Annotated in this window: 106 protein-coding genes, 3 rRNA genes, 1 pseudogene and 1 riboswitch (1 of these 111 only partly in view); of the genes and pseudogenes, 65 read left to right on the plus strand and 45 right to left on the minus strand. The window is 69.6% G+C overall.

What is annotated here, in order from left to right; translation table 11 throughout:
• Positions 1–210 precede the first annotated feature (210 nt).
• On the minus strand, positions 211–870 hold the full coding sequence (locus OHS71_RS33850) for a hypothetical protein (RefSeq protein WP_443047180.1): 660 nt from the start codon (positions 868–870) through the stop codon (positions 211–213).
• Between the two features lie 418 nt (positions 871–1288).
• Here OHS71_RS33850 and OHS71_RS33855 point away from each other — a divergent pair, with 418 nt between their 5' ends.
• The 4 genes from OHS71_RS33855 (at position 1289) to OHS71_RS33870 (ending at position 5882) form a co-directional block, all read left to right on the plus strand.
• On the plus strand, positions 1289–4177 hold the full coding sequence (locus tag OHS71_RS33855; RefSeq protein ID WP_328484731.1) for a sensor histidine kinase: 2889 nt from the start codon (positions 1289–1291) through the stop codon (positions 4175–4177).
• On the plus strand, positions 4174–4608 hold the full coding sequence (locus OHS71_RS33860; protein ID WP_328483121.1) for a roadblock/LC7 domain-containing protein: 435 nt from the start codon (positions 4174–4176) through the stop codon (positions 4606–4608). Before OHS71_RS33855 ends, OHS71_RS33860 begins: the two co-directional genes overlap by 4 nt.
• A gap of 9 nt (positions 4609–4617) precedes the next feature.
• Complete coding sequence (locus OHS71_RS33865; protein ID WP_328483122.1) at positions 4618–5013, plus strand: DUF742 domain-containing protein; 396 nt, start codon at positions 4618–4620, stop codon at positions 5011–5013.
• 263 nt (positions 5014–5276) lie between these two features.
• Positions 5277–5882, plus strand: a complete 606-nt coding sequence (locus OHS71_RS33870; protein ID WP_328483123.1) for a GTP-binding protein — start codon at positions 5277–5279, stop codon at positions 5880–5882.
• A gap of 315 nt (positions 5883–6197) precedes the next feature.
• Here the strand turns inward: OHS71_RS33870 and OHS71_RS33875 are convergent, their stop codons facing one another.
• The 3 genes from OHS71_RS33875 to OHS71_RS33885 all read right to left on the minus strand — a co-directional run bounded on the left by OHS71_RS33875 (position 6198) and on the right by OHS71_RS33885 (position 9606).
• The gene (locus OHS71_RS33875; RefSeq protein ID WP_328483124.1) at positions 6198–7853 is read right to left on the minus strand and encodes a GGDEF domain-containing protein; all 1656 of its coding nucleotides are present in this window, start codon (positions 7851–7853) and stop codon (positions 6198–6200) included.
• A 140-nt stretch (positions 7854–7993) separates the two neighbouring features.
• Complete coding sequence (locus OHS71_RS33880; RefSeq protein ID WP_328483125.1) at positions 7994–9184, minus strand: lipid-transfer protein; 1191 nt, start codon at positions 9182–9184, stop codon at positions 7994–7996.
• Positions 9181–9606: a Zn-ribbon domain-containing OB-fold protein gene (locus OHS71_RS33885; RefSeq protein WP_328484732.1), complete on the minus strand. Its 426-nt coding sequence runs from the start codon at positions 9604–9606 to the stop codon at positions 9181–9183. The genes OHS71_RS33880 and OHS71_RS33885 overlap by 4 nt, the downstream gene beginning before the upstream one ends.
• Positions 9607–9702: 96 nt before the next feature.
• Between OHS71_RS33885 and OHS71_RS33890 the strand changes: the two genes are divergently transcribed.
• Together OHS71_RS33890 and OHS71_RS33895 are read left to right on the plus strand one after the other, a co-directional pair.
• The gene (locus OHS71_RS33890; RefSeq protein ID WP_328483126.1) at positions 9703–10512 is read left to right on the plus strand and encodes a M15 family metallopeptidase; all 810 of its coding nucleotides are present in this window, start codon (positions 9703–9705) and stop codon (positions 10510–10512) included.
• Positions 10513–10559: 47 nt separating this feature from the next.
• A complete protein-coding gene (locus OHS71_RS33895) occupies positions 10560–11096 on the plus strand; it encodes an NUDIX domain-containing protein (protein WP_328483127.1) in 537 nt (178 codons plus the stop codon).
• A gap of 2 nt (positions 11097–11098) precedes the next feature.
• Here OHS71_RS33895 and OHS71_RS33900 read toward each other — a convergent pair whose 3' ends face one another.
• On the minus strand, positions 11099–13465 hold the full coding sequence (locus OHS71_RS33900; protein WP_328483128.1) for a TIM-barrel domain-containing protein: 2367 nt from the start codon (positions 13463–13465) through the stop codon (positions 11099–11101).
• Positions 13466–13679: 214 nt separating this feature from the next.
• Between OHS71_RS33900 and OHS71_RS33905 the strand changes: the two genes are divergently transcribed.
• Together OHS71_RS33905 and OHS71_RS33910 are read left to right on the plus strand one after the other, a co-directional pair.
• A complete protein-coding gene (locus OHS71_RS33905) occupies positions 13680–15656 on the plus strand; it encodes an acetoacetate--CoA ligase (RefSeq protein WP_328483129.1) in 1977 nt (658 codons plus the stop codon).
• 292 nt (positions 15657–15948) lie between these two features.
• The gene (locus OHS71_RS33910; protein WP_328483130.1) at positions 15949–16842 is read left to right on the plus strand and encodes a hypothetical protein; all 894 of its coding nucleotides are present in this window, start codon (positions 15949–15951) and stop codon (positions 16840–16842) included.
• 81 nt (positions 16843–16923) lie between these two features.
• Here the strand turns inward: OHS71_RS33910 and ptsP are convergent, their stop codons facing one another.
• The gene (gene ptsP / locus OHS71_RS33915; protein ID WP_328483131.1) at positions 16924–18594 is read right to left on the minus strand and encodes a phosphoenolpyruvate--protein phosphotransferase; all 1671 of its coding nucleotides are present in this window, start codon (positions 18592–18594) and stop codon (positions 16924–16926) included.
• A gap of 79 nt (positions 18595–18673) precedes the next feature.
• Positions 18674–19123, minus strand: coding sequence for a PTS sugar transporter subunit IIA (locus OHS71_RS33920; RefSeq protein ID WP_328483132.1), 450 nt, complete (start codon positions 19121–19123; stop codon positions 18674–18676).
• Positions 19124–19690: 567 nt separating this feature from the next.
• Between OHS71_RS33920 and OHS71_RS33925 the strand changes: the two genes are divergently transcribed.
• The 14 genes from OHS71_RS33925 to OHS71_RS33990 all read left to right on the plus strand — a co-directional run bounded on the left by OHS71_RS33925 (position 19691) and on the right by OHS71_RS33990 (position 35678).
• Positions 19691–21216, plus strand: a 16S ribosomal RNA gene (locus OHS71_RS33925).
• A 318-nt stretch (positions 21217–21534) separates the two neighbouring features.
• Positions 21535–24659: ribosomal RNA gene (locus OHS71_RS33930) — 23S ribosomal RNA — on the plus strand.
• 90 nt (positions 24660–24749) lie between these two features.
• Positions 24750–24866, plus strand: a 5S ribosomal RNA gene (gene rrf / locus OHS71_RS33935).
• Together the 16S, 23S and 5S rRNA genes form the textbook arrangement of a ribosomal RNA operon.
• A gap of 109 nt (positions 24867–24975) precedes the next feature.
• Positions 24976–25587, plus strand: a complete 612-nt coding sequence (locus OHS71_RS33940; RefSeq protein WP_328483133.1) for a CDP-alcohol phosphatidyltransferase family protein — start codon at positions 24976–24978, stop codon at positions 25585–25587.
• 111 nt (positions 25588–25698) lie between these two features.
• The gene (locus OHS71_RS33945) at positions 25699–28194 is read left to right on the plus strand and encodes a mannose-1-phosphate guanyltransferase (RefSeq protein WP_328483134.1); all 2496 of its coding nucleotides are present in this window, start codon (positions 25699–25701) and stop codon (positions 28192–28194) included.
• 165 nt (positions 28195–28359) lie between these two features.
• Positions 28360–29196, plus strand: a complete 837-nt coding sequence (locus OHS71_RS33950; RefSeq protein ID WP_328484733.1) for a DUF881 domain-containing protein — start codon at positions 28360–28362, stop codon at positions 29194–29196.
• Positions 29193–29525 (plus strand): small basic family protein, encoded by a 333-nt coding sequence (locus OHS71_RS33955; protein ID WP_020133151.1) that lies wholly within the window; start codon positions 29193–29195, stop codon positions 29523–29525. The genes OHS71_RS33950 and OHS71_RS33955 overlap by 4 nt, the downstream gene beginning before the upstream one ends.
• A 5-nt stretch (positions 29526–29530) precedes the next feature.
• On the plus strand, positions 29531–30364 hold the full coding sequence (locus tag OHS71_RS33960; protein ID WP_328483135.1) for a DUF881 domain-containing protein: 834 nt from the start codon (positions 29531–29533) through the stop codon (positions 30362–30364).
• 82 nt (positions 30365–30446) lie between these two features.
• Positions 30447–31331 carry an FHA domain-containing protein gene (locus OHS71_RS33965; protein WP_328484734.1) on the plus strand — a complete coding sequence of 295 codons (885 nt, stop codon included), beginning with the start codon at positions 30447–30449 and terminating at the stop codon, positions 31329–31331.
• A gap of 44 nt (positions 31332–31375) precedes the next feature.
• Positions 31376–32113 carry a transcriptional regulator FtsR gene (gene ftsR, locus OHS71_RS33970; protein ID WP_328483136.1) on the plus strand — a complete coding sequence of 246 codons (738 nt, stop codon included), beginning with the start codon at positions 31376–31378 and terminating at the stop codon, positions 32111–32113.
• 84 nt (positions 32114–32197) lie between these two features.
• Positions 32198–32671: a bifunctional nuclease family protein gene (locus tag OHS71_RS33975; protein WP_004934251.1), complete on the plus strand. Its 474-nt coding sequence runs from the start codon at positions 32198–32200 to the stop codon at positions 32669–32671.
• A gap of 245 nt (positions 32672–32916) precedes the next feature.
• The gene (locus OHS71_RS33980; protein ID WP_328483137.1) at positions 32917–33600 is read left to right on the plus strand and encodes a MerR family transcriptional regulator; all 684 of its coding nucleotides are present in this window, start codon (positions 32917–32919) and stop codon (positions 33598–33600) included.
• Between the two features lie 68 nt (positions 33601–33668).
• Positions 33669–35138 (plus strand): DNA polymerase IV, encoded by a 1470-nt coding sequence (locus OHS71_RS33985; protein WP_328483138.1) that lies wholly within the window; start codon positions 33669–33671, stop codon positions 35136–35138.
• Positions 35139–35216: 78 nt separating this feature from the next.
• Positions 35217–35678 (plus strand): nucleotidyltransferase domain-containing protein, encoded by a 462-nt coding sequence (locus tag OHS71_RS33990; RefSeq protein ID WP_328483139.1) that lies wholly within the window; start codon positions 35217–35219, stop codon positions 35676–35678.
• A 5-nt stretch (positions 35679–35683) separates the two neighbouring features.
• Here the strand turns inward: OHS71_RS33990 and OHS71_RS33995 are convergent, their stop codons facing one another.
• The gene (locus OHS71_RS33995) at positions 35684–36055 is read right to left on the minus strand and encodes a PRC-barrel domain-containing protein (protein WP_328483140.1); all 372 of its coding nucleotides are present in this window, start codon (positions 36053–36055) and stop codon (positions 35684–35686) included.
• A 112-nt stretch (positions 36056–36167) separates the two neighbouring features.
• Positions 36168–36264: riboswitch (glycine riboswitch) on the plus strand.
• Positions 36265–36446: 182 nt separating this feature from the next.
• Between OHS71_RS33995 and gcvP the strand changes: the two genes are divergently transcribed.
• Positions 36447–39332 carry an aminomethyl-transferring glycine dehydrogenase gene (gcvP, locus tag OHS71_RS34000; RefSeq protein ID WP_328483141.1) on the plus strand — a complete coding sequence of 962 codons (2886 nt, stop codon included), beginning with the start codon at positions 36447–36449 and terminating at the stop codon, positions 39330–39332.
• 49 nt (positions 39333–39381) lie between these two features.
• Here gcvP and OHS71_RS34005 read toward each other — a convergent pair whose 3' ends face one another.
• Entirely contained in the window at positions 39382–39801 is a 420-nt protein-coding gene (locus OHS71_RS34005; RefSeq protein ID WP_328483142.1) for a TOBE domain-containing protein, read from the minus strand.
• 230 nt (positions 39802–40031) lie between these two features.
• Between OHS71_RS34005 and OHS71_RS34010 the strand changes: the two genes are divergently transcribed.
• Positions 40032–40496, plus strand: a complete 465-nt coding sequence (locus OHS71_RS34010; RefSeq protein WP_328483143.1) for a GNAT family N-acetyltransferase — start codon at positions 40032–40034, stop codon at positions 40494–40496.
• Position 40497: 1 nt separating this feature from the next.
• On the opposite strand, the gene OHS71_RS34015 is transcribed toward OHS71_RS34010, so the two are convergent.
• Entirely contained in the window at positions 40498–41631 is a 1134-nt protein-coding gene (locus tag OHS71_RS34015) for an IS630 family transposase (protein ID WP_328483144.1), read from the minus strand.
• Positions 41632–41799: 168 nt separating this feature from the next.
• Here OHS71_RS34015 and OHS71_RS34020 point away from each other — a divergent pair.
• Both OHS71_RS34020 and OHS71_RS34025 read left to right on the plus strand, forming a co-directional pair.
• Positions 41800–44930: pseudogene (locus tag OHS71_RS34020) on the plus strand (Tn3 family transposase).
• Between the two features lie 85 nt (positions 44931–45015).
• A complete protein-coding gene (locus OHS71_RS34025; RefSeq protein WP_328432547.1) occupies positions 45016–45138 on the plus strand; it encodes a hypothetical protein in 123 nt (40 codons plus the stop codon).
• Between the two features lie 118 nt (positions 45139–45256).
• Here OHS71_RS34025 and OHS71_RS34030 read toward each other — a convergent pair whose 3' ends face one another.
• From OHS71_RS34030 to OHS71_RS34045, 4 genes are all read right to left on the minus strand, one after another.
• The gene (locus OHS71_RS34030) at positions 45257–45775 is read right to left on the minus strand and encodes a hemerythrin domain-containing protein (RefSeq protein ID WP_181649891.1); all 519 of its coding nucleotides are present in this window, start codon (positions 45773–45775) and stop codon (positions 45257–45259) included.
• Positions 45776–46142: 367 nt separating this feature from the next.
• Positions 46143–46796 (minus strand): FMN-dependent NADH-azoreductase, encoded by a 654-nt coding sequence (locus tag OHS71_RS34035; protein ID WP_181649890.1) that lies wholly within the window; start codon positions 46794–46796, stop codon positions 46143–46145.
• Positions 46797–46934: 138 nt separating this feature from the next.
• Positions 46935–47306, minus strand: coding sequence for a DoxX family protein (locus tag OHS71_RS34040; protein ID WP_057582123.1), 372 nt, complete (start codon positions 47304–47306; stop codon positions 46935–46937).
• 264 nt (positions 47307–47570) lie between these two features.
• Entirely contained in the window at positions 47571–48182 is a 612-nt protein-coding gene (locus tag OHS71_RS34045; protein ID WP_328483145.1) for an NADPH-dependent F420 reductase, read from the minus strand.
• Between the two features lie 184 nt (positions 48183–48366).
• Between OHS71_RS34045 and OHS71_RS34050 the strand changes: the two genes are divergently transcribed.
• A complete protein-coding gene (locus OHS71_RS34050) occupies positions 48367–48840 on the plus strand; it encodes a MarR family winged helix-turn-helix transcriptional regulator (RefSeq protein WP_057582258.1) in 474 nt (157 codons plus the stop codon).
• Between the two features lie 277 nt (positions 48841–49117).
• A complete protein-coding gene (locus OHS71_RS34055) occupies positions 49118–49789 on the plus strand; it encodes a recombinase family protein (RefSeq protein WP_328483146.1) in 672 nt (223 codons plus the stop codon).
• 424 nt (positions 49790–50213) lie between these two features.
• Here the strand turns inward: OHS71_RS34055 and OHS71_RS34060 are convergent, their stop codons facing one another.
• Positions 50214–52166, minus strand: coding sequence for an amino acid transporter (locus OHS71_RS34060; RefSeq protein ID WP_328483147.1), 1953 nt, complete (start codon positions 52164–52166; stop codon positions 50214–50216).
• A gap of 408 nt (positions 52167–52574) precedes the next feature.
• On the opposite strand from OHS71_RS34060, the gene OHS71_RS34065 reads away from it, so the two are divergent.
• The 4 genes from OHS71_RS34065 (at position 52575) to OHS71_RS34080 (ending at position 56862) form a co-directional block, all read left to right on the plus strand.
• Positions 52575–53867, plus strand: coding sequence for an extracellular solute-binding protein (locus OHS71_RS34065; RefSeq protein WP_328484735.1), 1293 nt, complete (start codon positions 52575–52577; stop codon positions 53865–53867).
• Positions 53868–53873: 6 nt separating this feature from the next.
• Positions 53874–54872, plus strand: a complete 999-nt coding sequence (locus OHS71_RS34070; RefSeq protein WP_328483148.1) for a carbohydrate ABC transporter permease — start codon at positions 53874–53876, stop codon at positions 54870–54872.
• Between the two features lie 104 nt (positions 54873–54976).
• Complete coding sequence (locus OHS71_RS34075; protein ID WP_328484736.1) at positions 54977–55741, plus strand: carbohydrate ABC transporter permease; 765 nt, start codon at positions 54977–54979, stop codon at positions 55739–55741.
• Positions 55742–55791: 50 nt separating this feature from the next.
• Complete coding sequence (locus OHS71_RS34080) at positions 55792–56862, plus strand: endo-1,4-beta-xylanase (RefSeq protein ID WP_328483149.1); 1071 nt, start codon at positions 55792–55794, stop codon at positions 56860–56862.
• 160 nt (positions 56863–57022) lie between these two features.
• Here OHS71_RS34080 and OHS71_RS34085 read toward each other — a convergent pair whose 3' ends face one another.
• Both OHS71_RS34085 and OHS71_RS34090 read right to left on the minus strand, forming a co-directional pair.
• Positions 57023–57211, minus strand: a complete 189-nt coding sequence (locus tag OHS71_RS34085; protein WP_328483150.1) for a DUF5999 family protein — start codon at positions 57209–57211, stop codon at positions 57023–57025.
• 360 nt (positions 57212–57571) lie between these two features.
• On the minus strand, positions 57572–58162 hold the full coding sequence (locus OHS71_RS34090) for a hypothetical protein (RefSeq protein ID WP_328483151.1): 591 nt from the start codon (positions 58160–58162) through the stop codon (positions 57572–57574).
• Between the two features lie 570 nt (positions 58163–58732).
• Between OHS71_RS34090 and OHS71_RS34095 the strand changes: the two genes are divergently transcribed.
• Together OHS71_RS34095 and OHS71_RS34100 are read left to right on the plus strand one after the other, a co-directional pair.
• Positions 58733–60250 carry a glutamate--cysteine ligase gene (locus OHS71_RS34095; RefSeq protein WP_328483152.1) on the plus strand — a complete coding sequence of 506 codons (1518 nt, stop codon included), beginning with the start codon at positions 58733–58735 and terminating at the stop codon, positions 60248–60250.
• Between the two features lie 422 nt (positions 60251–60672).
• Entirely contained in the window at positions 60673–61476 is an 804-nt protein-coding gene (locus OHS71_RS34100) for a CPBP family intramembrane glutamic endopeptidase (protein WP_328483153.1), read from the plus strand.
• A 36-nt stretch (positions 61477–61512) separates the two neighbouring features.
• Here OHS71_RS34100 and OHS71_RS34105 read toward each other — a convergent pair whose 3' ends face one another.
• Complete coding sequence (locus OHS71_RS34105; protein ID WP_328483154.1) at positions 61513–62331, minus strand: PhzF family phenazine biosynthesis protein; 819 nt, start codon at positions 62329–62331, stop codon at positions 61513–61515.
• Positions 62332–63282: 951 nt separating this feature from the next.
• Between OHS71_RS34105 and OHS71_RS34110 the strand changes: the two genes are divergently transcribed.
• From OHS71_RS34110 to OHS71_RS34135, 6 genes are all read left to right on the plus strand, one after another.
• Positions 63283–66006, plus strand: coding sequence for a LuxR C-terminal-related transcriptional regulator (locus OHS71_RS34110; protein ID WP_328483155.1), 2724 nt, complete (start codon positions 63283–63285; stop codon positions 66004–66006).
• A gap of 120 nt (positions 66007–66126) precedes the next feature.
• Positions 66127–66324: a hypothetical protein gene (locus OHS71_RS34115; RefSeq protein ID WP_328483156.1), complete on the plus strand. Its 198-nt coding sequence runs from the start codon at positions 66127–66129 to the stop codon at positions 66322–66324.
• Between the two features lie 43 nt (positions 66325–66367).
• Complete coding sequence (locus OHS71_RS34120; RefSeq protein WP_328483157.1) at positions 66368–67057, plus strand: HdeD family acid-resistance protein; 690 nt, start codon at positions 66368–66370, stop codon at positions 67055–67057.
• A gap of 111 nt (positions 67058–67168) precedes the next feature.
• A complete protein-coding gene (locus OHS71_RS34125) occupies positions 67169–67600 on the plus strand; it encodes an SHOCT domain-containing protein (protein ID WP_328483158.1) in 432 nt (143 codons plus the stop codon).
• 48 nt (positions 67601–67648) lie between these two features.
• Entirely contained in the window at positions 67649–68083 is a 435-nt protein-coding gene (locus OHS71_RS34130) for a DUF7144 family membrane protein (RefSeq protein ID WP_328483159.1), read from the plus strand.
• A gap of 52 nt (positions 68084–68135) precedes the next feature.
• Positions 68136–68975, plus strand: coding sequence for a class II glutamine amidotransferase (locus tag OHS71_RS34135; protein ID WP_328483160.1), 840 nt, complete (start codon positions 68136–68138; stop codon positions 68973–68975).
• A gap of 86 nt (positions 68976–69061) precedes the next feature.
• Here the strand turns inward: OHS71_RS34135 and OHS71_RS34140 are convergent, their stop codons facing one another.
• Together OHS71_RS34140 and OHS71_RS34145 are read right to left on the minus strand one after the other, a co-directional pair.
• Positions 69062–69865 carry an SDR family NAD(P)-dependent oxidoreductase gene (locus OHS71_RS34140; RefSeq protein ID WP_328483161.1) on the minus strand — a complete coding sequence of 268 codons (804 nt, stop codon included), beginning with the start codon at positions 69863–69865 and terminating at the stop codon, positions 69062–69064.
• Between the two features lie 132 nt (positions 69866–69997).
• A complete protein-coding gene (locus OHS71_RS34145; protein WP_328484737.1) occupies positions 69998–70486 on the minus strand; it encodes a MarR family winged helix-turn-helix transcriptional regulator in 489 nt (162 codons plus the stop codon).
• A gap of 64 nt (positions 70487–70550) precedes the next feature.
• Here OHS71_RS34145 and OHS71_RS34150 point away from each other — a divergent pair, with 64 nt between their 5' ends.
• Positions 70551–70931 (plus strand): tautomerase family protein, encoded by a 381-nt coding sequence (locus OHS71_RS34150; protein WP_328483162.1) that lies wholly within the window; start codon positions 70551–70553, stop codon positions 70929–70931.
• Between the two features lie 41 nt (positions 70932–70972).
• Here OHS71_RS34150 and OHS71_RS34155 read toward each other — a convergent pair whose 3' ends face one another.
• Both OHS71_RS34155 and OHS71_RS34160 read right to left on the minus strand, forming a co-directional pair.
• Complete coding sequence (locus OHS71_RS34155) at positions 70973–71764, minus strand: hypothetical protein (protein ID WP_328483163.1); 792 nt, start codon at positions 71762–71764, stop codon at positions 70973–70975.
• Entirely contained in the window at positions 71754–72506 is a 753-nt protein-coding gene (locus OHS71_RS34160) for a TnsA-like heteromeric transposase endonuclease subunit (protein WP_328483164.1), read from the minus strand. Before OHS71_RS34160 ends, OHS71_RS34155 begins: the two co-directional genes overlap by 11 nt.
• 199 nt (positions 72507–72705) lie before the next feature.
• On the opposite strand from OHS71_RS34160, the gene OHS71_RS34165 reads away from it, so the two are divergent.
• Entirely contained in the window at positions 72706–73335 is a 630-nt protein-coding gene (locus OHS71_RS34165) for a PadR family transcriptional regulator (RefSeq protein WP_328483165.1), read from the plus strand.
• 145 nt (positions 73336–73480) lie between these two features.
• On the opposite strand, the gene OHS71_RS34170 is transcribed toward OHS71_RS34165, so the two are convergent.
• Positions 73481–73909 carry a type II toxin-antitoxin system Rv0910 family toxin gene (locus OHS71_RS34170; protein ID WP_328483166.1) on the minus strand — a complete coding sequence of 143 codons (429 nt, stop codon included), beginning with the start codon at positions 73907–73909 and terminating at the stop codon, positions 73481–73483.
• A gap of 253 nt (positions 73910–74162) precedes the next feature.
• On the opposite strand from OHS71_RS34170, the gene OHS71_RS34175 reads away from it, so the two are divergent.
• The 3 genes from OHS71_RS34175 to OHS71_RS34185 all read left to right on the plus strand — a co-directional run bounded on the left by OHS71_RS34175 (position 74163) and on the right by OHS71_RS34185 (position 77062).
• A complete protein-coding gene (locus OHS71_RS34175) occupies positions 74163–74741 on the plus strand; it encodes a Clp protease N-terminal domain-containing protein (RefSeq protein ID WP_328483167.1) in 579 nt (192 codons plus the stop codon).
• Between the two features lie 178 nt (positions 74742–74919).
• Positions 74920–75918, plus strand: a complete 999-nt coding sequence (locus OHS71_RS34180) for an EamA family transporter (RefSeq protein ID WP_328483168.1) — start codon at positions 74920–74922, stop codon at positions 75916–75918.
• A gap of 178 nt (positions 75919–76096) precedes the next feature.
• Complete coding sequence (locus tag OHS71_RS34185; protein WP_328483169.1) at positions 76097–77062, plus strand: DMT family transporter; 966 nt, start codon at positions 76097–76099, stop codon at positions 77060–77062.
• A gap of 119 nt (positions 77063–77181) precedes the next feature.
• Here the strand turns inward: OHS71_RS34185 and OHS71_RS34190 are convergent, their stop codons facing one another.
• Both OHS71_RS34190 and OHS71_RS34195 read right to left on the minus strand, forming a co-directional pair.
• Positions 77182–77853, minus strand: a complete 672-nt coding sequence (locus OHS71_RS34190) for an FMN-binding negative transcriptional regulator (protein WP_328483170.1) — start codon at positions 77851–77853, stop codon at positions 77182–77184.
• The gene (locus tag OHS71_RS34195) at positions 77853–78536 is read right to left on the minus strand and encodes a pyridoxamine 5'-phosphate oxidase family protein (protein WP_328483171.1); all 684 of its coding nucleotides are present in this window, start codon (positions 78534–78536) and stop codon (positions 77853–77855) included. Before OHS71_RS34195 ends, OHS71_RS34190 begins: the two co-directional genes overlap by 1 nt.
• A 35-nt stretch (positions 78537–78571) precedes the next feature.
• Here OHS71_RS34195 and OHS71_RS34200 point away from each other — a divergent pair, with 35 nt between their 5' ends.
• Complete coding sequence (locus tag OHS71_RS34200; RefSeq protein WP_328483172.1) at positions 78572–79903, plus strand: aminotransferase class I/II-fold pyridoxal phosphate-dependent enzyme; 1332 nt, start codon at positions 78572–78574, stop codon at positions 79901–79903.
• Between the two features lie 325 nt (positions 79904–80228).
• On the opposite strand, the gene OHS71_RS34205 is transcribed toward OHS71_RS34200, so the two are convergent.
• Positions 80229–81161, minus strand: coding sequence for a DMT family transporter (locus OHS71_RS34205; protein WP_328483173.1), 933 nt, complete (start codon positions 81159–81161; stop codon positions 80229–80231).
• Positions 81162–81235: 74 nt separating this feature from the next.
• Here OHS71_RS34205 and OHS71_RS34210 point away from each other — a divergent pair, with 74 nt between their 5' ends.
• A complete protein-coding gene (locus tag OHS71_RS34210; RefSeq protein ID WP_328483174.1) occupies positions 81236–82138 on the plus strand; it encodes a LysR family transcriptional regulator in 903 nt (300 codons plus the stop codon).
• 230 nt (positions 82139–82368) lie between these two features.
• Here OHS71_RS34210 and OHS71_RS34215 read toward each other — a convergent pair whose 3' ends face one another.
• A complete protein-coding gene (locus OHS71_RS34215) occupies positions 82369–82836 on the minus strand; it encodes a pyridoxamine 5'-phosphate oxidase family protein (protein ID WP_328483175.1) in 468 nt (155 codons plus the stop codon).
• Between the two features lie 135 nt (positions 82837–82971).
• Between OHS71_RS34215 and OHS71_RS34220 the strand changes: the two genes are divergently transcribed.
• Positions 82972–83634 carry a cysteine hydrolase gene (locus tag OHS71_RS34220; RefSeq protein ID WP_328483176.1) on the plus strand — a complete coding sequence of 221 codons (663 nt, stop codon included), beginning with the start codon at positions 82972–82974 and terminating at the stop codon, positions 83632–83634.
• Here OHS71_RS34220 and OHS71_RS34225 read toward each other — a convergent pair.
• Positions 83621–84124: a Rieske (2Fe-2S) protein gene (locus tag OHS71_RS34225; protein ID WP_328483177.1), complete on the minus strand. Its 504-nt coding sequence runs from the start codon at positions 84122–84124 to the stop codon at positions 83621–83623. The genes OHS71_RS34220 and OHS71_RS34225 overlap by 14 nt on opposite strands.
• Positions 84125–84315: 191 nt before the next feature.
• Between OHS71_RS34225 and OHS71_RS34230 the strand changes: the two genes are divergently transcribed.
• From OHS71_RS34230 to OHS71_RS34260, 7 genes are all read left to right on the plus strand, one after another.
• Positions 84316–85071, plus strand: coding sequence for a HipA family kinase (locus OHS71_RS34230; protein ID WP_328483178.1), 756 nt, complete (start codon positions 84316–84318; stop codon positions 85069–85071).
• Positions 85068–85484, plus strand: a complete 417-nt coding sequence (locus tag OHS71_RS34235) for a DUF3037 domain-containing protein (protein ID WP_328483179.1) — start codon at positions 85068–85070, stop codon at positions 85482–85484. Before OHS71_RS34230 ends, OHS71_RS34235 begins: the two co-directional genes overlap by 4 nt.
• Positions 85485–85616: 132 nt before the next feature.
• Positions 85617–86378 (plus strand): 3-oxoacyl-ACP reductase FabG, encoded by a 762-nt coding sequence (gene fabG, locus OHS71_RS34240; protein ID WP_328483180.1) that lies wholly within the window; start codon positions 85617–85619, stop codon positions 86376–86378.
• 41 nt (positions 86379–86419) lie between these two features.
• On the plus strand, positions 86420–87181 hold the full coding sequence (locus OHS71_RS34245; RefSeq protein ID WP_328483181.1) for an SDR family oxidoreductase: 762 nt from the start codon (positions 86420–86422) through the stop codon (positions 87179–87181).
• Between the two features lie 206 nt (positions 87182–87387).
• Entirely contained in the window at positions 87388–88971 is a 1584-nt protein-coding gene (locus OHS71_RS34250; protein WP_328483182.1) for an ABC transporter substrate-binding protein, read from the plus strand.
• 91 nt (positions 88972–89062) lie between these two features.
• Positions 89063–89755, plus strand: coding sequence for a uracil-DNA glycosylase (gene ung / locus OHS71_RS34255; protein WP_328483183.1), 693 nt, complete (start codon positions 89063–89065; stop codon positions 89753–89755).
• A gap of 124 nt (positions 89756–89879) precedes the next feature.
• Complete coding sequence (locus tag OHS71_RS34260) at positions 89880–90392, plus strand: hypothetical protein (RefSeq protein ID WP_328483184.1); 513 nt, start codon at positions 89880–89882, stop codon at positions 90390–90392.
• A 65-nt stretch (positions 90393–90457) separates the two neighbouring features.
• On the opposite strand, the gene OHS71_RS34265 is transcribed toward OHS71_RS34260, so the two are convergent.
• Entirely contained in the window at positions 90458–90940 is a 483-nt protein-coding gene (locus tag OHS71_RS34265; protein ID WP_328483185.1) for a hypothetical protein, read from the minus strand.
• A gap of 111 nt (positions 90941–91051) precedes the next feature.
• The gene (locus OHS71_RS34270; protein WP_328483186.1) at positions 91052–91564 is read right to left on the minus strand and encodes a DinB family protein; all 513 of its coding nucleotides are present in this window, start codon (positions 91562–91564) and stop codon (positions 91052–91054) included.
• 184 nt (positions 91565–91748) lie between these two features.
• Here OHS71_RS34270 and OHS71_RS34275 point away from each other — a divergent pair, with 184 nt between their 5' ends.
• Positions 91749–92660 carry a Gfo/Idh/MocA family protein gene (locus tag OHS71_RS34275; RefSeq protein WP_328483187.1) on the plus strand — a complete coding sequence of 304 codons (912 nt, stop codon included), beginning with the start codon at positions 91749–91751 and terminating at the stop codon, positions 92658–92660.
• On the opposite strand, the gene lnt is transcribed toward OHS71_RS34275, so the two are convergent.
• Both lnt and OHS71_RS34285 read right to left on the minus strand, forming a co-directional pair.
• Positions 92578–94149 carry an apolipoprotein N-acyltransferase gene (gene lnt / locus OHS71_RS34280; protein ID WP_328483188.1) on the minus strand — a complete coding sequence of 524 codons (1572 nt, stop codon included), beginning with the start codon at positions 94147–94149 and terminating at the stop codon, positions 92578–92580. The genes OHS71_RS34275 and lnt overlap by 83 nt on opposite strands.
• A gap of 105 nt (positions 94150–94254) precedes the next feature.
• Positions 94255–94722, minus strand: coding sequence for a nuclear transport factor 2 family protein (locus tag OHS71_RS34285; RefSeq protein WP_328483189.1), 468 nt, complete (start codon positions 94720–94722; stop codon positions 94255–94257).
• Positions 94723–94943: 221 nt separating this feature from the next.
• Here OHS71_RS34285 and OHS71_RS34290 point away from each other — a divergent pair, with 221 nt between their 5' ends.
• The 4 genes from OHS71_RS34290 (at position 94944) to OHS71_RS34305 (ending at position 97923) form a co-directional block, all read left to right on the plus strand.
• Positions 94944–95099, plus strand: coding sequence for a DUF4291 family protein (locus OHS71_RS34290; protein WP_328484738.1), 156 nt, complete (start codon positions 94944–94946; stop codon positions 95097–95099).
• 63 nt (positions 95100–95162) lie between these two features.
• The gene (locus tag OHS71_RS34295; RefSeq protein WP_443047119.1) at positions 95163–95819 is read left to right on the plus strand and encodes a hypothetical protein; all 657 of its coding nucleotides are present in this window, start codon (positions 95163–95165) and stop codon (positions 95817–95819) included.
• 281 nt (positions 95820–96100) lie between these two features.
• Positions 96101–96385, plus strand: a complete 285-nt coding sequence (locus tag OHS71_RS34300) for a hypothetical protein (RefSeq protein WP_328483190.1) — start codon at positions 96101–96103, stop codon at positions 96383–96385.
• Positions 96386–96636: 251 nt separating this feature from the next.
• Complete coding sequence (locus tag OHS71_RS34305) at positions 96637–97923, plus strand: ATP-binding protein (protein WP_328483191.1); 1287 nt, start codon at positions 96637–96639, stop codon at positions 97921–97923.
• A 146-nt stretch (positions 97924–98069) separates the two neighbouring features.
• Here OHS71_RS34305 and OHS71_RS34310 read toward each other — a convergent pair whose 3' ends face one another.
• The 4 genes from OHS71_RS34310 to OHS71_RS34325 form a co-directional block, all read right to left on the minus strand.
• On the minus strand, positions 98070–98816 hold the full coding sequence (locus tag OHS71_RS34310) for a hypothetical protein (RefSeq protein ID WP_328483192.1): 747 nt from the start codon (positions 98814–98816) through the stop codon (positions 98070–98072).
• A 260-nt stretch (positions 98817–99076) separates the two neighbouring features.
• Positions 99077–99670, minus strand: a complete 594-nt coding sequence (locus OHS71_RS34315) for a DUF4291 domain-containing protein (protein ID WP_328483193.1) — start codon at positions 99668–99670, stop codon at positions 99077–99079.
• Between the two features lie 135 nt (positions 99671–99805).
• Positions 99806–100054, minus strand: a complete 249-nt coding sequence (locus OHS71_RS34320; RefSeq protein WP_328483194.1) for a DUF3885 domain-containing protein — start codon at positions 100052–100054, stop codon at positions 99806–99808.
• Between the two features lie 65 nt (positions 100055–100119).
• On the minus strand, positions 100120–100305 hold the full coding sequence (locus OHS71_RS34325) for a hypothetical protein (protein WP_328483195.1): 186 nt from the start codon (positions 100303–100305) through the stop codon (positions 100120–100122).
• A 114-nt stretch (positions 100306–100419) separates the two neighbouring features.
• On the opposite strand from OHS71_RS34325, the gene OHS71_RS34330 reads away from it, so the two are divergent.
• Positions 100420–101439 carry a GDP-mannose 4,6-dehydratase gene (locus OHS71_RS34330; RefSeq protein ID WP_328483196.1) on the plus strand — a complete coding sequence of 340 codons (1020 nt, stop codon included), beginning with the start codon at positions 100420–100422 and terminating at the stop codon, positions 101437–101439.
• Between the two features lie 7 nt (positions 101440–101446).
• Here OHS71_RS34330 and OHS71_RS34335 read toward each other — a convergent pair whose 3' ends face one another.
• Complete coding sequence (locus OHS71_RS34335) at positions 101447–102217, minus strand: hypothetical protein (protein ID WP_328483197.1); 771 nt, start codon at positions 102215–102217, stop codon at positions 101447–101449.
• A 563-nt stretch (positions 102218–102780) separates the two neighbouring features.
• Between OHS71_RS34335 and OHS71_RS41430 the strand changes: the two genes are divergently transcribed.
• The gene (locus OHS71_RS41430; protein WP_443047120.1) at positions 102781–102909 is read left to right on the plus strand and encodes a hypothetical protein; all 129 of its coding nucleotides are present in this window, start codon (positions 102781–102783) and stop codon (positions 102907–102909) included.
• 52 nt (positions 102910–102961) lie between these two features.
• Here the strand turns inward: OHS71_RS41430 and OHS71_RS34345 are convergent, their stop codons facing one another.
• The 5 genes from OHS71_RS34345 to OHS71_RS34365 all read right to left on the minus strand — a co-directional run bounded on the left by OHS71_RS34345 (position 102962) and on the right by OHS71_RS34365 (position 107331).
• A complete protein-coding gene (locus OHS71_RS34345) occupies positions 102962–103792 on the minus strand; it encodes a DUF6585 family protein (RefSeq protein WP_328483198.1) in 831 nt (276 codons plus the stop codon).
• A 421-nt stretch (positions 103793–104213) separates the two neighbouring features.
• Positions 104214–104747 (minus strand): GNAT family N-acetyltransferase, encoded by a 534-nt coding sequence (locus OHS71_RS34350; RefSeq protein WP_328483199.1) that lies wholly within the window; start codon positions 104745–104747, stop codon positions 104214–104216.
• A 207-nt stretch (positions 104748–104954) separates the two neighbouring features.
• Positions 104955–105905: a YhjD/YihY/BrkB family envelope integrity protein gene (locus OHS71_RS34355; RefSeq protein ID WP_328483200.1), complete on the minus strand. Its 951-nt coding sequence runs from the start codon at positions 105903–105905 to the stop codon at positions 104955–104957.
• 231 nt (positions 105906–106136) lie between these two features.
• Complete coding sequence (locus OHS71_RS34360) at positions 106137–106316, minus strand: hypothetical protein (protein WP_328483201.1); 180 nt, start codon at positions 106314–106316, stop codon at positions 106137–106139.
• A gap of 139 nt (positions 106317–106455) precedes the next feature.
• Positions 106456–107331 (minus strand): undecaprenyl-diphosphate phosphatase, encoded by an 876-nt coding sequence (locus tag OHS71_RS34365; RefSeq protein ID WP_328483202.1) that lies wholly within the window; start codon positions 107329–107331, stop codon positions 106456–106458.
• A gap of 508 nt (positions 107332–107839) precedes the next feature.
• Here OHS71_RS34365 and OHS71_RS34370 point away from each other — a divergent pair.
• From OHS71_RS34370 to OHS71_RS34380, 3 genes are read left to right on the plus strand one after another with little or no spacing between them, the layout of a single operon-like run.
• A complete protein-coding gene (locus OHS71_RS34370) occupies positions 107840–109012 on the plus strand; it encodes a Gfo/Idh/MocA family protein (protein WP_328483203.1) in 1173 nt (390 codons plus the stop codon).
• Positions 109009–109938, plus strand: coding sequence for a PmoA family protein (locus OHS71_RS34375; RefSeq protein WP_328483204.1), 930 nt, complete (start codon positions 109009–109011; stop codon positions 109936–109938). The genes OHS71_RS34370 and OHS71_RS34375 overlap by 4 nt, the downstream gene beginning before the upstream one ends.
• Positions 109932–110648 (plus strand): cupin domain-containing protein, encoded by a 717-nt coding sequence (locus OHS71_RS34380; protein WP_328483205.1) that lies wholly within the window; start codon positions 109932–109934, stop codon positions 110646–110648. Before OHS71_RS34375 ends, OHS71_RS34380 begins: the two co-directional genes overlap by 7 nt.
• Before the next feature lie 121 nt (positions 110649–110769).
• Here OHS71_RS34380 and OHS71_RS34385 read toward each other — a convergent pair whose 3' ends face one another.
• The 3 genes in view from OHS71_RS34385 to OHS71_RS34395 are tightly spaced (each overlapping or abutting the next) and all read right to left on the minus strand, a layout consistent with a single transcriptional unit that may run on beyond the window.
• A complete protein-coding gene (locus OHS71_RS34385) occupies positions 110770–112257 on the minus strand; it encodes a hypothetical protein (RefSeq protein WP_328483206.1) in 1488 nt (495 codons plus the stop codon).
• Positions 112244–113125, minus strand: a complete 882-nt coding sequence (locus OHS71_RS34390; RefSeq protein ID WP_328483207.1) for a hypothetical protein — start codon at positions 113123–113125, stop codon at positions 112244–112246. Before OHS71_RS34390 ends, OHS71_RS34385 begins: the two co-directional genes overlap by 14 nt.
• On the minus strand, positions 113122–113205 hold the end of the coding sequence (locus OHS71_RS34395; RefSeq protein ID WP_328483208.1) for a vWA domain-containing protein. Its footprint extends 768 nt past the window's final position; the window shows 84 of its 852 coding nt (coding positions 769–852); its start codon lies beyond the right edge, outside the window — the gene reads right to left on this strand; it ends in the stop codon at positions 113122–113124. The genes OHS71_RS34390 and OHS71_RS34395 overlap by 4 nt, the downstream gene beginning before the upstream one ends.

Below are 113205 nucleotides of genomic sequence, written 5' to 3' on the forward strand. Positions count from 1 at the left end.
TCAGCGGCTTTGCGCGTGAGGGCGGTTACAGCGGGAACGGGCCGGCCGCGCTCCAGCCGGTACGGCCCTTGGAGCCCCGGACGTCCAGGTCCTCGGCGGACCGGAAGGCCGTTGAGGGACCGAACCGGCCGACGCCTGTCCGGGCGGGGCCGGGCGCGGCCTGAGCGGGAACCTGTCGCTGTTCCCGTCCTCAGCGCCGCGCCGGCCGCCTCAGGAGTGCGACAGCCGCCCGGTGCCGCTCTGCCTGCGTATCCGTTCCTGCACGCGCTGCGCGGCCCTGGTCTGCCGCCGGGCCCGGCGTCGCTCGCGTCGCAGCGAACGCGCCGAGCTGCTCGGCGTCGACACCACGCCGTTGCGCTGGTTCCACACCTGACGGGTCACCCAGACGTCCAGCGCGCCCCAGGTGGCCAGCACCGTGCTGACCACACTGCTGATCACCATGGGGAAGGCCAGCCAGGACCCCGCGAGGGTGCTCAGGAAGGCGACCATGGCCTGGATCAGCGTCACGGCGATGACCAGCACCGCGCGCACGGCCGCCGTACGTACGGGGTCCGGCATCCGGCGCCGGCGCGCCGGTTCCTCGACCCACAACGGGCGGTACGCGGCCCGCTCCCGTGTCGTGGCGGACGTACCGCCGACGTAGGCCGCACCGGTCCGCCGGGTGCCTTCCGGCTCCGTGTCGGCCGCCTCCGCGCCCACGGGGACGCCACGGCCGGTCGAGCCGCGCACCTCCGCGGGATTTTCGCGCCGCTCCGCTGTCACCTGCCCCTGCACCGGAACGTCGCGATCCGGTGCCTCGGGATCCCGCAGTGCCGTACCGCGCGTCGCCGCGCCCTCCTCGGGCGCCTCACGCCGCTCCGCCGTGCCCATCACTGTGTCACTCCCCACCGCCAGCAGACCGCTCCTCCGGATCGAAGACCCGGCTCCCCAGTGGCTGCCCGGCTTGCGCTGAATTACGCCGCCCGGGTTCGGCATACGGCTCGTGTGGCCCGTTCCGCCCCCGCTTCCCAACGAATAGGACGGACGACGCGCCCTGAAGATTCCCGAGTTACGGAAAATTCTGGCCAACTCGTGTACGTCGACGACCGGATCCCGTCGGGTCCGCAGGATCGGATTCGGGGCGACAATCTCCCGCAATGCCCGGACAACACACCATGTCTCGCCCCTGGGGCGGAAGTTCAGCTTCCGGACACCTCTTCGAGTTAACTGCGCGTCGGTAGTAGGCTCGCGCCGTTTGTTGACGCACATGCGTACCCCCTGCCGGTGGGGGTTCGAGCTGGGGGAGGCCATGCGCTTTCGCGGGAAGTCGATCCGCCGGAAGATCGTGGCGCTGCTTCTCGTGCCGCTGGTGTCCCTGACCGCCGTCTGGGGCTTCGCCACGGTACTCACGGGACGCGAGGCGAGCCGTCTGTTCACGGTGTCGTCCCTGGTCGAGAAGGTCGGTTACCCGATCGAGGACACCGTCCGGGTCGTCCAGCAGGAACGCCGCCAGACCCTCGTCTACCTCGCCGACCCCCGTGCCTCCGAGGCGCTGTCCGCGTTGCGCCGCACCCGGACCGCCACCGACGAGGAACTTGCCGAGATCCGCCGGAACGCCCAGGACCCCGACGTGCGTGACGTCCTGGACCAGGACGACGGGGAGGGGCTGACCGCGGTCCTCGACGCCTTCGACGGCGTCGACTCCCTGCGCCGGGGCGTCGAGGAGGGCACCGTCACCCGGACGCAGGCCCTCGCCCTCTACACCCAGCTGATCGACCCCTGTTACACCCTGCTGGCCAGGATGGACGTCGTCGACAGCGTGGAGATGGACAAGCAGTACCGAGCGCTCGTCAGCGTCGCCCGCGCCCGTGAACTGGTCTCCCAGGAGGACGCGCTGCTCGGTTCCGCCCTGGTCGTGGGCCGGCTCAGCCGCGAGGAGATCCGCGACGTCTCCGACCTGGAGGCCCAGCGGGAGGTGGTCTACGAAGTCAGCCTCGCCCAGCTGCCCGCCGCGGAGCGCGAACGCTACGAGAGCTTCTGGAAGAACGCCACCACGGCCCCGCTGCGCACTGTCGAACAGGCCGTCGTCGCGACCGCACCCGGGGGCATGCCGAGGGGCGTCAGCGCCAAGAGCTGGGACACCGCGGCCGGAAACGTCCTCGAGGAACTCGGCACTCTGGACGAGCAGGCCAACGACCGCTACCAGGACCGTGTCCGCCCGGTGGCCATCGAGGTCATCGTCAAGGCCGTCGTCGCCGGTGTCTTCGGACTGGTCGCCCTGCTGGTCTCCCTCTTCCTGTCCGTGCGGATCGGCCGTGGCCTCATCCGCGACCTGCGCCAGCTCCGGCTGGAGGCCCACGAGGCGTCCGGCGTGCGGCTGCCCAGTGTGATGCGCCGTCTGTCGGCGGGCGAACAGGTCGACGTGGAGACCGAGGTGCCGCGGCTGGAGTACGACAGGAACGAGATGGGCGAGGTCGGCCAGGCCCTCAACACCCTCCAGCGCGCGGCGGTCGAGGCCGCCGTCAAACAGGCCGAACTGCGCGCCGGTGTCTCCGAGGTCTTCGTCAACCTCGCCCGCCGCAGCCAGGTTCTGCTGCACAAGCAGTTGACCCTCCTCGACACCATGGAGCGCCGGACCGAGGACACCGAGGAACTCGCCGACCTCTTCCGCCTCGACCACCTCACCACCCGCATGCGCCGGCACGCCGAGGGCCTGGTGATCCTCTCGGGCGCCGCCCCTTCCCGGCAGTGGCGCAAGCCCGTACAGCTCATGGACATCGTGCGTGCCGCGGTCGCCGAGGTCGAGGACTACGAACGCATCGAGGTCCGCCGGCTGCCGCGCCTCGCCGCCACCGGCCCGGCGGTCGCCGACCTCACCCACCTGGTGGCCGAACTCCTGGAGAACGCCACGGTGTTCTCCCCGCCGCACACCGCTGTCCAGGTGTTCGGCGACCGCGTCGCCAACGGATTCACCCTCGAGATCCACGACCGCGGCCTCGGCATGGCGCCCGAAGCCCTTCTGGAAGCCAACCTCCGGCTGGCCGAGACGCCGGAATTCGAGCTGTCCGACACCGACCGCCTCGGGCTGTTCGTGGTCAGCCGACTCGCCCAGCGGCAGAACGTCCGCGTCTCCCTTCAGCCCTCGCCGTACGGGGGGACGACGGCCATCGTCTTCATCCCCGACGCACTGCTCACCGACGACGTCCCCGACACCAACGGCATCGGCTTCCGGCTCGACCGCCCCCGGCCCCCGAAGGAGGCCGAGTCCGCGGACACCCGAAGGGCCGCCCTCTCGCCGGCCGCGGTGCAGCTCCCCGGAGTGCCCGCCTCGCTGTTCGACGGTCCGGTCGAACTGGAGGCCCCCGTCGACCTGGACGTCCTCGGTGAGTTCCCGGTCACTCTCGACGAGGACGACGACCGCGGTGGCCTGTTCCGCCCGCGGCACTCCCTCGTCCGAGGCGAGGACAAGCCGTCCGCAGGCGTCGTCGACCAGCACCACAGGCTTCCCGACAACCCGGAACCCCACGGGCCCCTCGCCGACGACCCGGCCGGTACCGTGCCTCCGCCGTCCGGCCGGCCCATGCCCAAGCTGGTCAGTTCGCACGGCCGCCCGGTCCCGGAACAGCGGCCCCGCCGCGCCGAGCCCGACCCCGAACCCCCCGCGAGGCCCGGCCCACGCCGGGTGGACGGCGACGGCCCGGCGCCGCTGCCGTCGCGCCGCCGCGGTACGTCGGCGCAGATCCCCCGCCGTGGAGGCACGACCGAGCCCTCCGCGCCGGCGGAGCGACCCGGCCCCGGTGCGGACGCCTCGTCCCGGCCCCCCGCCCTTCCCCAGCGCACGCGCCAGGCCGCGACCCGCCAGGACGGTCCCGACGCCACGCCCGGGCACGCGGACACGTCGTCCGGCCGGCCCGGCAGCGCCCGGAATCCGGGAACCGCGACTTCGGACGGCAACCCCGGCACAGGTGCGCTGCCGCGGCGGGTACGGCAGGCGAACCTGGCCCCCCAGCTCAGGCAGGGCCCGGCCCCGCGCTCCGACGACCGGGCCGACCTCGCGGACCGGGACGCCGACGAGGTACGCAGCCGTATGGCCTCGCTCCAGCGTGGCTGGCAGCGCGGCCGTGTAGAGAACGCCGCGGGCGACGACGCCCACAGCGGCGCGGCACCACAGGGAACGACAAAGGGGGACGGTCGATGACCGCACCGAAGACGACCGGCCACAGCACCACCGACGACCGCGAGCTGAACTGGCTCCTTGACGAACTCGTCGACCGCGTGGCCGGCATCCGCAAGGCCGTCGTGCTCTCCGGCGACGGTCTGGCGACGGGTGTGTCCAAGGACCTGACCCGGGAGGACGGCGAGCACCTGGCCGCCGTCGCCTCCGGCTTCCACAGCCTCGCCAAGGGCGTCGGCCGGCACTTCGACGCCGGCAGCGTCCGCCAGACCGTCGTCGAACTCGACGAAGCCTTCCTGTTCGTCACGGCCGCAGGCGACGGCAGCTGTCTCGCCGTCCTCGCGGACGCCGACTCGGACGTGGGGCTCGTGGCGTACGAGATGACGCTCCTCGTGAAGCGGGTCGGGGTACATCTGGGCTCCACCCCACGCACCGATCTGCCCTCCGGCGGGTAGTGGGATGGCATGAGCACAGACGGTCAGGGAAGAAGTCACTGGTTCGACGACGAAGCCGGACCGGTCGTCCGTCCGTACGCCATGACGCGCGGCCGCACCACCAGTGCGTTCCAGCACCGCCTCGACCTGATCGCGCTGGTCGTCGCCGAACCCCACGCCGAAGACGCGCAGACGGACCCCTCGCTGTCGCCGGAACACGCGGACATCGTCGGCCTGTGCCGTCGGACACCGCAGTCGGTCGCCGAACTCGCCGCCGAACTCGACCTGCCCATCGGAGTGGTACGGGTCCTCGTCGGCGATCTCGTGGATGCCGAGTTCGTCCATGTGAACCGTCCGGTTCCTCCTGCCGAGCTGCCGGACGAAAGCATTCTGCGCGATGTGATCAACGGCCTCCGGGCACTGTGAGCAGCGCGGAAGCGAGGTGAGGACGTGACCGGCAGACGGCCCCGGGTGGCCCGGGACGGCATCTTGCCCGTCACCGTCACGCGCCTCCCCGGACGGACGGCCGGGGAGGCGCGAACCGCAGCCGCGCAACCCGGCACGCCGGGCCGACACGGCGGTCGCGGGACGTCGGCGCCCCCTGGAGGACACGCGGACCCGCGTCGGCGCCGTCCGCACGGACCACCGCCCCACACACCCAGTCGAGCATCAAGCAGGAGAAGAGATCGATGATCTTCGGGCGTTCTGAGCGCGGCAAGCCCCCGGTCGAGCCCGTCACGCTCAAGATCCTGGTGGCCGGCGGCTTCGGCGTGGGCAAGACCACCCTCGTGGGAGCCGTCAGCGAGATCAGGCCGCTGCGGACCGAGGAGTACCTCACCGAGGCGGGCCGCCCGGTCGACGACACGTCCGGCGTCGAGGGCAAGCACACCACCACCGTCGCCATGGACTTCGGACGCATCACGCTGCGCGAGGACCTGGTGCTCTATCTCTTCGGGACGCCCGGCCAGGAGCGGTTCTGGTTCATGTGGGACGAGCTCTCCGAGGGCGCGCTCGGCGCCGTCGTGCTCGCCGACACCCGCCGGCTCGAGGACTGCTTCGCCGCCGTCGACTACTTCGAACGGCGCTCCATCCCCTTCCTCATCGCGGTCAACTGCTTCGAGGGCGCCGCCCGTTATCCGGAGGAGGACGTGCGCGGCGCCCTCGACCTCGATGACGGCATCCCGGTGGTGCTGTGCGACGCCCGCGACCGCAGATCGGTCAGCGACGTCCTGGTCGGTGTGGTCCAGCACGCTATGGACCACGGGGCGGAACGTCGCCGGGCGCTCACCCCCTGAACCGTCCGGACGGCCGCGGGCCGCCGCCCATGAGCGCGGTACGCCCGGCGTGGGTGACGTCGGGTGCCGCCCCATGGAGCCCTCCACGGCTCTCTCAGGCGTGTTGCGGGGTCCTCCGGGGCTCCTGTGGCCCTCTCGCCCACCTGGCGTCCCTGGACGCCTCCAGCAGCCGGTGCGCCGGGCGTCCGGCGGCCGGGTCGACGGCGGCCGAAGGGCGTCGAACGTCCGACTCGAACGGTCCCTTCGCCCGACCGTCCGCGACCCTCCGCGTCCAACGGGCTGCGTCCCACCGTCCGCCCGGTCGCCGACAAGGGGTCAGCCCACGCCCGGTTCTGCCCCCACCGCTCCCGATGCCGTCGGGGCCATCGGCGGTGACCCGCGCCGGATCTCGTAGCCGGTCAGCCCCGCGTGGCCGACGACCCAGCTCGACCCGGGCATGGACTTCGCGGCCCCCTTCAGAGGCGCCAGACCCGCCGCCGCCTGACGGTGATCGCTCACGCTGCCCGGTCGGCACAGGACGGTGGCGAGGGAGAGCGTGACCGGATGCCCGCCCGCCGACCACGGCGCGTCCAGCACGGAAACGGCCAGCGGCTCCAGGGCCTCCGGATCGGCCAGTACCAGGAAGTCGTCTCCGCCGATGTGGCCCACGCGCGCGTTCCCCGACGCCGTCATCAGCAGGGCCCGTCCCACGGACCGGATCAGTTCATCGCCCGTCGCGAACCCCGCCCTGTCGTTGACCTGCTTGAAGTGGTCGATGTCCAGCCAGCTGAGCGCGAACGGACGCCCCTGCGCGATCCGCCTGTCCACCTCTGCGGTGATCGCGTCCGAACCGGGCAGCCGGGTCAGCGGATTCAGCCCGGCCGCCTCCTCGACCCGGCTCTCGGCCAGCGCCCGTACGAGGTCCGCCAGCCGGACGACGCCCACGCAACGCCCGTCGTGGTCGACGACGGCCACGTCGTCGGAGGTACGGTCCCGGTCGCCGACCGCGACCACGTCCACGACCTCCCACGCCGTAGCGTCGACGCCCACCGTCCGCGGCGGGTCACCGAGCCTGACCGCGGGGCGGTCCGCGTACAGGGCATGGCCGTAGCGCCCCGACATCGACAGCAGGAAGCGCGACCGGTGCACCGACCGCACGGGGATCCCCGTACGGTCCACGAGCAGTACCCCGGACACGTCCGGCGAGCCGGTCAGCAGTGCCCGTACCTGGCCGGCGGAGGCGGTGGCGGGCAGCAGCGCGGCAGGCCGGACGAACTCCCGCACCGATGGCCCCGACCGAGGTGCCGGCGCCACGGCTGGTCCGAGCGGCGGGATGTACACCTCGGCGGCGGGCAACCGGCTCGGCGGCGCGAAGAGCGTGCCCTGGGCCAGCTGCGCGCCGGCCGACACGGCGGCCGCGCACTGGGCTTCCGTCTCCACACCCTCGACGACCAGCGGTGCCCCCAGCTCGTCGCACAGGACCCGCATCGCCCGGATCGCCGCGGGCCGCGCCAGGAGCGACGCGTCGAGTTTGACGAGGTCCGGCGCGAGGTCCACGAGCAGCCGCAGCGGCGCGTCCCCGTCGCCGATGCCGTCCGCACCGACCCGGAAGCCCTGCTCCCGCAGGGCATCCACGGCTTCCAGCAGCGCGCGCTGCGGAACGTGCGTGTAGGGCGGAACGATGTCCAGCGTCACCTCCCAGGGCAGCCGCCCCGCCTCACGCACGGCGTCGTGCAGCGCGGTGAGCCCACCGAGGTCGGCCAGCGTGCCGGCGAACACGTTCACCTGGAGGGGCAGCAGGGTCTCCTTGCGGGCCGCCGCACGAACCGCGGCCACGGCCAGCCGACCGTCGAGCCCGGGATCCCGGCGGGCCTGCGCCACGATGTCGCCGGCCTCGGGGCGGGCGAGTATCTCCAGTCCCACGACCGCTCCGGTGGCCAGGTTGATCACCGGCTGGAAGGCGAAGCGGAGAGTGTCCGTCCAGGAGTGCACGGGAGCATGATTGCGCCGCGCGCGTGCGCCCAGGCCCAGTTCATGAGACGTTCACACAGGATTCCGGGATGGTCACGGTCCGTGACCCGACCGGGGACCGGGCAGGACCGGGCAGGACCGGCAGACGCTCCGGTCCTTCGTCACCGCACCGCGACCACCGCCGAACCGTGCCCGAACAGCCCCTGGTTCGCCGTGACGGCCACGCGCGCGTCCGCGATCTGGCGCTCGCCCGCCTGCCCCCGCAACTGCCAGGTGACCTCGCAGACCTGGGCGATCGCCTGGGCCGGCACCGCCTCGCCGAAGGAAGCCAGACCACCGCTCGCGTTCACCGGTATACGGCCGCCCGGCGCCGTGGCACCCTCCCGCAGCAGCTTGGCGGCCTCGCCGTCACCGCACAGCCCCAGGTCCTCGTACCACTGCAACTCCAGGGCCGTGGACAGGTCGTACACCTCGGCGAGGGACAGGTCCTCGGGCCCGATGCCCGCCTCCTCGTAGGCGGCGCGCGCGATGGAGGCCCGGAAGGTCTCACCGGCAGGCTCCGCCGCCACCGCGGAGTCGGTGGCGATGTCCGGCAGGTCGAGCACCGTGCCGGGGTACCGGGGTGTCACCGTGGACACGGCCCTGATGCGTACCGGTTCGGCCACCCCGTGCCGTCGGGCGAACTCCATGCTCGACAGCACCAGGGCCGCACCGCCGTCCGACGTCGCGCAGATGTCCAGCAGCCGCAGCGGATCGGCGACCACGGCTGATGCGGCGACCTCCTCCGCCGTGACCCGCTTGCGGTAGCGCGCGTTCGGATTCAGCGCGCCCATGGCGGCGTTCTTCACCTTGACCTGGGCGAAGTCCTCCGGCGTGTCCCCGTGCACCGCCATGCGCCTGCGCGCGTACAGCCCGAAGTACGTCGGATTGGTCGCGCCGAGCACCCGGAACCGCAGCCAGTCCGGGTCGTCCGGCCGGTCTCCGCCCGCAGGCCGGAAGAAGCCCTTGGGAGCGGCGTCGGCTCCCACCACGAGCACGACGTCGGCCAGCCCCGCGAGGATCTGGGCGCGGGCCACGGCGACCGCCTGGGCGCCCGAGGCGCACGCCGCGTACACGCTCGCGACGCGGGCGCCCTGCCACCCCAGCGCCTTGGCGAACGTCGCTCCGGCCACATATCCCGGATAGCCGCCACGCACCGTGTCCGCGCCCACGATCGAATCGACGTCCCGCCAGTCCACACCGGCGTCCGCGAGGGCCGCGCGCGCCGCCTTCACGCCGTACTCGACGAAGCCGCGCCCCCACTTGCCCCACGGGTGCATTCCGGCACCGAGCACCGCCACCTCCGCCGTCATCCCGCCACCTCCGTCGGCCGCCACCACCAGGTCGTCCAGGTCGTCTCCGCGTCCTCGGCGAGCACGCCCGGAACGACCTCCACCTCCATGCCCACCGTCAGATCGGCGACGGCGACCCCGGGAACCGCCTGTCCCAGCACCACGATCCGCTCGGACTCCAGCTCCACAGCGATCAACGCGTACGGCTCCCAGGGAAGTTCCGGATCGCTCACATAGGGTGACGGAGGGCGGTAGCGGCTGTCCGTGTAAGACCAGACGCGTCCGCGCCGGGAAAGCGGTGTCTCCTCCAGTTCGCCGCCTCGGCAGCCAGGGTTGCGGCAGTGCGCGTCCTCACGCGGGAAGAAGACCGACCGGCATGCCGAGCAGCGCGTGCCGAGCAGTCTGAAATCGTCCCCGTCCCCGGCGAACCACCCCGTGACCACAGGTGTGCGTGTACGTGACAAGGCCCCTCCCGGCAGTGATCTGACGGAACGTCAGAAGTGTGTCATGGGTGTGCCGAAATGGGCAGGGCAGGAGACATGACACGACTCTCCGGCCCAGCACGCGGTGTCGTCGCCGTGCTCGTCGCCCTGCTGACCGTGACCGCCGCCTCCGCCACCGCGCGGGCCCGCACCGACCCCCGGGCTCCCGCGGACTTCGTGGCGCTCAGAACGGTCGACCCGACGATCCTTCAGGAGATGCGCTACTTCACCCCGCACAACTTCGTCGGCGAGCGCGTCGACGGCTACCGGCAGCCGCTCTGCATCCTCACCCGCCCGGCCGCCGAAGCCCTGCACAGGGCCCAGACGAACCTGCTGCGCCAGGGATACACACTCAAGGTCTACGACTGCTACCGCCCCCAGCGCGCCGTGAACCACTTCGTCCGCTGGGCCGAGGACCTCAACGACCAGGAGATGAAAGGGGAGTTCTATCCGAACGTCGACAAGACCCGCCTGTTCGAGGACGGATACATCGCGGAGAAGTCCGGTCACAGCCGCGGTTCGACCATGGACCTGACCATCGTGAAGCTCCCCTCCACGCGGACCAGGCCCTATCTGCCCGGTGAACCCCTCGTGCCGTGCCACGCACCACAACAGCAGCGCTTCCCCGACAACTCGGTCGACATGGGAACGGGGTTCGACTGTTTCGATACCCTGGCCCACACCCTGGACCCGCGCGTCCAGGGACAGCAGCGCGCCAACCGGACACTCCTCAAAGGGACCCTGGAAGCCCTCGGCTTCGTGAACCTCGCCGAGGAGTGGTGGCACTACACCTTCAAGCCCGAGCCCTACCCCGACACCTACTTCGACTTCCCCGTGTCCGCCGCGTCCCTCGCCCGGAGGGCGTGAGCCACCTCCGTACGACACCCTCCCCAAGATCGGATACGCTCCGCCGCGTGTCCGAATCTCTGCACTCCATTTCGAACTCCGCGCGCGACTCCCACTGTTCGAGTTGCGGAGCGCCCTACGGGGAGGGCGTCACCGGCTGGCCCCGCACCTGTCCGGCCTGCGCCACCGTGGCCTACCGCAACCCCCTGCCGGTCGCCGTCGCGCTCCAGCCCGTGTACGACACGAAGGGCACCGCCCTGGTCGTCATCACCCGAACCATCGCCCCCGCGCGCGGGGGCATCGCACTGCCAGGCGGCTACATCGACCACCGCGAGGACTGGCGGCAGGCCGTCGTCCGCGAACTCAGGGAAGAGACCGGCATCGACGCCGCCGGCCGCGACGTGCGGCTGGCCGACGCCATGAGCTCGCCCGACGGCCACCTGCTGCTGTTCGGACTCCTGCCGGAGCGGCCCGCGGACCGTCTCCCGGTGACCGCCCCCACGGACGAGACGGAAGGATGGCATCTCCTGCACCGTCCGGAGGAGCTCGCCTTCCCCCTTCACACGCTCGCCGTGCGGGCGTTCTTCGAGGGCCGCTACATCTGAGCTCACCGCTCGCCGAGCCCGCGGACGCGCACCGGGTGGGACGGCGCCCGCACGCCGTCCTCACCCTCCCGCTCGACGACGACCCGCGAACCCTCCCAACGGACGACGTACCGCTCGGTCTCCGGCTCCTCCCAGCCGTCGCCCGCGTCCCGCACGACCACCCCGCCCCCGGTCCGACCCCGGACAGGAGCCCACACCTCCAGCTCCAGCCGTCCGTCGTCCCCGCGCACCGGTATGACGGCACCCGCGCGCGCGAGCACCGGGATGCGCGACAGCGGAGCATCCACGAACACCTGCCCCGGCCCCTGGTACGCCCGCTCCGTCGCGGTGTCGTACCAGCGCCCCCGGGGCAACTGCACCGAACGCCGGTCCAGGCCCGGACCGAACACGGGCGCCACCAGGAGGCTGTCGCCCAGCAGGAAGGCGTCCTCACAGTCCCGCAACACCCGGTTGCCCGGCGCCCCCCACCACACCGGACGCACATAAGGGGCCCCCGAACGGCGGGCCAGGTGCGCCAGCGTCACCCAGTACGGCAGCAGCCGCCGACGCTCGACGAGTGCCACGCGCGCGTGCTCCAGCACCTCGGGACCGAACTCCCACGGCTCCCGGCGCCGCGCGCGCCCGCTCGCGTGCGTGCGGAACAGCGGCAGGTACGCGCCCAGCTGGAACCAGCGCAGATACAGCTCGGGCGTCGCGGCGCCGTCGAAACCGCCCACGTCCGGACCCGACAACGGCACACCGCACAGCCCGAGCCCCAGCACCAGGGAGAGCGACGCCCGCAGGCCCGGCCAGCCCGTGACGAGATGGCCGCACGAGGTGCCTCCGTAACGCTGCGAGCCTGCCCAGCCGGACCGCGAGACGACGAACGGACGCTGGTCGGGAACCAGCTCCCGCAGCCCCTCGTAGGCCGCCCGGGCCATGCACAGGCCGTACACGTTGTGAGCCTCGCGATGATCACCACCGCGGCCCTCCAGGGCATGCCGCGCGGACAGCGGCAACGTCGCCTCCCCGAAGGCGGCGAACACCGTCGGCTCGTCCAGGTCGTGCCAGAAACCGGTGAACCCCTGCCCGATCCGCTCGCCGTACAGACCTCCCCACCACTGGCGCACACGCCCGTGGGTGAAGTCGGGGAAAACAGCCTCACCGGGCCGCACCACCGCCTCGACGAGCCGCCCCGAAGGGTCCCGCACGAAGGCGTCCTCGGCGGCCCCGCCGTCGTACACGGCGTTGCCCCGCGTGGCCTTGACCGCCGGGCCGACGGCCGACACCAGCCGGATGCCGTCGCGACGCAGTTCCTCGGCGAGCAGCGCCAGTTTCGGGAACCGGTCCTGGTCGACGGTGAACACCTGGTGCTCGTCGTGGTGGTCGGTGTCCAGATGGACGGCGTCGAGAGGCAGACCGTGCTCGTGCCAGCGCGTGACGAACCGGCGCACCTCCTCCTCACCGCCGAAGTCCGCGCGCGCGTGATGGTGACCGAGCGCCCACGCCGGAGGCAGCGCCGACGCCCCGGTCAGTGACACCCAGGCGAGCAGCACGCGCGCGGGCGTACCCACCACCACCCAGCAGCGCAACGGCCCCCCGCCCATCCGGACCTCGCACGCCCCGGGCCGGTCGTGCCCCGAGCCGGCGCCCTCCGCGCCCTCCCGCAGCGTGACGGTGCCGTCCCAGGAGGTGTCGTGGAACACCAGATGGGTGGCCGCGTCGGCCACCACCAGCTGGACCGGCATCGTGAGATGCAGCGGACCGTCCCCACGGCCGAACGCGCGCTCAGGATCCGTGTTCCACAGGCGGTACGTCCCGTCACGCAGCCGGGGCCCGGACGCCCGACCGCCGAGACCGAAGAAACGCGCGTCCGCCGCCACCTCCGAACGCTGCATCCAGCGCGCAGGTCCACCCTCCTCCGGCTCCCACCACCGGGGCGGCAGATCACGCCGCAACACCACGCCTCCCGGCGTGCACACCTCGATGGCCCCGTGCCGTGAGACCACGACCGTCACCCGTTCGGCGACGACCCGCCACCCGCCGTCCTTGTCGGGCTCCAGCACCGCCCGCGGATCCGGCTCCGGACAGCGGCCGGCCAACGCGTACGACGGCTCGGGCTCGGCACCGTCCCACCCCCAGAACACCGCGCCGTTCACGGCCACGCGGATCCTCAGCTCCGAGCGACCGAACCGCAGCATCCCACCGCCGGGCTCCGGCTCCGCCTCCCGTACCGCACCCGGCACCCGTGCGCGCTCGCGACCCCGCACCGGCAGCCCGGCGGCGTCGACACGGCTTCTGCGCCAGGCGGCGCGCACGGTCCGCAACCCCTGGGCAGCACCCGCGGAACCGACCGCCTTCATCGAGCGCACCAGGTCACGACCGTCCATGCTGTTCACCCTGTCACTGACCACGCCGACCGCGCGGCTCGTTCAACTGCCGTTCACCCGTGGTGTGGCCACATCTTCACGACACGGACTGTGGGGAGCCCACCCTGGTGCAGAAGTCGATCACATGGCATCGTCCGTGTCAGCCGCGTCACGCGCACCACCCCAGCTCGTGCGCGGGTGACGCACACGACGCGTACAGCCCCGGAGCCGCCCCATGACGACCGTGAACCCCGAGCCGCTCTGGCGGCCAGATCCGCAGCGCATCGCCCGAGCCCAGGTCACGAGATTCCAGACCTGGGCCGCCGAGCACCACGGAGCCCCCTCGCAAGGCGGCTACCCGGCGCTGCACCGCTGGTCAGTGGACGAGCTGGAAACCTTCTGGGAAGCCCTCACACAGTGGTTCGACGTCCGGTTCTCGACCCCCTACGCGCGCGTACTGGGCGACCGCTCCATGCCCGGAGCCCAGTGGTTCCCAGGAGCGACACTCAACTACGCCGAGCACGCCCTGCGCGCGGCCGCCACCCGCCCGGCCGAACCCGCCCTGCTCCACGTCGACGAGACCCACGAACCCAGCCCGGTCACCTGGTCCGAGCTTCGCCGCCAGGTCGGGTCGCTCGCCGCCGAGCTGCGCGCCCTCGGCGTCCGCCCCGGAGACCGGATCAGCGGCTACCTGCCGAACATCCCGCAGGCAGTCGTGGCCCTCCTCGCGACCGCCGCCGTGGGCGGTGTCTGGACATCCTGCGCCCCCGACTTCGGCGCCCGCAGCGTCCTCGACCGCTTCCAGCAGGTCGAACCCGTCGTCCTCTTCACGGTCGACGGCTATCGCTACGGCGGCAAGGAACACGACCGCCGTGACGTCGTCGCCGAACTCCGCGCCGAGCTGCCCACCCTGCGCGCCGTGGTCCACATCCCCCTGCTGGGCACGGAACCGCCCCCGGGCGCCCTGGAATGGTCGGCCCTCACGGCCGCGGACGAGGAACCCGTCTTCGAGCAGGTCCCCTTCGACCACCCCCTCTGGGTGCTCTACTCCTCCGGTACCACCGGTCTGCCCAAGGCCATCGTCCAGTCTCAGGGCGGCATCCTGGTCGAACACCTCAAGCAGCTCGGCCTGCACTGCGACCTCGGCCCCGAAGACCGCTTCTTCTGGTACACCTCGACCGGCTGGATGATGTGGAACTTCCTCGTCTCCGGCCTGCTGACCGGCACCACGATCGTCCTCTACGACGGCAGCCCCGGCCATCCCGACATCGGCGCCCAGTGGCGCATCGCCGAACGCACCGGCGCCACCCTCTACGGCACCTCGGCCGCGTACGTCATGGCCTGCCGCAAAGCCGAGGTGCATCCGGCCCGCGACTTCGACCTCTCCAAGGTCCAGTGCGTCGCCACCACCGGCTCCCCGCTCCCACCCGACGGTTTCCGCTGGCTGCACGACGAGTTCGCAGCGAGCGGGGCCGACCTGTGGATCGCCTCCGTCAGCGGCGGCACGGACGTGTGCTCCTGTTTCGCCGGAGCCGTCCCGACCCTCCCGGTCCACACCGGCGAACTCCAGGCCCCCGGCCTCGGCACCGACCTCCAGTCCTGGGACGCCGGCGGTCACCCGGTGACCGACGAGGTCGGCGAGCTCGTCGTCACCAACCCCATGCCGTCGATGCCGGTCCGGTTCTGGAACGACCCCGACGGCAGCCGCTACCACGGCAGCTACTTCGACACCTACCCCGGCGTCTGGCGCCACGGCGACTGGATCACCATCACCTCGCGTGGCTCCGTCGTCATCCACGGCCGCTCCGACTCCACGCTCAACCGCCAGGGCGTGCGCATGGGCTCCGCCGACATCTACGAGGTGGTCGAACGCCTCCCCGAGATCAAGGAATCCCTGGTCATCGGTGTCGAGCAGCCCGACGGCGGCTACTGGATGCCGCTTTTCGTCCACCTCGCCCCGGGAGCCGCGCTCGACGAGGCACTCCTCGGCCGTATCAAGCAGGCCCTCCGCGACCAGCTCTCGCCGCGCCACGTCCCCGACGAGGTCATCGAGGTTCCCGGCGTCCCGCACACTCTCACCGGAAAACGCATCGAGGTCCCGGTCAAACGCCTCCTCCAGGGCACCCCACTGGACAAGGCCGTCAACCCGGGCTCCATCGACAACCTCGACCTGCTGCACTTCTACGAGGAACTCGCCCGCAAACGGGCCTGAGCGCACCGCAAGCCCGGGAGCACTCCGGAACCGACGCAGCCGACGGGCTCGGACCTCGCCGCAGACCACCGCGAAGTCCGGGCCCGGCGACCGAAACCGGCCCTGCACGACTCCACGTCACCGACCTGCCCGCCGTCAGGCCCGCCCACTGCTTCACCCTCTGCCGTCGTACCGCTGTGACCTGCGCACTTCGTCGCCGCCGAGCCTGTTACCCGATCACGCAGGGTCCGTTGTCAGTGCCGCTGGTTACTGTGGGTGAGCATCGATCGACTGTGCACACAGGGGGAAACACATGGCACACACCGACCACCACACCATGCGACGCGTCCTGCGCCGTGAGATCGCCGGCACCATCGGCCTGCTCACCGACGAACACGACTTCCGTGCCATGCGGCGCTACCGCACCTTCACCTTCGACGATCACGCCGTCTACCTCCGACAGGTCGAGGACCTCCTGAGGACACGCGCCCTCCAGGGCACCCACACCACCGTGGCCCTCTTCGACCCACAGGATTACGCCGAGTACTGCTGCGTCCGCGGGATCGACCCCGACGTCCCCGCCAACCGGACCCGCTTCACGGCCGAACTCGCGACCACCGGCCCCACCGTGCCCTACGAGGGCCAGCCCCTCACGGACCTCCTGCCCGCACTCGTCGACGAGGCAGTCCGACAGGCCACCTGGGAGTACGCGGCCACCCTGCTCGCCCGCCTCGGCGCCTGCGCGACCTGCGGCGAGGACATCGGCCGTGCCGCCTTCACCCGCGCGTCGAACCTCGTCGCCCGCATCCTCGACACGGCACCGCCCGGCGACCGGCACCTCGTGTGCAGCGTCACCGGCACCCCCGAAACACTGGTCGCAGTCCTCCACGCCGACGAGGAGGACACCGGTGCTCCCCGAATCGACGAGGCCGAGGCGCTCGAGTTCACCACCGTCCTCGCCCTCGGCCTGGCCACCCGGACCCCGGGCGGCCTGGTCATGCGCACCACCGCCCCCGACACGTCCGACCAGGTCTACGGATGGCGGCTCCGGGGCGACGGCCTCGAACCCCTGACCGCCGGCGAGGTCTTCGACGCCTACTGCACCGACGCCGAATCCGGTGACCTCATCTCACCCGAGTCCAACGTGGACTACTGCTTCCCACCGGACCTCGGCCCGGAGGGAACGGCGCCGGAGCACAGCCACTGAGCGGACGGGAACCCACGCACAGCAGGGGCACCCCCCCGAAGGAGGAGCGCCCCTGCTCACCGGATCGCAGACCGGAATCGGCTACTCGCCGGACAACACGGCCTGTGCCGCCTGACGCGCCTCCTCGGCGCTGTCGGCCGCCCGCGCGGCAACCCCCGCACGCTCACACTGCGCCAGCGTGTACCTCGCCAGCGCCGTCCGCACGTAGGGAATCGACGCCGCACCCATGGAAAGAGAGGTGACGCCCAGTCCCGTCAGCACACACGCGAGCAGCGGGTCGGATGCGGCCTCGCCGCACACACCGCAACTCTTCCCCTCGGCCCTTGCCGCCTCGGCGGACAGCGCGACGAGGTCCAGCAGCGCGGGCTGCCACGGATCCTGCAGCCGGGACACCGCACCCACCTGCCGGTCGGCGGCGAACGTGTACTGGGCGAGGTCGTTCGTGCCCAGCGACAGGAACTCCACCTCACGCAGGATCGAGCGAGCCCGCAGAGCGGCCGACGGAATCTCCACCATCGCGCCGAACTTCGCCCTCAGCCCCGCCTCCCGGCAGGCGTCCGCGAACGCCTTCGCGTCGGCGCGGTCCGCCACCATCGGCGCCATGACCTCGAGATGCACGGGCAGCCCTTCGGCGGCCTTCGCCAGCGCGGTCAGCTGGGTCCGCAGGACGTCGGGATGGTCCAGCAGACTGCGAAGCCCACGCACACCCAGCGCCGGGTTCGGCTCGTCGGCTGGGGTGAGGAAGTCGAGCGGTTTGTCGGCGCCCGCATCCAGTACGCGTACGACGACGCGCCCTTCGGGGAACGCCTCGAGCACCTGCCGGTAGGCCGTGACCTGCTTCTCCTCGGACGGCGCGCTCTTGCTGTCGTCGAGGAAGAGGAACTCGGTACGGAACAGTCCGACGCCCTCGGCTCCGGCCTCCACGGCGGCCGGCACGTCGGCAGGCCCGCCGACGTTCGCCAGCAACGGCATCTTGTGACCGTCGGCGGTGGCGCCCGGCCCGGTCGAGGCGGCCAGCGCCGCCCTGCGCTGGGCGGCTGCGGCCTCGAGCCGGGCCTTCTTCTCTTCGCTCGGATTGACGAAGATGTCACCGGTGCTGCCGTCGACGGCGATCACCGTCCCCTCCGCCAGCTCACCGGCACCGGGCAGGGCCACGACGGCCGGCACGCCGAGGGCGCGGGCCAGGATGGCGCTGTGACTCGTCGGCCCGCCCTCCTCGGTCACGAAACCGAGCACGAGCGTCGGGTCCAGCAGCGCGGTGTCGGCAGGCGCCAGGTCCCGGGCCACCAGCACGTACGGCTCGTCGCTGTCCGGCACACCCGGCATCGGGACGCCCAACAGACGGGCGACGATACGATTCCGCACGTCATCGAGGTCGGCGACGCGACCGGCGAGGTACTCGCCGGCTCCCGCCAGCAGCTCGCGGTAGGCGGCGAAAGCGTCGTACACGGCACGCTCGGCCGTGCTGCCGACGGCGATACGCCGGTCCACGTCCACCTTCAGCTCGGGGTCCTGGGCCATCATGGCCTGCGCCTCGAGCACGCCCTGGGCCTCGCCCCCCGCCAGATTTCCGCGCGCCATCAGGTCGGCTGCCACAGCCTCCACGGCCTGGCGGGCGCGCCCCTGTTCGCGTTCGGCCTCCTCCGCCGGGATCTGCTTCGCGGGCGGTTCGAGCACCGCCGTTCCCATGTGCCGTACCTCGCCGATCGCCACGCCGTGACTCACGCCGACGCCTCGAAGCGTTGTCTCCATCTCACCCGTCTCCGATAGTGCGGCGGGTCCCGCCGCCGCGGTGTTTGACCTGAGTGCCGTCGACAGGACGGCGTCGGCATTACTGCCAGGAAAAGAGAACGTCGCCGACCTTGATGTCGCCGTCCTCACGGAGATCGCCGAGTGAGTCGGCCGTGGCCTCCAGCGCGACGACCGGGCACACCGGGGACTTCCCGGCCTCCTCGACCGCGGCCGGGTTCCACCGCACGATGCCCTGTCCGCGCACGACGGTGTCGCCCTTGTTCACAAGGAGCTCGAAGCCCTCGCCGTTGAGCTGCACGGTGTCGATGCCGAGATGAGTGAGCACCCCATGCCCGTCGCCGTCGACCACGACGAATGCGTGCGGGTGGAGGGAGACGATGACTCCATCCACGGGAGCGACCGCCTCGGAAGGCTCACGCACCGGATCGATTGCAGTGCCCGGGCCGACCATGGCCCCGGAGAAGACGGGGTCCGGCACGGACGCCAGTCCGATGGCGCGTCCTACTAGAGGGGACGTCACGGTGGTCATGGGAAGCCTCCCAGAGGTGGAGATGTGTATGGGCCGTTACTGTCTGTCCACATCGGCACGCCATGCAGCAGGGTATGTCAGGTGAAGTACCGTTTCCGCACGATAGTCCCGATCCGTGGTCTAGACCACTAGCCTAGTCGATTTGCAGCGACTCTGCGGCCCCGTGTACAGTCGTACTCCTGCTTGAGGGTGAGCGACGCGATCAAGCGCGCTTACTGAGCAGCATCCAACTTGTCAGATCCTATCTTTGGATCATCTTTCGCATGCCTGCGGAACGGTGGTCAAGGGGCCGGAAAAACCCTGATAGAGTCGGAAACGCAAGACCGAAGGGAAGCGCCCGGAGGAAAGCCCGAGAGTATCGGGTGAGTACAAAGGAAGCGTCCGTTCCTTGAGAACTCAACAGCGTGCCAAAAATCAACGCCAGATATGTTGATACCCCGTCCCCGGCAGTGATAGCCGAGGATGAGGTTCCTTTGAAACAAAACACAGCGAGGACGCTGTGAACGGCCGGGCTTATTCCGCCTGGCTGTTCCGCTCTCGTGGTGTCGTCCCGATTACGGGAAAACATTCACGGAGAGTTTGATCCTGGCTCAGGACGAACGCTGGCGGCGTGCTTAACACATGCAAGTCGAACGATGAACCACTTCGGTGGGGATTAGTGGCGAACGGGTGAGTAACACGTGGGCAATCTGCCCTTCACTCTGGGACAAGCCCTGGAAACGGGGTCTAATACCGGATAATACTTCCACTCGCATGGGTGGAGGTTAAAAGCTCCGGCGGTGAAGGATGAGCCCGCGGCCTATCAGCTTGTTGGTGAGGTAATGGCTCACCAAGGCGACGACGGGTAGCCGGCCTGAGAGGGCGACCGGCCACACTGGGACTGAGACACGGCCCAGACTCCTACGGGAGGCAGCAGTGGGGAATATTGCACAATGGGCGAAAGCCTGATGCAGCGACGCCGCGTGAGGGATGACGGCCTTCGGGTTGTAAACCTCTTTCAGCAGGGAAGAAGCGAAAGTGACGGTACCTGCAGAAGAAGCGCCGGCTAACTACGTGCCAGCAGCCGCGGTAATACGTAGGGCGCAAGCGTTGTCCGGAATTATTGGGCGTAAAGAGCTCGTAGGCGGTCTGTCGCGTCGGATGTGAAAGCCCGGGGCTTAACCCCGGGTCTGCATTCGATACGGGCAGACTAGAGTGTGGTAGGGGAGATCGGAATTCCTGGTGTAGCGGTGAAATGCGCAGATATCAGGAGGAACACCGGTGGCGAAGGCGGATCTCTGGGCCATTACTGACGCTGAGGAGCGAAAGCGTGGGGAGCGAACAGGATTAGATACCCTGGTAGTCCACGCCGTAAACGGTGGGAACTAGGTGTTGGCGACATTCCACGTCGTCGGTGCCGCAGCTAACGCATTAAGTTCCCCGCCTGGGGAGTACGGCCGCAAGGCTAAAACTCAAAGGAATTGACGGGGGCCCGCACAAGCAGCGGAGCATGTGGCTTAATTCGACGCAACGCGAAGAACCTTACCAAGGCTTGACATACACCGGAAACGGCCAGAGATGGTCGCCCCCTTGTGGTCGGTGTACAGGTGGTGCATGGCTGTCGTCAGCTCGTGTCGTGAGATGTTGGGTTAAGTCCCGCAACGAGCGCAACCCTTGTTCTGTGTTGCCAGCATGCCCTTCGGGGTGATGGGGACTCACAGGAGACTGCCGGGGTCAACTCGGAGGAAGGTGGGGACGACGTCAAGTCATCATGCCCCTTATGTCTTGGGCTGCACACGTGCTACAATGGCCGGTACAAAGAGCTGCGAAACCGTGAGGTGGAGCGAATCTCAAAAAGCCGGTCTCAGTTCGGATTGGGGTCTGCAACTCGACCCCATGAAGTCGGAGTTGCTAGTAATCGCAGATCAGCATTGCTGCGGTGAATACGTTCCCGGGCCTTGTACACACCGCCCGTCACGTCACGAAAGTCGGTAACACCCGAAGCCGGTGGCCCAACCCCTTGTGGGAGGGAGCTGTCGAAGGTGGGACTGGCGATTGGGACGAAGTCGTAACAAGGTAGCCGTACCGGAAGGTGCGGCTGGATCACCTCCTTTCTAAGGAGCACTTCTTACCGATCCCCACGGGGTGAGGTCAGAGGCCAGTACATCGGCGTACGTCCGATGCTGGTTGCTCATGGGTGGAACGTTGATTATTCGGCATTCTCAGTCATCTCGGGCTGCAAGTACTGCTCTTCGGAGCGTGGAAAGCTGATCATGAGTGGCGAGGGTGCCGGGCACGCTGTTGGGTATCTGAGGGTGCGGCTGTGAAGCCGTCCTTCTGATGCCGGCCCCAGTGCACTCGGACCGTAAGGGTTCGGGGTGATGGGTGGCTGGTCGTTGTTTGAGAACTGCACAGTGGACGCGAGCATCTGTGGCCAAGTTTTTAAGGGCGCACGGTGGATGCCTTGGCACCAGGAACCGATGAAGGACGTGGGAGGCCACGATAGTCCCCGGGGAGTCGTCAACCAGGCTTTGATCCGGGGGTTTCCGAATGGGGAAACCCGGCAGTCGTCATGGGCTGTCACCCATACCTGAACACATAGGGTATGTGGAGGGAACGCGGGGAAGTGAAACATCTCAGTACCCGCAGGAAGAGAAAACAACCGTGATTCCGGGAGTAGTGGCGAGCGAAACCGGATGAGGCCAAACCGTATACGTGTGAGACCCGGCAGGGGTTGCGTGTGCGGGGTTGTGGGATCTCTCTTTCACAGTCTGCCGGCTGTGAGACGAGTCAGAAACCGTTGATGTAGGCGAAGGACATGCGAAAGGTCCGGCGTAGAGGGTAAGACCCCCGTAGTCGAAACATCAGCGGCTCGTTTGAGAGACACCCAAGTAGCACGGGGCCCGAGAAATCCCGTGTGAATCTGGCGGGACCACCCGCTAAGCCTAAATATTCCCTGGTGACCGATAGCGGATAGTACCGTGAGGGAATGGTGAAAAGTACCGCGGGAGCGGAGTGAAATAGTACCTGAAACCGTGTGCCTACAAGCCGTGGGAGCGTCGCGCATCGAGCTTGCTTGGTGCGTCGTGACTGCGTGCCTTTTGAAGAATGAGCCTGCGAGTTTGCGGTGTGTTGCGAGGTTAACCCGAGTGGGGTAGCCGTAGCGAAAGCGAGTCCGAACAGGGCGTTTCAGTAGCACGCTCAAGACCCGAAGCGGAGTGATCTAGCCATGGGCAGGTTGAAGCGGAGGTAAGACTTCGTGGAGGACCGAACCCACCAGGGTTGAAAACCTGGGGGATGACCTGTGGTTAGGGGTGAAAGGCCAATCAAACTCCGTGATAGCTGGTTCTCCCCGAAATGCATTTAGGTGCAGCGTCGTGTGTTTCTTGCCGGAGGTAGAGCACTGGATAGGCGATGGGCCCTACCGGGTTACTGACCTTAGCCAAACTCCGAATGCCGGTAAGTGAGAGCGCGGCAGTGAGACTGTGGGGGATAAGCTCCATGGTCGAGAGGGAAACAGCCCAGAGCATCGACTAAGGCCCCTAAGCGTACGCTAAGTGGGAAAGGATGTGGAGTCGCACAGACAACCAGGAGGTTGGCTTAGAAGCAGCCACCCTTGAAAGAGTGCGTAATAGCTCACTGGTCTAGTGATTCCGCGCCGACAATGTAGCGGGGCTCAAGCGTACCGCCGAAGTCGTGTCATTGCGATATATACCCCCAACGGGGATCGTGATGGGTAGGGGAGCGTCGTGTGCCGGGTGAAGCAGCACCGGAAGGTAGTTGTGGACGGTTCACGAGTGAGAATGCAGGCATGAGTAGCGATACACACGTGAGAAACGTGTGCGCCGATTGACTAAGGGTTCCTGGGTCAAGCTGATCTGCCCAGGGTAAGTCGGGACCTAAGGCGAGGCCGACAGGCGTAGTCGATGGATAACCGGTTGATATTCCGGTACCCGCTGTGAAGCGTCAAACATCGAGCATCGTGATGCTAAGGCCGTGAAGCCGTTCCGGACCCTTCGGGGAAAGGAAAGTGGTGGAGCCGCCGGCCCAAGCGGTTAGTAGGTGAGTGATGGGGTGACGCAGGAAGGTAGTCCATCCCGGGCGGTGGTTGTCCCGGGGTAAGGGTGTAGGACGGTGTGTAGGCAAATCCGCACGCCATATAGTCTGAGACCTGATGCCGAGCCGATTGTGGCGAAGTGGATGATCCTATGCTGTCGAGAAAAGCCTCTAGCGAGTTTCATGGCGGCCCGTACCCTAAACCGACTCAGGTGGTCAGGTAGAGAATACCGAGGCGTTCGGGTGAACTATGGTTAAGGAACTCGGCAAAATGCCCCCGTAACTTCGGGAGAAGGGGGGCCATGTCTGGTGAGAGGACTTGCTCCTCGAGCTGGGTGTGGCCGCAGAGACCAGCGAGAAGCGACTGTTTACTAAAAACACAGGTCCGTGCGAAGCCGTAAGGCGATGTATACGGACTGACGCCTGCCCGGTGCTGGAACGTTAAGGGGACCGGTTAGTCACTCTTCGGGGTGGCGAAGCTGAGAACTTAAGCGCCAGTAAACGGCGGTGGTAACTATAACCATCCTAAGGTAGCGAAATTCCTTGTCGGGTAAGTTCCGACCTGCACGAATGGCGTAACGACTTCTCGACTGTCTCAACCATAGGCCCGGTGAAATTGCACTACGAGTAAAGATGCTCGTTTCGCGCAGCAGGACGGAAAGACCCCGGGACCTTTACTACAGTTTGATATTGGTGTTCGGTTCGGCTTGTGTAGGATAGGTGGGAGACTTTGAAGCGGCCACGCCAGTGGTTGTGGAGTCGTCGTTGAAATACCACTCTGGTCGTGCTGGATGTCTAACCTGGGTCCGTGATCCGGATCAGGGACAGTGTCTGATGGGTAGTTTAACTGGGGCGGTTGCCTCCTAAAGAGTAACGGAGGCGCCCAAAGGTTCCCTCAGCCTGGTTGGCAATCAGGTGTTGAGTGTAAGTGCACAAGGGAGCTTGACTGTGAGACCGACGGGTCGAGCAGGGACGAAAGTCGGGACTAGTGATCCGGCGGTGGCTTGTGGAAGCGCCGTCGCTCAACGGATAAAAGGTACCCCGGGGATAACAGGCTGATCTTCCCCAAGAGTCCATATCGACGGGATGGTTTGGCACCTCGATGTCGGCTCGTCGCATCCTGGGGCTGGAGTCGGTCCCAAGGGTTGGGCTGTTCGCCCATTAAAGCGGTACGCGAGCTGGGTTTAGAACGTCGTGAGACAGTTCGGTCCCTATCCGCTGCGCGCGCAGGAATATTGAGAAGGGCTGTCCCTAGTACGAGAGGACCGGGACGGACGAACCTCTGGTGTGCCAGTTGTTCTGCCAAGGGCATGGCTGGTTGGCTACGTTCGGGAGGGATAACCGCTGAAAGCATCTAAGCGGGAAGCCTGCTTCGAGATGAGTATTCCCACCCCCTTTGAGGGGTTAAGGCTCCCAGTAGACGACTGGGTTGATAGGCCGGATGTGGAAGCCCAGTAATGGGTGAAGCTGACCGGTACTAATAGGCCGAGGGCTTGTCCTCAGTTGCTCGCGTCCACTGTGTTGGTTCTGAAACCACGAACAGCCCCATGCCATGGTCACGGTGTGGTGCGGCTGGACAGTTTCATAGTGTTTCGGTGGTCATAGCGTGAGGGAAACGCCCGGTTACATTCCGAACCCGGAAGCTAAGCCTTACAGCGCCGATGGTACTGCAGGGGGGACCCTGTGGGAGAGTAGGACACCGCCGAACTCCTTTTAGAGCTCCGGCTCTTGGGCACACAGCCCGAGAGCCGGAGCTTTTTTGCGTTGGGGTAAGGTCAGGGGGCATCGTTGGCTCATTTCCTACTGGAGGCCCCCGGGTGGAGGTCCAGGAGACCCGTGTCCAGACAGACCGGGTCCTCACCATCCCCAACATCCTCAGCATGGCGCGTCTCGTCGGCGTGCCCGTGTTCCTGTGGCTGATCCTCCGGCCCGAGTTCGGAGGCCCGCAGAGCGACGGCTGGGCTCTCCTGGTGTTGGCTTTCAGCGGCATCACCGACTACCTGGACGGCAAGCTCGCGCGACGCTGGAACCAGATCAGCAGCCTCGGCCGGCTCCTCGACCCGGCCGCCGACCGGCTCTACATTCTTTCCACCCTGGTCGGTCTGACCTGGCGGGAGATTCTTCCTGTCTGGTTGACGGCTGCACTTCTCGCCCGCGAGCTGATGTTGCTGGTGATGGTCGGCATCCTCCGGCGACACGGCTATCCGCCGCCGCAGGTGAACTTCCTCGGGAAGGCGGCCACGTTCAACCTGATGTACGCCTTCCCGCTGCTTCTGCTCAGTGACGGAAGCGGATGGTTGGCGTCACTCGGTGCTATTTTCGGATGGGCGTTCGCCGGATGGGGTACAACGCTCTACTGGTGGGCAGGAGTCCTCTACGTGGTACAGGTCCGCCGCCTGGTGCGTGCGGACGCCATGGCCGCCGACTGACCTCGCCGATTGGCAGCTGAAGTGGCTCGATGGCCCGCGGAAGAAAAGTGCGGGACAATCTGGACGGGTGAAGTCGGCTAGACCTCGTCTCTTTAGGAGGACGCTTCCGACATGAAGGCCGTCGTGATGGCCGGAGGCGAAGGCACACGCCTTCGTCCCATGACCTCGAGTATGCCCAAGCCGCTCCTGCCGGTGGCCAACCGGCCGATCATGGAGCACGTCCTGAGGCTGCTCAAAAGGCATGGGCTCAACGAGACCGTCGTAACTGTCCAGTTCCTGGCGTCACTGGTCAAGAACTATTTCGGTGACGGCGAGGAGCTCGGAATGGAGCTCAGCTATGCCAACGAGGAGAAGCCACTCGGTACCGCCGGAAGCGTCAAGAACGCAGAGGAGGCGTTGAAGGACGACGCCTTCCTCGTCATCTCCGGCGATGCCCTCACCGACTTCGACCTCACCGAGCTGATCAACTTCCACAAGGAAAAAGGCGCGCTGGTCACCGTCTGTCTGACCCGTGTGCCCAATCCGCTGGAATTCGGCATCACCATCGTCGATGAAGAGGGCAAGGTCGAGCGCTTCCTCGAGAAGCCGACCTGGGGCCAGGTCTTCTCGGACACGGTGAACACGGGCATCTACGTCATGGAGCCCGAGGTCTTCGACTACGTCGAGGCCGATGTGCCCGTCGACTGGTCCGGAGATGTCTTCCCGCAGTTGATGAAGGAGGGCAAGCCGGTATACGGCTTCATCGCCGAGGGTTACTGGGAGGACGTGGGCACGCACGAGAGCTATGTGAAGGCCCAGGCCGACGTGCTCGAGGGCAAGGTCGACGTCGATATCGACGGATTCGAGATCTCGCCGGGCGTCTGGGTGGCCGAAGGCGCGGAAGTCCATCCCGATGCCGTACTGCGCGGTCCCCTGTACATCGGTGACTACGCGAAGGTCGAGGCCGGCGCCGAGATCCGTGAGCACACGGTCGTCGGGTCCAACGTCGTCGTGAAGAGCGGTGCCTTCCTGCACAAGGCCGTCGTGCACGACAACGTGTACGTGGGCCAGCACAGCAACCTCCGTGGCTGTGTGGTGGGCAAGAACACCGACATCATGCGGGCGGCCCGGATCGAGGACGGCGCCGTCATCGGCGACGAATGCCTGATCGGTGAAGAATCGATCGTGCAGGGCAATGTGCGGGTCTATCCGTTCAAGACGATCGAAGCCGGCGCGTTCGTCAACACGTCCGTGATCTGGGAGTCCCGTGGGCAGGCGCATCTGTTCGGCGCCCGCGGGGTGTCCGGGATCCTGAACGTCGAGATCACCCCCGAACTGGCCGTGCGTCTCGCCGGCGCCTACGCCACGACGCTCAAGAAGGGGTCCACCGTCACCACGGCCCGGGACCACTCGCGGGGTGCGCGTGCGCTGAAGCGGGCGGTCATCTCCGCACTTCAGGCCAGCGCCATCGACGTGCGCGACCTGGAGAACGTGCCGCTGCCCGTGGCGCGGCAGCAGACGGCGCGCGGGAGCGCCGGCGGGATCATGATCCGGACCTCGCCCGGGGTGCCGGACTCCGTCGACATCATGTTCTTCGACGGGCAGGGCGCCGACCTGTCGCAGGGCAGTCAACGCAAGCTGGACCGTGTGTTCGCCCGTCAGGAGTACCGGCGCGCCTTCCCGGGTGAGATCGGCGACCTCCACTTCCCGGCCAGCGTCTTCGACTCGTACACGGGATCGCTGCTGCGGAACGTGGACACGACGGGGATCTCCGAGGCCGGGCTGAAGGTCGTGGTCGACGCCTCGAACGGCAGCGCCGGACTGGTGCTGCCCAGTCTCCTGGGCAAGCTCGGGGTGGACTCGCTGACCGTCAATCCCGGCCTGAACGAGGCCAGGCCCACGGAGACGGGTGATCAGCGGCGCTCCGGGCTCGTCCGGCTGGGGGAGATCGTGGCTTCCTCGCGGGCCGCCTTCGGTGTGCGGTTCGACCCCGTGGGCGAGCGGCTCTCCCTCGTCGACGAGAAGGGGCGGATCATCGAGGACGACAGGGCGCTCCTCGTGCTCCTCGACCTGGTGGCCGCCGAGCGGCGCAGCGGACGGGTCGCGCTGCCCGTGACCACGACGAGGATCGCCGAGCAGGTGGCGGCGTACCACGGGACGCAGGTCGAGTGGACGACGACCTCGCCGGACGACCTCACCCGGGTGGGTCAGGACGAGACGACGATCTTCGGCGGCGACGGCAAGGGCGGCTTCATCGTCCCGGAGTTCAGCAGTGTCTTCGACGGCACGGCTGCCTTCGTGCGGTTGATCGGGCTGGTGGCGCGGACGCAGCTCACCCTCAGCCAGATCGACGCCCGGATCCCGCGGGCGCACGTCCTGAAGCGGGATCTGGCGACCCCGTGGGCCGTCAAGGGCCTCGTGATGCGGCGGGTCGTCGAAGAGGCGGGAGATCGCTTCGTGGACACCACCGACGGCGTACGGGTGGTGGAGACCGACGGGCGTTGGGTGATGGTGCTGCCGGACCCGGCCGAGGCCGTCACCCATCTGTGGGCGGAGGGGCCGGACGACGCCTCCGCGCAGGCCCTGCTCGACGAGTGGGCTGCGGTCGTGGACAGCGCCGGACGCTGACCGGGCGCACGCGCGCGTGCCGGACAAGTGTCCCCAAGGGGGCCTGTCCGGCACGCCGGTGGGGCCATTCGGAGGTACTGGGCGCGACGTGCGACGATGTGCGGCATGCCGCAGCAGCCCCCCGTTCGGAGCACACCCGCGCGCGTGTCGCGCCCGGATGCGTCCATGTCGCTGCTCACCAACGTCATGGACCACAGCCTCGACGACGGTTACGCAGAGGCCGCCGCCCGTAAGCGTGCCGAGGGTGTGGGCGGCCTGCCCAGGACGGTGCGGGCGAAGCTCGGTCTTGCCGTGGGCCTGGTGCTCGCGGCCCTCGTGGTCACCGTCGGTGCGGCGCAGGCGCGGGTCGCGGCGCCGGTCGTCGCCAAGGAGCGCGAGGAACTCATCGACCGGATCGACAGCGAGACCGAGGCGGCCGACAAGCTCGAGAGCACGGTCGACAAGCTGCGTGACGACGTGAGCGGCCGGCAGCAGGAGGCGCTCAAGCAGAGCGGCGGCAGCGACCAGGCGGACCTGGCGGGTGTCCTGTCGGGCGCCGTCGCGGTGCACGGCCCGGGGGTCAAGCTCGTCGTGGACGACGCCAAGGAAGCCACCACGGGCGGTGACGGCGACCCGCGTGAGACCTCCGGCTTCTCCGACACCGGGCGGGTGCGGGACCGTGACATGCAGCGCGTGGTCAACGGACTGTGGGCTTCGGGCGCGGAGGCCGTGTCCATCAACGGTCAACGGCTGACGGCGCTCTCGGCGATCAGAGCCGCGGGCGAAGCGATACTGGTCGACAACAAACCGCTGGTACCGCCGTACACGGTGCTCGCGGTGGGGGACGGCAAAAAGCTCAGCACCAGGTTCCAGAACAGTGCCGACGGCTTGTATCTCAACGCCTTGCAGGAGAACTACGGCATCCGGACGGCCATCTCCGTGGTGGACGACCTACGGCTGCCCGCCGCACCGAGTGTGATCGTACGTACAGCGCAGCCGAGAACTGAGAAGGGCACATCGTGATCGCCGTACTGGGCCTCGTCGTGGGAGTCGTGGCCGGCCTGTTGGTCCAGCCCGAGGTTCCGGCAGCCGTCGTGCCGTATCTGCCGATCGCCGTGGTGGCGGCGCTGGACGCCGTTTTCGGAGGGCTCCGGGCCATGCTCGACGGCATCTTCGACGACAAGGTGTTCGTGGTGTCGTTCCTGTCCAACGTGGTCGTCGCCGCGTTGATCGTGTTTCTCGGTGACGAGCTGGGTGTGGGATCGCAGCTGTCCACCGGGGTCGTGGTCGTTCTCGGTATCCGGATCTTCTCCAACGCCGCGGCGATCCGCCGGCATGTCTTCCGGGCGTGAGGTCGATGAGCAACCAGGACGAGACGCCCGAGTACCGGCTCCGCAAGAAGCTTCCCGACGAGGTCCCGGTGACGTCGCCCACGGACGCGGAGGCGGAGAAACCGGCTGAGCCCGTGCTGACCGGTCGGCAGCGGCTGGTACAGGGCATCTGGCCGCCGCGCGTGTCGCGGGCCCAACTCATCGTCGCCCTGCTCCTGTTCGGCCTGGGTTTCGGCCTGGCCGTCCAGGTCGCGTCAAACAGCGACAGCGGTAACGCGCTGCGCGGCGCGCGTCAGGAAGATCTCGTGCGCATCCTCGATGAACTCGACGACCGCAGTCAGCGTCTTGAGGACGAGAAGCAGGGCCTCGAGAAGCAGCGGCAGGAGCTGGAGAACAGCTCCGACCAGGCCGAGGAGGCCCGGAAGCAGACGGTCGAGAAGGAGAAGCAGCTCGGCATCCTGGCGGGCACGGTGGCTGCACAGGGGCCGGGTATCACGATGACCATCGAGGACACGAAGGGGACGGTCGAGGCGGACATGCTGCTCGACGCGATCCAGGAGTTGCGCGCGGCCGGGGCCGAGGCGATCCAGGTGAACGGTGTGCGGGTCGTCGCCGGCACCTTCCTGACGGATTCCGGCAAGAGCGTGAGTGTCGACGGGAACAAGATCAACACACCCTTTCGTTTCAAGGTCATCGGCAACCCCCAGGACCTCGAGCCGGCACTGAACATCCCGGGAGGAGTGGTGCAGACTCTGGAGAAGGAGCAGGCCACGGTGACCGTCGAGCGGTCGGACAAGATCGTCGTGGATGCCTTGCGAGCAGCGAAGCTGCCTGACTACGCTCGGTCGTCGGGCCAGTGAACCGGGGCTGCATGGCGGGTGTCCGGCAGGGGCATGAGGTTGCGGGGGGTCGACGCACCGATCGGGTGGTGCGTGGTGGAAACTGTCTGGTGGGCACGGACGTTGTGAAGGTGTCCGGGTCGACCGGTGTATTCAGTCAGGGTTCGTCCTGCCCCACGGGCGGGTCTGTTTCGGTCAAGGGGAATCGCCCGTGAAGTTGTTTGCGAAGTTGTTCGGCAAGAGCGCGCGAGAGGGCAGCGACAACGCCACCGCTCGTCATCGCGCGCAGCCAGACGCCGAAGGTCAGCGGCCGTTGTTCAGGGATCAGGTGGCCGGTCAGGGCGGCGACGTGCCCGGTGGCCAGGGCGCGGCGTCTGTTGACCCTGCACAGTCCGGCGGCATAGGTTTCGGCCAACCGTCAGCCTCGAGTGCGGGTGGAGGGTTTTCCCCTATGTCGGCCCTGGTGTGTACGAGGTGCGGTAACCGCAATGCGGAGAACAGCCGCTTCTGCTCCAACTGCGGCGCGCCGCTGCGCCCCGGGCTGACGCCCGAGCGTCCGTCGGAGACGACTTCCACGATCTCCATCTCCGGTCTCGAGGCCTACGACGCCGAGGTCACCGGCCAGACGCAACTGCCCGCCCTGTCGCCCGAGGCCCAGGCCGCGGTCGACGCGCTGCCGCTGGGCTCCGCCCTGCTCGTCGTCAGGCGCGGCCCGAACTCGGGCAGCCGTTTCCTTCTGGACGGCGACCTGACCACGGCCGGCCGTCACCCGCAGAGCGACATCTTCCTGGACGACGTGACGGTTTCTCGTCGCCATGTGGAGTTCCGGCGCAACCCGGACGGCACGTTCAAGGTGGCGGACGTCGGCAGTCTCAACGGCACGTACGTCAACCGGGAGCGGATCGACGAGGTCGCCCTGTCGAACGGTGACGAGGTGCAGATCGGCAAGTACCGGCTGGTGTTCTACGCGAGCCAGCGGGGCTACTGACCCTCTCCGGGCACCGCCCGGGGGGACTCCCCCAGGGAAGGTCCATGCTGCAAACACCGAGGGGCGGTGCCGGACACGGCACCGCCGCCGCGGACGGTGGTCCGATGAGCATCGGCACCGTACTGAACGCGTTGCGTGACGAGTTTCCCGACGTCACCATCTCCAAGATCCGTTTCCTGGAGTCGGAAGGGCTCATCGAGCCGCAGCGGACCCCTTCGGGGTACCGGAAGTTCGGAGTGCAGGACGTCGAACGCCTCGGTCATGTCCTGCGGATGCAACGGGACCACTATCTGCCGCTCAAGGTCATCCGTGAGCACCTCGACGCCATGGAGCGCGGCGAGGCAGCTCCGTTGCCGACCGTGGGCCGACAGCGGGACGGCGAGTCGGTTCTCGAGCCTGCGGACGGGCCCACGGCGGCCCGGATCGGCCGGTCCGAGCTGCTGGCGGCGGCGGGGATCGGTGAGCCGGAGCTCGAGGAGTGGGAGTCGTACGGTCTCGTCGTGCCGTTGGAGGACGGGGTCTACGACGCCGAGGCGGCCACGGTGGCCGCGCTCGTGGCCGAACTGGGCAGGTTCGGGATCGAGCCGCGGCATCTGCGCGTCATGAAGGCTGCGGCCGACCGTGAGGCGGGGCTGGTGGATCAGGTGGTGGCCCCGCTCAGGCGTCACCGCAACCCACAGACCAGGGCGCACGCGGAGGCTCGTACGAAGGAGCTCGCGGGGCTCACGGTGCGGTTGCACGCGGCGCTGGTGCAGACGGCCCTAGGGGTACGGCTGCCCTGAGCGGGCGGTTTCGCCCTGGGCGGATCGGTCACCCGTTCCCGGCCCGACTACCCAAACGTCCCGGGCACGGCCTAGGGTTGCTGTGTGAACGAGCTCGATGTCGTAGGTGTCCGGGTCGAGATGCCCTCCAACCAACCGATCGTGCTGCTGCGTGAGGTGGGGGGCGACCGTTACCTTCCCATCTGGATCGGACCGGGGGAGGCGACGGCCATCGCCTTCGCCCAGCAGGGCATGGCTCCCGCGCGACCGCTGACCCACGACCTGTTCAAGGACGTGTTGGAAGCCGTCGGCCAGGAGCTCACGGAAGTGCGCATCACGGACCTGCGGGAGGGCGTCTTCTACGCGGAGCTGGTCTTCGCCAGCGGGGTCGAGGTGAGCGCGCGTCCGTCGGACGCCATAGCGCTGGCGCTGCGCACGGGGACGCCGATCTACGGCAGTGACACCGTGCTCGACGACGCGGGGATCGCCATCCCGGACGAGCAGGAGGACGAGGTGGAGAAGTTCCGCGAGTTCCTCGACCAGATCTCTCCCGAGGACTTCGGCACCAGCAACCAGTAGCCGGCACCTGCGGGGAACGCGGGTGGCCTGCACCGGGGCGCCCGCCCCGCTCCGGGCAAATGCCATCGGCGAGTGAGAGCGTCCTACGGCTACTTCTCAGCGCATTCGGCTAGCCTTTCCCCGCGACGGGGTGCGGGAAACCACTCTCAGGGTGATTATCACTCGGCGTGCCGAGTGTGGCGATCGTTGACGCGCCCCTGGTGACTGCCTACCGTCGACAAGGCAGGTCAAGGACGGAGGTCGGCGTGAGAAGCAGCGGCGACGGTGCGGCTGGGGGTGCCCCCGGATTCGGCCTCGGGGGTGGCGGTCCGTACCCTTCCCCGAGCTCTCAACCGCGTTTGAGCAGGGGTTACCCCCAGCAGAGCAGTGCGGCCGATCAAGCTCCCCAGCGACCGGCGGCCGTGCCGAGCAGCGGAGGGGCGGCGTCCATGGCGTCCGAGCAGATCGGCTATCGCGGTCCGACGGCCTGCGCGGCCGCGGGGATCACCTATCGGCAACTGGACTACTGGGCCCGCACCGGGCTCGTCGAACCGAGCGTGCGGCCCGCCCACGGGTCCGGAACGCAACGTCTGTACAGCTTCCGGGACGTCGTCGTCCTGAAGATCGTCAAGCGGTTCCTCGACACCGGGGTGTCGTTGCAGAACATCCGCACGGCCGTGCAGCACCTGCGGGAGCGCGGGTTCAGCGACCTGGAGCGCATGACGCTGATGAGCGACGGCGCCACGGTCTACGAGTGCACGTCGCCGGACGAGGTCCACGCCCTGCTCCAAGGTGGTCAGGGCGTCTTCGGCATCGCCGTGGGCGTGGTGTGGCGGGATGTCGAGAACGCGCTGTCCCAGTTGCACGGGGAGCGTGTCGACACCGGTGAGACGCTCGTCGGGCACAATCCGGCGGACGAGCTGGCACGTCGGCGCAACCGGGCGGTCTGAGGCTCCCGCGGAGCGCGAAGGGCGGCTGTACGACGTCGTTGTCAGTGGCGTGGTGCAGCATCGGACATGTGAGAAACGCGCCCACGATCCTGCATCTCGACATGGATGCCTTCTTCGCTCAGGCGGAGCAGGCGTCCAAGCCGAGTCTGCGCGGGAAAGCCGTGGTCGTGGGTGGTCTGGGGCCCCGCGGAGTGGTGGCGACCGCCTCCTACGAGGCGCGGGTCTTCGGGGTGCACTCGGCGATGCCCATGGCCCAGGCGCGTCGCAGAGCCCCCAACGCCGCGTATCTGGTGCCGCGCTTCGCGTTCTACCGGTCGATCAGCGAGCAGGTCATGGGGCTGCTGCGGGAGCTGTCGCCGCTCGTGGAGCCGCTGAGCCTGGACGAGGCCTTCGTGGACCTGGATGCCGGGGGAGCGGCCTGGGACAGTGACTCGGCCCGGCTGGCCGGGATCAGGCTGCGCGCGGACATACGGGCCGTCACGGGCCTCACGGGTTCGGTGGGCCTGGCTTCCTGCAAGATGCTGGCGAAGATCGCCTCGGAGCAGGCGAAGCCCGACGGGCTGGTGCTCATCGAGCCGGGGACCGAGCGGGCCCTGCTCGGCCCGTTGCCGGTGCGGACGCTGCCGGGGGTCGGCCCGGCGACCGGGGACCATCTGAGGCGGGCCGGAATCACCACGATCGACGAGATCGCCGAGGCCGGTGAGGACGAACTGGTGCGGCTGCTGGGCAAGGCGCACGGGCACGCGCTGTACGCCATGGCGCTGGCCCGGGACGACCGGCCCGTGGTGGCGGAGCGGGAGGCCAAGTCGGTGTCGGTGGAGGACACGTACGACGTGGACATCCACGACCGGGTCCGGGTGGAGCTGGAGGTGCAGCGGCTCGCGGACCGGTGCGTGCGCAGGCTGCGGGAGACCGGTCTGTCGGGGCGGACCATCGTGCTGAAGGTGCGACGGTACGACTTCTCCACGCTCACCCGGTCCGAGACCCTGCGCGGGCCCACCGACGACCCTGCCGTGGTCCGGGAGGCGGCGGCCCGGCTGCTGGAATCCGTGGACACTACGGGCGGGGTGCGGCTGCTCGGGGTGGGCGTCAGCGGGCTGGCGGACTTCACGCAGGAGGATCTGTTCGCCCAGGCGGCGGAGGAGCGGACGGACGGGCCCGAGGAGGAACCCGCCGAGGAGCCCGTGGGTGAGGTGCCCGTTCCGGTCGAGCACCAGTGGCGTCCTGGGCACGACGTGCGGCATGCCGAGCTCGGGCACGGATGGGTGCAGGGGAGCGGGCTGGGCCGGGTCACGGTGCGGTTCGAGACACCGGAGTCCGAGCCGGGACGGGTGCGGACCTTCAGGACCGACGATCCGGGGCTCGAGCCGGCGCAGCCGCTGCCCTTGGTGCGGCGCAGGCCCGAGGGCGACGGCGGAGGGGACGAGTCGGCCTCCGTACCGCCTGTTCCCGGTCTTGTTTCCGATGCCGGTCCCCTTCCCGAGTCGGAGTCGTCGGCGCGGGAACTCTCCGCGGAACGGATCAGTTACACAGAGTGAAGCGGTTCGAGGTGTGGGGTGAGCCGGATGGTGGCGGTGTCGCGTGAGGGGACGTGGCGGTGACGGTCGAGGAGCGGTATGGAACTGCGTGAAGACGAGTTCGCGGGCCCGGCAGAGGTGTCGCCGGAGCGTGGCGCCGAGACGCGACGGGTGATGGACCGGGTCACTCGGTGGGCCGCGAACCGGAGCGATGTGGTGGGGGTACTTCTCGTCGGGTCCTGGGCGCGGGAGGCGGCGCGACCCGACTCGGACGTGGATCTCGTGGTGCTGTCGACGGCCCCTGCCCGGTATGCCGAGGACGACGGATGGCTGCGCGAACTGGCCTTGGGGGAGGTGCTTCGGGTCAGGGGATGGGGAGCCGTCACGGAGTGGCGGCATGTCACCGCCTCCGGACTGGAGATCGAGATGGGTATCGGTTCCTCCGACTGGGCGCGGACCGATCCTCTCGACCCGGGCACACGAAGAGTCGTCACGGACGGAGCCCGGCCGCTGTACGACCCCGCGGGGCTCCTCGGAGCGCTGGTACGGGCCTGTGCCTGAGGAGGTCAGCTCTCGTCGGTGCCGGCCAGCCGGCCGAAGTCGCGATCGGGGAGCGGGGGAGGGGCACCGGTGTCCAGACCGTAGTGGTGGTAGAGCTGGAGTTCCTGCTCCGGGGAGAGGTGGCGGCCCACGCCGAAATCGGGAGCGTCCTTGATCAGGGCCCGGTCGAAGGGGATGTGCAGGGTGCCCTCGACCAGTCGGCTGGGCTCCAGGGGGACGAAGGCGTCGCGGGAGAACAGACCGGTGCGTATGGCCGCCCATTCGGGTACGCCGGTGGCGTCGTCGAGGTAGACCTCGTCGACGGTGCCGATCTTGGTGCCGGTGCGGTCGAACGCCTTGCGGCCGATCAGGTTGCGCGGATCGATGTCGGTCTGCACGGGCCCTCCACTTGATCGCGACTCATCCGTAAGCACTACAAAAGAGCACAATGAGACGAGCGGCCACTCGAGCGAGCTTCATTGACCCCGCTGGTAGTCTGACAACGGCTGCTGACACCGCGCGGGAGAGTCCTCCGAACATCATCGGAGGGCGCCGAAGGAGCAAATCCTCCCCGGAATCTCTCAGGCTCACGTACCGCACGGACGAGGTCACTCTGGAAAGCAGGGCAGGTGCCGACGGCGTCGACGGCTCCCGCCCTCACCGACGGTGAAAGCCGGACGCTCTCGGGCGGCCGGTGAAGCTCTCAGGTTGAGATGACAGAGGGGGAGGCCGTCCGGGTACCCACCGTGGTGACCCTCGAAGGTCGTGTCAGACCAGGAGGCCTCCGTAATGACCCCCCATCGCATTCCGCTCGCCGAGCTCGAGCAGGGAATCCCCTTCGAACAGCGGCACATCGGGCCCGACCACGAGGCGCGGGCCAAGATGCTGGCGCAGGTCGGCTACGGCTCGCTCGACGAGCTGACGGCCGCCGCGGTACCGGATGTCATCAAGAACGCCGACGCACTGGACCTGCCGGGCGCCAGGACCGAAGCCGAGGTGCTGGCCGAGCTGCGCTCGCTGGCGGACCGCAACCAGGTCCTCGACTCGATGATCGGACTCGGCTACCACGGGACGTTCACGCCGCCCGTCATCCTGCGCAACGTCATGGAGAACCCCGCCTGGTACACGGCCTACACGCCGTACCAGCCGGAGATTTCCCAGGGCCGGCTCGAGGCGCTGCTGAACTTCCAGACCATGGTCGCCGACCTCACCGGCCTGCCGACCTCCGGGGCTTCGCTGCTCGACGAGGGCACGGCCGCCGCCGAGGCGATGGCGCTGTCCCGGCGCATGGGGAAGAACAAGAAGGGCCTCTTCCTCATCGACGCGGACGCGCTGCCGCAGACCATCGCCGTGATCCGGACCCGCGCCGAGCCGACGGGCGTGGAGGTCGTGGTCGCCGACCTGAGCGACGGGATCCCGGCGGAGATCGCCGCGCGGGAGATCAACGGTGTGCTCGTCCAGTACCCCGGCGCCTCCGGTGCCGTACGCGATCTCAGGGCGATCGTCGACCAGGCGCACGGGCTCGGCGCGCTCGTCACCGTCGCCGCTGATCTGCTGGCGCTGACGCTGCTGAAGTCGCCGGGTGAGCTGGGCGCGGACATCGCGGTCGGTACGACGCAGCGGTTCGGGGTGCCGATGGGCTTCGGCGGGCCGCACGCCGGTTACCTGGCCGTCCGCGAGCAGTTCGCGCGCAGCCTGCCCGGGCGCCTGGTGGGCGTGTCCGTGGACGCCGACGGGCACCGGGCCTACCGGCTCGCGCTGCAGACGCGTGAGCAGCACATCCGGCGCGAGAAGGCCACCAGCAACATCTGCACGGCGCAGGTGCTGCTGGCGGTCATGGCGGGTATGTACGCCGTCTACCACGGCCCCGACGGGCTGCGGGCGATCGCCCGCCGTACGCACCGGTACGCCTCGGTCCTCGCCGCCGGGCTCGAGGCCGGCGGCGTCGCAACCGTGCACGGGTCGTACTTCGACACACTGACCGTGCGGGTGCCCGCGAGGGCCGCAGAGGTCGTCGCCGCCGCGCGGGAGCGCGGGGTCAACCTGCACCTCGTCGACGCCGACCATGTGTCGATCGCCTGCGACGAGACGACCGCGCGGGCCCAGGTGGCCGCCGTCTGGGCCGCCTTCGGGGTGGACGGCGACATCGAGTCGCTCGACGAGGCGACCGAGGACGCCCTGCCCGGGGATCTGCTGCGGTCCGACGAGATCCTCACGCACCCGGTCTTCCACCAGTACCGGTCCGAGACCGCGATGCTCCGCTATCTGCGCAGGCTCGCCGACCGGGACTACGCGCTCGACCGGGGCATGATCCCGCTGGGCTCCTGCACCATGAAGCTCAACGCGACCACCGAGATGGAGCCGGTCACCTGGCCCGAGTTCGGGCAGCTGCACCCCTTCGCGCCGGCCGAGCAGGCCGAGGGCTACCTGACGCTCATCCGGGAGCTGGAGGAGCGGCTCGCCGAGGTCACCGGGTACGACAAGGTGTCGCTCCAGCCGAACGCCGGGTCGCAGGGGGAGCTGGCCGGGCTGCTCGCCGTCCGCGGGTACCACCGGGGCAACGGGGACGAGCAGCGGACCGTGTGTCTCATCCCGTCCTCCGCGCACGGCACGAACGCCGCAAGTGCCGTGATGGCGGGCATGAAGGTCGTCGTCGTGAAGACCGCGGGGGACGGTGAGATCGACGTCGAGGACCTGCGGGCGAAGATCGAGAAGCACCGCGACGAGCTGGCGGTGCTGATGATCACCTACCCGTCGACGCACGGAGTGTTCGAGGAACACGTCGCCGACATCTGCGCCCAGGTGCACGAGGCGGGCGGCCAGGTCTACGTGGACGGCGCGAACCTCAACGCGCTCGTCGGTCTCGCCAAGCCGGGGCACTTCGGCGGAGACGTCTCGCACCTGAACCTGCACAAGACGTTCTGCATCCCCCACGGGGGCGGCGGCCCGGGTGTCGGACCCGTCGCCGTGCGGTCGCACCTGGCGCCGTATCTGCCGAACCACCCGCTTCAGCCCGCCGCCGGGCCGGAGACCGGTGTGGGGCCGATCTCGGCGGCCCCCTGGGGTTCCGCGGGGATACTGCCGATCTCGTGGGCGTACGTGCGGCTCATGGGCGGCGAGGGGCTCAAGCGGGCCACGCAGGTGGCCGTGCTGAGCGCCAACTACATCGCCAAGCGGTTGGAGCCGCACTACCCGGTGCTCTACAACGGCCCGGGCGGGCTGGTCGCGCACGAGTGCATCATCGACCTGCGGCCGCTGACCAAGGCGACCGGCGTGAGCGTCGACGATGTCGCCAAGCGGCTCATCGACTACGGGTTCCACGCGCCGACGATGTCGTTCCCGGTGGCCGGGACGCTGATGATCGAGCCGACGGAGTCCGAGGACCTGATCGAGCTGGACCGTTTCTGCGAGGCGATGATCGCGATTCGCGCGGAGATCGAGAAGGTCGGGGCGGGCGAGTGGCCGGCCGAGGACAACCCGCTGAGCGGCGCACCGCACACCGCGGCCGCGCTGGGCGGCGAGTGGGAGCACGCCTACACGCGTGAGGAGGCCGTCTTCCCGGCCGGGGTGTCGGCCGCCGACAAGTACTGGCCGCCGGTGCGCCGCATCGACCAGGCCTTCGGCGACCGGAACCTGGTCTGCTCGTGCCCGCCGCTGGACGCGTACGAGGACTGAGCGTGTGGAGGAGGGCCCCCGTCCGTGCCGGGCGGGGGCCCTTCCGCGTCTACACCGTCGCCAGGGACACCTCGGTCGCCTTGATCAGCGCGATGACGTCGGAGCCCACGAAGAGGCCGAGGTCGGCGGCCGCTTCCTTGGTGATCACCGAGGTGAGTTCGGCGCCGTCCAGGGAGATCTTCACCGAGGCCATGACGTCGCCGGTCACGAGGCCGGTGATGGCGCCGGCGAGCTGGTTGCGGATGGAGAGGCCGTCGACCCGGCCGGTGGCAAGGGAGACCTCCGTCGACTTCACCAGGGCGCGGACGGCAGTGCCGGTGGTGACGGCGAGTTCCCGTACGGCCTCGAGGGTGATGGCCGCAGTGAGGTCCTGGCCGCCGTCCAGATGGATCTTGACGGTGGCCAGGACCTCGCCGAGGCCGACCGCGGTGACGGTGCCGGGGAGTTGGTTGCGGATGCTCAGGCTCATGAGCGTCAACGGTAGGCCGCCGGGCGCCCTGTGCGCGGCATGCGTGGGTCCGGGTCGCCTTCGACGTCGTGCCGGAGGGTCTCCGTCGGACCCCTCGAGGGCGCGGGCGGCGGTCCGGGGCAGGGTCACGGCCTTGGGGACCAGCGGAACAGCCAGTAACGCTAAGCACTTGATCTTGGGCTTCTAGTGCCGCATCAGGCAACGTTCGCCTCGTCTGTCAGACTGCTCGGGTGATCGTCAGACCCGCGCAGGAGCGTGACTTCCCGAGCTTTCTTGCCCTGACTGCCCAGGTCGAGCACTGGTTCGGCCCGATGGTCGAGGATCTCGGCTTCCATGACGCCGTGAACAAGCACATTCGTCGGTCGACGGCACTCGTCGCCGTTTCCACGGGACCGGGCCTCCTCGGCGGGTTGTTGTTCGGCGCGAAGGCGCCGGTCTTTCACGTCAATTGGCTGGTGGTCTCGGAAGAGGGCCGCGGCAGAGGCGTCGGTCGTGCGCTGATGGATGAGGCATCACGCAGGTTCGTGCGGGGGCCAGGCAGCATCGAGGTGGTCACCTTCGGGGCTGACCACCCAGGCGCTGTTTCCAGTGGCGCTCGCGTCTTTTACGAGTCCCTGGGCTTCACTCCCGCTGAGGCGGCCGAACCGGGACCGGAAGGCGGGTCACGGCAGATCTATCGCCGGACCATCACTTAAATCACGCGACGTTGGCCCTGGCTACGATCTTGCCGAGGCGCTCGTCCTGGGCGTGGTCGTTGCGCCAGATGATGTAGCGGCGGATCATGCTGCCCTGTTCCTTGTGGCTCGCGTGGTCGGTGCCGTCGAGGGTGAAGTAGCGCAGGGCGGTGAACTGGGCCTCGATGCGGTTCAGCCAGGAGGAGTTCGTCGGGGTGTAGGCGATCTCGACATTGTTCGTCGCCGCCCAGGTGCCGACGCGTTGGCACTTCTTCGTGGTCAGGTGCGGGGAGAAGTTGTCGCAGACGATGGCGATCCGCACCGTCGAAGGGTAGAGGGTGCGCAGGTAGCGGCAGAATTCCAGGAACTGGGTGCGCCGCTTGATGGGCTTGATGTGGCCGTTGAGCTTGTCCTTGGCCAGGTCCAGGGCGGCGAACAGGTGCCGCACTCCGCCGTAGCGGTTGTAGGTCGCCCGGCGCCGCCGACGCGGCTCACGATCGGGGTCCTTCTGCTTACCTCCGCGCTCGGCCCACTGCTTCCCGGGATGGGGCATGAGGTTGAGCGGGCCGAACTCATCCATGCAGAAGACGACTTCGGGCTCGCTTTCCTCGGGTATGACCTCGCCGTCGGCGATCGCGTAGAGGTGCTCGACGCGGGCCTTCCTGGCCGCGTAGTCCGGGTCACGGGAGGTCTTCCAGGTCTTCAGGCGTTGAAAGGAGTCGCCTTCCTCGCGGAGCAGGGTGCGCAGGCCCTCGTGGCTGATGTCGTCGACCACCCCCTCGGCGACCAGGAAGTCCGCCAGCTTGGTCAGGCTCCACGTCGAAAACGGCAGGTCGTGCTCGGTCGGCTTGGACTTGGCGAGCTTCTTGATTTCGCGGCGCTCGGGCAGCGTGAAGGTCTTCGGCCGGCCTCCGGAGTACTTCGGATACAGCGAGTCGAATCCATCAGCGTTGAAGTTATGGATCACGTCGCGGACCCGGTCGCCGCTGGTGAACGACACCTCGGCAACCTTCGCCACCGGCATGCCCTGCGCAGACAGCAGCACCATCTGGGCCCGCCGCCAGGTCACCACCGACCCCGTGCCACGGCGGACGATCCGCAGCAGCCGCCGTCCCTCATCGTCATCGATCTCGCGGACCCGTACACGCTCTGCCATCCGGACAGAATGACGGCCCCTCGCCGTCCGGCACAGCACCCGGACGGCGAGTCAACTCACAACGGGCGAACGTTGCCTGATGCGGCACTAGCACAGGTGATCGGTGCCGTGCGGGGGTTCGGCGGAAGGTCCCCGACCGCTGGTTGGGGGATGGCTATGGTCCGCCGCATGCCGGTGGAATTTCTGACTGATGAGCAGGCTGAGGCGTATGGGAAGTTCGCCGAGGAGCCGACGAAGCCTGAGCTGGAGCGGTTCTTCTTCCTTGATGACGAGGACCTGAAGCTGATCGCGAAGCGGCGCGGGGACCACAACCGTCTCGGCTTCGCGCTCCAGAGTGCACGGTGCGGTACATCGGGCTGTTCCTGGAGGACCCCCTCGCGGTGCCGTGGCCTGTCGTCGAGCATCTGGCCGAGCAGCTGGGGATCGGGGATATCTCCCAGATCAAGCGGTATACCGAGCGCAGGCCGACGCCGTACGAGCACGCGTGGGAGATACGTGACGCGTACAGCTATCACCAGTATGAGGACCACGACCAGGGCCGGAAGTTCAGGGCCTTCCTGCACGGCCGGGCGTGGACGGCGCACGCGGAGGGGCCGAAGGCTTTGTTCGATCACGCGGTGGGCTGGCTGCGCCGCAACCGGGTGCTGCTGCCGGGAGTGAGTGTGCTGGCCCGGCAGGTCGCCGAGGTCCGCGGCGTCGCGGACAAGCGGCTGCACGCCACGGTCGCCAGGGCGGCCCGGCGGGCGGACCCGGCTCTGCCCGGCGACCTGGTTGCCACGCTGAAGACGCCGGAGGGCAAACGGCATTCGGAGCTGGAGCGGATGCGCCGGCCGCCGACGCGGACCACCGGCACCGCGATGAAGGCCGCGTTGCAGCGGGTCGAGGACATCGCCGCCTTCCAGTTGGGCCGTCTCAGGGTGGAGCAGGTTCCGCCGAACCGGCTGTCCGCGCTGGCCCGGTACGGGCTGGGCACCAAGGCGCCGAAGCTGGAGCGGACCCCGGAGCCCAAGCGCACGGCGATGCTCACCGCGGTGATGCGCTACCTGGAGGCGAAGGCGATCGACGACGCGCTGGACCTTTTCGAGATCCTGATGGCCACCCGGCTGATCAGCTCCGCGAGGCGGTCCACGGACAAGCAGCGCCTGTCCACGCTGCCGCAGTTGGAGAAGGCGGCACGGATCACCGCCCGGGTCTCGAAGGTGATCATCGAGGAGCTGGAGCTCATCGAGGGGAGCGGCTGCGATGTCGACGTGGCCGGGCTGTGGCGGGCCTTGGAGGAGGTCGCGCCTCGGGCCGCGCTCTCCAGCGCGGCGGCCACGGTGGTGAGCCTGGTGCCGGAGGACGACGGCACGGCGGAGACCGCGCTGCGTGGGGCGCTGGCGCTGCGCTACAACACCGTCAGGCCGTTCCTGTCGCTGCTGGGTGAGTCGAAGGCGCTGGACGCGGCGCCCGCCGGCAGACGGATCCTCACCGGGGTGCAGCGGCTCCCGGCTCTCTCCCGGCGGAAGGTGGGCGAGAAGCCGCTGCTGCCGCGCGAGGTCGACGACAAGCTGGTGCCGGCGCACTGGCGCAAGACCGTGTACGCGAACGCGGAGCTGCCGCAGGGGGCGGTGGACCGTGATGCGTACGTGGTGTGTGTGCTGGAGCAGCTGTTCGGCGCGCTGAGGCGCCGCGACATCTTCGCCTCGCCCTCGCACCGCTGGTCCGACCCGCGAGCCCGGCTGCTTCAGGGCAAGGGGTGGGAGGCGGTGCGTGAGGACGTCCTGGCGGGCCTGAGCCTGGACGAGGACGCCGAACAGCACCTTCGGGAACTGGTCGCCGTGCTGGACGCGACGTGGAAGCAGATGGCCGAGCGCCTTCAGGAGGCGGGCGCCGACGCGAAGATCAGTATCGAGGTGCAGCCCAACGGCCGGGCGAAGCTGAACGTGGAGAAGCTCCATGCGCTGGGTGAGCCGAAGTCGCTGAAGTGGCTGCGCGAGCGTGTCGAGAAGATGCTTCCGAAGATCGACCTGCCGGACCTGTTGTTCGAGGTGTACTCATGGACCGGGTTCCTGGACGCTTTCGTGCATCTGGGCGACGGCAGAACCCGGATGAAGGACCTGACCACCTCGGTCGTCGCCCTGCTGGTGAGCGAGGCGTGCAACATCGGGATGACTCCGGTCATCAACCCCAACCACGAGGCTCTGACCCGCTCCCGGCTGGTCCACGTCGACCAGTACTATCTGCGCGCCGACACCATCGCCGCGGCGAACGCGGCCCTGATCGCCGCCCAGGCCCAGGTGCCCATCGTCGAGCACTGGGGAAAGGGGCTGCTGGCCTCCGTCGACGGCCTGCGGTTCGTCGTCCCCGTCCGCACCATCAACGCGGCCCCCTCACCCAAGTACTTCGCGAAGAAGACCGGCATCACATGGTTGAACGCCATCAACGACCAGGTCATCGGCATCGGGCAGATGGTGGTGCCCGGTACCCCGCGTGACTCCCTGTTCATCCTGGACGCCTTGTTGAACCTGGACGGCGGAGTGAAGCCGGAGATGGTCGCCACCGACAACGCCTCCTACTCCGACATGGTCTTTGGCATCTTCAAGCTGCTCGGCTACCGCTTCTCCCCGCGCTTCAAGGACCTTCAAGACCAGCGGTTCTGGAAGGCCCAGATGCCCGGCGCCGAGACGGCCGGCGAGTACGGGCCGCTGGAGGCGATCGCGCGGAACAAGGTGAACGTGAAGAAGGTGATCACGCACTGGCCGGACATGCTGCGGGTCGCCGGCTCCCTGGTCACCAACCAGGTCCGCGCCTACGACCTGCTGAGGATGTTCGGCAGAGAGGGGCATCCCGCCCCGCTGGGGCAGGCGTTCGCCGAGTACGGGCGCATCGCCAAGACCCTGCACCTGCTCGCCGTCGTCGACCCGGTCGACGACACCTACCGCCGCCAGATGCACAAACAGCTCACCGTCCAGGAATCCCGCCACAAGCTCGCCCGCGACATCTGCCACGGCAAGAAGGGCACCATCCACCAGGCGTACCGGGACGGGATGGAGGACCAGCTCGGGGCGCTGGGGCTCGTGCTGAACGCCGTGGTCCTGTGGACGACGCGCTACATCGACGCCGCCGTCGCCCAGCTCCGCGCGGAGGGCTACGAGATCCGCGACGAGGACGTCGCCCGGCTCTCCCCGCTCAAGCACAAGAATCTGAACGTCCTGGGCCGGTACAACTTCACCGCCTCCCAGCCGGTGAAGGGGCTGCGGCCCCTGCGCGACCCGGATGCTGTCGACCTCGACGATGACGACGGCCAGGAGGAGTGAGCGCCGCATCCGCCGTCCGGGGCGGGTCGTTGTACTTCGAGAAGGCCACCGCCGACCGGCGGGGCAGTGAGAAGGGGGCGCCGGTATGACCGTGACGGACTCGTACGACGAGATGAGGGAGCACCTGCGGGAGGCCAACGAGCGGTTCGCCGCCGACCGCAGGGACGCGCCGATGGCCATCCGCTTCGAACCCATCGAGGTGACCTGACCTGCACGAAGCCTCTATTTTCGTGTCAGAGTCAAGCTCAGCGTCCAGCTTCAAAGCCTCCATGGCGCGGCGGCACGGCCGTCCGCGGCTCCAACCTCATGCTCCCGGCCAGGACAGCTCAGGCGTGCCAGTCGTGGTCCATCCGCAGGAAGTACGGGAAGAGGGTGCGCTCCTCGAAGTCGAGATGGGCCTGGAGGTGGTCGGCAAGCGCGACGATCTGTTCCAGCACCACGTGGACGGAGCGTTCGTCCTTGGGGTTCAGCTGCCGCGCGTCGGCGCGGATGCTCACGATCATCTGTTTGACCTCCTCATGCTCGCGCCGGAGCCGCCCGATCTGATCGGTGAGCTCGGGGAACCGGTGCTGCATGACCGGCAGCATCCGAGCGTCCTCGATCGTGTGGTGGGCGTCCAGGTGGGCGCAGAAATGCTGGCAGCCCACCTTGAGCTGCCAGGTGAGGTCCGCGACAGTCAGACCGCCGAGCAGCTCCTCGATGTCCTCTGCGCGTGTGGTCGCCGCATCGAGCACCTCAAGCCCCTTGCGCAGGGCGGCGACGTCGCTGCGCAGCGGCGCATGCGCCATCAGCAGCTGCTGCACCATCTGGCGGCCGGCGACAGTTCCCGCCTGCGGCTGTGTCATCGTCGATGCTCCTTTGCGACTGCCTCGCGCACGGCGGGCGCGACCTTCTCGATGATGGGGCGCAGCGCGGACTCGTCGACCGGGCCGCTGAAGAGGTAGCCGTTCATGCCGTGCTCGACCGGCCAGCTCGTCAGCAGGTCGACCCGCTGCGTAGTCGAACGGTCACCGACCAGGTTGTAGACCCGGTTGGTCCGGCTCGGGTCCCGCCCGGCAGTGCCGGCCGCCTCGTCGATTCGCCGGTTCGCGTTGTCCAGCTCCTCCGGGGCGAGAAATTCCTTCGAGGGCAGCCAACTGCCTGTCCCCGCTGGAGTTCGCCCACGGCGGCCGTGAAGCGTGCTTCACGGCCGCCGTCCGGAGGGCGCTGTTTCTAGGCGGCGATGCGGTGGGCTATCGCCTTGGCCGTGGAGGCTGCGTCGTCCAGTGCCTGCTGGCGGGAGGCTTCGAAGAGGGGGATCAGCTGGGACATCGCCGGGTTGTGTACGGCCATCGTGAGTTCCGGGACGATGAAGTTCACGTCCAGGGCGAGCGCGTCGGCCAGAACAGCCGTGAGGTAGTTCTGCACGTATTCGTAGCCCTCGCGGGGCGTGCCCGGGGCGTAGGAGCCGCCGCGGCTGGCGACGACGGTGACGGGGGTGCCCTTGAGCCTGGAGCTTTCCACACCGGCGGTGCGGCCGACGAGGACGATGTTGTCGAGCCACGCCTTGAGGGTCGAGGGAATCGAGTAGTTGTACATCGGAGCACCGATCAGTATGGCGTCGGCGTTCTCCAGCTCGTCGATCAGCGTCAGCCGGTGGGCGAGGGCGGCGGCCTGGGCGGGGGTGTGCGTGGCCGGGTCGGTCTGGCCGGCGGTGTGGGCGTCGGCGGTGAGGTGCGGTACGGGGTTCGTGGCGAGGTCACGGTAGATGACCGTGCCCTCGGGGTGGTGCTCCTGCCAGGTTCGGCGGAAGGCGGCGGTCACGGCGCGGGAGGAGGAGGCGTCGCCGGAAAACAGCGAGGAATCGAGGTGCAGAAGAGTGGCCATGGGATGTTCCTCAGGTGTAGCAGTGGTCGGGAATGCGGATGATCGGTGACGGTCCGCGTGGCGAGGGCGGTCTCGCGATCACCCGGCCGGGTTTGCCGGGCGGAAGGTGAGCTGTGGCGCCTCGGATTCAGGCGCTGGTCAGGATGCGAGGACGAGCGTGGCGGCGGCAGCGATCGCGATGACGGTGAGGATGATGGGTGCCATCGCGTTGCCGCGGGTCTCGGGGTTGGCGTAGTCGCCGGACTTGGCGTGGAAGCCGACGGCTCCGACGAGCAGGACTGCGAATCCCAGGGCGGCGGCAACGCCGATGGGCTGCCAGAAGAGACCGGCGATGAGCCCTGCGGCTGCGGCCAGCTCGGCCAGCCCGATGAACCGGACCAGCGGGGCGCTGAAGCCTCCGGGAGACTGCAACTGGGCTGGAATGCTGCCCTTGAGCAGGGCTTTCGGTAGTCCGGCGGCCAGCCCGACAACGGCGAGCAGAACGCTCAGTACGGCGGCGAAGACAAACATGGGTCATGCCTTTCTGGAGAGTGATTCGGACCGCCCGAGCTGTGAGGGACCGGCATCCGTGGAGGATGGGTGTGCCGGCGGGTTTTGCTGCTCACGCGTGAGCGTTGCTGAAGTGCGGTCTCATCGATGGAGAGCGCTGCTGCGCGGCAACCCGGCCGCGGGCCGGGCGCCGGCCGCCGCGGTGCGGCCGGTGACGGCAGACGCTGAGGCGGGACGGCTCGTCGGCGTCGGCCGCACCGCCTGTGGAAGGCGGAATGCGGCCGATCAGGTGAGGGGCTGTTCGGTGAAGTTCCTGAGCACCAGTGCGCCGGGAACCTCGATGAGGCGTCCGCCTTCGTCGATCCTGCCGAGTTCCACCGGCGACAGGCCGAGCGTGCGGGCGAGCTCGGCGATCTGGGAGCTGGCCTCCCCGGAGTCGCTGGAGACGAAGACCACGCGCTTGCCCTGGCCGGAGGGCACTTCGGCGGCGAGCGTCTGGGCGGGAAGGTGGTTGAAGCCCTTCACGATCTGGGCGCCGGGCAGGACCTCGGCCGCGTACTGCGAGGAGAGCCGACCCTTGAGGATGTCGCCCGCGTTGGGCGCGTAGTGCGCGTTGGTGGTGTCGACGACGATCTTCCCGTTCCAGTCGGGCAGGGCGTTGCCGAACGTCTCGACTGCGCCGAACGGGATGGCCATGAAGATGACGTCGCTCGCCAGTGCCTCGGTGAGCGTCACGGCCTGGACCGTGGAACCCCAGGAGGCGGCGAGTTCGCTGATCGAGCCCGGTCCGCGGGTGTTGGCGATGCTGACCTCGACTCCGGCCCGGGCGAAGAGACGCGCCAGCGCCGAACCGATGTTTCCGGTGCCCACGATGGCGTAGCGGGTGTCTGCAGACATGAGTGCTCCCTGTTCCAGTAATTGCTGAAGGCTGTCGAGGCGGCGGAGCGGCTTCGTCGTCCGGCCTGTTGTCGCCGCGTTTCTGTAGGCGGCTCCGACCTCCGCAAGTCCATTTGGTTGAGGTGTTAACCAAACCGTACGACGGACTGGTTAACATGTCAACCAAAGCGGTAGGATGGGCTTCATGGACGAACCGCGATGGCTGGACGAGCGTGAACAGCGGGCTTGGCGCAGCCTCATGAAGATGCAGGCCGGCCTGTCCGAATACATCGAGCGGCAGCTGCGCACCCACAGCGGGCTGTCCACCGCCGACTACCAGGTGCTGGCGCACCTGTCTGAGGCGCCCGAGGGACGCCTGCGGTCGTTCGCACTCGGAGATGCGCTGCAATGGGAGAAGAGCCGTCTGTCGCAGCATCTGACCCGCATGCAGAACCGCAACCTCATCCGCCGCGAGCGATGCGCGACCGACCAGCGAGGGGCCGTCGTGGTCATCACCGAACAGGGCCGCACCCTCGTCGAGGCAGCCGCCCCGCTCCACCTGGCTGACGTGCGCAATGTGCTGATCGACCACGTGACCCCTGCGCAGATGGACCTGCTGATCGAATTGGGAGACCAGGTGGAGGCGCAACTCGCCGAGATCGATCAGAAACCGGGATGACCCCTTGCGTCCCCGCCGGGCTGCCGCCGACCGTGCCGTCAGAGTCTCGCCCGGGGTGCTGATGAGGGCCCGGCATCGCACCAACCGCCCTTACTGCGACACTCCCATCCAACAAAGAAGACGATGCGGGTCGACGAGCCTCGCCTTCAAAAAACGAACGTTTTCTGAAGATCACCGTGCGGGGGTCCGCACACCCCGCAGCCCCTTCAAAAAACCCTTCAAAAACCTGGGTCATTCAAGAACCCTCGACCACCGTTTTCTGACATGATCCGGGGTCATGAGTGACACTCCGGAGCCGTCCGGCCACCCCGAATTCCTCGTTGCCGAACCGCTTGTCTGCACCGAGATCAAGATCGGGTACGCGCGGGTGTCCAGCGGCGGACAGAAGCTCGACCGGCAGATCGACGCCCTCACCACCGCCGGATGCCGGAAGATCTTCTCGGACAAGAAGTCCGGAAAGAACGCCCTCCGCCCGGAATTGAAGGCGTGCCACGCCTTTCTCGACGCTGGCGACACCCTCGTCGTCCCGTCGCTCGACCGCTACGGCCGCAGCCTCCAGGACCTCATCAACATGGTCGCCGAACTCCGGACGCGCGGGATCGGCTTCACCTCGCTGGACGAGAACCTCGACACCACCACCCCCGGCGGCCGACTCGTCTTCCACGTCTTCGCCGCTCTGGCGGAGTTCATCCGCGAACTCATCGTCCAGGGCACCCGCGAGGGCCTGGCCGCCGCCCGCGCCCGCGGCCGGGTCGGCGGGCGCCCCACCGTCGCTACCGAGGAAGTCATCCGCGCCGCCCGCGACCTGCTGCCCGACCCCGGCCGCTCCATCACCTCGATCGCCAAAATGCTGGGCATCTCCCCGGGCACCCTCTACAACCACATCCCCGACCTCCAAGACCTGCGCGCCTCCGCCGTCCCCCACCAGCTCGACGCTGCGGAACGGTGACCCCACGTGCCGATCCGTCCCTAGGACCGCGAGCGTTGTCCCGCCGACTGGCCGGACATCTCCAACGCCATCAACGAACGCGCCGGCTGGCGGTCCGAGTGTGAAGGCGAGTGCGGACGCGGCAGTCACCCGGCCGGTGTCCCAACCGGCACGGACAGCCCGTGTACGGCACCGGTTCGCGGGTCATCCTGACGACGAGAGCGCGCACCTCGACCACACGCCGGAGAACTGTCACCCGGCCAACCTCAAAGCCATGCCAGGGCTGCCACCTGCACTACGACCGTAACCACCACGCCCGTACCCGGGCCCAGACCCGGCATACCGCGCTCGAAACCGGCGGGCAGCTGACGTTTGAGTTGTAGGCGAACGTAGCAAGATCAAGTGCTTAGCGTTACTGGCTGTTCCGCTAGTCCCCAAGGCAGGGTCAGCCGGTGTGGACGCGGGGACGGCGGTCGCGGTCCGGCTCGGCCTCGCGCAGGACCTCTCGCGTGACCGGAGCGACCTCGCCCTGGCCGAAGAGGAAGAAGCGCAGGAAGTTGGCGAAGGGGTTGCCCTCGGTCCACTCGAAGTAGATGTGCGGGATGCAGCCGGTGGCGTCGCGGGTGTGCAGGAGCAGCGCGGCCAGGGCGTTGGAGATGGAGGAGGATTCCAGGGTCAGGACGCGGTAGCGGTTGTGGAGGACCTCGCCGCGCACGGTGAGGCCGGACTCGAACTCGGACGGGTCGACGACCGTGACCTCGAGGAAGACGAAATCCTCGCCGGGGATGTCGTTGTCTGCCCGGATCTGTTCGATCTTGTCGCGGTACTCGGCCTTGTCGCGCTGGTCGGGTTCGTTGGCGATGAACCGTATCTTGCGGCTGGCCATGTCCCGGATGAAACGTTCCGCCATGGGGTCGAGCGTCACGCTGGTCACGCGCAGCTCGAAGGCCCGGGCCAGCCGGGACAGCAGCGAGACGAGGATGATGCCGGCGATGAAGCAGGCGCCGATCTTCACGCCGTCGGGACGCTCGATGACGTTCACGACGGTCACGTAGAGCAGGACCGCCGAGACCACGGCGAAGCCGACGGTCCAGCCGCGCTGCCGGGCGCGCCGGGCGGCGATGGTCACCGCGATCGCGGCGGAGGACATCAGGACCAGGACGCCGGTGGCGTAGGCGCCGCCCTGCGCGTCGACGTCGGCGTCGAAGATCCAGGTCACCAGGAAGGCGACGAGGGTGAAGACGATGACCATGGGGCGCACCGCGCGCGCCCAGTGCGGGGCCATGCCGTAGCGGGGCAGGTAGCGGGGCATGAGGTTCAGCAGCCCGGCCATCGCGGAGGCGCCGGCGAACCACAGGATAGCGATCGTCGAGACGTCGTAGACCGTGCCGAAGGCGTTGCCCAGGTACTCGTGGGACAGATAGGCCAGGGCGCGTCCGTTGGCCTGGCCGCCGGACTCGAACTCCTTCTCCGGGATCAGCACGGTGGTGATGAAGCTGGTGGCGATGAGGAAGACGCTCATGATCAGAGCGGCGGTCGTCAGCAGCTTCTTCGTGTCACGGATACGGCCTGCGGGGGTTTCCGCGGTGTCGTCCGGGTCGCCCTGGACGTGCGGCATGACGGCCACGCCGGTCTCGAAGCCGGACAGGCCCAGCGCCAGTTTGGGGAAGACCAGCAGGGAGACACCGATCATCGCGAAGACGTTGCCGTGCTCGGCGGTCAGGGCGTCGGCCCAGTCGGTGACCACATGGCCCTCGGTGAGCACATGCCACAGACCCACGGAAACGACGACGACGTTCAGTCCGAGGTAGACGACGACCAGGGCGACCGCGACACCGATGGCCTCCAGGAATCCCTTGAGGAACACCGCGCCGAGCAGGGCGACCAGGACGAGCGTGATCACCATCTGCCGGTCGTGCAGGGTGCTCGTCAGGTGCGGGTTCTCGACCAGGTGGGTGGAGGCGTCCGCCGCGGACAGGGTGATCGTGATGAGGAAGTCGGTGGCGGCGAACCCGAGGAGGGTCAGGACGAACAGCTTGCCCTTCCAGAAGGACAGCAGCCGTTCCAGCATCGCGATCGAGCCCTCGCCGTGCGGGCTCTCCTCGGCGACGCGGCGGTAGACCGGCAGGGCGCCCGCGAGCGTGACGATCACCAGCACGATGGTCGCCACCGGGGAGAGCAGCCCGGCAGCGAGGGCGGCGATGCCGGGCTGGTAGCCGAGGGTCGAGAAGTAGTCGACACCGGTCAGGCACATCACCCGGTACCAGCGCTGGCCCTTGTGCGGCGGCTCGGGTTCGGCGTGCGGCCCCGTGTGTCCGCCGGGCTTGCCCATGTCGGACAGGCCCTCCAGCATCCAGGCGCGCAGGCGGCTGGGAGACGGGTGCTCGGTCGTGGCCATCGGCGTGCTCCTGATGCGCTGCTCAGCGTGTGGTTTCGGCCATCACGCGGACGGCGGGAACAGCGTAAGCGGAGAGTGATGTCCGGGCCCCTGGATCATGGGCCGGACGGCGTCAAGCTTCCGTTAAGACTGGTCGCGGGGCGGACACGCAGCGTCATGGGCCGACGCGACGGTTTCCGGTCTCCCAGGCCTCCTCGCGCCGCGCTTCGTAAAGTTCGTCGATGAACCCGAATGTTTCGATGCTCCTTGGCGCCTCGTTGGGCCTCCGTTCGTGAACTGGGCCGGGGATTGCCTGTGTTCAAGGGGTTGCCACCCGTCGGAGGGTATCTCTAGGGTGCGGCAGCAGCGAAGCTTTCTGGATCTCGTTCGAAACTTTCGATCTCTCTTCGATGTATCAAGGAGCGCATGATGGGCGACCCGGCACTCTCCCGCCGCGGCTTCCTGGCGGCCTCCGCCGCGGCCGGTCTGGGCATGACGGCACTGAGCGCCTGCGGCGGCGACTCGGACGGAGGGTCGTCGGGGACGACCACCATCGAGTGGTGGAACATCTCCACCACCCAGCCGACCAAGGACGTCTGGGCCGGTCTGGCCAAGCAGTTCGAGGCTCAGAACCCCCAGGTGAAGATCAAGATCGTCCAGTTGGAGAACGACGCCTACAAAACGAAGATGACGGCGCTGACCGCCTCCGGGAAGCTGCCGGACGTCTTCCACACCTGGGGCGGTGGTGTCCTGAAACAGCAGGTCGACGCCGGGCTCGTCGAGGACCTCACGGAGCGGACCAAGGAGTGGGGCGACGGGCTGCTCTCGGTCGCCCGCGAGCCCTACCTGCTCGACGAGAAGGTCTACGGCATCCCGTTCGACATCGGCATGATCGGGTTCTGGTACAACAAGGCCCTCTTCAAGCAGGCCGGCGTGACCGCGCCCCCCACCACGTGGAGCGGTTTCCTCGACGCCGTGCGCAAGCTGAAGGCCGCCGGGATCACGCCGCTCGCGCTGGCGGGCAAGGAGAAGTGGCCCGGCATGTACTACTGGGCGTACCTCGCGATGCGCACCGCCGGCGTCGACGCCCTGGACAGGGCCAGCGACGAGAAGGACTTCACCGGGGACGGCTTCGTCCAGGCCGGACAGCATCTCCAGGACCTCGTCGACCTCCAGCCGTTCCAGAAGGGCTTCCTCGGCGCCGCCTACTCCAGCCCCACCGGACAGGCCGCCGCCGTCGGCAACGGCAAGGCGGCGATGGAACTCATGGGCCAGTGGGCGCCCGTGGTGGAGGCCGACGCGGGCAAGGGACTCGGGGCGGGCCTCGGCTTCTTCCCGTTCCCGGCGGTCGACGGCGGAAAGGGCGTGATCACCGAGGTGTTCGGCGGCGGTGGCGGGCACGCCCTGCGCAAGGACGCGCCGCAGGCGGCCGTCGACTTCCTGAAGTTCTTCGCCTCCGCCGCCACGGACACCGTTCTGGTCAAGAAGACCGGGGTGCTGCCCGTGGCACCGGCCGCCGAGAGCGCCATCGCCGACCCCAACGTCAAGGCCGTACAGGCCCAGTTGAAGGCCGCGACCGGTTTCCAGCTCTATCTGGACCAGGCGTACGCGCCCGCCGTCGGCCAGGAGATCAACGACAGCGTCGCCGCCCTCATCGCCGGCTCCAAGTCGCCTCAGCAGATCACCGAGGCGATCACCAAGGTCGCCAAGGAAGAGCAGTAGCAGGCGATGACCTCCACCTTCCTTCCGGACAAGCGCAGCGGCCCGGACGTCGGCCCGCCGCCCCCGCCCACCGGCTCGGGCCGGAGCCGGAGGCGGCGGCGGGCGCTGCACTGGCTCACCGCCGTCGGCTTCCAGGCACCCGCGCTGGTGCTGTTCGGCACGCTCGTCCTGCTGCCGATGCTGTTCGCGCTGTACGCCTCGTTCTTCCGCTGGGGCGGCTTCGGCATGCCCGACGACTACATCGGCGGCGACAACTTCACCCGGCTCCTCCAGGACCCGGTGTTCCTGGGCGATCTGTGGCGTTGCCTGCTCCTGGTCGGCCTCTCGCTCCTCCTGCAACTGCCCTTCGCACTCGCCCTCGCGGTCGCGCTCAACCAGAAGATCCGCGGCCGGGCCGTGTACCGGATGCTGTTCTTCGCGCCGTACATCCTCTCCGAGGCGATCACCGGCGTGCTGTTCAGCATGATCTTCGCCCCGGACGCCGGCCTCGCCGACCACGTGCTCGGCGCGATAGGCCTGGACGGGGTGGGCGGGCAGTGGTTCGCCGACCCCTCCACCGTCATGGCCACCCTCTTCCTGGTCATGACGTGGAAGTACTTCGGCTTCCACATGATGCTCTACCTGGCCGGACTCCAGTCGATCCCGGCCGAGTTGACGGAGGCCGCCCTGATCGACGGAGCGGGTCCCTGGCAGCGCTTTCGCAACGTCACCCTGCCGCTCCTCGCGCCGACCCTGCGGATCAGCGTCTTCCTGTCGGTCATCGGCTCGATCCAGCTCTTCGACCTGGTGTGGGTGGTCACCGCGGGTGGCCCCGACCACCACTCCGAGACCATGGCCGTGACGATGTTCCAGTACGGCTTCAAGCGCTACCAGGTCGGGTACGCCAGCGCGATCAGCGTCGCGATGTTCGGCATCAGTCTCGTCTTCGCCCTCGCCTACCAGCGGTTCGTGCTCCGCCGGGACCTCCAGGGCGCCACCACGACCATGCGAGGAGGCGGCTCGTGAGCGTCGTCAAGGCGGGCCGAGCGGCGCGCGGGACCGGCCCGAAGGCGCGCAGGACCGGCCGGACCCTGCCGCTGCACCTCGTCCTCGGGCTCGTCGGCGCGGCCATGGCCGTACCGCTGGTCTACGCCGTGCTGTCCGGCTTCAAGTCCACCGACCAGCTCTCCCGCAACCCCATCGGGCTGCCCGACCCGTGGATCACCTCCAACTACGCGGACATCCTCGGTTCCGGTTCGTTCTGGCAGCTCGTCGGCAGCAGCACGATCATCGCGGCCGGTACGACCGTGCTGGTCGTCGCGGTGTCCGCGCTCGCCGCGTTCTCCTTCGCCCGGTTCGCGTTCCGCGGCCGGGAGATGCTGTTCACCCTGTTCACGATGGGGCTGATGTTCCCCTTCGCGGTGGCCGCGCTGCCGCTGTTCCTGCTGCTGCGCTCCACGGGCCTGCTCGACAACCCGCTCGGCGTGATCCTTCCGCAGGCCGCGTTCGGGCTGCCGATGACCATCGTCGTCCTGCGCGGGTTCTTCCGGGAGATCCCCGCCGAGCTCGAGGAGGCGGCCACCCTCGACGGCTGCGGACCTCTCGGCTTCTTCTGGCGGGTCCTGCTGCCCATGGCCAGGCCCGCCCTCGGCACGGTGTCGGTGCTCGCCGTGGTCGGCAGCTGGAACAACTTCCTCCTGCCGCTGCTGGTGTTCAACGAACCCACCTGGTGGACCATCCCGATCGGCGTCCAGCAGTTCCAGGGCCAGTACTCGGCGGAGTACGCGCGCGTCTTCGCCTATCTCGTCCTCGCCATGGTGCCCGCCCTGGCCTTCTACGCCGTCGCCGAGCGTCAGCTCGTCGGCGGTCTCACCGCCGGCGCCACGAAGGGATGACGCGCGCCCGCGGAACCGTACGGCTCACCCCGACCGTGAGGAGTCGCACCATGCCAAGCATCGCTCGCACCCGGCTCGGACTCGCCGGAGCCCTCGCAGCCCTCCTCGTCGCGGCCGGAGTCGCCGGCGGACCCGGAGCCCGGGCGCACGAGGGCCCGGCGCACGGAAAGCCGCGTACGACCCTCGCCGATCTCGCCCAGCGCCACGGCCGCTACTTCGGCAGCGCCACCGACAACCCCGAACTCACCGACACCGCCTACACCAGGATCCTGGGCGACGAGTTCGACATGATCACGCCGGGCAACGGGATGAAGTGGTATGCCACCGAGCCGCAGCAGGGCGTCTTCGACTGGACGGCCGGCGACGAGATCGTCGGTCTCGCGCGCGCCCACCACCAGAAGGTGCGCGCCCACACCCTCGTCTGGCACAGCCAGCTGCCCGGCTGGCTGACCGACAGACAGTGGACGGCCGACGAGCTGAGGGCCGTCCTGAAGAAGCACATCCAGACCGAGGTGCGCCACTACCGGGGCAAGGTCTACTCGTGGGACGTCGTCAACGAGGCGTTCAACGAGGACGGGACCTATCGCGAGACGGTCTTCTACAAGACGCTCGGCCCCGGTTACATCGCCGACTCCCTGCGGTGGGCCCATCAGGCCGACCCGAAGGCGAAGCTCTACCTCAACGACTACAACATCGAGGCCGTCGGCCCGAAGAGCGACGCCTACCACGCCCTGGCCAAGGAGCTGAAGGCCCGACACGTCCCGCTGGACGGCATCGGTCTCCAGGCGCACCTGGCGCTCCAGTACGGCTATCCGACGACCCTCGAGGACAACCTCCGCCGCTTCTCCCGGCTCGGTCTGGACACCGCGCTCACCGAGGTCGACGTACGGATGCTGCTGCCCGCGACGGAGGAGAAACTGGCCCGACAGGCCGACTGGTACCGGGACATGACCAAGGCGTGTCTCTCGGTGCGGCGGTGCGTGGGCATCACCGTCTGGGACTACACCGACAAGTACTCGTGGATCCCCGCGTTCTTCCCCGGTCAGGGCGCGGCCCTGCCCTGGGACGAGCAGATCGCGCCGAAGCCGGCGTACCAGGCGATCCGGGAGGCGCTCGGCTAGGACCGCGTGGCGGCGGTGCGCACCGCAGGCGCATCACGCCGAGACCGGGCGGCTACGGGGAGTGAGCGGCCCCGGACGTGCGTCGGGGCCGGTTCGCGGTGGTGGCCGCGGCCGGCCCCTCATGTCTGCGGACGGCGGTCCCGCGCCGTCCGGCCGGTGCTCAGGCGGCGGTGACGACCCGGTGCGGGGCGATGACCTGGCCGTCCGGCAGGAGCTCACCGGTGTCCTCGAAGAGCAGGACGCCGTTGCACAGCAGGCTCCAGCCCTGCTCCGGGTGGTGCGCCATGAGGCGCGCGGACTCCCGGTCGGCTGACGTCGCTGTGGGACACGGTGGCTGGTGCTGGCACATGGATGGGAACTTCCGCTCTGGCGTGAGGTGTGAGGTGGATGTGGTGTCTGTTCCGCGGCGTGAAACGTCGTTCATGGCCGCCCCCCGTTGTGATAAGTCCGTCGGAACCCAGTGTTGCCCCACGGAGGTCGATCCGCAGGGATTTCGCGGCACCGCTTCTCACAGGTTCATGACGCATCACCCACGCGGGCGGTTCATCTCAACCGCACTGTCACTTCGGGTGGTTCCCGGTGGCCGGATGGGGCTAGTCCGGCCGGGACCGAGGCCGATCGGGGCCGCCGGACCGCACCGTACCCCGCCACCGGGGCCACGGTGGCGGGGTACGGAGTGCGGGGCCGACAAGCCTCGGCGGTCGCGGGGTCAGGCCGGTGAACCGAGCAGGGGTGGCGCCGACGGTGTCACCCGGAGGGTGAGCAGGGGAAGCAACTCGGCGACCCGGTGAGCGCGGTGTGCGGCGATTCCGGGCGGTGCGGGGGCCAGCGGTACCAGGAGGTCGGTCGGGGCGGGGCGGCCCGTGGTGCCGTCCGAGGCCGTGTCGCTGTGCAGCCAGAGGGTGAGCATGTAGAGCCCGGGCACCGACAGCAGCCGCGCCTGGAACGGCTGGGCGGTCGACTCGGCCTGACGCAGGGCGCGCTCGGTCGAGGCGATGTAGGGGCCTTCGAAGAAGTGCGAGAACGCCCAGCCGTCCGCCGTGAGCCGGGTGTCGGCGGCGGCCACGGCGCGGTCGCCGCAGCGGATCAGGAAGCGCCAGCCGGCCAGCCGGGTCGCCGCCACGCCTTCGGGGCTGATCCGGTCCAGGACGTGCAGGGGCAGCGGGAGATCGGGGGTGACGTCGCCCTGAGCGGTGCACAGGGAGGGAGTACGAGCCTCGCGGACCGCGGTGGGGGAACCGAGTGCCATGAGGACGGAGCGCAGTGCGGGCGCGGGAGCCGGGGGGACATGCAAAGGCATGGTGGGTCGCCTCTCGTTCGACAGGCACGGTGGCGCGAGGGCATGGGCGGACGGCACTGTCAGCCAACTCTCGACAGGTCGGAGAGGCGGGGGCCGGAGTCTGGGGTTGCGGGGGTGCGCGAGCGGCCCGCCGTCCTCGCGACGGCAGGCTCCTTCGACCGTGGGCGCCAACCTTCTCTGCCTTGTCCGCGGAGTTTATACGACATGTGTTCAGACTGTGTTTCGTCTAGTCGATCCCGGGATAACCGGCAAGGGTTCATCCGGCCGACGACAGGGGCGAATCATCCCGGTTCTGAGCGGGCGGCAAGGCGATGACCTCGACTTATGCGCGTGCAGCGGTCGGCTAATTTCCGTCGGCATTTTTCACGAGTTCCTCATTCGACGAAAGGGCGCTCGTCCACATGCCGGATGAATGTGCCAGGGGTCACCGCTGTCTGTCTTTTGGTCAGCGTAGCGGGTGCGGGGTCGCACGGGGGACGTTATCGATCGGCACGGCTGGGCATCATCCCACCTGACCGGATCATCAGGCGGCCGGCTCATCGGCCCGCCCACGCCAGGAGGGACGCTTCAATGGGTGAAAAGGTCGTGGCAGGCGCGTTCGACCTGTCCGATCGGCAGCACTACCGGCAGAAGCTGCGGCGGTGTCTGACGGGGCTCGAGCGGCTCCTGGCCCAGAAGCGCTTCGACCGCCCCAAGAACCTCATGGGGCTCGAGATCGAACTGAATCTCGCGGGTGCAGACGGCCAGCCGAGAATGCTGAATGGGCAAGTGCTGGAGAGGATCGCCAGCCATGATTTCCAAACAGAACTCGCCATGTTCAATCTGGAAGTCAACATAGCTCCACACCGATTGGGGGGCCGGGTTTTCGACCGACTGGCAGAAGAACTCCGTACGTCACTGGCATATGCCCACCGAAAGGCCAGCGAGGTCGACGCCGGCATCGTGATGATCGGTATTCTGCCGACACTGGACCGTGACGACCTTGTTTCGTCCAACCTCTCCGAGGCCGACCGCTACACCCTCCTCAACGACCAGATCGTGGCCGCCCGCGGAGAGGACTTCGCCCTCGAGATCGAAGGGGTCGAGCGGCTGTCGTGCACCTCGAAGTCGATCGTGCCCGAGGCGGCCTGCACCTCCGTGCAACTGCACCTCCAGGTCACGCCGGACCGCTTCCCCGCGGTGTGGAACGCCGCGCAGGCGGTCACCGCCGCGCAGATCGCCGTCGGCGCCAACTCGCCCTTCCTGTTCGGCCACGAGCTGTGGCGGGAGTCGCGGCCCCCGCTGTTCCAGCAGGCCACCGACACCCGGCCGCCGGAACTCCAGGCGCAGGGCGTTCGGCCGCGGACGTGGTTCGGCGAGCGGTGGATCGGTTCGGCGTACGAACTGTTCGAGGAGAACCTGCGCTTCTTCCCGCCGCTGCTGCCCCTCTGCGACGACGAGGACCCGCTGGAGGTCCTGGAAGCGGGCGGGGTGCCCTCGCTCGCCGAGCTCGTCCTGCACAACGGTACGGTCTACCGCTGGAACCGGCCCGTCTACGGCATCGCCGACGGTGTCCCGCACCTGCGGGTGGAGAACCGTGTCCTGCCCGCCGGGCCGACCGTGATCGACGTGGTGGCCAACGCGGCCTTCTACTACGGCGTCGTCCGGGCCCTGGCGGAGGAGTCCCGGCCGGTGTGGTCCCGGCTGCCGTTCGAGGCGGCCGCCGCCAACTTCGACGCGGCCTGCCGGTACGGGATCGACGCGCGGCTCCAGTGGCCGCGGCGCGGGCGGCTGGGCGGCGTGGTCGAGGTGGACGCGGTGAGTCTCGTACGGGACGAGCTGCTGCCGCTGGCCGAGGCCGGGCTCGACGGGTGGGGGGTGGAACCGGCCGACCGCGATCTGTACCTGGGGGTCATCGAGGAGCGGTGCCGCCGCCGGACCAACGGGGCGAGCTGGCAGGTGGAGACGTTCCACCGGGGCCTGGAGGCCGGGTTGTCGCGGGACGCGGCGCTGGCGGCGACCACGCGGCGCTATGCGGAACTGATGCATCTCGGGGAGCCGGTGCACACGTGGCCCGTGGGGTTGCCCGAGGCTGTGCCTCTGGGGTGAGGTCCGAGGGCTTTCGGCGGCGGCTCGCCGGCAGCCCCCGGTGGTTCGCCGAAGGCCTTCGCCGGTTCGCCGAGGGCTTTCGCCGGTTCGTCGGTGGGGCCGGTCCGGCGGAGGCGGCAGCCTTCGCCCCGGCCGTGTGTGTCGAGGCGGCCGCCGAGGGCCGCGGCACGGCGGCGTCCCCGGGACGGGGGCCGCTGCCGCCCGCCCCGTACCGATCGGGCAAGCTGTGACGTCCCATGACGTGGTGCACCTGCCCGCCGGGCCCCGTGGCGCAGCTCAGCCGCACGGCCTGCGAACGGGAGGTGCGCCCCGTACGGCGCCCGTCCCCCGACGGCCTGTCGCGCACGATCCCCGTCAGGTGTTTCGGGACCCTGACGAGGCGGTGGTGGGGATGCCGCGGGGGTCTACGCGACTGAAGGCAGGTGTGGCAGGTGGAGACAGGGCCGGTGGCTGATCCCTTTCCGCGGGAACAGCTCTCGCGACGGATCTTCCGTGACGAGACGCTCCTCGTCCTGGGGGTTTCGCTCGGTGCGAGCGGGGTGTCCGCGCTGATCAGTTTTGTCGGATCGGTCACCAAGCCGGGTGGTCTCAAGGACCAGGCGGCGACCCTCAACGCCTCCGCCGCGCCCGGCCGTCCGTGGCTCGATCTCGCCTGGCAGCTGTTCGGGATCGCCACGGCGCTCGTCCCGGTGGCCCTGGTCGCGCACTTCCTGCTGCGCGAGGGGCAGGGGCTGCGGACGCTGGGCTTCGACCGCACCCGGCCCTGGCCCGACCTCGGGCGGGGTGCGGCGGTCGCGGCGGTGATCGGCAGCACCGGCATCGCGTTCTACCTGGCGGCACGGGGTCTCGGCTTCAACCTCACGGTGGTGCCGGAGGCGCTGCCGGACGTGTGGTGGAAGTACCCGGTGCTGATCATGTCCGCCCTGCAGAACGCGATCCTCGAAGAGGTCATCGTCGTCGGCTATCTGCTGCGCAGACTGGGCCAGTTGGGCTGGACGCCGGGCACCGCCCTCGTCGCAAGTTCCGTGCTCCGCGGCTCGTACCACCTCTACCAGGGCATCGGCGGCTTCATCGGCAACATGGTGATGGGCGTGGTGTTCGTCTACCTCTACCGGCGCTGGGGCCGGGTGGGCCCCCTCGTGGTGGCGCACTCCCTCCTCGACATCGGCGCCTTCGTGGGCTACGCGCTGCTGGCGGGCAAGGTGGGGTGGCTGCCGACGGCGTGAGCCACCCGTTCCCTCCGACGTTCTCTCCGACCGGCTCTAGCCGAGCAGTTCACCCTCGATCACGGTGACGGCGTGGCCGGTCAACAGGGTCCGCTCGCCCCGCAGTCGGGTACGGACGAGGCCGGACCGGGGGGAGGCCTGGAGGCCGGTCAGGGTGGTGCGGCCGAGCCGCTCGGACCAGTAGGGCGCCAGGGCGGTGTGCGCGCTGCCCGTGACCGGGTCCTCGTCGATGCCGACGTTGGGGAAGAAGCAGCGGGAGACGAAGTCGTGTCCCCGGCGCGGGTCTTCGGCGCGGGCGGTGGCGATGATGCCGCGGCGGGAGTGGACGGCCAGGGCCCTGTGGTCCGGCCGCAGGGCGCGGACGGTCTTCTCGTCGGCCAGCTCGACCAGCAGGTCGCCGATGTGCGGGCCGGTGTCGAAGCAGGTGAGCGGCTCGGCGCCCAGGGCCGCGCCGACCCCTTGCGGAATCTCGACCCTGGTCAGCGGGGCGGTCGGGAAGTCCAGGGTGATCGAGCCGTCGTCGGCGGGCGTCGCGGTGAGGACACCGCTGCGGGTGGCGAACCGCACCGGGCCCCGATGCGCTCCCGTGGTGTGCAGGACGTGGGCCGTGGCGAGCGTGGCGTGGCCGCACAGGTCGACCTCGGTGGCGGGCGTGAACCAGCGCAGGGCCCAGTCCGCCTCGCCGCCCCCCGGGAGAGGGTGGGCGAACGCCGTCTCGGCGTGGTTGACCTCCAGCGCCACCTGCTGGAGCCGGTTGTCGTCCGGGAAGGCGTCCTGGCCGTCCAGGAGCAGGACCCCCGCCGGATTCCCGGCGAAGGGGCGGTCGGTGAAGGCGTCGACGATTCGAATCCGCATGCCGGTGACCGTATGCGCTGCGCGGAAGCAACGGCCAAGGCCAATCCACGAGTCCTGGCCCGGTTCGGACGGGCCCTGCGGTGAGCGCGGGCGGGCGGTCCGGCGCGGGCCGTCGGCCGCGGGGCGCCCGACAGGGCGCGCTGCCCGGCCTTGCCCAGATCCGCCCCGGGCCGGCCCTCCGGCCCTTTCAGGCCCGGTCCGCCCCGCCCCGCCGGGACCGCCCCCGCACGTACTCCCGCTCACGGCCCGCCCCGGCCCGGCGTCCGCGAGCCCTGTGCGTACCGCGCCCCGGCGCCCCCCCCGTGGGGCCCTGCATCCCGGCCCGCCGGGGCAGCGGTCCGTGCCCGCCCGGTTGGGTCGCCCCGCCCGGGCGCGCTCCGCAGGTCCCTTCGACAGGGCCCGGCGTCCGCGAGCCCTGTGCGTACCGCGCCCCGGCGCCCCCCCCGTGGGGCCCTGCATCCCGGCCCGCCGGGGCAGCGGTCCGTGCCCGCCCGGTTGGGTCGCCCCGCCCGGGCGCGCTCCGCAGGTCCCTTCGACAGGGCCCGGCGTCCGCGAGCCCTGTGCGTACCGCGCCCCGGCGCCCCCCGTGCGGCCCTGCATCCCGGCCCGCCGGGCCAGCGGTCCGTGCCCGCCCGGCTGGGTCGCTCCGCCCGGGCGCGCTCCGCAGGTCCCTTCGACAGGGCCTGGCCCGGTGTACGGACGCCCCGCCGGACCCCTCGTTCCTCTCGCCCGCCCCGCTCTCGGCCCCGCTGAACATCTATCGCCACCCCGGTGCCCCCGCCCCGTCGGACCCCGTGCCCCCGCGCGCCCACCCTGCTGGGTCCCGCCCCGCCGGCCCCCGAGCCGTCGCCCGCCAGGTGCCGGGTGCCCGCAGGGCGCCCCGGGCGGAACCCTGGGATGCTGTGGGGGAGAGCGCTACCCAGGACCTGACTGGCAGGGGCGGTGAGCGCCATGGCTGGCCAAGAGGACAGCGGTACCGATCCGGCGGCGTCGTACGCCGATCCTCGAGGGGACCCCTTTCTGCGCACGCGGTTCGTCGTACCGGCCCGGCCGGTGACGTTCCTGCGGCGGGAGCGGCTGGTCAGACATCTCGACCAGGCTCTGCGGACGCCGTTGACCATGGTCAACGGTCCTGCGGGCGCCGGCAAGACGCTGCTGGTCGCCGACTGGGCCGCGGAACGCGCCCGGCCCGTCGCCTGGCTCACCACGGACGCGGCGGGACAGGGCCCCGGCATGCTCTGGGCCTACCTGCTCCAAGCCCTGCGGGTCGGCGGGCACTCCCTGCCCGCCGACATCGGCTGTCCCGTCGACGCGAGCAGTGTGACGCCCGCGCTGCTGGCGCGGCTCGCCGCCGAGCTGAGCGTCCGGGACCGGCCCGTGATCGTGGTGCTCGACGAGTTCGACCAGGTGGTGGACCCGGAGATCGCGGAGCAGCTGGAGTTCGTCCTGCGCCACTCCGGCGACGGACTGCGCCTGATCCTCGTCACCCGTACCGAGCCGCTGCTGCCCCTGCACCGGTACCGGGCGGCCGGTGAACTGACGGAGATCCGGGGCGCGGAGCTGGCCTTCACCTCCGAGGAGGCCGCCGAGCTGCTGGGGCTGCACGGGCTGCGGCTGCCGGCGCACGCGACGGAGGGTCTCGTCGACCGCACCCGGGGCTGGGCGGCCGGCCTGCGCCTGTGTGCCCTCGCCGCTCAGGAGGACCCGGAGCCGGAAACGTATCTGAAGGAGTTCGAGGCCGACCGCAGCACCGTCGCCGACTTCCTGCTCGCGGAGGTGCTCAGACGCCAGCCGCCCGCCACGCAGGACCTCCTGCTGCGGGTCAGCGTCCTCGACCGGTTCTGTCCCGAGCTGGTGAACGCGTTGACGGAGCGCACCGACGCCGGACCCATCCTGGCCGTCCTGTGCCGTGAGAACGCGTTCGTCGAGCCTCTCGGACAGGACTGGTACCGCCTTCACCCGCTGTTCGGGGAAATCCTCCGGGCCCACCTGCGGGTGCGCTCGCCCGACCTGGAGCCCGCACTGCACCGGCAGGCCGCCCATTGGCTGCGCAGCTCGGGATCCCTCACGGAGACGCTGGACCAGGGCGCTGCCGCAGGGGACTGGGAGTTCACCGCCGGCGCCCTCATCGACGACCTCGCCATCGGGTGGCTTTTCACCGGCTGGCGCTCCGACGAACTCTCCGAGCTGTTCTCCCGCATGGGGCCGGAGGCCGCGAGCCCCGCGACGGACCTGGTCCGCGCCGCCCGGGAACTGTCCCGCCGCGATCTCGACCAGGGCCTGACGCATCTGCGCCGGGCGGAGCGGAGCCTGACGGCAGCACTGGGCCTGCCGGACGAGTCCGGCGATGTGGCGGAACTGGCCCTGACGGCCGGGTGGAATGCGGACGGTGAGCCGCCCCGGCTCGTGGCGGCCCGGTTGAGCTGCGCCCTGCTCGAGGCGCTGGCCGCCCGGCTGACCGGTGCCCCGGGCCGGGCCGAGCGGGCCGCGTCGGCGGCCGAGGCTCTGATCGACCGCGCCCCGGCCGATCTGCTGGAGAGGCATCCCGAGCTCAGCGCGCTGCTGCTGACCCATCTCGGCTCGGCGCGTCTGTGGGCCGGGCGGTTCGAGGACGCGTGCACCGCCCTGTCGAGGGTCGCGGGGACGGCGGCCGGTGCTTCGACGGTGCTCGCCCGCGAGGACTCGCTCGGCCGGCTGGCCCTGATCGACTACCTGAACGGCTGGGTCGGCCGGGCGGAGCGCACGGCCCGCGAGGCCGTGACGGAGACGGAGCGGTCCGGGCTGCCCCAGCCGACCGGTTCCGGCACGGGACGGCTGGTGCTGGCGGCGGTCGCCGTGGACCGCGACGATCTGCGCCGGGCGAGGGAACTCCTCGACGAGGCGGCCGAGTCGCACCCGGCGCTGCGTGACCCCGTGATGGAGGCGTGCCGGGCGATCGCGAAGGCCCGTCTGGATCTGGCCCGCGGGGACAGACGTGCCGCCCTCGAAACGGCGGAGCGGGCCGTGCCGGCCGCCGTGGTCTCCCCCTGGGCAGCGGGCCAGACGGCGCTGGTGGCCGCCGCCGTACATCTGGCCGAAGGCCGGCCGCAGACGGCGGCCGAACTGCTGCGGGCGGTGTCGGACGAGCAGCCGGCCTGTGCGGTGGGGGCCGCGCGGGCCCAGCTCGCGATGGGCAGACCCGAGGCGGCGATGGACCTGCTCGACCGCGTGCGCTCCGAAGGCCGCGCGGGCCCCGCCGTGACGGTCCGGGCCACGCTGGTGAGGGCGCAGGTCGCGGACGTGGTGGGAGACGCGGCCACCGCCCGCAGACTGGTCGCGCAAGCCCTGCGGGAGGCGCGGCGCGACGGTCTGCGGCGCCCCTTCCTGGAGGCCGGTCCATGGATCCGCCCGGTGCTGGACGCGGTGTCACCGCGGGCGACGGCGGCGGACCGGCCCACCCACGGCGCGCCGGGGACGTCCGGCGCCCCGCAGATCCCGGTCGTGGAGGAGCTCAGCGGCCGCGAACGCGACGTACTGCGCAGGCTCGCCCTGACGATGTCGACGGAGGAGATAGCCGCCGATCTGTTCGTCTCCGTGAACACGGTCAAGACCCACCTCAAGAGCGCCTACCGCAAGCTTGGGGTCAACCGGCGCAACGACGCGGTGCGCCGCGCCCGCGAACTGAAGCTGCTGTGACGTCGAGGCCGCCTTCGGCTATCGCCCGTGACGGGTGAGGCCGGGAACCCCGGGAGGACGGACCATCACAGGGTGGGTGCGCAGTCCGCCAGTCCCAGGCCATCCCGGGGAGAGCAGCTCATGCGCTACGAGATCCGCGTCGACGGACACCTCTCGGAGGTGCTGACCAGGGCTTTTCCTGAGCTGGACCATGTGGTGATGTCCGGTCAGACGGTCCTGTTCGGGTACGTCGTCGACGAGGCGCACCTGTACGGACTGCTGGCCCGCTGTCAGTCCCTGGGGTTGCGGGTCCTGGAGATGCGCCAACTGCCCGAGTGACGAGTCGCGGGCCTGTCGCCTCGGCCCGGCGCGAGGAGGAGTCATGAGCGTTTCGCCTGGTCCCGCCCCCAACCCCCGACGGGAGGAGCCGTCCGGGGCACCCGGCCGGCCGTCCGGCGGGGCGGCCGCCGGTCCTGTGGGCGCCGATCCCGCCGAGGCACTGGCCGTACTCGGGCGTTCCTGGACGTGGATCCTCGGTTCGGCCGTCGCCACCCTCGTGCCGGGCATCCTGATCCTGGTCTGGCCGGACGAGACCCTGCACGTCCTCGCGGTCCTCATCGGCCTGTACCTGCTGGTGACCGGAGCGTTCCGGTTCGTCGCGGCCTTCGCCAGGGACGACCACGGCGAACGCCTCACCGGGCTCCTCCTGGCGGTGCTGTACGTCGTCGCCGGTGTGCTGTGCCTGCGCAACCCGCTCCAGACCATCGCGACGCTCTCGCTGATCGTCGGCGTCCTGTGGCTGGTCTCCGGCATCCTCACCCTCTACACGGCGCTGGCCACCAAGGACCTGCCCCATCGGGGCGTCGTCCTCGGCGCCGCCGTGTTCGCCGTCGTCGCGGGGATCGTCGTCCTCGCGCTGCCCACCGAGTCGGCCCGGGCGCTCACCCGGCTGCTCGGCCTGTGGCTGGTCCTGCTGGGCCTGGTCGAGGCGGCGGTCGCCCTCGCCTGGCGCGCCGCGCTGCGCAGGGCGCGCCAGGCGGCCGGGCCGAGGGCCGCCGACGGGCCGGTCTGAGAAGGCCGGCGCTCTCACCCGTCCCGGGTGAGCCGCCGCGACCGCGCCTCGCGCACGCTGAGAACGGCACACAACGCCATGTCGGGCCCCGGCCCGGAACGGAGAAGAGACATGAGTGGGGACACGTACCTCGCATACGACTATCCGCTGCTGAGCGCCTTCTGGACGATGCTGGTGTTCTTCCTGTGGATCATGTGGTTCGTCCTGCTGTTCCGGATCGTGGTGGACATCTTCCGCGACGACGAGCTCAGTGGCTGGGCCAAGGCCGGCTGGCTGGTGTTCTGTATCGTCCTGCCCTTCCTGGGCGTCTTCGTCTACGTGGTCGCGCGCGGCAAGAACATGGGACACCGCGAGATCAAGCAGGCGCGGGACCAGCAGCAGGCCTTCGACAGCTACATCCGCGAGACCGCCAAGGGCACCGGCGCTCCCAGCAGCAGCGTGGACGAACTCGCCCGGCTCTCCGAGATCCGGGCCCGCGGCGACATCACGGACGAGGAGTTCGACCGGGCGAAGCAACTGGTCCTCAGCGGCTCCCGCCGCTGATCCGTCCGAACGAAGCCAGGCCGGACGAAACGGAATCGAGGCATCGGGATGACAGCGGCACACCCCACTCACGCGGCGTCGGCCGGGCGGCACACGGCCAGACAGAACTGGGCCGAGGGCCTGATGGCCTTCGCCGCCGTCACGCTCATGATCGCCGGACTGCTCGACATCTTCCGGGGGATCATGGGGATCGCGGAGGACGACGTCTTCCTCACGACCCGTAACTACGTCTTCGCGTTCGACCTCACCGGCTGGGGCTGGGTCCACCTCGCCCTGGGCGCGGTCGCCGTGATCGTCAGCCTGGGACTGTTCCAGTCGGCGATGTGGGCGCGGGTCGCGGGCGTGGCCATCGCCGGGCTGATCGTCATCGCCAACTTCCTCTCCCTGCCGTACTACCCGGTGTGGTCCGTGGTGATGATCGCCTTCTCCGGGTTCGTCATCTGGGCGCTGTGCGTGGTGAAGCCGGACCGGTCCGAGGAGTGACCGCGCGGGGGGCCCGTCCGGCACCTTCAGCACCTACAGAAAGGCGTACACCATGTGCCGTTGGCTCGCCTACTCGGGCACCCCTGTCCTGCTCGAAACGATCCTCTACCGGCCGGCGCATTCGCTGATCGACCAGAGCCTGCACTCCAAGATGGGTGTCGAGACGACGAACGGCGACGGCTTCGGCGTCGGCTGGTACGGACCCGACGCGGACGACGGGAGCCCCGCCGTCGTCCGCGACATCGGCCCGGCCTGGAGCAACCGCAATCTGCGGGAGATCGCCGGACATGTGCGCTCACCGCTGTTCTTCGCCCACATCAGGGCCTCGACCGGCACGGCGGTGCAGCAGACCAACTCCCATCCCTTCCGGCACGGCCGGTGGATGTGGATGCACAACGGCGCGATCGCCGACTTCCACCGGATGCGCCGGGACCTCGCCCTCGCCGTCGACCCTCAGCTCTACCCCGACATCGAGGGATCGACGGACTCCGAGATGATGTTCTTCCTGGCGCTGACCTTCGGTCTGGAGGAGGATCCGCCCGGCGCCGTCGCCCGTATGGCGGGCATGGTGGAACGCACCGGGCACGCACACGGAGTGGAGTTCCCGCTCCAGATGACGGTCGCCGTGACCGACGGAGTGCGGCTGTGGGCCTTCCGCTACTCCAGCCAGGGTGCCTCACGCTCGCTGTTCTACAGCACCCGCGTGGAGACGCTCCGGTCGCTCCATCCCGACATGGCCTTCCTGCGCGGTGTCTCCGACGAGACCCGTCTGATCGTCTCCGAGCCCCTGGGCGACCTTCCCGGCGCCTGGAACAAGGTCCCGGAGAACACCTACGGCGTGGTCCAGCCCGGCGGGGCCGAGATCGTCGACTTCGTGCCGCAGGCGGCGTAGCGCGCACGGCCGGGGCTCACCGGACGGCGCCTGGGCCGGACGGTGCCGGGCCCGGCCCACCAGACGTCCACTGGGCCGGGCCCGGCTCAGTGGACGGAGAACCCGCCGTCGACGAAGATCGCCTGCCCGGTGACATAGGCGGAGGAACGGCCCGCCAGGAAGACGGCGGCTCCGGCGAAGTCCTCGGCCAGCCCGTTGCGGCCGATCATGGTGCGCGCGGCCAGCGCGGCCACCTTCTCCGGGTCCGACTGCAACCGGGTGTTCAGCGGGGTCAGGACGAAGCCGGGGACCAGCGTGTTGCAGGTGACGCCGTGCGGCGACCACGCCTCCGCCTGGGAGCGGGCCAGCGATTCCAGCGCCCCCTTGGAGACGCCGTACGCGCCGCTCTGGACGAAGGCCCGGTGCGCCTGCTGGGAGCTGATGTGGATGATCCGGCCGAAGCCCCGCTCGGCCATGCCGGGCCCGAACCGCAGGCCCAGCAGGTAGGGCGCCTCCAGGTTCACCGCCATCGTGGCGTCCCAGACCTCCTCGCCCAGCTCGCCCATCGGCGGCCGCAGATTGATGCCGGCGCTGTTGACGAGGATGTCGGGCTCGCCGAACGCCTCGGCCGCCTGTTCCGCCGCGGTGCGCACGCCGTCGCGGGTGCCGAGGTCGGCGCTCACCCAGGCCGCCCGGCAGCCCTCCGCCGTCAGCTCGTCGACGGTGGCGGTGAGTTCCGCCTCCCTGCGCGCCACGATCACGACGCTCGCCCCCGCCCGCGCGAGAGCCACGGCGATGGCCCGGCCGATGCCGGAACTGCCGCCGGTGACCACGGCGACCCGCCCGTCCAGCGAGAACAGTTCACGGAGGTAGGGGTCCGGGGTACCTGGTGCGGGGCTGCGCGATGTCATGTCCGCACCCTAGACGGCGCGGCCTCGGCTGTCCTGTCTCAACGAAGTTCGTCGTCCATCCCTGAGCTGACCTGCGTGGACTGGATTAGGTGAGACGCGGGGACTGGGTTCGTTGAGACAAATCTCGGCGCGCTAACGCAGTTGCGCGTTCCCATGCTGGTCGCCCGCCTGCTCCAAGGCGGCCTCGTAGGCGTGCAGGGCAGTGATGACTGTGGCGCGTTCCGCGGGGTCGAGACCTCGCATGACACGTTCCCAGGCAGAGGCGCTGCCAGAAAGCCATTCTCCGATCGGTGCGGCGTAGGCGGGGGCGATGGCGATGATGCGGCGGCGGCGATCGGCGGGATCGGCAGTGCGTTGCAGGACGCCTGGCCGTGACAGCTCGCTGACCATGAGGCTGACAGTCGTCGGGGCCACCTCCAGCCGAGCGGCTAGCTCGTTGATGCTGGTGGGGCCGTCGTACTCCAGGTGGGCCAGGAGTGCGAGGTGTCGCGGTGCCAGGTCCAGACCCTGGAGTGCCGGAGGTATGGGCAGGCGCTTGGCGCGGCCCACGAGCCGTGGCATGAGCAACAGCAGGGTGCGGACGGCCTCGTTGACGGCTGGACCGTCCGATTCCGTGGACATCGGCGACCTCTTCCAGATACCTTTAAAAGCAAAGACTTTGTATTCAAAGGGAACGAGGTCCACTATGCCGCATCTGACCGTCCACCTTCCAGAGAGCAGGCTGACCGGGAACGAACCCATGCTCGTCGCCGCACTGACCGACGCTGTCGTCGACGTCTATGGCGAATGGGCCCGCGACCTCGTAAGCGTCCGTCTGGCCGGAGTCCCCGCAGGCCGTTTCGCGCAGGGTGGCAAGGCCGTGGACACAAATGCCTCGGTGATCTTGGGCGTCCGTGCTGGCGTCTTCGACCGTCCCGACGCTGCCCAGATCACCGCGCGCCTCGGCACCGGGCTCACCGACGCGATCACGCGCGTCGTCGGCGATGACCTCCGCGCCGGCACCATGGTCGAACTCGTGGCGTCACCGCCAGAACGTACCTTCGTCGGCGGCGCTCTCGCCGTGTGATCCCCCATCTGGGCCACCTCACGACCCGGCTGTACTCAGGCTCAGCAGCGGTAGTAGTGGTGGAAAGGGCTCCACCGTGTTTCCGCGTCGGCTTCATCGGGCCGACGCGGTGGCGGGATCGTTTCGCGAGGGAAGAACGCGTCGTAGATCCTCGGGCTTCGGTGGAAGGCGACGAACTTGTGGGTGGAGAAATGCTGCTCGACCCATTGGATCAGGGGGTCCTTGCGGTCCTTGGGGACGTAGCCGAGCAGGATGTTGCGGACAGTGATCTGCTCGATGAGCCAGGTGACATGGCCGGTGGCGACAGCGCGTCGTTCCCACTCCCGGCCGGCGAGAAGTCCGGCGAGCGGCACGACTTGAGGGTGGAAGACCATCGTGAGCGTCAGCTCGAGGGAGGGGTGTTTCCCGCCGTCAGTGAGGATGCCGCGTGCAATGTCGAGCAGATCGAACGGGTCAGCGGACTGCTGCAGCCAGGCGAAGTACATCTTTCGCGCATCCGGATAGGCGTTGCGAACCCAGCGGCGGCCGTGGCGGGCCACCAGATTTCGGTGGTGTCTCTGGGCTCGTAGCGTGTCGGGGAGCCTGCTGATGTCGACTTGCTCGTCGGTGTTGGCGATGCCATTGCCGATCCAGAGGCGGTGGCGGAGACAGACGTTGCGGTCATGAGTGGTCCAGCAGGTCACGGTCATGGTGATGCCTGCGGCGTGAGTGCAACGGCGGCAGGCGGGACGCTGGATGGCGGTGTGCAGGGCTGAGCGCGGACGGCCGATGGCACCGGGCTTGTCGACGGCGTCGGAGTCGGCATCGGTGTCGAGGTCCCGGTCACCGGCCAACTCCGTTGGCCAAGTGGACGATCGTGTCCGGACCCAGCAACTCGACCGTCATCGCCTCGGAGGTCAGATCCTGGGTCCAGAGGAGGTGGAACAGCACCGGCAGCGTCAACAGCCGATCCCCGGCGGCGTCTGCCCCCACCATGAGAGGTTCCGGGGCTGCGAAGACCTCCCGGAGGCGGGCAGCCGCCGGGTCGTGCAGACATCGCGGGTGCCGGTAGCGCGACAGCCACCGGGCATTCGCTAGCACCACCGCGTCCGGTGTCCCCAGCCGCTCGAACCTCCACCCGGCCTGGGCGCAGAGCAGACGCGTCATCTCGAACGCCTCGGCGTCCTTCGGCTCGATCCGATCGTCCGCACGAACATCGACGACCACCGCCGAGCCGTCCGCGCGGCGGACGAAGTAGTCCGGGGCGTGCCGACGCTCCCGCTTGCCGTCATGCCAGTGCAGCCAGAACGGCTGCGAGCTGATCCCCACCACGTTCGGATCGAAGTCCATCAGCAGCAGTCGGTCCCGCTCCAGCCACGACTCAAAGCCGACGTGCTGCCCGGTCGTCGCCGACCAGTACCAGCCCGGGAAGTGACGCTCACCGCGCGACCAGCGAAACGTACGTACCGGATCGACATCCTCGAACCGGCCCGTCACGCAGTCCCGCAGCGGACGCCGTCGGCGTCCGTGTACCGCGTCCACGTACGACAACTCGATGCACGGCCCCGCGTGATCCACCCCAGCCGGTACAGCCATCCAGTACCCCCAGCGCGCTCAACCGCGCGACTAGGTTCGCTGAGACAGAAGCCCGAACGACTCGGTTCGTTGAGAAAACGACTCGATTGAGTGAGACAGGACATCGGCGAAGACGGGGAGACCCTTGTCAGGCGAACTATTCCGATATATCGTTGACGCATCGCGACAGATCAACGATGGAATGAAGGAGTGGTTTGCGATGCGTACCCACGGATTCGAGCGTGGACATGGACAGGACGGCCCCCGGCGTGGCCGCGGTGGCTTCGACGGGCGTGCGGCCTTCGGGCCCTTCGGTCCGGGTGGTCCGGGCGGCCCGGGATTCGGTCCCGGCTTCGGCCCGGGCTTCGGCGGCCCCTGGGGCGGACGAGGGCGCGGCGGCCCCAGGGGGAGGGCGCGGCGAGGTGACGTACGGGCCTCGATCCTGGCCCTCCTCAAGGACCGGCCCATGCACGGTTACGAGATGATCCAGGAGATCGCCGAGCGCAGCGGCGGCGCGTGGAAGCCCAGCCCGGGCTCCGTGTACCCCACCCTCCAGCTGCTGGAGGACGAGGGCCTGATCAGCAGTGAGAGCGAAGGCGGCAAGAAGCTGTTCGCGCTCACCGACGAGGGCCGTACGGCCGCCGAGGGCGGCCCCGAGGCGCCTTGGGAGGAGGCCTCGCGCGGGGTCGACTGGGAGGCCCTCGGTGAGATCCGTCAGGCCGGCGTCGGTCTGATGGAGGCCTTCGGGCAGGTCTGGAAGACCGGCAGCAAGGAACAGCGCGAGAAGGCGCTCACGGTCATCAATGACGCCCGTAAGAAGCTGTACCTGATCCTCGCCGACGAGGACTGACCGGCCGGCCGGCGGTGCCCGGCCGAACCGTGACGCGGTGGTGCCCTGTGGAGTCGTCCACGGGGCGCCACCGCGTCGTGCGCGCGCCGTGCCTCGCGCGCCGTGGGCCGGATGCCGTGGCCGTATGTGTGCGCACCGCGCCCGGTCAGTCGACCAGGCCGCCCAGTTTGCGCAGTGACTCGTTCAGTGCGGCCGTGCCCGAGTCCTTGAGCCTGCCCGCCATCAGCGACACGGCCGCGCCCGTGAACTCGCCGTCGATACGGACCGTCGTGGCGTCCCCGTCCGGCGTCAGGGTGTACCGGGTGGCGACGGACACCGCCATCGGCCCCTTCCCGCGGATGGCGAGCACCCGGGCGGGCTCCAGTTCCGCCACGGTCCACTCGACCTCGGCAGGAAAGCCCATGAGCTTCATGTTCTCCTGGAAGGTCGCGCCCACCTCGAGGGTCTCGGGGCCGCCCTTGGGGAAGCTGGTGTGGGTCGCGTTCCACTCCCCGTACGTCGGCCAGTCGGTGAGCTGGGCCCACACCTTCTCGGCCGGTGCCTGGATGCGTGCCTCCGCGCTGACTTCGGCCATGCGACCACCTCTTCGTGTCCGGCAACTCGGGCTGCGGTGTCGCGGAACGTAGCTCCAGGAACTCCAACATTCAATACTGACGGACCGTCAGGAAGTGCGAAGGGGCGGCACGGCGACGCGCGGTTGCGGGAGTACCGGCCTGATCTCATCCGTAGGGAGGAGATTGCGGTGGCCCTGGTCCGCTCTGCGTGGGACGTGAAGATGCTTCCTCCCGAGGATGACCGCACCCGGCCGGGACTGATGGGGTGGGGTTGTGCAATCCCGTACTTCCCGGCGGTCGCTCCACAACCCGGCGGCGCACGGCACGGACGACGGCCCGGGGCTCGCCGCCGAGCCCGCGGCGGCGCTCGCCGCCGCCCGCCGCCGGGCGGTGCGCGACGGGGACCGGCAGATCGACACCGCCCACCTGCTGCACTCGCTCCTGGAGCAGGACGCGCAGGTGCGTGCCGCCTTCGACGGCGGACCCCAGCTCGCCCGGCTGCTCGGCTACCTCGTCCAGCGCAGCATCGGCTACGGCCTGCGCTGGCAGAGAGGGGTCGAGGAGTCCGGGACCCTGCCGGTGGTCACGGCCGTCGAGGATTGTTCGCCGCTGGCCTCCGCCGCCCTGGAGCACGCGCGCGTGCGGGCCGCCCGGCGCGACGGAGCGCCGGCCCGTGGCCTCGATCTGCTCGCCGCGATCGTCGCGGACCCGCAGGCCCGGGCCGTCGAGGTGCTGAGCCACGTGGGAGTCGACGTCCACGAACTGCGCGCGCGGATCGAGGACGGTCCCGGGACCGGGGACGGTCCCGACGAGTGCGAGGCGCTCACGGGAGCCGGCGAACCGACCCCCTGAAGCCCACGCTCCCTTTCCGCCTCCTGTCCTGCCCCCTGAAACCCGCTCCCTCCCTGCCCCCTGCCCGGCCGCCACCTGCCGAGCCTCGTCTCTCCTCGTGCGCCGCTGCGCGCGTCCAGCCGCTGAGACAGGTGTCAACGAGGGTGACGCTCATGTCATCGCCTGTCATCATGGGCCGGTGCGTACGTACGTGAGCAGTGAGAGCAGCCGCGCGAAGGGCGTCGGGCTCGGTCTGGCGGTCGCGTCGGCCTTCGCCTTCGGCGGATCCGGGGTGGCCGCCAAGCCGTTGATCGAGGCGGGCCTCGACCCGCTGCACGTGGTGTGGCTGCGGGTGACCGGCGCGGCCCTGGTGATGCTGCCGCTCGCCTGGCGCCACCGTGCGCTGCTGCGCAGCCGCCCCGCGCTGCTTGCCGGGTTCGGCCTGCTCGGCGTGGCCGGGGTGCAGGCGTTCTACTTCGCCGCGATCTCCCGTATCCCCGTCGGGGTCGCGCTGCTCGTCGAGTACCTCGCGCCCGCGCTGGTGCTCGGTTGGGTGCGGTTCGTGCAGCGGCGTCCGGTGACGCGCGCCGCCGCGCTCGGAGTGGTCCTCGCGGTGGGCGGACTGGCCTGTGTCGTCGAGGTCTGGTCGGGGCTGGGCTTCGACGCCCTCGGACTGCTGCTCGCGCTCGCGGCGGCCTGTTGCCAGGTCGGCTACTTCGTCCTGTCCGACCAGGGCGGCGACTCCGGGCAGGAGGCCCCCGACCCGCTAGGCGTCATCGCGTACGGCCTTCTCCTGGGCTCCGTCGTCCTGACGGCCGTCTCCCGCCCGTGGGGCATGGACTGGTCCGTGCTCGCGGACACCGCCGGCATGAACGGAACCGACGTCCCCGCCTGGCTGCTGCTCGGCTGGATCGTGCTCCTCGCCACGGTGGTCGCGTACGTCACCGGCGTGATCTCGGTGCGCAGACTCTCTCCGCAGGTCGCGGGCGTGGTCGCCTGTCTGGAGGCGGTCATCGCGACGGTCCTGGCGTGGGTGCTGCTCGGCGAGCACCTGTCGGCGCCGCAAGTCGTGGGCGGCGCGGTCGTTCTGCTCGGCGCGTTCATCGCGCAGTCGTCCGCGCCCGCCAGGAACGCCCGGGAGCCGGTGGCCGGCAGCAGCCCGGAAAGGGAGTTGTCGGCCCGCGGAACGGCCGCCTAGGGTGCCGGTCATGCCTTCGGACGCACTCGTTCTTCCGCCCCCGGCCGCCTGAGGCGGGCCCTCCGGTGAAACGCGCCCGGCACACGCTGCCGGGCTGAACGGTGCTGCCCGCAGAAGAAGTCCGAGGACCGCTGCCCCGGTGACGGTCCCTTCCCGAACTTCTGTGCGGAGAGAACGCGTGTCCCTCTTCAGTCGTCCCACTTCCGTGTCCCTGCCCGTCGGACAGGCCCTGCTCTATCTGATCGCCGCCGGCGCCGCCTGGGGTACGGCCGGCGCCGCCGCCTCCCTGGTCTACCGGGTCAGCGACCTGGGCCCCGTCGCCCTGTCGTTCTGGCGCTGCGCGGCCGGGCTGCTCCTGCTGATGGCCGCCCGCCCGCTGCTGCGGCCGCGTGCGAGGACCACCCCGGCGGCCGCGGCCGCACCCGGGCAGCCGCGCCGCAAGCTCCTGCGCACCGTGGTCACGGGCCTCGGGCTCGCCGTGTTCCAGACGGCGTACTTCGCGGCGGTCTCCGCCACCGGACTGGCCGTGGCCACCGTCGTCACCCTCGGCGCGGGCCCGGTCCTCATCGCGCTCGGCGCCCGGCTGACCCTGGGGGAGCGGCTCGGGCGCGGCGGGGTGCTCGCCGTCGCCGGGGCGCTCGCCGGGCTGGGGGTGCTCTTCGCCGGCGGAGGAGGTTCGGCCGTGCGCCCCGAAGGAGTGCTGCTCGCGCTCGTGTCCGCGGCCGGGTACAGCGCGATGACGCTGCTCACCAGGCGCTGGGGCCGCGACGGCGGTGCGGACGCCTCGGCCACCACCGCGGGGGCGTTCGCGGTCACCGCCCTGTGCCTGCTGCCGTTCGCCCTGGCCGAGGGGGTGTTCCCGCACGGCGCGGAGCCGGTCCGGACGCTGGTGCTGCTGACCTACATCGCGGCGGTGCCCACGGCTCTGGCGTACGCCCTCTACTTCGCGGGAGCGGCTGTGGTGCGTTCCGCCACCGTCTCCGTGATCATGCTCCTCGAACCGGTGAGCGCGGCGGTGCTGGCCGTCGCCCTCCTCGGTGAACGGCTCACGGCCGGGACCCTGGCCGGCACCCTGCTGATGCTCGCCTCGGTCACCGGCCTGGCGCTGGCGGAGTCACGGGGCGCCCCTGCGGCGACGGCCTGACCTGCCGGGGCCTGCCGGGCGGCCCCGGCAGGCCCCGTGGTGGTGCTCACCGGCGGACGTCCGCCGCCTCCGGCCGACGACCGGGACGTATCACCTCGTCGGGCGGGCCCGGGTGGCGCTCACGCACGCGTGGGCGGGGAGGCGGGGCCGTCGGGGCGGTCGTGCCCGCGTCGTCGCGACAGGTGCTCGTGGGCCGCCGCGTCCCGGGGGCCGCCTCGGGCGGTCAGACCGGCCGCGATGCGGTCCTGGGTCTCGCTCGGCCGGTGGGCCGCGTACTTGAACTTCGCCCGTACGCCGGTCACTTCGAGCCGGATGCCCCGGATGCCGGCGAGCAGTCGGCCGTACGGCGCCTCGCCGACCGCGGGCCGCGCGGAGCCGCCTTCCGGCTGGAAGTGGCTCAACTGGCGTTCGAGGAGGCGGGCCTTGGCGGCGGGGTCGTCCACGATGTGCGCGGTGCAGCGGAGCTGGACCGCCGCGTAGAAACTCGTCGGGGTGCCGTGCTCCGCGGGGGCGCCCGGGGGCGCCTGCCACGGGCCGGGGACGAAGACGTAGTCGTCGACCACGCTCAGTACCACGGTCGGGCTCGCCTCCAGGGCCGGCCACAGGGGGTGGGGACGGGCCAGGTGGGTGACGGCCTCACCCCCGGACGGGTCGTAGGCGAAGTGCAGCGGCTGGACGAACGGGGCCTCGCCCGCGGGGCCGTTGACCGCGAGCTGGCCGAAGTCGTGGCCGGACAGCCAGTTCCGCCACTCGGCGTCGTCGTGGGGCGCGTCCCAGGGGTGGACGAGCATCACAGCGCCTCGAGATAGCCGGGGAGCCGGGTGCCGGGGACGAGATCGGCCTCGGGGAGCGGCGTGCCGTAGCCCTTGCGCAGGGGGAGCACCCCGGCCCAGTGGGGGAGGGCGAGGTCCTCCGGCTCGTCGTTCACGCCGCCCGTACGGGTCTTGGCGGAGACCTCGTTCAGGTCGAGGCGGATCACCGCGGTCGCCGCCAGCTCCTTCTTGTCGGCGGGGCGGGAGTCGGCGGACCGGCCCGGCACTACGTGGTCGACAAGGGCGGTGAGCGCGGCGAGCTTCTCCTGCGGGTCCGTGACGTCGTACGCGAGGCCGTGCACCACGACCGAGCGGTAGTTGATGGAGTGGTGGAAGGCCGAGCGGGCCAGCACCAGACCGTCGACATGCGTCACCGTCAGGCACACCGGCAGCCCGGGGTCCGCCTGCCCCGTCATCCGCAGCGGACGTGAACCCGTGGAACCGTGCACGTAGAGCGTCTCGCCGACCCTGCCGTACAGCGTCGGCAGCACGACCGGCGCGCCGTCGCGGACGAAACCGAGATGGCAGACGTAGCCCTCGTCGAGTATCGCGTGCACGAAATCCCTGTCGTACGAGGCCTTCTGCGCGGACCGCGTCGGAACCGTGCGGTCGGTCGGGGTGTAGGCGGCGGCCCGTGTCGTCGTCTCCGGCGTCCCCTGCATGGCTCTCTCCATTGCACTAGTGCATAATATGCTTTGTGCTAGGAGAATATCGGATCACAGGCCGACGTGCAGCGGACATTTCCGCGAGCGTCGAGGCGGCGGTGAGCGCAGGTGCACTTGCTCCGGGGCAACTACTGCCTCCTATGCGGGAGTTGGCGGCCGAGCTGGGGGTGAACCCCAACACGGTCGCGGCCGCCTATCGCACCCTGCGGGAGCGCGGGGTGATCGAGACCGACGGCCGGCGGGGCAGCCGGGTGCGGCCGAAGCCCGCCACGACCGGGCGGGAGTTCCTGCGGGTCGAGGTGTCGGAGGGGGTGAGGGACGCGGCCGCCGGCAATCCGGACACGGCCCTGCTGCCACCGCTCGCGCCGGCCTTCGCCTGGGCCGCCGCCCAGGGCGACCGTGAGCCGGTCCTGTACGGGCACGCGCCGGTGGAGCCCGAGCTGGCCCGGCTGGCCCGTGCCGACCTGGACGCGGACGGGGTGCCGGCCGGGCCCGTGGCCGTCACCTCCGGTTCGCTGGACGCGATCGAACGCGTCCTCGCCGCGCATGTGCGGCCGGGCGACACCGTGGCCGTGGAGGATCCCGGCTGGGGCTCCCTGCTCGACCTCGTGCCGGCGCTCGGACTGCGCCCGGTGCCGGTCGGCGTCGACGACGACGGGCCGCTGCCCGGGCAGGTGCGGCGCGCTCTGGAGGCCGGGGCACGCGCCCTGATCGTCACCGACCGGGCGCAGAACCCGACCGGCGCGGCGGTGAGCGCCGCACGCGCGCGTGCCCTGCGCGCCGTGCTGCGGGAGCACCCGCGGACCCTGCTCGTCGAGGACGACCACGGCCATCGGATCGTCGACCTCCCCCTGCACCCCCTCGCGGGGGTCACCCGGCACTGGGCCTTCGTGCGCTCGGTCGCCAAGGCGTACGGACCCGACCTGCGGTTCGCCGTCCTCACCGGGGACGACCTCACCCTCGACCGGGTGCGCGGGCGGCAGCGGCTCGGACCCGGATGGGTCAGCCGGATCACCCAGCGGGCGGTGGTGCGGCTGTGGGCCGACGGCGCGGTGGACCCGCGGGCGGTCGCCGAGGCGTACGGGAGCCGTCGGGACGCGCTGATCGGCGCGCTGGCCGCGCGGGGGGTCGCGGCCCACGGCCGCAGCGGGATGAACGTGTGGATCCCCGTGCCGGACGAGACGGGCGCCGTCGCCCGGCTGCTCCAGGCGGGGTGGGCGGTCGCCCCCGGGGCGCGCTTTCGCATCGAGGCTCCGCCCGGGATCAGGATCACCGTGTCGACGCTCGGCCGGGAGGAGGTCGGCCCCTTGGCGGACGCCGTCGCTTCCGCGGTTCGGGTGGGTGACGTGCGCGGCTATGTCTAGTGCCGTGACCGGAAGGGTTTGCCGGGAGGCTCGCGGCGTCCGGTGCGGTGCATCGCACGGCGGAGCATCGCCCGCGTACCGGATGTACTCGGGTGATGCGGCAACGCGGCGTGGGGGCACCCCCGGCCGAAGGCTGGGGGGGGGTGCCGTGCCGGGCGTACGAGCCGGTGAACCCTTCGGGTCATGGCCCTGGCGCGCAACGGCCGGGCGGCGGCGGCGCGGGCGGGGCGAACCCTCACCCGCGCCGCCGCCGCGGCGCGGGTGAGGGTTCGCCCCGCGGGGCATCGCGCCCGGCACCCGCGTCGGGACATGGCGCGTGCCGGGGTCATCTCCTGCCGCGTGCCTGGGTCAGGGCGGCACCCGCCAGCACGATCGCCGCGCCCACCGGGGTCGACCAGCTCAAGGGCTCGCCCAGGATCGCGACCCCCGCGGCCGTCGCGATGACCGGGATGAAGTAGGTGACCATCTGGGCCGTCGTCGGGCCGACCTCCGCGACCAGGCCGTACTGGATCAGCAGCGCGAGGCCCGTGCCGAGGGCGCCCAGCGCGGCCGTCGCGAGCAGCGGAACGAGCGGGAAGTGATGCGGGACGTCAGTGAACACGGGGGTGACCACGGCCAGTTGGAGCGTGGCCAGCAGGAGCTGTCCGCCGGTCATCGACAGGGCCGAGGAGCCGGTGTTCGCCAGGGTGCGTCGGAGGTAGATCCAGCCGACCGGGTAGCTGAGCGAGGCCAGCAGGGCCAGGGCCGTGCCCCGGGCGTCGAGGCCGTGGAAGCCCTGCCAGGCGCCCAGGACCGTCAGGACGCCGGCGAAGCCGAGACCCAGACCGGCCACGCGCACCCGGGTCGGCCGGTCCTCGGAGAGGGCCACCAGGGACAGGGCCATGCCCCACAGGGGCGAGGTCGCGTTGCATATGCCGGCCAGGGTGGACGGGATGGTCAGCTCGGCGTAGGCGAAGAGGGAGAAGGGCAGGGCGTTGAGGAGGAACGCGGCCACCGTCAGATGCGCCCAGGTGCGTGCCCCGCGCGGCAGCCGCTCACGCTTCACCGTCATCGCGACCGCGAGCATCGCCGTACCGAACGCCAGCCTGCCCAGCGTGACCTGGAGGGGTGCGTAGCCCTCGGTGCCGACCTTGATGAGCAGGAAACTGAAGCCCCAGATCAGCGACAGCGCGCCGAAGCGGAGCCGCCAGTCGAGGGTGCGGCGGGGGCGAGCGGGAGCGTGCGGGGAGGTCCGGGCCGGGGCGGTGACAGCAGTCATGAGCCTAACGATGCTGTACGCGCACTCCTCACACAATCGAGAATTTTCGAGCGATACCTCGTAGCATCGCTTACATGTTGAATCTGGAGCGCCTGCGCACGCTCGACGCCCTGGCCCGGCACGGATCGGTCAGCGGCGCCGCCCAGGGCCTGCACATCACCACCTCGGCCGTCTCGCAGCAGATGGCCAAGCTGGAACGGGAGGTAGGGCAGCGCCTGCTCGCCAAGCACGGACGAGGGGTGCGGCTCACGGACGCGGGGCGGCTGCTCGCCGACCACGCCTCCCGGATCCTCTCGCAGGTCGAGCTCGCCCAGTCCGACCTGGAGGCCCAGCGCGGGCAGGTCGTGGGGGAGCTCCGGCTCTCCGCCTTCCCGACCGCGGCGCGTGGGCTGTTCCCCGTCGCGCTCGCCGAGCTGCGCAAGGCGCACCCCGGGCTGCGGCTGCGCTCGTGCGAACTGGAGCCGGAGCGCGGCATCGCCGGCGTCGTCCGCGGCGACCTCGACCTGGCCGTCGTCCTGGACTGGTACAACAAGCCGATGCCGGTGCCGGACGGCCTGGTCAAGGCGCCCATCCTGGACGATCCCGCCGAGGTGGCGATGCCCGCCGCGCACCCCCTCGCGGACCGGGACGAGGTGGACCTCGCGGAGTTCGCCGAGGACGAGTGGATCACCTGGGGCGAGGGCGAGTTCTGTCACGAGTGGCTGATGTTCACGCTGCGCTCGCGGGGCGTCGAGCCGATCGTCGGCCACCGGGCTGCCGAGACGCACACCCAGCTCGGGCTGGTGGCCGCCGGACTGGGCGTGTGCATCGCGCCGCTGCTCGGGCGTCACCCGGTGCCCGAAGGCGTTGTGACGGTTCCCCTGCGGCAGCGGGTGCGCCGGCACGTGTACGTGGTCTGGCGGGCGGACGCCGACCGCCGCCCTTCGATCCGGGCGGCGGTCGCGGCACTCAAAGCGGCGGGGGAGTCCCTGGGCTGACGGGCCCTACGGGCACGGACGGTCGGCTCCACCCGCAAGTCCGAACGGCCTTACCCGTCCGCCGGCGCCTCCGCGCACGGCGCCGGACGGCTCGAGGCGATGCCGGCACGGCTCTCCGCGCAGCCTGCCCCACCAGGGCATCTGCGCCGCCCGAACGGCTCTCCACGCAGCCGGTCGACCGGGCCCCGCGCGTCGGCCGGCGTGCCCGGCCGTGTGCTGCGCCGGACGGCTCAGGCGCCGCCCAGTTTGCGGAAGTCCCAGGACACGATCTTCTGCGGGGTCAGCCGCACCCAGGCGTGCCGGCCGTCGTGCGGCATCGCGTCCAGGCCGAAGTTCTTGCGCGCGAACAGCGTCTCCACCGCGTCGAGTTCGGCACACAGCTCGCCGGTGCGCGGGCTCTCGCCCACGAACTCCACGACTCCGGAGAGCTCGACGCCCCGCAGCGCGTCGTACTCCTCGCCCGTGTCGATCACGATCGCGACCCGAGGGTCACGGTTCAGGTCCGCCCAGCGCTTGCTGCGCACGACGGAGTACAGCCACAACGAGGTGCCGTCCCAGAGGAACCACAGGGCGCTGACGTGCGGCGCGCCATCCGTGGACACGGTCGCGACCCGGCAGGTGCGCTGGAGGGTGAGGAACGCGTCCAGTTCACCCGGCGACATCATGATCTTCCGGCCCCGGCGCTGTGTGACGGTCATCCGGCCCCCTCATTCTCTTCATTTTTGGGTACGTGCCGCTCCCCTGGAAATCCGTCAGGAAAGCATGGGTCTTCTTCCTTCTGCGCGCAATGGCGGTTACCGTCGCCCGCTCCACACCGACGCCCAGGGGGAGTCATGCCGTCGTACGAACAGCTCAGCGCCCTCCTCGACCCCGAGAGCACCGTCCTGATCACGGTGGAGTGCCAGCAGGGCGTCGTCGGACCCGAGGCCGCCCTGCCCCAGCTGGCCCGCGAGGCGAGGGAGTCGGGAGCCCTCGCCAACGTGGCCCGGCTGGTGGCTGCGGCCCACGCGAGCCGCGTCCAGGTCCTGCACGCCGTGGCCGAGCGCCGCCCCGACGGCCGGGGCGCCAACCGCAACGCCCGGCTGTTCCGCGCGGCCGAGCGCCTCCCCGTCCAGCAGCTCACCGGCACCGCCGCGACCTGCCTCGCGCCCCCCATCGAGGTCGCCGAGCAGGACCTCGTGGTGCGGCGGCTGCACGGACTGTCGCCCGTCCAGGGCACCGACGTCGACGCCCTGCTGCGCAACCTGGGCTGCCGCACCCTGGTGGTGACCGGGGTCTCGGCCAACGTCGCGATCCCCAACACCGTCTTCGACGCCGTCAACCGGGGCTACACGGTCGTCGTGCCGTCGGACGCCATCGCCGGGGTGCCCGCCGACTACACCCCCGCGATGATCCGCCACACCCTCGCGTTGGTCGCCACGGTCGCGACCACGGACGAGGTGCTCGGCTGCCTCCGCCGAACCGCCCGGCCGGGACCGGCCGTCAGGCCAGTGTGATCGAGTCGCCGCTGACCTTGATCGCCACCTCGGGCAGGGGCTTCTTGGCGGGACCGCTCTTGACGCTGCCGTCGGTGATCGAGAAGTTGCTGTTGTGACACGGGCAGTTGATCACGCCGTCGGAGATGCTCTTCACCGCGCAGCCCTGGTGGGTGCAGACGGCGGAGAACGCCTTGTACGTGCCCGCCGCCGGCTGCGTGACGACCACCTTCTCGGCGTCGAAGACCTTGCCACCGCCCTCCGGGATGTCGGCCGTCTTGGTGAGCGCGGCGCCAGCTGCCGAGTCGTCCCCGCCCCCCGTGCCGCCGGTGCTCGCGGCCCCCGTGGTACCCGTGGAACCCGAGGTGCCGGCCGAAGCGGACGAGCTCGACGAGTCGTCGTCGGAGCCTCCGCACGCGGTCAGCGCGACGGAGAGCCCCGCGGCTCCGGCGGCTGCCACGACGGTACGGCGGGCGGGCCCCGACGCGGACTTGATCGATGCGCTGGTCATGCTGGAGGTTCCCTTCCAGGGGGGTGGGTGGATCTGCCGAGAGGTACGGGCCGCGGGCGCCGCTCGTTCAGTGCCCGCGCCAGGTCCGGACAGTGTCGAGATCTTGACCCGTTCGAGATGAGTGCGGCGTAAGCCAGAGCTGTCACGGAGCTGTCGGCCGCGCATCGTTCCTGGCCCAGTAGCCTGGGGCGATGCTCAAGGAAGTCACCGCGACCCGCTTCGTCACACCCTTGCGCGAGGGCGGCTCCCTGCCGGGACTCGTCGAGGCCGACGACCTCGGCATGTACGTCATGAAGTTCACCGGCGCCGGTCAGGGCCGTAAGACGCTCGTCGCGGAGGTCGTGTGCGGCGAACTCGCCCGCAGGCTCGGCCTGCGGGTGCCCCGCCTGGTGACCGTGGAGCTCGACATCGTGCTCGGGCTCGGTGAACCCGACCAGCAGGTACAGGAGTTGATGAAGTCCAGCGGTGGCACCAACCTCGGCATGGACTTCCTCTCCGGAGCCCTCGGCTTCGACCCGCTCGCCTTCCCGGTGAGCGCCGAGGAGGCCGGCCGGATCGTCTGGTTCGACGCGCTCGTGAACAACGTCGACCGGTCCTGGCGCAACCCCAACCTGCTGTTCCACCGCGGCCGCCTGTGGCTCGTCGATCATGGCGCCACCATGATCTGGCAGCACAACTGGCCCACCGCGCAGACGTCCGCGGCCCGTCCGTACGACGCCCGCGACCACGCGCTCACCCCGTTCGGGCCGGACGTCGCAGCCGCGGCGGCGGAGCTGGCGCCCCTGGTCACCGCCGAACTCCTCGCCGAGGTCACCGCCGAGATCCCCGACGTCTGGCTCGCGGACGAGCCGGGCTTCGACACCCCGGACGCCCTTAGGCGGGCTTACGCGGCGCCCCTGCTCGCACGCGCCGCCGTCATCCACGACCGCATCGAGGGGACCGAGTGACCGAGCGCCACATCATCAGGCCGGGCCAGGGCGGCGACCGGGACGTCTTCGAGTACGCCCTGCTGAGGGTCGTACCGCGCGTCGAGCGCGGGGAGTGCATCAACGCGGGCGTGCTGGTGTACTGCCGGGGCAAGGACTACGTCGGCGCCCGCACCCACCTCGACGAGGCGAGGCTGCTGGCGCTGGATCCGGCCGCCGATCTGGCCGGTGTGCGGGCTGCCCTGCGGGCCGTCGAGGGCGTGTGCGCGGGCGGCGTGGCGGCCGGCCAGGCGGCGCACGACGACGCCGGACGGCGCTTCCGCTGGCTGATCGCGCCCCGTTCGACGATCGTCCAACCGGGTCCTGTGCACACGGGGCTCACCACCGATCCGGCGGCCGAGACGGAGCGGCTGCTGGAACTGCTGGTGAGGTAATGGATCACACCCGCGCCGTGTGGCGTTGACACCGGGTGCCAGGGCTTCTAGCGTCACGTCTGCCGAAGGTACTAAGCGGTCGCTCACCACTCGGGCGCATCGAGATTTTCTCAAGGGCGAGGAGAACCAGCAATGTCCACCACTGAGCAGCGGGTCGCCGTGGTCACGGGCGCGGCCCGCGGCATCGGAGCCGCCACCGCCGTACGGCTGGCCGCGGAGGGCCGCGCGGTAGCGGTCGTCGACCTCGACGAGGCCGCCTGCAAGGACACCGTCGAGAAGATCGCCGCGGCGGGCGGCAAGGCCATCGCCGTCGGCGCCGACGTCTCCGACGAGGCCCAGGTCGAGGCCGCGATCGCCCGCGTCGTCCAGGAACTCGGCGCGCCGACGATCCTCGTCAACAACGCGGGTGTGCTCCGCGACAACCTGCTGTTCAAGATGAGCGCCTCCGACTGGGACACGGTCCTGAACGTGCACCTGCGCGGCTCGTTCCTGATGACCAAGGCCGTCCAGAAGCACATGGTCGACGCCGGCTTCGGCCGGGTCGTCAACCTGTCGTCCTCCTCGGCGCTCGGCAACCGCGGCCAGGCCAACTACTCCGCCGCCAAGGCCGGTCTCCAGGGCTTCACCAAGACCCTCGCCATCGAGCTGGGCAAGTTCGGCATCACCGCCAACGCCGTCGCCCCCGGCTTCATCGCCACCGACATGACCGCCGCGACCGCGGCCCGGGTCGGCATGGGCTTCGAGGAGTTCAAGGCCGCGGCCGCCACCCAGATCCCCGTCGCGCGCGTCGGCGAGCCCGACGACATCGCCAACGCGATCGCGTTCTTCACGAACGAGGCCGCCGGCTTCGTCTCCGGTCAGATCCTGTACGTCGCCGGCGGACCGCTCGACTAAAGGCCACCAGGGAGCACTAGGAAGCACTGGGGATCACGAACATGACTGAACTGCCCGCACTCTCCGGCAAGGTCGCCCTCGTCACGGGCGCCAGCCGCGGTATCGGTTACGGCGTCGCCGAGGCCCTCGTCGCCCGCGGCGACCGGGTCTGCATCACCGGCCGCAACGAGGACGCGCTCAAGGAGGCCGTCGAGCAGCTGGGCGCCGACCGCGTCATCGGCGTCGCCGGCAAGGCGCACGACCTGGCGCACCAGGCCGCCGCCGTCGAACGCACCATGGAGGCCTTCGGGCGCGTCGACTTCCTGGTCAACAACGCCGGGACCAACCCGGTCTTCGGGCCGATCGCCGACCTCGACCTGGACGTGGCCCGCAAGGTCTTCGAGACCAACGTGGTCTCCGCGCTCGGCTTCGCGCAGCGGACCTGGCACGCCTGGCAGAAGGACAACGGCGGCGCGATCGTCAACATCGCCTCCGTCGCGGGGCTCTCCGCCTCGCCCTTCATCGGCGCGTACGGCGTCAGCAAGGCCGCGATGATCAACCTCACCCAGCAGCTGGCGCACGAGTTCGCGCCGCGCGTGCGGGTCAACGCGATCGCCCCGGCCGTGGTGAAGACGAAGTTCGCCGAGGCCCTGTACGAGGGCCGCGAGGCGGAGGCGGCCGCCGCCTACCCGCTCGCCCGGCTCGGCGTGCCCTCCGACATCGGCGGCACCGCCGCCTTCCTGACCTCGGAGCAGTCGGACTGGATCACCGGCCAGACGCTGGTCGTCGACGGCGGCATCTTCCTCAACGCCGGCGTCGGCTGATCTCACCGTGGCCTGAAATCGATGCCGGCGCGGGCGCTGTTTCCTGACGGAAGCAGCGCCCGCGCCGGCATCAGGGCGTCCGCGCGGCGATGACAACGTCGTCATCGCAAAAGTGATCAAGAACGCTTCCGGGGCGCCGGTTCACGCCGCGCGGGGCTGCGGTATGGTCTGCCAACCCTTGGCATGGCAGATCGAGGAGCGTGCGCGTGTTCAACCGGAACCGATCCTTGCAGCAGATGGCGGCGATCGTGTCCATATCCCTGGTGGCCGGATGCAGCCTCCTGGGAGAGGAGAGCTCCGACGACGCCGGACCCATCGTCGTGGGCACCACCAGTGCTCCCAGCACGCTGGACCCCGCCGCCGCCTGGGACGGCTCCTGGGAACTGTTCCGCAACATCTACCAGACGTTGCTGAGCTACCCCAACGGAGCGACGAGTCCCCAGCCGGACGCCGCCAAGTCCTGCTCCTTCACGGACGCCACGAGCCGCACCTACAAGTGCGAGCTCCGCGACGGGCTCAAGTTCTCCAACGGGGACAAGCTGGACGCCGAGGCCGTGAAGTACTCGATCGACCGCATCAGGACGATCAACGCGCCCACCGGCCCGAACGGACTCCTGGGCAGCCTGGACACGGTCGAGGCCAAGGGCGACAACCAGGTGCTCTTCCACCTCAAGGAAGCCGACGCCACCTTCCCGTTCGTGCTCGCCACCCCGGGTATGTCCATCGTCGACCCCGACGACTACTCCGCGAAGGCCCTGCGCAAGGAGAGCGGCATCGTCGGCTCCGGGCCGTACCGGCTCCAGTCGTACGAAGAGGGCAAGAAGTCCGTACTCGTCCGCAACGACAACTACAAGGGCTTCGCCGACCGCAAGAACGACGCGGTGACCATCCGCTACTTCCAGGACTCCGGCACGATGGTCAAGGCCCTGCGCTCCCACGACATCGACATCACCTACCAGGGTCTCGCCGCCGACGACATCGTCGACCTGGACGGCAAGAGCGCCGCCAACAAGGGCCTCCAGCTCATCGAGGGCGCCGGCAGCAACATCAACTACCTGGTGTTCAACCCCAAGGACCCGTGGTCCGACAAGCTCGCCGTGCGCCGGGCCGTGGCCCAGGTCGTGGACCGGGCCGCGATCGCCCACAACATCTACAAGGACACCGTCGAGCCGCTGTACTCCATGGTGCCGTCCGGTCTGACCGGCCACACCACCGGCTTCTTCGACTCCTTCGGCAACCCCGACACCGCCAAGGCGCGCACGATCCTCACCAAGGCGGGGATCACCGAGACCGTCCCGCTCACCCTCTGGTACACCACCGACCGCTACGGCTCCGACACCGCCCTGGAGTTCAAGGAGCTCAAGCGGCAGCTGGACGCCTCGGGCCTGTTCAAGGTCACGCTCAAGAGCCGCCCCTGGAACACCTACGTGCTCGGCTACGAGAACGGCGAGTACCCGGTGTTCGGGCGCGGCTGGGCCCCGGACTTCCCCGACCCGGACAACTTCGTCGCGCCCTTCGTCGGCGCTCAGAACGCGCTCGGCACGCCCTACCCGGCGAAGGAGATCACGCAGGTGCTGCTGCCGCGCTCCCGCGGGGAGAGCGACCGCGCCAACGTGGTGGCGGACTTCAAGGAGGCCCAGCAGATCCTCGTCGACGACGCCCGGCTGCTGCCGCTGTGGCAGGGCAAGCAGTACCTGGCCTCCTCCGAGGACGTCTCGGGCGGAGAGCGGTCCCTGGACCCGTCGACGATCATGATGGTGTGGGAGCTGACGCGCAAGACCAGCTGGTAGGCCCTCGGCCGACCGGTCCCGGGACCGGTTGTCAGTGGTCGCCTGTAGGTTCTGTGCTCGGCAAGTGACCGCACGACGCAAGGACGTTGACGTGACCGACATCGCCATGCTGCCCGAGTCCTGGCGCGGGGTTCTGGGCGACGAGCTCCAGCAGCCCTACTTCAAGGAGCTGACGGAGTTCGTCGAGGAGGAGCGGGCGGCGGGTCCCGTCTACCCCCCGCGCGAGGAGGTCTTCGCCGCGCTCGACGCGACGCCGTACGAGCGGGTGAAGGTGCTCGTCCTCGGCCAGGACCCGTACCACGGCGAGGGCCAGGGACACGGCCTGTGCTTCTCGGTACGGCCGGGAGTGAAGATCCCGCCGTCCCTGAGGAACATCTACAAGGAGATGCACGCGGAGCTGGGCACGCCGATTCCCGACAACGGCTATCTGATGCCGTGGGCGCAGCAGGGCGTCCTGCTGCTCAACGCGGTCCTCACGGTCCGCTCCGGCGAGGCGAACTCGCACAAGGGCAAGGGCTGGGAGAAGTTCACGGACGCGGTGATCCGCGCGGTGGCCGACCGGCCCGACCCGGCCGTCTTCGTGCTCTGGGGCAACTACGCGCAGAAGAAGCTCCCGCTGATCGACGAGACCCGGCACATCGTCGTCAAGGGCGCCCACCCCTCACCGCTGTCGGCCAAGAAGTTCTTCGGGTCCCGCCCCTTCACCCAGATCGACGAGGCGGTGGCGCGGCAGGGCCACGAGCCCATCGACTGGACCATCCCGAACCTGGCCGACCAGGTCTGACCGGCCCCGACAACACGGGGGCCTGCCGCCGGGCCGGTTCCTCCGCGGACCGGCACGGTGCCGCCTGACCGGTATTGCGGATGCCTGCGGCTAGCGTCGACGCAACGACGCAAGGAGGCCGAGGGTGGCGGAGCGACAGGGGCAGACGGTAACGGACGCCCTGCTGACGCGGATCGGGCAGGTCGTGATGCTGCACCACGGGGGAGACCGCGAGGAAGCCCGGCGCAGACTCCTCGACCTGTGGACGGAGATCGGCGCGGACGGCGCACCGCTGCACCGCTGCACCCTCGCCCACTACCTGGCCGACACCCACGACGACCCCTCGGACGAACTGGCGTGGGACCTGCGCGCGCTCACCGCCGCCGAGGAACACGCCGGCTCGCTCGAGGTCCGGGCGCTCTATCCGTCCCTGCACCTCAACCTGGCGGCGGACTACGTCAAGCTCGGCCGCGCCGAGGCCGCCCGCACCCATGTGCGCAGGGCCCGCACGGCGGCCGTCGCACTGCGGGACGACAGCTACGGGGACGGCGTACGGGCGGCGATCAGCAGAATGGAACTGAGGCTGGGACCCGGCGCCGGAGAGGATGACGGCGAGGGGGAGTGGGAGGGGCCCGGCGAGTGGGAACGGGAGTGGTGAGGGGCGGCGGGAGCGGCCAACAGGCGTAGCGAGGGAAGCAGCAGGCGGGGCACCGGGAGCTGACCTCACCGGCCGTAGGCCTGCTCGCAGATCGCCGCTTCCGGACTGTCACCCTGCCATCCGCCGTACTTTTTGCCGAGGGCGCACACATCCGCGTTCCTGCGCACCTCCGCCTCCACGTCCGGGATCTCCACACGAGGCCGTGAGTGCGGCCGGGCGGGACGGGTGTGCGGCCGGACGTGCGGACGGGAACGGGACGACGGCGGCTGTCCGGCCCCGCCGCTCCCCGGCACGGCCGCCGTCCGACGCCGCTGCGCCGACGCGATCGGTTCCGGTTTCCGGGACGGCCCGACCATCTCCAGCGCCTCACGGGCCGGCGCCTGCACGACCTGCACCTCGGCCCGGCCGCCCGGTCGCGGCACGGACGGCCGGGACGGCGTCACGGCAGGTCCGGGGGCGACCGGGCGCTGCGTGGTGGTCACGCATCCGGTGAGGGCCCAGACGGCCACGGTGACCAGGAGCGCTGCGGTAGTCGTCGTTCGATGCACCCGCGCAACTCTGGTGGTTCGGGACGCCCGGGCGACAGCGGAGAGCCGGAGGTTGCCCCGCACGGGTGATCTCGCACCCCGTACGGGGGAGCGGGCCCGCCCGCGCTGACGTCACTCCCCGGTGGAACCGTCGATGCGCTCACGGATCAGGTCGGCGTGGCCGTTGTGCCGGGCGTACTCCTCGATCATGTGGGTGTAGATCCATCGCAGGCTGAACGCCTCGTCCGTGAACCTGCTCCGCCCCCGGGAGAACTCGGCCAGTCCGAACCCCGCCGCGTACCGCCGGGCGACCTCGATCTCGGTGTGCCAGGTGGCGAGGGCCTCCGCCCCGGTGTCCTGCTCGGTGAGGTGGAACTCGCCATCAGGGTTCTCGTCGCTGTAGTGGAGCGGGCCGGCCCCGTCGTCGGCGAGCACCCTGCGGAACCAGCTGCGCTCCACCTCCGCCATGTGCCGCACCAGGCCCAGCAGGGACAGCGGGGACGGCGGCACCGAGGCGGTGCGCAGCTGCGCGTCCGTGAGCCCCTCGCACTTCCACGCCAGGGTCTGCCGGTGGCGGTCCAGCCAGCCTTCCAGCATGGCGCGTTCGTCGGCGTTCGGGGCGGGTCGGGTGCGCTGCGTCGTCATCCCCGCATGGTGGCTCCGACAGGCCCCGCCACACCACGGGATTTCCTCACGGACCGGCGGCGACCGGCCGGGAAAGGACCCGTATGCTGCCGTACACAGTGGGCCGGACGGTGGGCCGAGCGGTGGGTTCGGGCCGTGGCCGGGTCGCGGGACGGTCAAGGGGACCGGCAATGAGGGAGCGCCCGTGAAGGTCGGCTGCATCGGACTCGGCGACATCGCGCAGAAGGCGTATCTGCCGGTGCTCGGCGCACTGCCCGGGGTCGAGCTGCACCTCCAGACCCGCACCCCGGCAACCCTGGACCGGGTCGCCGGCGGTCTTCACCTGCCCCGCGGACAGCGCCACCACGACCTCGGCGCGCTGCTGGCCGCCGGACTCGACGCGGCCTTCGTCCACGCGCCCACCGGCGCCCACCCCGAGATCGTCTCCCGGCTGCTGGAGGCGGGCGTCCCGACGTACGTGGACAAGCCCCTCGCCTACGAACTCGCCGACTCCGAACGCCTCGTCGCGCTCGCCGAGGCACGGAACGTGTCCCTCGCCGTCGGCTTCAACCGGCGCCTCGCGCCCGGCTACGCGCAGTGCGCCGACCATCCGCGCGAGCTGATCCTCATGCAGAAGAACCGGGTCGGGCTGCCCGAGGAACCGCGCACGATGATCCTCGACGACTTCATCCACGTCGTCGACACCCTGCGTTTCCTGGCCCCGGGTCCGGTCGACGACGTCACCGTGCGCGCCCGGGTCGAGGACGGACTGCTGCACCATGTCGTCCTCCAGCTCGCCGGGGACGGCTTCACCGCGCTCGGCGTGATGAACCGGCTCAGCGGTTCGAACGAGGAGATCCTCGAGGTGTCCGGGCAGGACACCAAGCGTCAGGTCGTCAACCTCGCCGAGGTGATCGATCACAAGGGGCAGCCGACGGTGCGGCGGCGCGGCGACTGGGTGCCGGTCGCCCGGCAGCGCGGCATCGAGCAGGCGGTCCTCGCCTTCCTGGACGCCGTGCGCGCCGGCAAGGTGCTCAGCGCCCGGGACGCGCTGGCGACTCACGAACTGTGCGAGCGCGTGGTACGAGCGGTGCGGGAGCGGTCCGCCGCGACCTGACCGCCCGCGCCCCCTCCGTCAGTCCGAGGGCCGCGAGCACCAGCAGGGCCAGCTGGACCGGCCAGTCGCCGTAGCGGACATACGGGGTGACGCCGTCGGCCAGCGGAACGTCGTAGACGGCCGTCGTGCTCGCGTCCGTGCCCAGCCACGAGCCGACGCGCCGGCCGCTCGCGTCGTACACGGCCGAGACGCCGGTGAGGGTGGAGTGGACGAACGGCCGCCCGGTCTCCGCGGCGCGCAGCGCGCCCAGCGAGGCGTGCTGCGCGGGCGCCCAGCTCTGCTGGAAGGACGAGGTCGACGACTGGGCGACCAGCACGTCCGCGCCGTCCTCGGCGAGGTGCCGGCTCATGTCCGGGAACGCCGTCTCGAAGCACACCATCGGCCCGATGCGCAGCCCGGGCCCCGCGTTCATCACGACCTGCCCCGTGCCGCGCCGCCGGTCCTCGCCCGCCGCCTTGCCGACGGAGGTCGCCCAGCCGAGCAGCGAACGGGCCGGTATGTACTCGCCGAACGGCACCAGCCGCATCTTGTCGTAGCGGTCGCCGGTCGGGCCGCCCGGACCGACGAGGATGGAGCTCTTGTAGATGCCGGGCCGGTCGGAGCGGCGCGCGTCGACGTTCACGAGGATGTCCGCGCCGGTGACGCGGGCCAACTCCGCTGTACGCCGGGCCAGATCCGGCCGCTCGGCGAGGTCGTAGCCGACGCTGCTCTCGCCCCAGACGATCAGGTCCACGTCCTGCCCGATCAGACGCCGGGTCAGCTGTTCCTCGCGATCGAAGCGCCGGTCGGGCCCATCGATCACCCCCGCCTGTACGACGGCGATGCGGGTCTGCCCGTCGGGATCGGGGCGGGGCGCCCACACCCACGCGGCCGAGGCGGTCGCGGCGGTGGCGACGAGACCGGCGACGGCCGGCGCCCTGGACGCCGGCACGCAGACCAGGACGGCGACCGCGACGTTGACCGCCACCACCAGGAGACTGAGCAGCCACACCCCGCCGACGGAGGCGAGCCGCAACGCGGGCTCCACCTGCCACTGACTCGCGCCGAGCATGCCCCACGGACCCCCGAGCCCCTGCCAGGAGCGGACGAGCTCGATCACCAGCCAGCCCGAGGGCAGCACCAGCAGAGCGGCGGACATCCGCCCACGGGTGGGGATCACCTCCTCGGCGAGAAACCGGCGGACCAGCCACGCCCACGGAGCCCACAGGGCGCCCAGCAGCGCGGCTATGACGAGGGTGAAGACATGCAGACTCGGCAGCAGCCAGTGGTGCATGGCCAGCATGAATCCGAAACCGCCGCCCCAGCCGTCGTGGGCGGCCCGTCTCCCGGTCGGCGCGGAGCGGATCAGCAGGATCCACGGGACGAGCGACAGGTAGGCCCACCACCACAGGGCCGGCGCGGGGAACGCGAGCACGGGCAGCGCGCCCGCCAGGGCCGCGACGGCCGTACGCCGCCAGGGGGAGGTGAGCCAGAGGCCGAACGTCTTCATACGGCACCTCCCTACCCGCGATGGGAGTCTTCAGTGTGCGCGTCTCGGACGATCTCCGACAGGGCGCGTTCCGGCCCGGTCGGTTCCCCCGGGAGCGCTCCGGGCTCAGCCGGGCATACGCCGCCACTTCTCCCGGACGACCACGTCCCGCACCCGCCATCCGTCGTCCGTCCGCAGCAGACCGAAGGAGTACCGGCCGCCGCACACGAAGTCCGGCGCACCGGCCTCCGCGTCGTCCTGGCCGGCCGCCAGCCGCATCGGATTGACGTAGTCGGCCTGCACCCGCGCCGTGTCGCCCGTGTCCTGCTCCAGGACCCCGAAGCTCACCCGGCGGTTGACGATGAGGTGCTGCCGCATGGCGAACACCCGCATGCTCTCCGCGAGCCACGAGGCGACGTTCCCGGCCTCCCCCTCGATACCACCGGCGGAGCGGTAGTCCGCTCGCCCGTCCGACGTGAACAGTTCCCGGTACGCCGTCCAGTCACCGTCGTCGACCGCCACGGCGTAGTCGGTGATCAAGCCGTCCACGGCCAACCGGTCCAGCACGGCGGCGAGTTCCACACGCTGCGTCATGGGCCCGAGTGTTGGGCACGCGAGCTGTCCAGCCAAGGTCTGTGCGGGGATCGATCCGGCATCGGCGGGTCAATTCGGTGCACGAGCGGACGCGGGGGCCGTCAGGCTGTTGCGGTGAACGGCCCGAACGTGACGTGGAACCAGCGCACGCCCGACTCGACGGTCCGCACCCGCCGAGGGCCCCATAACCCCCACGAGCCGAACAGGAACCCAGGTTCCGCATACGCGCCGCCCACACCGACTCCACCACCGTCGACCAGGCCTACCGCCCGGAGATCGGCAACGCGGCAGCCCGCGACGGCCACCTCCCGCCGGCGTGGAGCCGGGAGCGCATGACGTGGATCATCAAGGCGCGTTCGCAGCCTTCAGGGACATGACCCTGATCCCTGGCCTGCATCAACTCGCTTGGGTGTGCCCGCCGAAGGATGGATCATGGCTGCGTGAGGAAGCGGACGAAGAAGGAATCCCTGGTCGAGCAGCCAGACTGTGGGCCGGAGCTTTCCGCGTACCAGCAGGCGATGCGTAAAAGGCTCCTCGCGGCCCCCGTTGTGCCGGCGCCCGAGCCCTGGCAGCGCATCGCCTACGCTCCTGTCGGCGGGCTGCTCGGGATCGGTTTCGTGTCGCATCCGGACACCGGACACGACTTGGTGATGGTCGTCTCGCACGACGGTCACGGCCTCTTCGACGCCGTCACGGGAGAGAAGATCGCCCGGGACCGTGACCCCGCCCCCGAGGACAGCACCCCTGACGCTGACGCCGATCTGTCGTGCCCTGGCTTGGGACCGGTCGCCGGAAGCAGAGTGCGCATCGCCGGGCTCTTCGGAGGAGGACTGCACACCACTACCGCGGGCAGTTGGGCTCTGGAAGTCGTCGCCCCGGCCTGGCCCAACGAGCGTGTCCTGCTCTCCCGTGGCAGCGGACTGCCCCACTCCGGTCCATATGGTGAGCGATGGTGGCACATCTTCCACTCCAACTACTCCGAGCTCCGAGCTGTCGGTTTCTCGCCCTCCGGGCAGACGCTTGCCGTAGCGACGAGCAGTGATCTGTCCCTGTGGACCCGCCGGACCAGCCACAGCCGCAGTGGTGCTGAAGCCTGACCGAACCGGGCTCAACTCATCGCGAGCGTCACCTTCCCAGAGCCCTTCATGTCACGTCCTCAATGGCAGGGGAAGGTGTCGACCGAGGCTGCTCTGCTCCACGTCGAGGCTGTCTCGTGGCGCACCTGCGCAGGGCCTTGCGTCCTGGCCGGCGGCCGCCGTTCGGATCACCCAAGGCGACCCTTCAGGTGATTGGCGGACACCCTGTGAGCCAGACAGCCGTCGCAGGGGTACGACGTCTCAGCAGAGGACCGAACCCAGATGGCGTGAGGAGCTTGGGGATGTACGCAGCAGTCCGGCGGTACGAAGGGGTGACCGATTCGGCCGAGGCGGCACGTCTCGTGAACGAGGGGTTCGTGCCGCTCATGCGCCAGGTCTCCGGCTTCGTGGCCTACTACTGGCTCGATACCGGGGAGGGAGTGATGGTCTCCACCAGCGTCTTCCAGGACCAGGCCGGTGCCGAAGAATCGATCTCGAGGGCTGCGGACTTCGTGCGGGACAACCTGGCGTCACTGCTTCCCAACCCTCCCGAGGTCATGGCCGGCGAGGTGGTGGCTTCCGCATGACAGCGTTCGGACCAGCCACGTGAGATGGTCTCCAAGGCTGTACCGGCCTGCCGTGCCCACATCGTCGCCCTCCTCAGCGTTGATCCCTCGAAGTGCCATCGGCAGCAAGAGGGCTGTGAACACGGCTTGACCTGGCAGACGGGAGGCATTCACCTCACTGGGACACTTGGGTGATGAGATGCGAGGAGTCTGCTGCGCTCGGCACTCACCACCCCCGCAAGGGATAATGAGGGTTCGCCGCGGTAGGTGAGGTGATAGCGGTGCCCCCATGGCATCTGCGCGACTACCACGATGACGATCTTGACCAGGCCATCGAGATCTGGGACCAGAGCCGTGAGACGGACGAGGACCGGGTGTTTCCGGTCTCCGAGGTGATGGCCGCGGCCAAGGCCGGTCCGACGGCAGTGGTCGCGGTGGTCGGCGACGAACTGGTGGGCATGGCCGTGGCGCAGGCCTATGGCCAGCGGGGGTGGATCCTCCTGGTGGCACTCGCCTCCCGCTGGCGCGAGCGCGGGATCGGCAGTGCTCTCCTCGCCGAGCTCGAACGGCGCCTGCGGTCCCTGGGCGTGCGCCACCTCAGCGCGCTGCTGCCCGCCCACGTCGCCGGCACGAAGGCTCTGGAGAACTCCGGCTACCAGTCCCGCGACGGCCTGACCTACTACGAGAAGCTCGAACCACCCGGAGCCCCCAACGCCGAAGTCCTCGCGTCACTGGGCGGCCGGATGCTGCTCGGGGGACTGTGGGACGCCATGGCCGGCATGGAGCGGGAGAAACAGGTCATCGAGCGCCGGGTCGTGCTTCCGCTGACGGAGCCTGCGCTGGCCGACCGGTACGGGGTCGTCCCTCCGAAGGCAATCATCCTGTTCGGTCCTCCCGGCACCGGGAAGACCAGCTTCGCCAAGGCGGTCGCCTCCCGGCTCGGCTGGCCGTTCGTGGAACTCTTCCCCTCCCGGCTCGCGGCCGACACGAGTGAGGGGCTGGGCACAGCGCTGCGGGAGGTCTTCGCGGACCTGGCGGAACTCGACTCGGTGCTGCTCTTCATCGACGAGGTCGAGGAGATCGCCGGCGTGCGGTCCGGGAAAGCTGTCGATCCGGGACATGGGGTGACCAACGAGTTGCTCAAACTGATCCCTGTCTTCCGCGAACACGACGCACGGCTGCTGGCCTGTGCCACCAACTCCGTGCGCTCTCTCGACCCGGCTTTCTTGAGGCCGGGCCGGTTCGACTACGTCATTCCCATCGGCCCACCTGATCCGACCGCCCGCGCGGCGATCTGGGCCCGCTATCTCAGGGCCGCCGGTGACTCGGTGGACCTCATGCAACTGGTCGAGGCCAGCGAGTTGTTCACCCCGGCCGACATCGAATTCGCAGCCCGCAAGGGCGCGCAGGCGGCGTTCGAGCGCGAGGTCGCACAGCGAAAGGGCCGACCGGCCACCACCGATGACTTCATGACCGCCATCGCCGACACCCGGCCGACGCTCACCGCACAGGCGATCAAGGAGTTCACCGAGGACATCGAGAAGTACAGTCGCCTCTGAGACCGGTGCTGCCGCTCAGTCCAGGTCTCCGGTCCGCACAGGTGAGACGATCGTTGCCTCCGTGCAGGTGACAAGGTCTGTGGACACGGCTTGACGTGGGTCTCACCGTCGTTCCCTGCGGACCTCAAGCCGGTACGTGCCTACGATCACTTGGAAGTCGCCGGCTTGCTGAGCTTGTCCAGCTGTGTCCTGATGATCTCTTCCGGTACGACAGCCGGCCCCTTGGCCCTTGCCCCTCCGGGGCGGTTGAACGCGTAGAACATGGCGACCGTCGCCCTTTGCCGAACGGCCACCACGGCGTAGGGAACTCGGACGGGCTCGTCGTCCTCGCTGAACGCCGCGAGCTGTGTGAGCCGTAGGGACACGGATTCATCGCCGTAGCCGGGGTCGGCCTGGAGTACGACCTCGTCGTACCGAAAGCCCACTCCGACGTCCAAGAAGGTCTTGCATCGTTTGGCGGCCGTGCGGAGTGCGTCGATCACCCGAGCGGCATCCCCGGCGCCGTGTGACGCAAGGATCATGGTTGTTCCGGGGCTGTGCTCCTTCGGGGACATCATCCGGCCGATGCGCGCGGTGGCTGTGAAGCCGCTGCTTCCCCCCGTTGCCTGAACGACGGGCGCGCATTCGGCAGGATCCGCCGTCCTGTGAGACGCCGCGGGAGCAGCCAGGGTCTGTTCGACCTCGTAGCCGTCGAGATCCGTGTCCGTGATCGCTACCCGCTCCAGGTCCGCCTTGCCCAACGGCTTGTCCTCTGCGCCGGCCGTCTTGGTCTCTTCCGACGCTGCGCCTGCCCGGGAGCCCTGCCCCGACGCACATGCGGAGAGCACAAAGAAGGTCATGAGCATGGCAATAGCAATGCCGACCCGTGATTGGCGAACCACTCTCATCCCCACCCGTTTGACTGTACGAGCGCGCGCAAGTGCCCGCCGGCTCAGAAGTACCGCCCGAGCCCTCCACCCGGCTCAAAGCATCAAGCAGCAGAGTAGATCGTCAGCTCGGGAGGCGGAACGGGTTTTGGGGCTGAGGGACGATGCGAGTAGCGCTGTCCCGGAAAAGGTCTGTGAACGCGCCTTGACTTGGATCATCAAGCCGCGTTCACAGGGCTTTGCCGCCGTGTGACCCGTGGTGGCGGCGGTTGTGCCCGGAGTGCCGGTCAGGGACACAGGTGAGCCAGGAGTTCTGCACTGGCGGGGTACTCCTGTTCCTGGGGGAGCAGGCGTGCAGCTGAGTCCAGTTCGCCGTCCCTGACGAGTGCGTGGATCTCGTTGGCGAGCGGGGTCACGTCACTGATGGACACGATCCACTCGTCCGCGTAACGTGCCGATGCCTCACCAGAGAGCCCCAGTTGCAGCGAGCGGTGCGGCAGGGGGCGCAGGTGCACATCGCGTTCGGGATCCCACTGGACGCGGGTCGGCGCGCGCTTGAGGTCACGCTGCCAGGTCTCGCGATCGGGATGCAGTCCGCGGACGTAATTCGACAGGCAGGCATGGCGCAGCGCCCAGTCGAAGCCGTCGCGAGTGATCTCGACGGCGAGAACAGTCTCCTGACCGTCCTTCATGCCCCAGCCGGAGCGGTACATCATCCACGTGAAACTGGGCTTGATCCACGTCATGCGGTCAGGCCTCCACGCGGCCGGAAAGCGGCCGTCTCGGATGGCGGGCAGTCCGATCTCAGGGGAGTACGCCTGGTAGACGGTGATCGTGGACGCCGTGTGGAGCGCACGGATTCTGCGGAGCGGTTCTTCCATGACACACAGCGTGGGCCCGGTCAGCTCAGGTGACCACCGATTTTTGCCCTGGGTGGCAGTACCCAGGCGATCGCGTCGGCAGCGTCGATTTCATAGGGTGGACCCGTCTCGAGGCTGTGCACACCACTGCGGTTCTCAGAGGCCGACCGGGTGGCTTGAAAGCCAGTCTGTGTGTCGGTGACGCACATGGTCACGCTCTGCGGCCGTGGCAAGGATGGCGTCTGCGCCGCCGTCGTAGGGATGGTGGATGCGCCGCAGTTCCGTGTCGGCGATGAAGACTTCGGCGAGCGCATCGTCCGCGACGGCTCGCAACAGTCCGTCGAGGCAGCCACGGTTCCACTGACCGCGGTCGGCGTACAGACGTGTGTGGTGATTGCCGGACACCTCATGAGCCACACAGCCGTCGCAGGGGTACGACGTCTCAGCAGACGTCTCCGCAGAGGACGAACTCAGAACGTCGTGACGAGCTCGGGGATGTACGCAGCAGTCCGGCGGTACGAAGGGGTGACCGATTCGGCGGAGGCGGCACGTCTCGTGAACGAGCGGTTCGTGCCGCTCGTGCGCCAGGGATCGGCTTCGCGTCGCACCCCGAGAACGGCCGTGACCTGGTCATGGTCCTCTCGCACGACGTTCACGGTCTCTTCGATATTCGCCTGGCGCCGCGCGCAGTAGGAGTCAGGACCAATTGAGGGGCTAGTATTGACCTCGCGGTTCGGTCCAATGCTTGACACCTGATAGGCGATGAGAACGTGAAGCAAGTGGCTCTTATTACCGGAATCGCTGGTCAAGATGGCTCCTACCTGACTGAGCTCCTGTTGTCCAAGGGGTACTCGATTGTCGGTTTCGACAATCATTCAGTACGGATGCAACAGCTTCGGCTGAGGCTGGCCGACAATCCTCATCGGTCGCGAGTTCTTCTCGAACTCGGCGATGTGCGCGATCGAGACTTCATGACTCACCTGATTCTTTCCAGCAAGCCGGATGAAATCTATAACCTTGCGGCGCAAAGTCATGTCGGGGTCTCATTTCAACAGCCAAAGGTCACGGCTGACACTGCACTGGCGATCAAAGGTCTGCTTGAGATTTCGCTGGAGATCCATCCGGTAGCCAGAATTTTCCAGGCGTCCACCTCGGAAATGTTTGGCGACTCACCGACTCCGCAGACGGAGCACAGTAATTTCAATCCGCTGAGTCCGTATGCCGAGGCCAAGCTTGAAGCTCATGAGTTTTTGATCGAATTTCGACAGAGGTACTCTTGCTACGCCTGTGCGGGAATCTTGTTCAATCACGAGTCCCCTCTTCGGCGTGAAGAGTTCGTCAGTAGGAAGATCACACGTGGAATCGCAAAGATAGTATCTGGTGACAGCACGGAATTGCGGCTGGGGAATCTTGCTGCAAGGCGTGACTGGGGTCACGCCAAGGAATATGTTGAGGCAATGTGGCTGATGTTGCAGCAGGAGCACCCGGAAGAGTTTGTTGTCGCCACGGGGAAAAGCCGCAGTGTCGAAGAGTTTGTGGCCGGCGGGTTTGCGCTGATCGGTGAAAACTGGCGTGATTACGTCGTATCGGATCAGGAACTTTTCCGGCCGTCTGACCCACCTGACTTGTGCGGCGACGCTGCGGAAGCCTATCGGAAGCTGGCATGGCAGCCCAAGATTTCTTTCGCCGAACTCGTGCGAGAGATGCTGCTGGCTGAAATCGGCCCTGAAAATAGCCTGGCGATCTCTCGAGATACGGGTATGATTCCGAATTCTTCTCGCACGCATTAAGCCAGAGCTACGCCAGCCTGACGTCGATCGGCGTCTCGGGATCTTCTTCCAGATATTTGACGTGCAAAACCTCACAGATGACGCCGGCTTGCTGCCTGTGACTCAACAGCCCTAGATTTTCGGAATTGGCGACGAATTGGGCGGCGGCAACAGTCCCGCTGCCATGAATTCCCGCCAGTAGCACCAGCCTCTTCGAAGGGTTTCGAAGGTTCGGCAATGATGCAACCAGGCCGTAGTCGAAGTGTGAATCCTCGGCGACTCCGCGCTCGGCGGCCTCTTGTCGAGAGGAGTAGATCCTCGTATTTCGCAGATTGTCCCTGAGTAAATTCCCTCGTCCACCGGGATTGGGGTTTTCTGCCATGTCGTATCTCATGGAGGACGGAGTTGAAACCAATCTCCGGTAGCATGAGTTGCGGGCGGGACCACACAATGCCACCACGTTATTCTCGCGGAGCAGGGATTCCGATACGACTCCGCGGTCCGGGACGATGGTGAAGTCCAGCCCTTCTCGGAGATTGGACTCTTCGAAGAACTGGGCAAGAATACGTGCCGACCGAGTGTCGGTGGCCGGGTAGTTGTACGCGCGTTCCGGCTCGTCGTAGATGGACGAATGGACCACGAGAATCTTTTCACCCGCCCTGCCGAAAAAGTCGCCGATCCTTTTTCTCGTAGCCTGCTTCCGTATCTTCGTCCTCGCGCGCTGGGCACTGTGTGCCATTGCGGCGCCGAGACCTGTGGCGAGCAGATTGATTGACAAGTCGGTGACGGGCCCTGCCATGAATCACCTGTCCGTATAACCGAGAGGCCTGGTCGGTGGAACCGCGTGAGTCGGATTGAGATCACCGGATTCCCAAGTGATCCAACCCGGCTGAAATGGAATTCAAGAGGGTTGCAGGCTCATATCGTCTGACGCTCTGGTCCCGCTACATCTTAGGGTGTGAGCGGCCAGGTAGGGCGTGAATGTCGCTCTTGACCGTCCGTCAAAGCTGGGCCGTTGCGCGACCCAGTACTCCGGATGAGAGCACCGGGGCGAACATGGGGCCGTCACCGCGCTGACCGGGCGAGGCAGGCCGGCGCAGCGCGTGGCCCGGTCGTGGGAGAGCAGACAGCCGCCTCGCTACTGCTCCGGTACTGGGCTGATGAGGGGGTCGCGGCAGATGTAGGCCCTATCACGTCTACGAGCGGACTGGAAGCGGCCGTTGAAGCGGGCGCCGGCGCGGGTGCAGAGGGACGCGGAGCGGAACCTGCACCTGAACGCCCATCCGCACCGGTCTCTTCAGCTGGGCTCGCGGGCGAGGCGACCGTGCGGACGCCGACGAGTGGATCGTCGGGATCGAGGGCGTGAACCCGCTGGCGAGAGAGGTGCACGCGCAGGTGCGGGCCGGTGAACTCGGCCGCGCGGCCGCGCTGTTGCCGCAGGAGCGGCCGTATCCGGTGGTGGAGGGGACGGTGGCGCGTCTGCGGCGGTAGGTGCGGGCGAGCTCGTTCCTGGCGGGTACCGGTCGGCTGGGCGGTATCCGACTCACCTGGTCTGGCGCGCAGCCTTTCGCAGAGCGTCCGACACGGTGAGGAACAGAACGGCGTCCGGCACCTCGGAGACCGGCTCCCGCACCGGCTTGAGCTGATCGGTGACCACCACGCAGATGGTCGATCCCATCAGTTCGACCTCGCTGATCCTCTTCCAGTCCAGGGCGGTGCCCCCGTGCTCGAGTCCTGCCAGGCTCACCGTGAACGGCCCGAACGCCACTCGCCCGCCGGTCTCCAGCAACTGGCTGAGTTCGGCCAGCCGGGACGTGGCGTCCTCCTCCGCCATCCGGTTCTGGGCCGAGACCCAGCCGTTCGCGATCAGGGCGCCGATGTCCCGCGCCTCGAGTGTGTCGCCCGACACCATGAAGTTGCCGGCCGGCAGCTGGACGTACGCGGAATGCGTGGTGGATACGGTCACCCCGTTGCGTACGAGGTCCGTCGAGTGTCGCTGGCATCCGGTGATCTCGTCCCAGGCCCCGGCGATCGGGGGCTGCGAACCGTACTGGTACACGACGCCGTGCTCGAAGACGGCACACCATGCGACCGGTCTGAACCGTGCGACCAGGGGCACGGCGATGGCCCCGAGAAAGGTGCACGTGCCGAGGATGATGAAGAGGAACGCGTTCGTCCACTCACTCTCATCACTGATGACGAAGACCATCATCACGCAGAACGCCGTGACCAGGAGGAGCATGAACGCGCCCCACCAGGACACCGCACTGGTCCGTGTGCGAAAGGCGTATCGACCGGCGCCGAGCCGCAGCTCCGCCGCCGCGCCCGGGACGGTCGCCGGGATCTCGTCCCATAGGTTTCGGGCCGCCGTCATCGTCACTCCCGTCGTGATGTTTCACCTCAACAGGCCTACCAGACAGTCGAGTTGACGATCCGAGAGGGCGTCGGGATGGGGATGCTACGGGGTCTGGCCGAAAAGAGGTAGATGGCGGTCGGCCGCCGGTGCGGGTCCCGCCCCCGGCCGAGCCATGCGTTCGGCGTCGTGGGCGGTCCGCTCCAGGACCGTGGCGAACTCGACCGCGCGACCGCGCTGTTGCCGGACGAGAGGCCCTGCGCGGTGCGAGAGGAAGGGCCGGCCCCTCTGCGGCGGTGACTCGGCCGCGAGCACGAGGGGCCAGCCCCGGGCGAGGACCCCCCTACCGATGCCGACGCGCTTCCGGGCGGCCCCGTCCGTGCGTCCCGCGCTGCGCCGCCGGCATCGGCCGGGGCGCGGGCGGCCACAGGGTTCGGACGGTTCAGCCGACGAACTCGGTGAGGTCGATGGCGTGGACGTGCAGCGGGAAGCCGTACACGGGGTGTGCCGTTTGGCGCTCCGGCGTCATGCCGAGCTTGCGGCTGACGTTCTCGGAGGCGTCGTCCCCCATCCGGTTGATGCTGACGACCCGGTCGATGCCGCGGTCCTGGAGCGCGAACTCCAGCGTCGCCTGGGCGGCCTCGGAGGCGTAACCCTGGCCCCAGAACTGCGATCCGAGCCGCCAGCTGATGGCCACCGAGGGCAGCACCTCGGGCAGGAACTCGGGCAGGGACAGCCCCGTGAAGCCGACCAGTTCGCCCGAGGCGAGCAACTCGACGGCGAAGAGACCGAAGCCCTCCTCGTCCCACTCCTCCTCCCACCTCTCGATGGCTTCCGCGGTGTGCTCCAGGTCGAGGACCGAGCCGTCGTCGACCCAGCGCATGACCTGGGGGTCCGCGTTGATGTCGGCCATGGGCACGAGGTCGTCGTCGAGCCAGCGGCGGAGGAGGAGTCGGGGGGTGCGGATCTCGGTCATGGTCACCATCCTGCCTGTGGTCGGAGCCCCACCGGTAATCGGCACCCGTCCGCTCCGATGGCCCGTCGCCCTCACGGGCGGGCTCGCCGGACGACCCGCTCCGCGCGCGGGCCCACGCGTGCGGCCGCAGCCCCGAGCGGTCGGGTCGTCGACGGTCGCGGGGCTCGGCCTCGCGGACAGGGACCGTGGTCCTCGCGGCGCCTGTCGTCAGCGGTCGGACTCCTTGGCGGGACGACGGGAGATCTGCTTGCGGGCCGTGCGCCAGCGCGACCGTGTCTGCTCCACCATGGTGTCCCACTGGCGGCGGACCTCGTGGTCGGAGGGGCGGTGGCCCTGTCGGATCCGGTCGAGTTCGTCCCGTACTTCCCGCCCCAACGCCGCCGAACCGACCATGACGAGCATGCCCGCGAACAGCGCGGAGATCATCGCGAAGACCGCCCCGACGACCCCGTAGCGTTCTGCGTAGGAGTTGAACAGACGCGGCAGGTAGACGGCTGCACCCACCGAGTACGCCGCTGTGAGGACGGCGGCGGTGATCCCGAAGGGCAAGAGGTCCCGCCGCTCGACCCGCTTCGCCGACAGGATCCAGCCGCTCCAGACGAGGAACGCGGCGGTCACCGGTACCTCGCACACCGAGGCGACCAGTCCCAGGTCGCCCCGCCCGAGGAACGCGGTGAGCAAGGCGGTGCACAGCGCGTAGCCGCCGAGGCTGAGGATCCACCACAGGCCGTTACGTGTGTTGCGCACGCTGAGCGGAGTCAGTTCCCACGTCTGCTCGACGAGCCGCTGCGCGGCCCGGGCGAAACTGAGGACCGAGATGATCAGGAACACGGCCCCGAAGATGCCCACGCTCGCCGTGTTGCCCTCCGCCGGGGAGAAGAGGGAGCTGACGGCCGTGGCGCCGGCGCCGGTGAGGTGGTAGCGCTTGATGATCCGTTCTGCGGCGTCGTAGTGCACGAAACTGTCGGAGATGGCGCCGATGAGGACGGAGAGCGGGACCAGCGCCGTCAGCGCGCTGGACGCGAGGGCCATCGACCGGTCGAAGCCCACGATCTTCTGGAACCGGTTGACGACGCGCAGGGCGAAGGCGGGACGCAGCCAGAACGTCAGTGTTCTGAGGAGGCGCTCACGCCTGATCCTCGCCGTGCTGCCCTCCATGACGATCGTGACCGTTGCGGCGACGCGAGCGTAACGGACGGTCGCGCGGCCCGGGCGGGACGACACGGGAAGCGCACGGCGCGTCGGCCGGACGGCCGGTACCCGGACCGAAGCGCACGGCGCGTCGGCCGGACGGCGGGTACGCGGGCCGAAAGGGGCAGCGCGGGCCGAAGAAGAGTCCGAAGTGGGCGGCGTGGGTCGAAGCAGAGGTCGAAACAGGCAGCGCGGGGCTCAGGCCGCCGCGACGACCTCGCCGCGGATCGCGGTGGCCCACTCCACGACCAGCAGCTCGTACTCCGCCCGTTCCTGGGCGGAGAGCGAACCGCCCGCACGCTGCCAAAGGGCCCGGATCCGCTCATTCAACTCGGCAGCAGACCGCACTGAACCAGAGGGGAGAGAGTTCGGGGACATGTGCCAAGCCTAGGCGGAAGCTCTGACGCTGCGCTACCGGACGGCTACTCCCACACCTATGGGGTTGGTCACGGTTGATCGATCAACCCCGTTGATCGCCAAGGGGGTTCAGCGGGCGGGGCGTGGCCGTGCGGGGCGGTCAGCCCGCCGACTCCGCCGCGTGCGGGCTCAGTGAACCCGTCGCGACCAGGGCGATGATGACGATGCCGAGCACCACCCGGTAGTAGACGAACGGCATGAAGGACTTGGTGCTGATGAACTTCATGAACCACGCGATGACCGCGTATCCGGAGCCGAAGGCGATCAGCGTCGCGAACATCGTCGGACCCCACGCCACATGGCCGCCCTCCACCGCGTCCTTCAACTCGAAGACACCGGAGGCCAGTACGGCCGGGATGGCCAGGAGGAAGGAGTAACGGGCCGCGGCCTCACGCTTGTACCCCATGAACAGGCCGCCGCTGATGGTGGCGCCGGAACGGGAGACGCCGGGGATGAGCGCGCAGGCCTGGCAGAGGCCGAAGATCAGACCGTCCTTGACGCCCAGGTTCTCCAGGGTCTTGCGCTGCTTGGGCGCGCGGTGCTTCCCGCCCGTCTCGTCACGGGCCGCCAGCCGGTCGGCGATGCCGATCACGATGCCGACGACGACGAGCATCGTGGCCGTGATCCGCAGGTCGCGGAAGGGGCCCTCGATCTGGTCCTTGAGCGTCACGCCCAGCAGGCCGATCGGAATGGAGCCGACGATCACCAGCCAGCCCATCTGGGCGTCGTGGTCCTTGCGCAGCGTCTTGTCGAACAGCGATCGGCTCCAGGCCGAGATGATCCGGCCGATGTCCTTGCGGAAGTAGATCAGCACCGCGGCCTCCGTGCCGATCTGTGTGATCGCCGTGAAGGCCGCGCCGGGGTCCTTCCAGCCGGAGAACGCCGCGGTCAGCCGCAGATGCGCGCTGGAGGAGACGGGGAGGAACTCGGTCAGCCCCTGGACGAGTCCGAGGATGAGGGATTCAAACCAAGACATGAGGTTACGGAGTCCAAGTGCCGATCGGAGAGGGGCGCCGGCGACGGCAGGCCCGTCGCGCGCGATGATCAGGTGATCAGGTGTGTGCCGAGGGAAGCGTAGCGGGCTCCGGTGACAGGCCCGCCACAGGGGTTTCGCAGGCACCCGCGCCGACTCTCGCGGCCCCTCCCGGGCCGGGGCCTCCGGTGCACCGTCCCCTGCGCCTCCCGCCGGGCGGCGCAGGGCACGCACCGGCAGGCGTGCCGCGGTCCTCCCGGGCGGCGCGGTCATGGCGTGCCGGGCAGCGCCGCGGGCGTCGCGTCGAGGGTTCGTGGTCTCCGTGCGGTGTCGCGCCCGCGGTGGGCGCACGGATCATCCCGGGTGCCCCGTGGTTGACCGGCCGCCCGACCGGCGCATACGTTGCTGCCGAAGGGAAAGCGCTTGCTGTGCGCAGGTACCGCACGCCTCCCCTCGGTTGCTGGCCCGCCCGGTCGTTCGGCCGTACGTCGGAGGAGTGCTGATCACGCCCATGCCCCCATCCACTCCGCTGCCCGATGCGCTCGCCGGCCGGCGTGTCCGGGCCGCCGTCGTCGGCATCGGCGCCATCGGACGCGGCTCCCATCTGCCCGCCCTCCAGCAGCTCGCCGCCGAGGGCGAGACGGAGGTCGTCGCGGCCGTTGACATCGATGCCACCGCCGTCGAGGCCTTCTGCGCGGAGAACGGGGTCGCGCACGCGTACACCGATCTGGAGCGGATGCTCGCCGAGCAGCGCCCCGACCTCGTGACCATCTGCACCCCGCCGACCCTGCACCGGGAGCAGAGCGTGGCCGCGCTGCGGGCCGGTGCCTGGGTGTGGTGCGAGAAGCCGCCGGTGCCGACCCTCGCGGACTACGACGCCGTGGCGGCGGAGGAGGGCGAGGCGGCCGGGCCGTACTCCTCGATCGTCTTCCAGCACCGCTTCGGATCCGGGACGCGGCACGTGCGGCGGCTGCTCGCCGAGCAGGCCCTCGGGCGGCCGCTCGTCGCCCACTGCCAGACCACCTGGTACCGCGACACCGCCTACTACGCCGTGCCCTGGCGCGGTCGCTGGCAGACGGAGGGCGGCGGTCCGGCCATGGGACACGGCATCCACCAGATGGACCTGCTGCTCGACCTCCTCGGCCCGTGGAGCGAGGTGCGCGCGATGGCCGGACGGCTCGTGCACGACGTGGAGACCGAGGACGTGTCCACCGCCCTGCTCCGCTTCGAGAGCGGGGCCATGGCGACGGTCGTCAACAGTGTGCTGAGCCCCGACGAGGTCAGCCGCATCCGTATCGACTGCGAGCGTGCCACCGTCGAACTCACCCACCTCTACGGCCACTCCAACGCCGACTGGCGCATCACCCCCGCCCCGGACGTCCCGAGCGACCGGGCGGCCCTCTGGCAGGACTTCGGTACGGACGTCCCGAGCTCGCACCTCGCGCAGCTGCGCGAGCTGGTCGCGAGCATGCGCGCCGGCCGGCGGCCGCGCAGCAGCGGCGCGGACGGGCGCACCAGCCTGGAGCTGATCGGCGCGCTGTACAAGTCGGCGTTCACCGACACCACGGTGAAGCGGGGCGAGATCGGGCCGGGCGACCCGTACTACACGGCCATGCACGGTGGCGCCCCCGGCTGGGCCCCCGTCGCCGAGACGGCCACGGCGAGGGCAGAGGTGCCCGCGTGAGCGGCGACCTGCGTCTCGTCCACGCACACGGTGACCGTGTCACGGTGACCGACCCGGTCACCGGCGTCGAGCTGCTCGCCTACGTCTACCGGCCGGAGGCCGCCTGGGAGGCGCCGAGGCCCTACATCCACCCGCTGCGGACCCTCGCCGGTGACGTCGTCACCGACTACCGGCCCAACGACCACCGCTGGCACAAGGGGCTGTCGCTCACCGCCTCGCACCTCTCGGGCGCCAATCTCTGGGGCGGCAACTCCTACGTGCACGGCGAGGGGTATCTCGAACTCCCCGAGCGCGTGGGGTCGATGGCCCACGTCGGCTTCGACGAGGTGTCCGCCGACGACGGCCGGGCCGTCATCGCCGAGCGGCTGACCTGGCATCCGTACAGCGGTGAACTCTGGGCCGAGGAGGCCCGCCGGGTCGAGGTGCACGACGTCGACCATGACTCCGGTTCCTGGGCGCTCACCTGGACCAGCGCCGTCACCAACCGGCGCGAGGAGCCGCTGCGCTTCGGCAGCCCGACCACGGCAGGGCGGGAACTGGCCGGCTACACGGGTCTGTTCTGGCGCGGCCCGCGCGCCTTCCGGGACGGCCGGATCATCGGACCCGAGGGCGAGGGCCCCGACCTGATGGCCTCGCAGAGCCCCTGGCTCGCCCTTTCCGGTGAACACGACGGCGCCGACGGTCACGCCACCGTCGTCTTCGCGCACGCCCCCGAGAACGATCACTCGGGCGCCCGGGGGACCCACCCCGCCCACTGGTTCGTCCGCAACGAGCCCTTCGCGGGCATCGCCCCGTCCTGGGCGTACTTCGACGAACTCGAGCTCGCTCCCGGGGACACGCTCACCCGCCGCTACCGCGTCGTGGTGGCCGACGGCGCCTGGGAGCGGGAGGGGATCGCCGAGTATCTGGAGGCGCATCCGTGGTGAACGGGTACGGGGGACTGCCCGGCGGTACCGCCGTCTCGCGGCTGCGTGTCTACGACTGGCCCGCGGCGGACGGCCTGCGCGGCGGAACCCCCCACATGCACCTGACGTGTTCGGAGGGGTACGTGGTCACGGGCGGGCGGGGCGCGGTGCACACCCTGACGGCATCCGGTCACGAGGTCACGCCCCTGGAGCCCGGTACGGTCGCCTGGTTCACGCCCGGCACCATCCACCGGCTGGTCGACGAGGGCGACCTGAGCATCACCGTCCTGATGCAGAACAGCGGGTTGCCGGAGGCCGGTGACGCGGTCCTCACCCTGCCGCCGGAGTACCTCGCCGACCCAGGGACGTACGCCGCCGCGACCGTGATCCCGGCGGGCGCCCCGCGGGAGGAGCAGGCCCGGATCGCCCGCGCCCGGCGCGACCTTGCGCTGGAGGGCTACCGGGCGCTGCGCGAGGCGGCGGACGACCCGGCGGCCCTCGCCGCCTTCCACAGGTCCGCCGCCGCGCTGGTGCGGCCCCGGCTCGCGGAGTGGCGTGAGCGCTGGCTCCGTGGTGCGCGGGCGGCCGCGCAGGCCACGGAGGATCAGCTCGACCGGCTCTCGGACGGCGATGTCTCCTACCTGGCCGAGGCGGCCGTTCGGGCCGAACAGCCCTCCGTCGAGGGGAAGTTCGGGATGTGCGGGTGGCTGGACGTGTACGCGCTGCCGTAGCGCCGGGTCGTCACCGCGCGGTGGACCGGCTGATGCGGTCGTCGGCTGCCGCGCTCGCGTGGTTGCGGTGATACCGCTGCGGCTTCGCCACCGCAATGGCCCCCGGGGGCTCGGACACGGGTCAAGGGGTGCCGGACGGAGTGGGGGAGGCGGCGCGGGCGCAGGCGAGGGGCACGGACGTGCAGACTCTTTCCGGTACCGCGTCGGGTGCGAAGACACCGATCACCACGAGGACCGTCATGACGAACGCGATGACGGAGGCGAGGACGAGGGTCACCTTCTGCCGGCGGGCGGTCCGCTCGGCGGCCTTCTTGTCGGCGATCATCCGACGGGCCTGCTCGGCGGCCTGCCGACGCAGGTGTGCGGACCTCGGACGACCGGATGCCCTGCCGGCGGTGCCGGACGGCGAGGGCGGGGCGGCGGGCCGGCGCTCGGGCCGGGGGGCGCTGGTGCGGGGAGGCGGAGGACCGCCGGTGCCGTTCGTGGTGGTGACCCGTTTCTCGTCCCGCGCCCCGCCCGCCGCTTCCGTCCCGGGGGCCCGAGGCGGCGGGGACGACGGAGGCGGCCCGGACGGCGACGGTGCTGCGGGCGGCGAGGGCGCTGCGGGCGGCGGTGTGGGTGTGGGTGTGGCCACGGGCACGGTCCGGACGGCCGGGGCGCGGACGGCCGGCTGCGCGGCGGGCCGCAGCCGCTCCAGCGGCGGGATGTCGTCCGGGTCGGAGTCGAGGTCCTTGAGCAGTCGGGCGGCGATGTCCCGGACCCGGCCGTCGGAACACTGCGACAGGACGTCGAACGCCTCGGAGGTGGCGGGCTCGGCGAAGTCGCCCATGCCCAGCAGCAGCCGCTCGTCCTCCTGTTCCCGCAGGTCGGTCCACAGATCCGGGTCGTGGGCCAGCGCGAGAAGGCTGAGCTGGATGACACGGGCGGGGAACCGGTCCATCCGCGGCCCGAACAGGGTCGCCGCCCGCGGGTGCTGGTAGTGGCGGTGGCCCCCCTCGGGCCTGGTGGCGGCTGCCAGGTCGGGCACGTACATGGCGTCGTAGTCCACGAGCCGCACCCGCCGACCGGCGGAGACCAGGACGTTGCCGTGCTGGAGGTCGCCGTGGGCGATGCCGAGTTCCTCCAGGCGCAACACCACATCGGTGAAATCGCCGGCCAGCTTGCGCAGGTAGGTGCCATTGCGCACGTTGCGGTCGATCCAGTCGATCAGCCCGGGGGCGCGGATCCACGTCATCTTGGTGACCGGCCAGCGGTGCTCGCCGACCTGGATCCCCTCCGGCAGGAACTGGAGCGGTACATACCAGCGATCGGTGTCGGGATCCACGCCGGCGAGCCTCGCGCAGATGCTGCGGTAGCGCTCCGGCCGGATGTCCGAGGCCCGGGTGAAGCACTTGACGCCCCACTCGTGCTGTCCGTCCTCGGCGACCAGGTGGTAGACACCGCCGAAGTTGCCGCTGCTCGCGATCGGCCCCAGCAGGGTGTCACCCGTCACCCGCGCCGTCCGGAGGTCGGCGTCGTCGGAAAAGCACAACCGTGGGTGCTGGAGGGCGGTGCTGTAGTCGCCGAGCGTGGGAAAGCGGTCGAAGCAGGAGGGATCAGGGGTGGTCATCGTCTGCCTTCTCCCTGGTGTCGCGGAGGTCTCTGGTGTCGGGGTCCCCGGGTTCACCCCCGAGGACGGCGGCCACGAGGGTCACGTCGTCGTTGCGCAGCACACCGTCCGCACGCAACTGTGCGATCAGCTGCGGGAACTGCGTGCCGGCGCCCCGGGCCGTCCTCGTCAGCGTGTCCCAGGGGGGCGTGCCCGCCTCGTGGGCGAACAGCGCCCAGGCCGCCAGCGCGTCACTCGCCAGGAGCAGGACGTCACCCGGCAACGCAAGGCCCTGCGCCCGGGTGACCCGCTCGGCGCCACCCGGGCCGAGGGCCTCCAGACTGTGGACCAGGGCCGGAGTCCTGCCGAACGCCTCACCGGTGGTCAGCGGGAACGCCGTGACCAGGAGGCCGTCGCGCACCTGGAACAGCTCGCAGTCCCCGACGGCCGCCGCCTGCCAGGTCCAGGAGTCCGGCGGTCCGCCGTCCCCGGGCACCGACGCCAGGGCGACCGCCAGCACGGTCGCGGCCGCGCCGTCCGTCAGCAGGCGCGGCTCCCAGTAGTGCAGCGGACGGCCCAGCCCCCGGACGTAGGAGCGCAGCCAGGCGGGCCATCGGTCGGCGAGCGAGGTCACCACGGCGCGGAACGCGTGCGGGTCCGACAGCGTGCGCAACGGACACTCGCAGAGCTCCTGGGCGAGCATCCGTGCCCATTCCCCCGACAGCGCGGACTCGGTGGCGCCGTCGGCGACCGCGAGACGTTCGGTGCGTGCGCCGACGCCGGCCGGCTCCGAGCGGGCGCCCTGTGCGGTGGTGTGGGCGGCGTCCTCGTACTCGTCCGGCGCGTTGCCCGCCTTGTGCAGACGCCGGACGGTGACGTGCCAGGTCACCGCGCCGTTTCGGGCGCCGGCGCGACATGGCGGGTGCCGATGTCCAACAGTTTGACGACGTCGACGGCGTTGCCGTTGAA

The organism is Streptomyces sp. NBC_00377, from assembly GCF_036075115.1.
Lineage (GTDB): Bacteria > Actinomycetota > Actinomycetes > Streptomycetales > Streptomycetaceae > Streptomyces.

Excerpts from the sequence above, each read along its gene's own strand:
- OHS71_RS33850 (WP_443047180.1), bottom strand. The coding sequence starts at position 870 with ATGGGCACGGCGGAGCGGCGTGAGGCGCCCGAGGAGGGCGCGGCGACG.
- OHS71_RS33855 (WP_328484731.1), top strand. The coding sequence starts at position 1,289 with ATGCGCTTTCGCGGGAAGTCGATCCGCCGGAAGATCGTGGCGCTGCTT.
- OHS71_RS33860 (WP_328483121.1), top strand. The coding sequence starts at position 4,174 with ATGACCGCACCGAAGACGACCGGCCACAGCACCACCGACGACCGCGAG.
- OHS71_RS33865 (WP_328483122.1), top strand. The coding sequence starts at position 4,618 with ATGAGCACAGACGGTCAGGGAAGAAGTCACTGGTTCGACGACGAAGCC.
- OHS71_RS33870 (WP_328483123.1), top strand. The coding sequence starts at position 5,277 with ATGATCTTCGGGCGTTCTGAGCGCGGCAAGCCCCCGGTCGAGCCCGTC.
- OHS71_RS33880 (WP_328483125.1), bottom strand. The coding sequence starts at position 9,184 with ATGACGGCGGAGGTGGCGGTGCTCGGTGCCGGAATGCACCCGTGGGGC.
- OHS71_RS33890 (WP_328483126.1), top strand. The coding sequence starts at position 9,703 with ATGACACGACTCTCCGGCCCAGCACGCGGTGTCGTCGCCGTGCTCGTC.
- OHS71_RS33900 (WP_328483128.1), bottom strand. The coding sequence starts at position 13,465 with ATGGACGGTCGTGACCTGGTGCGCTCGATGAAGGCGGTCGGTTCCGCG.
- OHS71_RS33905 (WP_328483129.1), top strand. The coding sequence starts at position 13,680 with ATGACGACCGTGAACCCCGAGCCGCTCTGGCGGCCAGATCCGCAGCGC.
- OHS71_RS33910 (WP_328483130.1), top strand. The coding sequence starts at position 15,949 with ATGGCACACACCGACCACCACACCATGCGACGCGTCCTGCGCCGTGAG.
- ptsP (WP_328483131.1), bottom strand. The coding sequence starts at position 18,594 with ATGGAGACAACGCTTCGAGGCGTCGGCGTGAGTCACGGCGTGGCGATC.
- OHS71_RS33920 (WP_328483132.1), bottom strand. The coding sequence starts at position 19,123 with ATGACCACCGTGACGTCCCCTCTAGTAGGACGCGCCATCGGACTGGCG.
- OHS71_RS33945 (WP_328483134.1), top strand. The coding sequence starts at position 25,699 with ATGAAGGCCGTCGTGATGGCCGGAGGCGAAGGCACACGCCTTCGTCCC.
- OHS71_RS33950 (WP_328484733.1), top strand. The coding sequence starts at position 28,360 with ATGTCGCTGCTCACCAACGTCATGGACCACAGCCTCGACGACGGTTAC.
- OHS71_RS33960 (WP_328483135.1), top strand. The coding sequence starts at position 29,531 with ATGAGCAACCAGGACGAGACGCCCGAGTACCGGCTCCGCAAGAAGCTT.
- ftsR (WP_328483136.1), top strand. The coding sequence starts at position 31,376 with ATGCTGCAAACACCGAGGGGCGGTGCCGGACACGGCACCGCCGCCGCG.
- OHS71_RS33990 (WP_328483139.1), top strand. The coding sequence starts at position 35,217 with ATGGAACTGCGTGAAGACGAGTTCGCGGGCCCGGCAGAGGTGTCGCCG.
- gcvP (WP_328483141.1), top strand. The coding sequence starts at position 36,447 with ATGACCCCCCATCGCATTCCGCTCGCCGAGCTCGAGCAGGGAATCCCC.
- OHS71_RS34005 (WP_328483142.1), bottom strand. The coding sequence starts at position 39,801 with ATGAGCCTGAGCATCCGCAACCAACTCCCCGGCACCGTCACCGCGGTC.
- OHS71_RS34015 (WP_328483144.1), bottom strand. The coding sequence starts at position 41,631 with ATGGCAGAGCGTGTACGGGTCCGCGAGATCGATGACGATGAGGGACGG.
- OHS71_RS34025 (WP_328432547.1), top strand. The coding sequence starts at position 45,016 with ATGACCGTGACGGACTCGTACGACGAGATGAGGGAGCACCTGCGGGAG.
- OHS71_RS34030 (WP_181649891.1), bottom strand. The coding sequence starts at position 45,775 with ATGACACAGCCGCAGGCGGGAACTGTCGCCGGCCGCCAGATGGTGCAG.
- OHS71_RS34035 (WP_181649890.1), bottom strand. The coding sequence starts at position 46,796 with ATGGCCACTCTTCTGCACCTCGATTCCTCGCTGTTTTCCGGCGACGCC.
- OHS71_RS34040 (WP_057582123.1), bottom strand. The coding sequence starts at position 47,306 with ATGTTTGTCTTCGCCGCCGTACTGAGCGTTCTGCTCGCCGTTGTCGGG.
- OHS71_RS34045 (WP_328483145.1), bottom strand. The coding sequence starts at position 48,182 with ATGTCTGCAGACACCCGCTACGCCATCGTGGGCACCGGAAACATCGGT.
- OHS71_RS34050 (WP_057582258.1), top strand. The coding sequence starts at position 48,367 with ATGGACGAACCGCGATGGCTGGACGAGCGTGAACAGCGGGCTTGGCGC.
- OHS71_RS34055 (WP_328483146.1), top strand. The coding sequence starts at position 49,118 with ATGAGTGACACTCCGGAGCCGTCCGGCCACCCCGAATTCCTCGTTGCC.
- OHS71_RS34060 (WP_328483147.1), bottom strand. The coding sequence starts at position 52,166 with ATGGCCACGACCGAGCACCCGTCTCCCAGCCGCCTGCGCGCCTGGATG.
- OHS71_RS34065 (WP_328484735.1), top strand. The coding sequence starts at position 52,575 with ATGGGCGACCCGGCACTCTCCCGCCGCGGCTTCCTGGCGGCCTCCGCC.
- OHS71_RS34070 (WP_328483148.1), top strand. The coding sequence starts at position 53,874 with ATGACCTCCACCTTCCTTCCGGACAAGCGCAGCGGCCCGGACGTCGGC.
- OHS71_RS34075 (WP_328484736.1), top strand. The coding sequence starts at position 54,977 with ATGGCCGTACCGCTGGTCTACGCCGTGCTGTCCGGCTTCAAGTCCACC.
- OHS71_RS34080 (WP_328483149.1), top strand. The coding sequence starts at position 55,792 with ATGCCAAGCATCGCTCGCACCCGGCTCGGACTCGCCGGAGCCCTCGCA.
- OHS71_RS34085 (WP_328483150.1), bottom strand. The coding sequence starts at position 57,211 with ATGTGCCAGCACCAGCCACCGTGTCCCACAGCGACGTCAGCCGACCGG.
- OHS71_RS34090 (WP_328483151.1), bottom strand. The coding sequence starts at position 58,162 with ATGCCTTTGCATGTCCCCCCGGCTCCCGCGCCCGCACTGCGCTCCGTC.
- OHS71_RS34095 (WP_328483152.1), top strand. The coding sequence starts at position 58,733 with ATGGGTGAAAAGGTCGTGGCAGGCGCGTTCGACCTGTCCGATCGGCAG.
- OHS71_RS34105 (WP_328483154.1), bottom strand. The coding sequence starts at position 62,331 with ATGCGGATTCGAATCGTCGACGCCTTCACCGACCGCCCCTTCGCCGGG.
- OHS71_RS34110 (WP_328483155.1), top strand. The coding sequence starts at position 63,283 with ATGGCTGGCCAAGAGGACAGCGGTACCGATCCGGCGGCGTCGTACGCC.
- OHS71_RS34115 (WP_328483156.1), top strand. The coding sequence starts at position 66,127 with ATGCGCTACGAGATCCGCGTCGACGGACACCTCTCGGAGGTGCTGACC.
- OHS71_RS34120 (WP_328483157.1), top strand. The coding sequence starts at position 66,368 with ATGAGCGTTTCGCCTGGTCCCGCCCCCAACCCCCGACGGGAGGAGCCG.
- OHS71_RS34125 (WP_328483158.1), top strand. The coding sequence starts at position 67,169 with ATGAGTGGGGACACGTACCTCGCATACGACTATCCGCTGCTGAGCGCC.
- OHS71_RS34130 (WP_328483159.1), top strand. The coding sequence starts at position 67,649 with ATGACAGCGGCACACCCCACTCACGCGGCGTCGGCCGGGCGGCACACG.
- OHS71_RS34135 (WP_328483160.1), top strand. The coding sequence starts at position 68,136 with ATGTGCCGTTGGCTCGCCTACTCGGGCACCCCTGTCCTGCTCGAAACG.
- OHS71_RS34140 (WP_328483161.1), bottom strand. The coding sequence starts at position 69,865 with ATGACATCGCGCAGCCCCGCACCAGGTACCCCGGACCCCTACCTCCGT.
- OHS71_RS34145 (WP_328484737.1), bottom strand. The coding sequence starts at position 70,486 with ATGTCCACGGAATCGGACGGTCCAGCCGTCAACGAGGCCGTCCGCACC.
- OHS71_RS34150 (WP_328483162.1), top strand. The coding sequence starts at position 70,551 with ATGCCGCATCTGACCGTCCACCTTCCAGAGAGCAGGCTGACCGGGAAC.
- OHS71_RS34160 (WP_328483164.1), bottom strand. The coding sequence starts at position 72,506 with ATGGCTGTACCGGCTGGGGTGGATCACGCGGGGCCGTGCATCGAGTTG.
- OHS71_RS34165 (WP_328483165.1), top strand. The coding sequence starts at position 72,706 with ATGCGTACCCACGGATTCGAGCGTGGACATGGACAGGACGGCCCCCGG.
- OHS71_RS34170 (WP_328483166.1), bottom strand. The coding sequence starts at position 73,909 with ATGGCCGAAGTCAGCGCGGAGGCACGCATCCAGGCACCGGCCGAGAAG.
- OHS71_RS34190 (WP_328483170.1), bottom strand. The coding sequence starts at position 77,853 with ATGCTCGTCCACCCCTGGGACGCGCCCCACGACGACGCCGAGTGGCGG.
- OHS71_RS34195 (WP_328483171.1), bottom strand. The coding sequence starts at position 78,536 with ATGCAGGGGACGCCGGAGACGACGACACGGGCCGCCGCCTACACCCCG.
- OHS71_RS34205 (WP_328483173.1), bottom strand. The coding sequence starts at position 81,161 with ATGACTGCTGTCACCGCCCCGGCCCGGACCTCCCCGCACGCTCCCGCT.
- OHS71_RS34210 (WP_328483174.1), top strand. The coding sequence starts at position 81,236 with ATGTTGAATCTGGAGCGCCTGCGCACGCTCGACGCCCTGGCCCGGCAC.
- OHS71_RS34215 (WP_328483175.1), bottom strand. The coding sequence starts at position 82,836 with ATGACCGTCACACAGCGCCGGGGCCGGAAGATCATGATGTCGCCGGGT.
- OHS71_RS34220 (WP_328483176.1), top strand. The coding sequence starts at position 82,972 with ATGCCGTCGTACGAACAGCTCAGCGCCCTCCTCGACCCCGAGAGCACC.
- OHS71_RS34225 (WP_328483177.1), bottom strand. The coding sequence starts at position 84,124 with ATGACCAGCGCATCGATCAAGTCCGCGTCGGGGCCCGCCCGCCGTACC.
- OHS71_RS34230 (WP_328483178.1), top strand. The coding sequence starts at position 84,316 with ATGCTCAAGGAAGTCACCGCGACCCGCTTCGTCACACCCTTGCGCGAG.
- fabG (WP_328483180.1), top strand. The coding sequence starts at position 85,617 with ATGTCCACCACTGAGCAGCGGGTCGCCGTGGTCACGGGCGCGGCCCGC.
- OHS71_RS34245 (WP_328483181.1), top strand. The coding sequence starts at position 86,420 with ATGACTGAACTGCCCGCACTCTCCGGCAAGGTCGCCCTCGTCACGGGC.
- OHS71_RS34270 (WP_328483186.1), bottom strand. The coding sequence starts at position 91,564 with ATGACGACGCAGCGCACCCGACCCGCCCCGAACGCCGACGAACGCGCC.
- lnt (WP_328483188.1), bottom strand. The coding sequence starts at position 94,149 with ATGAAGACGTTCGGCCTCTGGCTCACCTCCCCCTGGCGGCGTACGGCC.
- OHS71_RS34285 (WP_328483189.1), bottom strand. The coding sequence starts at position 94,722 with ATGACGCAGCGTGTGGAACTCGCCGCCGTGCTGGACCGGTTGGCCGTG.
- OHS71_RS34300 (WP_328483190.1), top strand. The coding sequence starts at position 96,101 with ATGTACGCAGCAGTCCGGCGGTACGAAGGGGTGACCGATTCGGCCGAG.
- OHS71_RS34315 (WP_328483193.1), bottom strand. The coding sequence starts at position 99,670 with ATGGAAGAACCGCTCCGCAGAATCCGTGCGCTCCACACGGCGTCCACG.
- OHS71_RS34335 (WP_328483197.1), bottom strand. The coding sequence starts at position 102,217 with ATGGCAGGGCCCGTCACCGACTTGTCAATCAATCTGCTCGCCACAGGT.
- OHS71_RS34345 (WP_328483198.1), bottom strand. The coding sequence starts at position 103,792 with ATGACGGCGGCCCGAAACCTATGGGACGAGATCCCGGCGACCGTCCCG.
- OHS71_RS34350 (WP_328483199.1), bottom strand. The coding sequence starts at position 104,747 with ATGACCGAGATCCGCACCCCCCGACTCCTCCTCCGCCGCTGGCTCGAC.
- OHS71_RS34355 (WP_328483200.1), bottom strand. The coding sequence starts at position 105,905 with ATGGAGGGCAGCACGGCGAGGATCAGGCGTGAGCGCCTCCTCAGAACA.
- OHS71_RS34360 (WP_328483201.1), bottom strand. The coding sequence starts at position 106,316 with ATGTCCCCGAACTCTCTCCCCTCTGGTTCAGTGCGGTCTGCTGCCGAG.
- OHS71_RS34365 (WP_328483202.1), bottom strand. The coding sequence starts at position 107,331 with ATGTCTTGGTTTGAATCCCTCATCCTCGGACTCGTCCAGGGGCTGACC.
- OHS71_RS34370 (WP_328483203.1), top strand. The coding sequence starts at position 107,840 with ATGCCCCCATCCACTCCGCTGCCCGATGCGCTCGCCGGCCGGCGTGTC.
- OHS71_RS34385 (WP_328483206.1), bottom strand. The coding sequence starts at position 112,257 with ATGACCACCCCTGATCCCTCCTGCTTCGACCGCTTTCCCACGCTCGGC.